The 91871-nt window shown below is 62.5% G+C and carries 71 protein-coding genes and 5 pseudogenes; 45 read left to right on the top strand and 31 right to left on the bottom strand.

The features are described from left to right. Positions 1 to 748 precede the first annotated feature (748 nt). Complete coding sequence (locus LB536_RS25840) at positions 749 to 1693, top strand: GSU2403 family nucleotidyltransferase fold protein (RefSeq protein WP_224597594.1); 945 nt, start codon at positions 749 to 751, stop codon at positions 1691 to 1693. A 95-nt stretch (positions 1694 to 1788) separates the two neighbouring features. Here LB536_RS25840 and LB536_RS25835 read toward each other — a convergent pair whose 3' ends face one another. From LB536_RS25835 to LB536_RS25815, 5 genes are all read right to left on the bottom strand, one after another. After that, positions 1789 to 2709 (bottom strand): ABC transporter permease, encoded by a 921-nt coding sequence (locus LB536_RS25835; RefSeq protein ID WP_224597592.1) that lies wholly within the window; start codon positions 2707 to 2709, stop codon positions 1789 to 1791. Continuing rightward, positions 2709 to 3776: an ABC transporter permease gene (locus LB536_RS25830; protein ID WP_224597590.1), complete on the bottom strand. Its 1068-nt coding sequence runs from the start codon at positions 3774 to 3776 to the stop codon at positions 2709 to 2711. Before LB536_RS25830 ends, LB536_RS25835 begins: the two co-directional genes overlap by 1 nt. Beyond that, on the bottom strand, positions 3760 to 5307 hold the full coding sequence (locus LB536_RS25825) for an ABC transporter ATP-binding protein (protein WP_224597588.1): 1548 nt from the start codon (positions 5305 to 5307) through the stop codon (positions 3760 to 3762). The genes LB536_RS25830 and LB536_RS25825 overlap by 17 nt, the downstream gene beginning before the upstream one ends. Before the next feature lie 98 nt (positions 5308 to 5405). Beyond that, positions 5406 to 6500, bottom strand: coding sequence for a BMP family ABC transporter substrate-binding protein (locus tag LB536_RS25820; protein WP_224597586.1), 1095 nt, complete (start codon positions 6498 to 6500; stop codon positions 5406 to 5408). After that, positions 6497 to 7330: a GntR family transcriptional regulator gene (locus LB536_RS25815; RefSeq protein WP_224597584.1), complete on the bottom strand. Its 834-nt coding sequence runs from the start codon at positions 7328 to 7330 to the stop codon at positions 6497 to 6499. The genes LB536_RS25820 and LB536_RS25815 overlap by 4 nt, the downstream gene beginning before the upstream one ends. Before the next feature lie 248 nt (positions 7331 to 7578). On the opposite strand from LB536_RS25815, the gene LB536_RS25810 reads away from it, so the two are divergent. From LB536_RS25810 to LB536_RS25780, 6 genes are all read left to right on the top strand, one after another. Beyond that, the gene (locus LB536_RS25810; RefSeq protein ID WP_224597582.1) at positions 7579 to 8439 is read left to right on the top strand and encodes an aromatic ring-hydroxylating oxygenase subunit alpha; all 861 of its coding nucleotides are present in this window, start codon (positions 7579 to 7581) and stop codon (positions 8437 to 8439) included. Positions 8440 to 8481: 42 nt separating this feature from the next. Beyond that, positions 8482 to 9381: an aromatic ring-hydroxylating oxygenase subunit alpha gene (locus tag LB536_RS25805; RefSeq protein ID WP_224597581.1), complete on the top strand. Its 900-nt coding sequence runs from the start codon at positions 8482 to 8484 to the stop codon at positions 9379 to 9381. Positions 9382 to 9404: 23 nt separating this feature from the next. Next, a complete protein-coding gene (locus tag LB536_RS25800) occupies positions 9405 to 11171 on the top strand; it encodes a 2Fe-2S iron-sulfur cluster-binding protein (protein WP_224597580.1) in 1767 nt (588 codons plus the stop codon). A gap of 9 nt (positions 11172 to 11180) precedes the next feature. After that, a complete protein-coding gene (locus LB536_RS25795) occupies positions 11181 to 11831 on the top strand; it encodes a glutathione S-transferase family protein (protein ID WP_224597578.1) in 651 nt (216 codons plus the stop codon). A gap of 58 nt (positions 11832 to 11889) precedes the next feature. Continuing rightward, positions 11890 to 13017 (top strand): S-(hydroxymethyl)glutathione dehydrogenase/class III alcohol dehydrogenase, encoded by a 1128-nt coding sequence (locus LB536_RS25790; protein ID WP_224597577.1) that lies wholly within the window; start codon positions 11890 to 11892, stop codon positions 13015 to 13017. Between the two features lie 267 nt (positions 13018 to 13284). Continuing rightward, a complete protein-coding gene (locus LB536_RS25780; protein WP_224597575.1) occupies positions 13285 to 13452 on the top strand; it encodes an SDR family NAD(P)-dependent oxidoreductase in 168 nt (55 codons plus the stop codon). On the opposite strand, the gene LB536_RS25775 is transcribed toward LB536_RS25780, so the two are convergent. From LB536_RS25775 to LB536_RS25760, 4 genes are all read right to left on the bottom strand, one after another. Next, positions 13439 to 14440 (bottom strand): NADP-dependent oxidoreductase, encoded by a 1002-nt coding sequence (locus LB536_RS25775; protein WP_224597573.1) that lies wholly within the window; start codon positions 14438 to 14440, stop codon positions 13439 to 13441. The genes LB536_RS25780 and LB536_RS25775 overlap by 14 nt on opposite strands. Positions 14441 to 14513: 73 nt before the next feature. Further along, positions 14514 to 15422 (bottom strand): alpha/beta hydrolase, encoded by a 909-nt coding sequence (locus LB536_RS25770; RefSeq protein WP_224597572.1) that lies wholly within the window; start codon positions 15420 to 15422, stop codon positions 14514 to 14516. A gap of 71 nt (positions 15423 to 15493) precedes the next feature. Further along, positions 15494 to 16078 carry a TetR/AcrR family transcriptional regulator gene (locus LB536_RS25765; RefSeq protein ID WP_224597571.1) on the bottom strand — a complete coding sequence of 195 codons (585 nt, stop codon included), beginning with the start codon at positions 16076 to 16078 and terminating at the stop codon, positions 15494 to 15496. A 69-nt stretch (positions 16079 to 16147) separates the two neighbouring features. Beyond that, complete coding sequence (locus LB536_RS25760; protein WP_224597570.1) at positions 16148 to 16963, bottom strand: oxidoreductase; 816 nt, start codon at positions 16961 to 16963, stop codon at positions 16148 to 16150. A 520-nt stretch (positions 16964 to 17483) separates the two neighbouring features. On the opposite strand from LB536_RS25760, the gene LB536_RS25755 reads away from it, so the two are divergent. Beyond that, on the top strand, positions 17484 to 17975 hold the full coding sequence (locus LB536_RS25755; RefSeq protein WP_224597602.1) for a class I SAM-dependent methyltransferase: 492 nt from the start codon (positions 17484 to 17486) through the stop codon (positions 17973 to 17975). Positions 17976 to 18713: 738 nt separating this feature from the next. On the opposite strand, the gene LB536_RS25750 is transcribed toward LB536_RS25755, so the two are convergent. After that, positions 18714 to 18890 carry a hypothetical protein gene (locus LB536_RS25750; RefSeq protein ID WP_224597568.1) on the bottom strand — a complete coding sequence of 59 codons (177 nt, stop codon included), beginning with the start codon at positions 18888 to 18890 and terminating at the stop codon, positions 18714 to 18716. A 158-nt stretch (positions 18891 to 19048) separates the two neighbouring features. On the opposite strand from LB536_RS25750, the gene LB536_RS25745 reads away from it, so the two are divergent. From LB536_RS25745 to LB536_RS25730, 4 genes are all read left to right on the top strand, one after another. Continuing rightward, complete coding sequence (locus LB536_RS25745) at positions 19049 to 19441, top strand: hypothetical protein (protein WP_224597566.1); 393 nt, start codon at positions 19049 to 19051, stop codon at positions 19439 to 19441. Between the two features lie 92 nt (positions 19442 to 19533). Further along, on the top strand, positions 19534 to 20121 hold the full coding sequence (locus tag LB536_RS25740; RefSeq protein ID WP_224597565.1) for a TetR/AcrR family transcriptional regulator: 588 nt from the start codon (positions 19534 to 19536) through the stop codon (positions 20119 to 20121). Between the two features lie 818 nt (positions 20122 to 20939). Further along, on the top strand, positions 20940 to 21557 hold the full coding sequence (locus LB536_RS31375; protein WP_411966588.1) for a hypothetical protein: 618 nt from the start codon (positions 20940 to 20942) through the stop codon (positions 21555 to 21557). A 360-nt stretch (positions 21558 to 21917) separates the two neighbouring features. After that, positions 21918 to 22286, top strand: a complete 369-nt coding sequence (locus tag LB536_RS25730) for a DnaT-like ssDNA-binding protein (RefSeq protein ID WP_224597563.1) — start codon at positions 21918 to 21920, stop codon at positions 22284 to 22286. Between the two features lie 369 nt (positions 22287 to 22655). Here the strand turns inward: LB536_RS25730 and LB536_RS25725 are convergent, their stop codons facing one another. Beyond that, complete coding sequence (locus LB536_RS25725; RefSeq protein WP_224597561.1) at positions 22656 to 23516, bottom strand: ATP-dependent DNA ligase; 861 nt, start codon at positions 23514 to 23516, stop codon at positions 22656 to 22658. Positions 23517 to 23526: 10 nt separating this feature from the next. After that, positions 23527 to 23748: a hypothetical protein gene (locus LB536_RS25720; RefSeq protein ID WP_224597558.1), complete on the bottom strand. Its 222-nt coding sequence runs from the start codon at positions 23746 to 23748 to the stop codon at positions 23527 to 23529. Positions 23749 to 23961: 213 nt separating this feature from the next. Here LB536_RS25720 and LB536_RS25715 point away from each other — a divergent pair, with 213 nt between their 5' ends. From LB536_RS25715 to LB536_RS25695, 5 genes are all read left to right on the top strand, one after another. Then, positions 23962 to 24366 (top strand): hypothetical protein, encoded by a 405-nt coding sequence (locus LB536_RS25715; RefSeq protein ID WP_224597555.1) that lies wholly within the window; start codon positions 23962 to 23964, stop codon positions 24364 to 24366. Positions 24367 to 24427: 61 nt separating this feature from the next. Further along, positions 24428 to 25039, top strand: coding sequence for a class I SAM-dependent methyltransferase (locus tag LB536_RS25710; RefSeq protein ID WP_224597552.1), 612 nt, complete (start codon positions 24428 to 24430; stop codon positions 25037 to 25039). Positions 25040 to 25677: 638 nt separating this feature from the next. After that, on the top strand, positions 25678 to 26376 hold the full coding sequence (locus LB536_RS25705; protein ID WP_224597549.1) for a thermonuclease family protein: 699 nt from the start codon (positions 25678 to 25680) through the stop codon (positions 26374 to 26376). A 260-nt stretch (positions 26377 to 26636) separates the two neighbouring features. Continuing rightward, positions 26637 to 26987: a hypothetical protein gene (locus LB536_RS25700; protein WP_224597546.1), complete on the top strand. Its 351-nt coding sequence runs from the start codon at positions 26637 to 26639 to the stop codon at positions 26985 to 26987. Beyond that, positions 26962 to 27324: a hypothetical protein gene (locus LB536_RS25695; protein ID WP_224597543.1), complete on the top strand. Its 363-nt coding sequence runs from the start codon at positions 26962 to 26964 to the stop codon at positions 27322 to 27324. The genes LB536_RS25700 and LB536_RS25695 overlap by 26 nt, the downstream gene beginning before the upstream one ends. A gap of 655 nt (positions 27325 to 27979) precedes the next feature. Here the strand turns inward: LB536_RS25695 and LB536_RS25690 are convergent. Then, positions 27980 to 29200 carry a YcaO-like family protein gene (locus LB536_RS25690; RefSeq protein WP_224597599.1) on the bottom strand — a complete coding sequence of 407 codons (1221 nt, stop codon included), beginning with the start codon at positions 29198 to 29200 and terminating at the stop codon, positions 27980 to 27982. A 189-nt stretch (positions 29201 to 29389) separates the two neighbouring features. Here LB536_RS25690 and LB536_RS25685 point away from each other — a divergent pair, with 189 nt between their 5' ends. After that, complete coding sequence (locus LB536_RS25685) at positions 29390 to 31096, top strand: adenylate/guanylate cyclase domain-containing protein (RefSeq protein WP_224597541.1); 1707 nt, start codon at positions 29390 to 29392, stop codon at positions 31094 to 31096. Positions 31097 to 31123: 27 nt separating this feature from the next. Here LB536_RS25685 and LB536_RS25680 read toward each other — a convergent pair whose 3' ends face one another. Beyond that, positions 31124 to 31441, bottom strand: coding sequence for a hypothetical protein (locus LB536_RS25680; protein ID WP_224597539.1), 318 nt, complete (start codon positions 31439 to 31441; stop codon positions 31124 to 31126). Between the two features lie 186 nt (positions 31442 to 31627). Between LB536_RS25680 and LB536_RS25675 the strand changes: the two genes are divergently transcribed. The 5 genes from LB536_RS25675 to LB536_RS25655 all read left to right on the top strand — a co-directional run bounded on the left by LB536_RS25675 (position 31628) and on the right by LB536_RS25655 (position 39868). Further along, positions 31628 to 33064, top strand: a complete 1437-nt coding sequence (locus LB536_RS25675) for a S8 family peptidase (protein WP_224597537.1) — start codon at positions 31628 to 31630, stop codon at positions 33062 to 33064. A gap of 728 nt (positions 33065 to 33792) precedes the next feature. Further along, complete coding sequence (locus LB536_RS25670; protein ID WP_224597535.1) at positions 33793 to 34932, top strand: helix-turn-helix transcriptional regulator; 1140 nt, start codon at positions 33793 to 33795, stop codon at positions 34930 to 34932. Between the two features lie 102 nt (positions 34933 to 35034). Beyond that, positions 35035 to 35889, top strand: a complete 855-nt coding sequence (locus LB536_RS25665) for a DUF1194 domain-containing protein (protein ID WP_224597533.1) — start codon at positions 35035 to 35037, stop codon at positions 35887 to 35889. A gap of 1581 nt (positions 35890 to 37470) precedes the next feature. Beyond that, positions 37471 to 37740, top strand: a complete 270-nt coding sequence (locus tag LB536_RS25660; protein WP_224597531.1) for a hypothetical protein — start codon at positions 37471 to 37473, stop codon at positions 37738 to 37740. Between the two features lie 592 nt (positions 37741 to 38332). Beyond that, a complete protein-coding gene (locus LB536_RS25655) occupies positions 38333 to 39868 on the top strand; it encodes a winged helix-turn-helix domain-containing tetratricopeptide repeat protein (protein ID WP_224597529.1) in 1536 nt (511 codons plus the stop codon). On the opposite strand, the gene LB536_RS25650 is transcribed toward LB536_RS25655, so the two are convergent. The 5 genes from LB536_RS25650 to LB536_RS25630 all read right to left on the bottom strand — a co-directional run bounded on the left by LB536_RS25650 (position 39844) and on the right by LB536_RS25630 (position 46612). Beyond that, positions 39844 to 40176, bottom strand: coding sequence for a hypothetical protein (locus LB536_RS25650; RefSeq protein ID WP_224597527.1), 333 nt, complete (start codon positions 40174 to 40176; stop codon positions 39844 to 39846). The genes LB536_RS25655 and LB536_RS25650 overlap by 25 nt on opposite strands. Positions 40177 to 40200: 24 nt before the next feature. After that, positions 40201 to 40614 (bottom strand): hypothetical protein, encoded by a 414-nt coding sequence (locus LB536_RS25645; RefSeq protein WP_224597525.1) that lies wholly within the window; start codon positions 40612 to 40614, stop codon positions 40201 to 40203. Positions 40615 to 40684: 70 nt separating this feature from the next. Continuing rightward, positions 40685 to 43789, bottom strand: coding sequence for an efflux RND transporter permease subunit (locus LB536_RS25640; RefSeq protein WP_224597523.1), 3105 nt, complete (start codon positions 43787 to 43789; stop codon positions 40685 to 40687). A 112-nt stretch (positions 43790 to 43901) separates the two neighbouring features. After that, positions 43902 to 45476, bottom strand: a complete 1575-nt coding sequence (locus tag LB536_RS25635; protein ID WP_224597520.1) for an FAD-dependent monooxygenase — start codon at positions 45474 to 45476, stop codon at positions 43902 to 43904. Next, positions 45473 to 46612 carry an efflux RND transporter periplasmic adaptor subunit gene (locus LB536_RS25630; protein WP_224597517.1) on the bottom strand — a complete coding sequence of 380 codons (1140 nt, stop codon included), beginning with the start codon at positions 46610 to 46612 and terminating at the stop codon, positions 45473 to 45475. The genes LB536_RS25635 and LB536_RS25630 overlap by 4 nt, the downstream gene beginning before the upstream one ends. A gap of 503 nt (positions 46613 to 47115) precedes the next feature. On the opposite strand from LB536_RS25630, the gene LB536_RS25625 reads away from it, so the two are divergent. Then, a complete protein-coding gene (locus tag LB536_RS25625; RefSeq protein WP_224597514.1) occupies positions 47116 to 47832 on the top strand; it encodes a hypothetical protein in 717 nt (238 codons plus the stop codon). A gap of 53 nt (positions 47833 to 47885) precedes the next feature. Here LB536_RS25625 and LB536_RS25620 read toward each other — a convergent pair whose 3' ends face one another. The 5 genes from LB536_RS25620 to LB536_RS25600 form a co-directional block, all read right to left on the bottom strand. Then, positions 47886 to 49256 carry a sensor histidine kinase gene (locus LB536_RS25620; RefSeq protein ID WP_224597512.1) on the bottom strand — a complete coding sequence of 457 codons (1371 nt, stop codon included), beginning with the start codon at positions 49254 to 49256 and terminating at the stop codon, positions 47886 to 47888. Between the two features lie 48 nt (positions 49257 to 49304). Continuing rightward, complete coding sequence (locus LB536_RS25615) at positions 49305 to 49682, bottom strand: response regulator (RefSeq protein WP_224597510.1); 378 nt, start codon at positions 49680 to 49682, stop codon at positions 49305 to 49307. After that, entirely contained in the window at positions 49679 to 51574 is a 1896-nt protein-coding gene (locus LB536_RS25610; RefSeq protein WP_224597507.1) for a PAS domain S-box protein, read from the bottom strand. The genes LB536_RS25615 and LB536_RS25610 overlap by 4 nt, the downstream gene beginning before the upstream one ends. A gap of 71 nt (positions 51575 to 51645) precedes the next feature. After that, the gene (locus tag LB536_RS25605) at positions 51646 to 51933 is read right to left on the bottom strand and encodes a DUF6088 family protein (RefSeq protein ID WP_318012998.1); all 288 of its coding nucleotides are present in this window, start codon (positions 51931 to 51933) and stop codon (positions 51646 to 51648) included. 44 nt (positions 51934 to 51977) lie between these two features. After that, positions 51978 to 52145 carry a hypothetical protein gene (locus LB536_RS25600; protein ID WP_224597503.1) on the bottom strand — a complete coding sequence of 56 codons (168 nt, stop codon included), beginning with the start codon at positions 52143 to 52145 and terminating at the stop codon, positions 51978 to 51980. Positions 52146 to 52482: 337 nt separating this feature from the next. Between LB536_RS25600 and LB536_RS25595 the strand changes: the two genes are divergently transcribed. The 11 genes and pseudogenes from LB536_RS25595 (at position 52483) to LB536_RS25545 (ending at position 66537) form a co-directional block, all read left to right on the top strand. Beyond that, a complete protein-coding gene (locus LB536_RS25595; RefSeq protein ID WP_224597501.1) occupies positions 52483 to 53466 on the top strand; it encodes a DUF3991 and TOPRIM domain-containing protein in 984 nt (327 codons plus the stop codon). A gap of 110 nt (positions 53467 to 53576) precedes the next feature. Next, entirely contained in the window at positions 53577 to 54176 is a 600-nt protein-coding gene (locus LB536_RS25590; RefSeq protein ID WP_224597497.1) for a DUF1419 domain-containing protein, read from the top strand. Between the two features lie 11 nt (positions 54177 to 54187). Continuing rightward, positions 54188 to 54586: a DUF3085 domain-containing protein gene (locus tag LB536_RS25585; protein ID WP_224597494.1), complete on the top strand. Its 399-nt coding sequence runs from the start codon at positions 54188 to 54190 to the stop codon at positions 54584 to 54586. 82 nt (positions 54587 to 54668) lie between these two features. Beyond that, positions 54669 to 59774, top strand: coding sequence for an Eco57I restriction-modification methylase domain-containing protein (locus LB536_RS25580; protein WP_224597491.1), 5106 nt, complete (start codon positions 54669 to 54671; stop codon positions 59772 to 59774). Positions 59775 to 60086: 312 nt separating this feature from the next. Next, positions 60087 to 61757, top strand: a complete 1671-nt coding sequence (locus LB536_RS25575) for a ParB N-terminal domain-containing protein (protein WP_224597489.1) — start codon at positions 60087 to 60089, stop codon at positions 61755 to 61757. Positions 61758 to 61842: 85 nt separating this feature from the next. Then, a pseudogene (locus tag LB536_RS25570) lies at positions 61843 to 62318 on the top strand (hypothetical protein). After that, entirely contained in the window at positions 62315 to 63202 is an 888-nt protein-coding gene (locus LB536_RS25565; RefSeq protein ID WP_224597486.1) for a DUF7007 domain-containing protein, read from the top strand. Before LB536_RS25570 ends, LB536_RS25565 begins: the two are co-directional and overlap by 4 nt. Then, positions 63199 to 63819 carry a hypothetical protein gene (locus LB536_RS25560; RefSeq protein WP_224597483.1) on the top strand — a complete coding sequence of 207 codons (621 nt, stop codon included), beginning with the start codon at positions 63199 to 63201 and terminating at the stop codon, positions 63817 to 63819. The genes LB536_RS25565 and LB536_RS25560 overlap by 4 nt, the downstream gene beginning before the upstream one ends. Positions 63820 to 63974: 155 nt before the next feature. Further along, positions 63975 to 64562, top strand: coding sequence for a hypothetical protein (locus tag LB536_RS25555; RefSeq protein ID WP_224597482.1), 588 nt, complete (start codon positions 63975 to 63977; stop codon positions 64560 to 64562). Between the two features lie 587 nt (positions 64563 to 65149). Beyond that, positions 65150 to 65335, top strand: a complete 186-nt coding sequence (locus LB536_RS25550) for a hypothetical protein (protein WP_140863388.1) — start codon at positions 65150 to 65152, stop codon at positions 65333 to 65335. A gap of 272 nt (positions 65336 to 65607) precedes the next feature. After that, entirely contained in the window at positions 65608 to 66537 is a 930-nt protein-coding gene (locus LB536_RS25545) for an ArdC family protein (RefSeq protein WP_224597479.1), read from the top strand. Positions 66538 to 66707: 170 nt separating this feature from the next. Here the strand turns inward: LB536_RS25545 and dinB are convergent, their stop codons facing one another. Beyond that, positions 66708 to 67793, bottom strand: coding sequence for a DNA polymerase IV (gene dinB, locus LB536_RS25540; RefSeq protein ID WP_224597474.1), 1086 nt, complete (start codon positions 67791 to 67793; stop codon positions 66708 to 66710). Between the two features lie 58 nt (positions 67794 to 67851). Continuing rightward, positions 67852 to 68359, bottom strand: a pseudogene (locus LB536_RS25535) (SOS response-associated peptidase family protein). Between the two features lie 56 nt (positions 68360 to 68415). Here LB536_RS25535 and LB536_RS25530 point away from each other — a divergent pair. The 5 genes and pseudogenes from LB536_RS25530 (at position 68416) to LB536_RS25505 (ending at position 83545) form a co-directional block, all read left to right on the top strand. Then, positions 68416 to 69004, top strand: a pseudogene (locus LB536_RS25530) (SOS response-associated peptidase). Positions 69005 to 70312: 1308 nt separating this feature from the next. After that, positions 70313 to 70453 (top strand): hypothetical protein, encoded by a 141-nt coding sequence (locus LB536_RS25520; RefSeq protein WP_224597471.1) that lies wholly within the window; start codon positions 70313 to 70315, stop codon positions 70451 to 70453. Between the two features lie 147 nt (positions 70454 to 70600). After that, positions 70601 to 81994, top strand: coding sequence for an autotransporter-associated beta strand repeat-containing protein (locus tag LB536_RS25515; protein WP_224597467.1), 11394 nt, complete (start codon positions 70601 to 70603; stop codon positions 81992 to 81994). An 89-nt stretch (positions 81995 to 82083) separates the two neighbouring features. Next, positions 82084 to 82635 (top strand): invasion associated locus B family protein, encoded by a 552-nt coding sequence (locus tag LB536_RS25510; RefSeq protein ID WP_224597464.1) that lies wholly within the window; start codon positions 82084 to 82086, stop codon positions 82633 to 82635. A 583-nt stretch (positions 82636 to 83218) separates the two neighbouring features. Then, a complete protein-coding gene (locus LB536_RS25505) occupies positions 83219 to 83545 on the top strand; it encodes a DUF736 domain-containing protein (protein ID WP_113190782.1) in 327 nt (108 codons plus the stop codon). A 60-nt stretch (positions 83546 to 83605) separates the two neighbouring features. Here the strand turns inward: LB536_RS25505 and LB536_RS25500 are convergent, their stop codons facing one another. Next, positions 83606 to 83911 carry a helix-turn-helix transcriptional regulator gene (locus tag LB536_RS25500; RefSeq protein WP_318012997.1) on the bottom strand — a complete coding sequence of 102 codons (306 nt, stop codon included), beginning with the start codon at positions 83909 to 83911 and terminating at the stop codon, positions 83606 to 83608. Between the two features lie 134 nt (positions 83912 to 84045). Between LB536_RS25500 and LB536_RS25495 the strand changes: the two genes are divergently transcribed. From LB536_RS25495 to LB536_RS25480, 4 genes are all read left to right on the top strand, one after another. Beyond that, positions 84046 to 84729, top strand: coding sequence for a hypothetical protein (locus tag LB536_RS25495; protein ID WP_224597461.1), 684 nt, complete (start codon positions 84046 to 84048; stop codon positions 84727 to 84729). Positions 84730 to 84859: 130 nt separating this feature from the next. Beyond that, positions 84860 to 85054 carry a transcriptional regulator domain-containing protein gene (locus LB536_RS25490; RefSeq protein WP_224597458.1) on the top strand — a complete coding sequence of 65 codons (195 nt, stop codon included), beginning with the start codon at positions 84860 to 84862 and terminating at the stop codon, positions 85052 to 85054. Between the two features lie 151 nt (positions 85055 to 85205). Further along, on the top strand, positions 85206 to 85601 hold the full coding sequence (locus LB536_RS25485; protein ID WP_224597455.1) for a DUF2285 domain-containing protein: 396 nt from the start codon (positions 85206 to 85208) through the stop codon (positions 85599 to 85601). Positions 85602 to 85796: 195 nt separating this feature from the next. Further along, positions 85797 to 86186, top strand: coding sequence for a hypothetical protein (locus LB536_RS25480; protein WP_224597452.1), 390 nt, complete (start codon positions 85797 to 85799; stop codon positions 86184 to 86186). A 204-nt stretch (positions 86187 to 86390) separates the two neighbouring features. Here LB536_RS25480 and LB536_RS25475 read toward each other — a convergent pair. The 4 genes and pseudogenes from LB536_RS25475 to LB536_RS25460 form a co-directional block, all read right to left on the bottom strand. Next, positions 86391 to 86615, bottom strand: a pseudogene (locus tag LB536_RS25475) (cation-transporting P-type ATPase); the annotation flags it as partial. A 12-nt stretch (positions 86616 to 86627) separates the two neighbouring features. Next, positions 86628 to 88232: an MBL fold metallo-hydrolase gene (locus LB536_RS25470; protein ID WP_224597450.1), complete on the bottom strand. Its 1605-nt coding sequence runs from the start codon at positions 88230 to 88232 to the stop codon at positions 86628 to 86630. Between the two features lie 10 nt (positions 88233 to 88242). Further along, complete coding sequence (locus tag LB536_RS25465; protein ID WP_224597448.1) at positions 88243 to 89202, bottom strand: universal stress protein; 960 nt, start codon at positions 89200 to 89202, stop codon at positions 88243 to 88245. A 207-nt stretch (positions 89203 to 89409) separates the two neighbouring features. Further along, positions 89410 to 90176, bottom strand: a pseudogene (locus LB536_RS25460) (IS5 family transposase). A 259-nt stretch (positions 90177 to 90435) separates the two neighbouring features. On the opposite strand from LB536_RS25460, the gene LB536_RS25455 reads away from it, so the two are divergent. Further along, a complete protein-coding gene (locus tag LB536_RS25455; protein WP_224597445.1) occupies positions 90436 to 91668 on the top strand; it encodes a hypothetical protein in 1233 nt (410 codons plus the stop codon). Positions 91669 to 91871: the final 203 nt, after the last annotated feature.

Genomic DNA, 91871 nt, shown 5'->3' with positions numbered 1-91871 from the left:
TGGTGTGCTTGTTTATCCCCTTAAGTTTGCAGCGATAGAAGTTCGCCGACAAGTTCAGCGAGGCCAGGTTTGAAGAAACCTTTCGCTCTCGATAAGCCTCCGGGTCTTGAAGGCGGCTATAACCACCGTTTCTTCAATCGCGAAACTCTTGGCGCTTCTCCGTTTCTCGGACCAGCTTCTAAGAGCTATGGCATCTCGCAGGAGTCCGTCTTTCCACGGAAATGAGTCCGGAATCGTGGCGTGATTACTTACCGGCAAGCTACCCCACTTCAAAAGACAGCCCGCCTAGCAGCGCAGGGTAACGCCTATCCCGACGAAGCGGTGAGCGGTGATGACCCAATGACCCCGTCCCAAAGGTCTTACTGTGTGAGCAGGCGGAGGACCAGGAAAGCTTTGCAGAGAACCTCAGCAAGGGGAGCATAAAAAAGCTGGGGGTATCGCCGGCTTCGCAGTGTCTTCGACAGCGATTACAAACAGCGGCACGACAAACGACGGCCGAAAAAGGAGAAATTCGCGGCGTGGCACCCCCAGCTTTTTTATGCTCCCCTCAGACACGCCGCCTTGGAGCGTCTGCCACGCCCGCCTGCATGAGAAGCATCGTCGTCGCTGGTCAGATCAGCTATTTATAGCAACAACAAACCATTTCTTAAACAGAGCGCAAGCAGTTTAAGCACTTATTCATTAGCAAGCGCATTTTTCTTAGAAGTGTGTGCCGGCTTCGGAAAAAAATCATGCTGAAGGTCTACACTTGGTCTCCACACTGACTCGCGAAGCAGGGCTGACTGCACCGGACCGGTTCACTGGCGATGTCGTTGAAGCCATCGGAGCAGCAGGAATCTTCCGCCTAAGAGCCGTGCTCGTCGGTACGGTTGCTTTTCAGACGTATGCTGGACACCTCGGCGTAAGATTGCCTGGTGCTTCATTGCAAACCGGCGATGCCGATTTCGCGCAGCATTACTCGATTTCGTCGTCAAAGGGCATGGACAAATCCAAGCGCGTTCGCATCCGCTGTTCGGCCGCGACAGAGAGCGGAATATGCGCTGATCCGAAGACCTTCTATTTGGATACGGTCGAAACTGCAGTTCTGAACGGGCTTACCGCCGAGTTGCGCCATCCCGAAGTGATTGCCCAGTACGTCCAGACCTACCACGAAGAACGGAAGCGCCTGGCCGCCGATACCGATGCCAGGCGCACCCGTTTGGAGCGACGGCTTGAAGAGCTAACTCGGGAGATCGAGCGGTTGGTCAACGCCATTGCCAAAGGCCACGGCGACCCAGCTATATTGGGGCCGCAATCAACAACACTGAATGAAGAGCGCAAGAGCATTTTGGCAGAGTTGGATCGGGCGCCCGCTGCGACCGGAGTGATCGCGCTGCACCCTGCGGTGCTCGCCCGCTACGAGGAACAACTGAACCAACTTCAGACCGGGCTTGCCAAGGGCATTGCTTCTGGCGATTCCGAATGTGCAGAGGCGATGCGTGGCTTGGTCGAAACCGTCACGGTGTTTCGAGATCCGTCGAGAACCGGGGTCGAAGTCGAAATCGCTGGGCGGCTGACGGCACTCTTAGGCGAGCGTGCTTTCCCCCACGGCGTCAAAGGAGTGGGGGGAATGGTGGTAGCGGGAGAGCGCTACCGCCTTTCCCCAGCCAATAGCTGGCCTGTTCAGACTTCGCTGCTACGGCTGAGCACCTAGCCAAGCCGCTTGAATGGTTGAAGCACCTTGCCTGGCGCGTGCGGCAAGGTTGGCAACGACGTGCAATGACAGATTTTGAACCCGACATTCCTGGCTCAACTTGCCGGACGGAAGGGTTTTGCAAGAGATGCCGGGAAATGCAGCGCCAGCATCTGGCGGTTCCGCGAGATGAGCACCAACACGATGATGGTCGCCAGGTAGGGCAGGGCCGACAGCAACTCCGAGGGCACTTCCAGTCCCAAAGCCTGCCCCTGCAGCTGCAGGATTGTCATGCCGCCGAACAGCCAGGCGCCAAGCAGAATGCGCAGCGGCCGCCATGTGGCGAAGACCACCAGCGCCAGCGCGATCCAGCCCTTGCCGGCGGTCATGTTCTCGACCCAAAGCGGCGTGTAGGCGACCGACAGGTAAGCGCCCGCCAGCCCCGCCATCAGCCCGCCAAACAGCACAGCCATATAGCGGATCCTGATCACCCGATAGCCGATCGCATGTGACGTCTGTGGCGACTCGCCGATCGTGCGCAGAACCAGCCCGGCTTTGGTCCTGTAGAGAAACCAGCTGATGGCGACGAACATCAGCAAGCCGAGGTAGACCATCGGGTCGAAGCGGAACAGCAGCGGGCCAATCATGGGCAAATCAGACAAGATAGGTATGTTGACGCGATGCAATGCCTCGATCGGATCGCTGCCGAAACCGCGCCCGAGGAAGGCCGAAACCCCTGAGCCGAAGATCGCAAGCGCCAGGCCGGCGGCATACTGGTTGGTCAGGAAGGTCAGTGCCAGAACGCCGAACAGCAGGGATGCGGCGGCACCCGCCAGCGCGCCGGCCATGATCGCGACAGGCATGGAAAAGCCTGCCGTGACTGCCCAGAATGCAAGGGCTGCTCCCATCAGCATCATGCCTTCGATGCCGAGATTGAGAACCCCGGATTTCTCCACCACGAGTTCGCCGAGCGCCGCGAAGATCAAGGGCGTCGCGGCAATGATGGTGCCCGTGAAGATGGCAATGAACAGATCCATCAGGCTCTCTCCCGAACCAGGCGAATGCGATAGAAAATGAAGAAGTCGGCGGCGAGCAGGAAGAACAGGAGGATGCCCTGGAAAATCCGCGTCAGCGCCGAGGGCAGGCCCAACGTCATCTGCACGCCTTCGCCGCCGAGAAACAGCAGCGACATCAACAGCCCGCCGAGCACGATGCCGAACGCGTTCAGCCGTCCGATGAAGGCGACAATGATGGCCGCAAAACCATAGCCCGGCGATATTTGCGGCGAGAGCTGGCCGAGTGGGCCGGCGGCTTCCGCCATACCCGCGATCCCGGCTGCCGCACCGCCGGCCAGCAGGCCGATCCAAATCGCGGCCGACTGGCGAAATCCCGCATAGCGAGCGGCGAGGGGAGCCGCGCCGCTCACCGACATCTTGTAGCCAAGAAAGCTGCGGTCGGTGAACAGCCACATCGCGATGACGGCGACGACGGTGATGAAGATCGAGGAATTGAGCCGGTAGGCCGGATCAAAGGATTGCAGCAGTGCTGCGGCGGGCAGGAGAGCCGTCTGCGGATAGTTGAACCCGGCCGGATCGCGCCACGGTCCATGCACGAGATAGGACAGGAACAGCGTGGCGATGTACGTCATCATCAGCGTGACGAGGATTTCGTTGGTGTTCATGCGGGCGCGCAGGAAGGCGGGGATCGCGGCCCATGCCATGCCGGCGCCCATGCCGGCCAGGAACATCAGAGGCAACAGCAGCACGCTCTGGGGCTCTGGCCAGAATAGGCCGACGCCGCTGGCGGCGATCGCACCCATCGTGAACTGGCCCTCTGCGCCGATGTTCCAGACATTGGCGCGGAAGCCGACCGCCAGCCCGCAAGCGATGAGGATCAGCGGCGAGGCCTTGAGCAACCACTCCGACAGCCCGTTCATCGAACTGAGCGGCTCGACGAAGAACGCATAGAGCGTGGCCAGCGGATCATGCCCGAGCGAAGCGAAGAAAATCGAGCCAACGATGACCGTCAGTGCCGTCGCCAAAACCGGCGCGGCGACGCGCATCGGCGCGGAAGGCTCCGGTCTCTGTTCAATCCTGAGATGCAACGCTGCCACCTCTGTTCGCCGATACGCCTTCGCTCATGCCTTGGCCGGTCATCAGAAGCCCGATTTCCTCGCGGTCGGCGGTCGTGCAGACAAGTGGTGGAGACACCTTCCCCTGGCAGATGACCAGCAGCCGGTCGCAGATCTCGAACAGCTCGTCGAGTTCCTCGGAGACGACAAACACGGCCGCTCCGGCGCGGCTGAGATCGATGATGGTCTGGCGGATGAAGGCGGATGCGCCGACATCGACCCCCCAGGTCGGCTGCGAAACCAGGAGCAGCTTCGGCGTGATCGCGATCTCGCGTCCGACGATGAATTTCTGCAGATTGCCGCCCGACAGGCTTTGCGCGGTCGCTTGCGCTCCGCTGGCCTTGACCTTGAACCTGTCGATGATGCCGGTGGCGAAAGCCTTCGCCTTGCGTCGGTCGACCAACCCCTTGCGCACCGTGCCGAAGCGATGCGCCGTCAGCACGGTATTCTCCCACAGCGTGTGCGATGGCACGGCACCGCGTCCGAGCCGTTCTTCGGGAACGAAGGCGACGCCGAGTTTGCGGCGTTCCTGGGGGCGCAGGCGGGCGGCGTCGGTTCCGCGAATCCTGATCGCATCGGCGCGCTCATGGGTGCGTTCGCCGCTGAGCAGGGCGATCAGCTCGGCCTGGCCATTTCCGGAAACGCCGGCGAGGCCGACGATCTCCCCGCCATGCACATTGAACGAAACGTCCTTCAGGTCGACGCCGAAATGATCCCGGGCCTTGACCGAGAGGCCCCTGACCTCAAGCACGGGTCTGTCGCTTGGGACCGGCGGGCCGACGTGCATTTCAGGCAGCCTGGAGCCGACCATCATGCGGGCGAGCTCCAGCGATGTCGTCTCCTTGGGGCGGGCGGTGCCGGTGACCTTGCCGTTGCGCAACACCGTTGCGGTGTCGCAGAGCTCCTGCACCTCGTCGAGCTTGTGGCTGATATAGACGATGCTGCAGCCTTCAGCGGCCAATTGCCGGAGCGTCTCGAACAGCTTGACCACAGCCTGCGGCGTCAACACGGAAGTTGGTTCGTCGAGGATCAGGAGTTTTGGCGCCTGCAGCAGGCAGCGAACGATCTCGACGCGCTGACGCTCGCCGACCGACAGATCGTGCACCTGGCGATGTGGATCGATGGGCATGCCGTAGCGGAGCGAGAGGTCGCGGATCTTTTCGGCAAGCGAGGGAAGATGAAATCCGCTGCTTGCCGACAGCGCAATGTTCTCGACCACAGAGACCGATTCAAACAATGCGAAGTGCTGGTAGACCATCTCGATGCCGAGCGAGCGCGACACCGCCGGGTTGTGGGCGACGATCGCATTGCCATCGCTGTAGATCTCCCCGGAATCGGCCTGCGCCGCGCCGTAGATGATCTTCATCAGCGTGGATTTGCCGGCGCCATTCTCGCCGAGCACGGCGTGGATCTCGCCGGGTTGGATCGACAGTGAAACGTCGTCATTGGCGACGACGCCCGGATAGCGTTTGCAGATGTTGCACAGTTTTAGACGCGGGTGCATGGCGGGTCCTGCCGTGACGTGAAGCAAGGTTGGACGAGGCGCAAGCCGGCTGGCGCCGAAGCATATCGGCTTCGGCGCCAAGGCTCTTTGACGGACGATCAGCTCAGCTTGCCGATCATCCCCTTCACGAACCAGTTCATACCGCGAATGTCGTCATCGGCCAGAACGGAACCGGCGGCGACCTTGACGTTGCCGGCCTGGTCCTTCAATTCGCCGGCATAGGGGTGGACCTTGCCGCTACCGATGTCGGCCTCGAGCTGTTTCAGCTTGGCCCGGGAATCGGCGGGAATGCCTTCATTGTAGGGCGCCATCTTGACCACGCCGGCCGCCAGCCCGTCCCAACGCACCTCCGGCTTCCACGTGCCGGCAGCGACTGCCTTGGCAGCGCCGACATAGTCGCTGGTCCAGTCGAGGACGAACGACGTCAGCTGCTTACCCGAACCGAACTTCGCCATGTCGCTGGCGTAGCCGATCGACCAGGCGCCGCCTTCGCCTGCGACCTGAACGCCGGTCGCCGTGTCCGTCATCGAGCAGATGACGTCGCAGCCTTGCGAAATCAGCGTCTTGGCGGCCTCCTTTTCCTTGCCAGGATCGAACCAGGAGTTGAGGAAGATCGCGTTACAGGTGGCATTCGGATTGACGCTTTGCGCGCCAAGCAGCAGCGCATTGGCCGGGCCGACGATGTCGGGGATCGGGAAGCCGCCGATGAAGCCGATCTTGCCCGCTTTCGACATGTAGCCGCCGGCAGCGCCGGCGACGAAAGTACCCTCGTAATATTTGGCTTCGAAGGTGCCGAGATTGGCGAGATGGACAATGCCGGAGCAATGTTCGAAGGCCACCTTGGGGAACCGCGGCGCCACTTTCTGCATCGGTGTTCCGTGCGAGAAGCTGGTGCCGAAGATCAGCTTGTTGCCGGCGGTGGCCAATTCGCGAAAAATGCGTTCGGCGTCCTGCGGCATGAAGATGTTGTCGATGACGGTAAGTTCGACCTTGTCGCCGAACTCGGCCTTGATGGCCTCGACGCCGAGGCTGTGCTGCTTGGTCCAGCCGATTTCAGCGACCGGGGAGACATAGACGGCGCCGATTTTCAGCACCTCCTGCGCTTGCGCGACGGTGCTCAATCCCCCGGTGCCAAGTGCTGCGCCGAGCGCACCGCTGTATTTCAGGAAATTCCGTCTTGTTACGTCGTTCATGATTGTAACCCTCTGTTGGTTTTTTTCGTTGATGCCCGGCTTGCGGGTGCCGGATCTTTTTTTGGAAGATGGATGTGTAGATGCGTCGCCGCGTCGCCCGGTGCTTTCGCTGGCCTTGCGAGCGGAACCGCCGTTGTTGCCCCATCGGCCTTGCCGTCGAGATAGGGTGCGAGGGCCTCGGCCGGCGTCAGCTCGGGAAACACCTCACGGTCCATGATGTAGCCGCGCACCACGGTCCGATGGTGGGTGTCGATGAGGTCCATCGCCTGCTTCAGGCGGCCTTTCTCCAGGAGGTCGACCACCCGCGAGTGGTCGTCGAGCAGGTTACAATAGTCGAAATCGGCGGTAATGAGCGACCGAAGCAGCGTCGTACGGCGCACAAGCTGAGCATGGATTTCCTGCATCACCTTGTTGCGGCTGAGGCGCACGAAGACGGTATGGAATTCCTGACCGAGCACGTCGGCCAGCGCATCGTTGCCAGCGGCGACAGCCTGGCGCTGGCGTTCGACATGGTGGCGCAGTTCGGCCCAGCCGGCGGGGCCGAGGCGGTCGCTCAGCTGCGCGGCGACGCCCTGTTCGACCAGGGTCAGCGCGTCGTAGATCTCCAGCGCTTCCTGCATACTGGGCCGGGCGACGAAGGCGCCGCGGTTGCGCTCGATCTGGGCCAGGCCGTCATCGGCGAGGCGGATCAGCGCCTGTCGCACAACGATGCGGCTGACGTCGAATATCTCCGCGAGCTCGCGTTCGCCAAGTTTGCAGCCCGGCACCAGTCGATGATCGATGATCGCGCGCGTCAGCGTTTCCGCGATCGTTTGGGAGCGACCGCTCACGACATGGCTCTCCGCCGTTTGCAAGACATGATTGGGATGTCGTCCATATCGAACACATGCCCCTCGAGGTGCAACATATCTCGAATTCAGAATTCCATATCGGAGTGCAATCGTCGCAATCTGTCAATAAAAAATCGTGTTTTGCCACACAAAAACTTATTGATTGATATCCAATCTTATGGTTCTTTGATTTCGAAACGCTGAGCTAGGTTCATGATGAAGGGCTAGCCGAGTGAGAGGGGATGCCGATGGCAACCCGTTGCAATGACCGCGAACTTTTGAACGACTGGCATATCGTTGCCGACCGCGCGGCACTGGCTAGCGATACACCGTTCCCGACCCGCTTGCTCGGGGTCGACCTTGCCATCGATTGCAGGGATCTTCGCAAGATAGAGGTTGTGCGAACGGATACCGGGGCGACGCTCAAGAGCGCCGAGCGATACGGCTTCGTTTGGACGTGCCTCGATACACCCTGGCGCGACATCATCTATATCCCGGAGGCCAACGAGGCGGATCGTCATCTGGTCAGCGGCGGCTCCATAGCGGTCAAGGTGTCCGGCCTGCGCGCCGTCGAGAATTTTCTGGACATGGGGCATTTCCCCTTCATCCACGCTGGCTGGCTTGGCGAGGAGCCGCATACCGAGGTGGCGCCCTACAAGGTGGAAATCACCGACAAGGGCGAGGTTCTGGCAACGGAATGCAAATTCTATCAGCCGGTGGCTTCGCCGACCGCCAGGCACGGGTTTGTCGTCGACTACATCTACAAGGTCATACGGCCCTATACGGTGGCGCTTTACAAGAGCAACCCGATCCAGAAGGAGCGGCTCGACGTGATCACCTTGTTCGTGCAGCCGGTCGACGAGGAAAATTGCATCGCCCATCCTTATCTTTGTTATCTGAAGGAGGGCATGGAGGCGGCGACCGTGCGCAGCTTCATGCAGCTGATCTTCGGCCAGGACAAACCGATCCTGGAGAACCAGTTGCCCAAGCGCCTGCCGCTCGATCCGCGCGCTGAGACGCCGATCCGGGCCGACGCCGTCTCGGTCTACTACCGGCGTTGGCTGCGCGACCGCGCTGTCACCTACGGCGCCATACCGGCGCAATCCTGATTTCGGCAACGACGGTCTCGGGCGCATTGAAGGAATAGAACGATGGCAAAATGCACGGATACGGTAATCCTGAATCTCTGGCATCCGATCGGCGCGATTGCCGAGACGCCTCCGTTCGCCGTCGAGGAGACGGTGTTGCTTGAGGAGCGTGTCAGTTTTGCCGTCAGCGAGAACGGTGAACCCGTCGTGTGGCGATCGCGGCCGGGTTTGCGGCCGGGAGACCGGGCGCCGGTCATCGACATCGATGAAAGACTGCCGGCAAAGAGCGCTTATGGCTATGTCTGGACCTCGCTCGGGTCGCCGCCCGAGGATCTGTTTCCGATCCCGGAATATGCGGAAGCGGATCGACGCAAGCTCAACGCCGCGACTTTCGGCGTGAATGTTTCAGCGCCGCGCGCCATCGAGAACTTTCTCGACATGGGCCATTTCCCATACGTCCATACCGACATTCTCGGCGTCGAACCGCACACCGAGGTCAAGGAATACGATGTCGAGATTTCGGCCGACCGCGACGAGATCCTGGCGACGCGCTGCCGCTTCTTCCAGCCGATGGCTTCGACCACCTCGGACGGCGGTGCGGATGTGGACTATGTCTATCGCGTGCCGCATCCCTATTGCTCGGTGCTCTACAAATCGAGCCCCCTCGATGAAACGCGGCGCGATGTCATCGCCGTCTTTCTGCAACCGGTCGACCAGGAGCACGTGCGGGCCCACATGCTGCTGTGTGTGCTCGACGAGGACAATGAAGACAAGGTGATCAAGCGATTTCAGCAGACCATCTTCGGCCAGGACAAGCCGATCCTCGAGAACCAGGTGCCGAAGCGTCTCCCGCTCGATCCTCGTGCGGAAACACCGATACGGGCCGACAAGTCGGCCATCGCCTACCGGCGCTGGCTCAGCCAGAAGGGCGTCACCTATGGCGTCATTCCAGTAGCGGCCTGACGAGACATTTTTGGAGACGATGAATGTTGGAAGAAGCCAGGAACAAGTGGCATCCGATCGCCGCTGCCTATGATTTGCCGTACCGCCACGTCTTCCATGGCCAGTTGCTCGGCCGGGAGTTTGCCGTCTGGCGCGCCGATGACGGCTACGTCAACATTTGGGAAAACCGTTGCCTGCATCGCGGCGTCAGGCTGTCGATCGGCATCAATGATGGTCGCGAGCTGAAGTGCCAGTACCATGGCTGGCGCTATTCCAACCGCACCGCCGGCTGCACCTATATTCCGGCACATCCGGCCGACGCGCCGGCCCGCACCATCACCAACCGTACCTTTCCAGCCGTGGAACGCTATGGCCTCGTCTGGTCGTCCGAAGAGCCGCGAGGCGAGGTTCCGGACGTCTCCGGCTTGCCGGAAGGCAAGTTGCTCGTGTTGCGTGGAATCCCCGTCAACGCGCCGGCCGGCAAGGTCATCGAGAGACTGAAGGCCTATCGTTTCCAACCCAGCGCCAGGATCGACGGCGACGGCGCCGAAATCCAGGCTGAAGCCGTGCAGGATTTTGCCGTGGCGCTGCGCTCAGTGGACGGCAGCGCGCGGACACAGGGGGTCTTCTTCGTCCAGCCGGTCGATTCCAACCGTTCGGTCATTCGTGGCGTGCTGGATCAGGACGCCGATGGGGCCGTGCGCATCACCATCCTGCGCCATCACAACGAGCTTCTGTCGAAGCTGCGCGATGAGGCGGAGCGGGAGGCTGCGAACGCATCGGCGCCGGCACCGATCGAGCCGATCTACGAAAAGGTGTCCGCCGAACTCGCGGAGATGCCGGAATTGATGACGCAAGGCCGCAAGGCCGCACTGCGCGTTACGGTGGCGAGGAAATGGCAGGCGGCCGACGGCATAGCCGGATTCGAGCTTCGCCCGATCAAGGGCCTTCTGCCGACCTTCCAGCCAGGCGCTCATATCGATATCCACATGCCCAACGGCGAGGTCCGGCAATATTCGATCACCAACGGACCTGGCGAAACCGACAGCTTCGTCATCGGCGTGAAGCTGGAAAGGGATTCGAAGGGCGGTTCGAAATGCATGCACGAGACCGTTCGCGAAGGCGACGTGCTGGCGATTTCGGAGCCGCGCAACAATTTCCCGCTGCGCCGCGATGCGATCAAGACGCTGTTCATTGCCGGCGGTGTCGGCATCACACCACTGCTGGCCATGGCGCAGGCCTTGAAAAATCAGGAGCTGACGCACGAACTTCACTATTTCGCGCAAGGAAAAGAGCATCTCGCCTTCTCCGATCGCCTGCAACGCCTCGGTGGTTCGCTCGTGCCGCACCTCGGCCTCACCCCGGAGCAAACAGGCGCCAAACTGCGTGAGCTGCTTTCCCCGTACCAGAACGGCATGCATCTTTACGTCTGTGGTCCCGGCCCGATGCTGGAAGCTGCCCGAAGGACAGCGGCCGAGCAGGGCTGGCCGGAGACCGCGGTACATTTCGAATATTTCAAGAACACCAACAAGATCGACGACAGTTCCAGCTTCGAGGTGGCCCTGGCGCGCTCCTGCGTCACGCTCAAGGTGCCCGCCGGCAAGACCATCATGCAGGTGATGCGCGAGAACGGCATCGATGTGCCGTCATCATGCGAGCAAGGCGCCTGCGGCACCTGCATGGCGACGGTGATCGAAGGGGAGCCGGACCACCAGGACGTCTACCTTAACGATGCCGAGAAAAAGGCCGGGACCAGGATCATGACCTGTGTGTCGCGCGCCAAAACGGCGCGCCTCGTACTGGACATATAGGAGCTGCCGATGATCACGCTTTACGACTACGAACTGTCTGGCAATTGTTACAAGTTGCGCTTGCTGATGAGCTCCCTCGGCGTCGACCACAAAACCGTGCCGATCGACTTCTATCCCGGCCGCGAACACAAATCGGAATGGTTCCTGAAGCTCAATCCGCTCGGGCAGCTGCCGGTCATCGATGATGACGGGCTGATCCTGCGCGATGCTCAGGCGATCCTGGTCTACCTCGCGTCGAAATACGATCCCTCGGGTACCTGGTATCCCCGGGACAGCCCAGCCCAACTGGGTGAAGTGAGCCAGTGGCTGGCGTTTGCCGACGGCATCACCGCAACCTCGTCGGCGGCCCGCCTGCACGATGCGCTGTTCTACGATTTCGATGTCGATGCCGCTCGTGCGGGCGCGCACCGGCTGTTTCGCATTCTCGACGAGCATCTGTGGTTCGGCGAACAGCAAGGCCGCAACTGGATCTGTTCTTCCAGCCACCCGACCATCGCCGACATCGCCTGCTTTCCCTACATCATCCTGTCGGAGGAGGGCGGAATACCCCGGCAGGACTATCCGGCCATCCGGCGCTGGTGCGATCGGGTCAAGCGCATCAAGGGCTTCACCGTCATGTCGGGCGTGTTCCCGGCCGGACCAGCCAAGGTCGCCGCCTAGTCATTTCCAATCACAAGCGAGGCCACGCCTTGCAAACGAATTTCGGGGAGAAGAAAGAATGAAAACCCGCGCCGCTGTCGCAGTCGCTGCCGGAAAGCCGCTGGAGATCATGGAGGTCGACCTCGAGGGACCGCGCGATGGCGAGGTACTGGTCGAGATCAAGGCGACCGGCATCTGCCACACCGATGAATTCACGCTGTCGGGCGCCGATCCCGAAGGCATCTTCCCGGCCATTCTCGGCCATGAAGGCGCCGGCGTCGTCGTCGATGTCGGCAAGGGCGTCACCTCGGTCAAGAAGGGTGACCACGTCATTCCGCTCTATACGCCGGAATGCCGGCAGTGCCCGTCCTGCCTGTCCAGAAAGACCAATTTGTGCACCGCCATCCGTGCCACACAAGGCCAAGGCCTGATGCCGGACGGCTCGTCGCGCTTTTCGATCGGCAAGGACAAGATCTTCCATTACATGGGCTGCTCGACCTTCTCCAATTTCACCGTGCTGCCCGAGATCGCGGTCGCGAAGGTCAATCCCGACGCCCCCTTCGACAAGATCTGCTACATCGGCTGCGGCGTCACCACCGGCATCGGCGCCGTCATCAACACCGCCAAGGTCGAGCAAGGTGCTACATCAGTGGTCTTCGGCCTCGGCGGCATTGGCCTCAACGTCATCCAGGGCCTGAAGCTTGCCGGCGCCGACATGATCATCGGCGTCGATTTGAACAACGACAAGAAGGAATGGGGCGAGCGCTTCGGAATGACGCATTTCGTCAATCCGAAGGAGATCGAGGGCGACATCGTCCCCCACCTCGTCAACATGACCAAGCGCGGTGCCGACCAGATCGGCGGCGCCGACTACACGTTCGATTGCACCGGCAACACCAAGGTGATGCGCCAGGCGCTGGAGGCTTCGCATCGCGGTTGGGGCAAGTCGGTGGTCATCGGCGTCGCCGGCGCCGGCCAGGAGATTTCGACCAGGCCGTTCCAGCTCGTCACCGGCCGCAGCTGGATGGGCACCGCCTTCGGCGGCGCACGCGGTCGCACCGACGTGCCAAAAATCGTCGATTGGTACATGGACGGCAAGATCCAGATCGACCCGATGATCACCCACACGCTGAATCTCGAGGACATCAACAGGGGATTCGACCTCATGCATGAGGGCAAGTCGATCCGGAGTGTCGTGGTCTACTGAAGACGGCCACACGCCGCCGACTGCGGTTCGACGCAACCCTGCTGATCGCGCCACGCGCCAGGTTCAGTTCACCGGCCGCATTCGTGAAGCTCAGATGACGTGCCGCTGCATCGAAGGACGGCAGCGTCGTGAGGGATGGCAGTTTGCGGGGCACTGTCTCTCTGCTCACGTATTATCGATCATTACTCGTTTGTTGCCGACGACGCGCGCCTATCGCGGCTGAGCCGCCCTAACTCTCATTCACACTCAAATTTGATGGAGAACTCCGTGGCATCGCTTACCGGCGAGAAAATCGTCGTCGTTGGCGGCAGCTCCGGCATCGGCGTCGGCGTCGCCGCTGCGGCCCTGGCTCGCGGCGCAGAACTTGTGATCATTGGCCGCTCGCAGGACAAGCTCCTCAAGGCGCGCAGCGCCAGCGTTGCTAGCCGATTTTAATGATGACCTTGCCTTTGGCGCGTCCTGTCTCGACATAAGCTAGAGCCTCATTGGTCGCTTCAAATGGAAAGATCCGATCCGCAACCGGGCGGATGACGCCGGATTCGATGAGGGATGTGATCTTGCTCAGCTGATCACCCTGTGCGCACATGAACAGGAACGAATAGCTCACGCCACGCCGTCTGGCTTTGGCCCGGATACCGCGGCTGAGGAAGCGCAGCACCAGCCTAAGCATCAAGTTCAGTCCCTGTGCCTTGGCAAATTCGGGATCCGGCGGACCGGAGATGGAAATGAGCTTGCCGCCCGGTTTCAGCACATTCAGGGATTTTTCAAGCGTTTTTGCGTCCTGACTGTTCAGGACGACGTCGTAGCCCGACAAGACTTTCTCGAAGTCGTCTTTCCTATAGTCGACGATGATGTCGGCGCCGAGAGCTTTAAGAAGATCGGCGCCCGCCGCGCTCGCCGTCGTCGCGACGGTTGCGCCAAGATGCTTGGCAAGCTGGATAGCGAACATGCCCACTCCGCCGGAACCGGCCTGGATGAAGACTTTTTGGCCTTTATTCAGATTGGCCGTTTCGACCAGCACCTGCCAAGCCGTCAGGCCGACCAGAGGAATGGACGCGGCCTCCTCCATGGTGAGATTTTTCGGCTTCAACGCTACGTCGGCTTCGTGGATGGCAATGTATTCGGCCAACCCACCTATCCGGCCATCGCGTGGCCGCGAATAGATTTCGTCGCCCGGCTTGTACTTGCGGACTTTTGACCCAACCCGCACGACGGTTCCCGCTACGTCGTGCCCCAGGACGAAGGGTGGGTGATAGGGCAAAATGAGTTTGAATTCCCCATCCCGGATTTTGGAATCTAGAGGGTTGAGGCCTGCGGCATGAATCTCGACCAAGACATCATTGTCCTGGAGAACTGGTTCCGGCATCTCTGCCAGCCGCAGAATGCCCTTCTTGCTGTACTTATCAACGACGAAAGCCTTCATGGCAGTTGCCTTCCAAAAACGTGTTAGCCGCGCGAGGTAGCCGCGGGCGGGGTGACCTGTCGTGTGCGTCCGTTCAGCCGCCGTTGAGTGCTTCGTCAAGTGCCGTCGTCTGGGCCTCGACGAAGGCCTGGGAGATGGCGGCTTTCGCTTCAATGGAGTCGAAGTTGTGGTAGGCACCGGGCACTACGTGCAAGGTACTGGCGACGCCGGCCTGCTGCAGCCGCCGGGCGTATGTGACGTCCTCGTCGTGGAACAGGTCATTGGTGCCGACGCCTATCCATGCGGGCGGCAGGCCGGAGAGGTCGCCGTAGCGGGCTGGTGCGGCCAGCGGGGGCACGTTACCTCCCGCGGTGGCGGGGCCGAGGTAGGAGCGCCAGCCGAACCGGTTGCTAGCCGGGCTCCAGAGGCGGAGCCGCCGCGGATCGATATCGGTGCGGGTTGTAGTCCGGTCATCCAGCATTGGATAGGACAGCAGTTGCAGGACCGGACGGATCTCGCCGCGTTCCTTCGCTAGCAGCGCCAACGCCGCGGCCAGACCGCCTCCGGCGCTGGCGCCGCCGATGGCAATACGAGCGGGGTCGACGTTGGGTTGGCGGGCGAGCCATTGCAGCGCGGTGTAGCAGTCTTCCAGCGGCGCCGGGAACGGGTGCTCGGGCGCCAGCCGGTACTCCACCGAGACGACGACGATGTTGAGCTGATCGGCGATCCGGCGGCAGAAGCCGCTGTCCTGGGCCGCGTCGCCGAGCACCATTCCGCCGCCGTGTATCCACAACAGGGCCGGGGTCCGAGGCTGGGCCGACGCCGGGCGGAAGATGTGTACCGACACGTCGGCGTCCACGGACACGATCTGCGCGTCCGGCCGCCGAGTGATCCTGGTGAGCTTGGTGAGGACCCGGAGCGCGGGAAGCGTTCCGGCGGTGATGATGGTGCGGGGAAGGAACCGCGCGGCCGGCAGCTGTGGGTTGAAGGGTAGCTCGGTCATCGTGTTTCCCTGCCTGATCGAGGGCGAGGTGCCGGGTGTGCGGGGGCTTGTCGCGGAACTGAGGGTCATGGTCAGAGCTCGGTGTCCACGAGGGCCAGGGCGTTGCGCAGACCCTGCTCGAGGAGGTCGTCGGAAAGCTGCCGGTCGGTCAGGGCGCGGGAGAGTTGTAGCGTCCCGGCCATGAGGCCGAGGAGGCTGAGCGCCTTCACGCGGGCCGAGGGCGGATCTTCGGGTGCGATGCGGGCGGCGAGGCCGTCGATGACGACCAGCACGCCGTCGGTGTACGCTTGCCTGATTGCATCTGGGCTGCGCCCGATCTCGTCGAGCAAGGCAGCGTTGGGGCAGCCGTCGCCTAGGTTGTCACGGTGGTGGGCCGATAGGTACCAGCGCACGATCTGCTCAAGGCCGGCCACGCCGGGCTCCGCCTGTTCGACGATGTTGGCGTGCAGTGTGTGCAGTTGGTCGGCGACTGCCTCCGCGACGAGGCTGTCCTTGGATTCGAAGTGGGCGTAGAAGGCGCCGTTGGTCAGGTCCGCGTCCTTCATGAGTGTCGCGACTCCGGAGCCGTCGATACCGTCCCGCTTGAGCCGTCGACCGGCCGTCGCAATGATCCGCTGCCTCGTCTCCTGCTTGTGTTCTTTCGTGTAACGCACCATGCGTTCCTCCATCTCAGCCGGGCTTGCGCTCCGGATAGGGTATGACTGGTTAGTGGATCTCGGCGGCGATCAGGTCGGCATCCGGTTGAACCTGCGGATGACGCGGTCGAAGATCCGGGCCGGGGCGACGCGGTACACCGCGTTGATGGTCCAGGCGGTCGTACCGGCGGTGCGCCGTAGTTTCGGGTTCCGGTCGGTGGCCGCCGCGACGATCACCTTGGCGACGACGGCGGGGTCGTCGCCGTTGCTGAGGTTCTTCTCCAGCAGCTCGTCGTAGTTGCGCCGTCCCGCCGCATAGAGCGGCATGGGAATGTCGGCCTCCACGCTGTGGCCTGCGAACGGAGTGTTGATCGGGCCAGGCTCGACGAGCAGGACCCGGACGCCGTATTCGCGAACCTCGTGGTCCAGCGACTGGGAGTAGCCATTGACCGCGTGCTTGGTCGAGACGTAGAGGGCCATGAACGGGCTGGGGACGAACCCGCTGAGGGAGGAGACATTGATGATGCGTCCGCGCCCTAGGGCGCGCATGTGCGGCAGCACCGCCTTGGTCGTGCGCATGACGCCGTAGACGTTGATGTCGAAGATGTCCTTCGTCCGGGCGATCGAGAACTCCTCGGCTGCGCCGGTTGACCCAACGCCGGCGTTGTTGACCAGGACGTCGATGTGCCCGAACCGGTCGATCACCTGCTTGACCGCTGAGGCGACGGATTCGTCGCTGGTCACGTCGAGGTCGAGGTAGGTCACCCCGGCAGGCGCGGTGAGTTGCGCGGTGTTGCGGCCGGTTCCGATCACCTGGAAACCTGCGGCGGCCAAGGCGGTCGCTGCGGCCTTGCCGATGCCTGAGGTGGCGCCTGTTACGAGCGCAACCTGCGAAATTGATGTCATTACGAGCTCCTATTTAGAATTATGATCATACGACAATAGCCTTTCAGTGATCGCAATGCAAGGATTAACTTATGTTCGTACTCTCATGGAGCACGAGACGAGAATCACAGCGGGCCGGGCGGGTGACGGTGAGCCGGTCTCGCATGGGCCGGCCTTCTTGGTCGACGTGGAAGCTGCGATCGCGCGCCGGAACGACGCCGAGATCCGCAACAAGAAGCCCGGCGTGCCGATGCGATTCCTGTGGGCACGCACGCCGGGAGGTGGCACGGATGGTTAGCCAAGTCCCTTCGGGTCGAGCCGACGCCGGTGGTCTCGGTTCGTCCCATGTCTTGGCTCATGGTGACACAGTCGCTTGAGAACGCGTGCCCGACAACTTTGCCACTTGGAATCTCTGCGTGCCGCCTGATCGCTGCACTTGTTAAGCTCGCGTGATATCGATAACATTTCCGAGATCCGATTGGGTTCGTACTCTACCCCTGCTTGGAACATCGGGTCATACGGGTGGTAGGAGCTTGCCCGCATTGTTGGGCCTTCGGGCTCGGTCATTGGGCTCGACTGCTGTGAGGCCTTTTTCGACTATGGCCGCAACGAAGCGGCAGGCGCGGGCATGCGCAACGTCGTCTTTCTCGAAGCGGATGCGGAAACCTATGCGTTCGAACCGATCCATGACTTCCGCTTCTCACGCTTCGGCATGAAGTTCTTCGAAGATCCGGTTGCCGGCCTCGGCAACATGCACGCCAGCCTAAGGCCCGGCGGCACCATGACAATGATCGGGCGCGAACTGGCCGAAAATCCGTGGCTGTCGATCCCGAGGATGTCGCTCTCCGCTTCTTGCCGTGGTCGAGCGAAAATGGTGATTGTACATTTGACAAACCCAGCCTCGGTTAAGGACGGGCCGCATCGCCGAATTGTCTGGTTTGTACCATTTCACCTAAGCTGGCTTGCGAGCTACTTTCACAAGGATTACGTTTCGTTTTCGACATGGCGCATTTGCCATGAACGAACTCGATGAATCGAAAATGCTCATCCAGGTCGCCAAGGAAAAGCACGGACAAAACCGGGATCACCCTCAGCCAAGAACGCGAGCTTATCGACTTGCTAGGTCCAGCCAGTCTGCCCTCGCTATTGCGCGAAGCCCTTTTGCTAAAAAATAGCACTCAGCCCTAGGCACCGGGTGTCAGGCAAATGCCGTGGCAGCCACCAGGATGATCCCGATAGCCGCCGAAGTCATGACGACGACCATAGCTATCTCGAACGGGCCGCCGCCGTTCCGTAAGCGTCCTGCCATTTTTGGCGCTCCCCAGTCGTTCCCGACCTATTGTTTTTCCGTTCCCCAAAGGAAAGACCAGAAGCGGCATACAGCGGAATCACGTATGTTAATGGCGGGTAAAATGGTGCTAAGGCGCGCATGGAGCCGTACCGGACGCCCGACGGCATCTTGATTGGCTCCAGCTCGTGGAAGGTGACTGCGACGAGGGATCGGTGATTGAACTCATTCGGGTCACCTCCCGATTCCGACCCGGCAGGTTGAGCGTCTGACATCTTCGTTATGAAGCCAAAAGCTGCCATTCCGTTGAGCCCTTTTTCTGCTGTGCGTGGCAGCATCGGAGCGGGCTTAGCTGAACCGATGATGTGAGATGAGGCCGCGATTGCCCACAACGTTTCCAGCATCAACCTAGTTGGCATGGCAGAAGCAGGGATATGTCCTTGCGAAGGGATGATCGCGCCGCGCCCGCGCCTCCCTAAGCGATTACGTTACCGAATTCCTCCAACGCGACGGCGGTACCAAAGCGACCTTGAGGATAGCCTCGATCGGCGCGTGTGACGGCGAGACGCCGGCCGCATGGATCAGGCCCATCACGACGCCGGCCGATCGCTCGATGGCCGAGACGTCTATTGGATGGTGCATGTCCGCGACGAGGATCATCTCGCCGGGGAGGTATAGAAATGAGCAATTCATTGTTGTGATCGCGGCAGGTCCGATCGGCCAGGCCGCGTCGTTAGGTTCGTCCGCTTGCCCGGGTTGACAAATGGACCGAGTAGTCTAGACTGAACGGTCTAGGCGCTCATTATGGAGGAGCAGTTATGCGTGTTGCCAAAGATGAAGTGGACAAAAAGCTGGAGCTTCCTGGTGCCGTCATTCGTCAGCGGACCGGGTTCGGCGACGTCACCGGATACGGAAAAATCAGTGGCGAGTACTTCAGTCTCGCAACTGGCGTCGACACGACGCCCCTTTTTCAGGGACTCCACGGCAATGCCTGCCAGTGTCCCCACTGGGGCTTTGTGTTGAAGGGACAGATTACGACCACCGACGTGTCTGGGAACAAGGAGACAGTTGCTGCGAATGACCTGTTCTACTGGCCGCCTGGGCACAACGTGAAGGTGGACGCCGATGCGGAGATCGTGATGTTCAGTCCGCAGCACGAACATACCCATGTAATCAATCACATGATCGACAAGGTGAGCGGCCACGCTTGACCAAACTGATTTGTGCCCCCATTCGCGACGCCCGACCGGAGAGGTTTGGGCGCCGCGAACGTGTTTTCGTGCAAAGCTAGGTTCCTGATCTGATGCATTCAACGAAGCAACACCTAATTCAGGCGGGACTGAGAATGCTCCTGGAGCAAGGCTATAATGGCCTCGGAATTCAAGCCCTGTTGGACGCGACGGATACGCCCAAGGGATCGTTCTATCATCACTTCAGGGACAAAGAGGATTTCGCCCTGCAGGTATTGGACACCTACATGGCCGGCGTGCACGCAGGCCTCGATGCAAGCCTGCTCGACGAGGCGCTGCCCCCGCTCGCGCGCATCCGACGCTTTTTTGATAGGACCCAGGAAAGCTATCGACAGGAGGGTTATCTCGGCTGCCTCATGGGCGGGCTCGGACAGGAACTGTCCGGTGTGAGCGAGGTGTTCCGGCGCAAGATCGACTGGTGCTTGTCATCGGTCTCCGAGCGGATCGCGAAGTGCCTGAGCGAGGGGCAGCGGAAAGGCGACGTCCCGGCAGCCTGCGACGTGCACGAGATGGCAGACTTGTTGGTGAATTGTTGGGAGGGCGCAGCCCTGCGCAGTCGCCTGCGGCGAGACCCAGCCTCGCTGGCAGCGATGCTCGATTTCTACATCAATGCCGTCGCCAGTACGACGAGAGCGCCGTAGCGTTTCGCTGTGCGCCCGTATTCGTCCGACAACCAGTTCGAAGCGCGACTTTTCCGAAAACACTCATTCAAAGAGCGATGGAACGTCGTGGGACCTATGCCGATGCTGCCATATCTGGTGCAAGGATCATCAGTCGACCATGCATTCAGCGGGATCGTGTCCCTCTGGGTGGTGTAGCTGGTGGCATTTGTTGCGACCTCGACGGTGAAATGTTGCGATCTGCCCGGACCGCAATCGAACCAGCATTGGACGCCATCGTTCGAAATGCGAAAGCTGCGCCGAAGCGGGCGACCATCGCGGGCCGTCACAACACTAAACCGCAGCGTCATGAGCGGGAACGTCCGCAACCGCCGGCAGGGAAGGCGCCAGCTCCAAGTCGTCAAAAAAAGCTCGAGCGGTCCGGGAGGCGGCCTGCAGTAGCGGTCGACCGGCAAAAAAACCGCGCGCTATCGACGAGTTCCCACAACCTCTTTTCGAGGAAGCGCTTGATCACCCGAGCTTCCAGGCGGCGCTGGATTTCCAGATGCGCCGCCATGGCGACAGTTATTGGCATCTCCATCGTGCTGTTGTGCGAGACGACGAGAGTCTAGACCGCTCGACAATTCGTCACTGGCTCCAGGGATCAAAATCGCCGCGCAGCGTGGCGAGCATGGAAGTACTAGCTCGGAGCGAGCGTCGTATCGTCTTTCGTCGGGGTATTTTAAAGCGAAACTCCCGCTTCAGACGCGCTCCGCCTCCGGCCACATTCTCGATGACATCGGCTCGGCTGAACGCCGTCGGCTTGCGTGGCACTTGCCTGACTGGAATGGGTTCGGCGCGTGATTATCAGCGGGTCAACTGATTACCGGAAATTCCAGGCGGCCGCGTTGAAACAGCGTTACGCCATCCGTTTCCCCGGTATCACCTATGGTCAGTCGGATGCTGCAAATGACGGCTATCGAGTTCAGCGCGAGCAACAGGACGATGGTGGCGCCCAGTTCATCGACCCCGACCTGATGTCCGGCGTCATCGACCCACCTGTGCTTGCGATGGAAATGGCGGATCTGATCCGCTTCAAGACTGCGACGCTTACTGCGTTCGGTTTGCAGCGCAACGGCGTTTGGGGCGAGGAGACGGCATCGCAGAAGGTCGAGCATCTCGGGTTGATGTACGGTGCGTTGGCCGCGCACCCGCACGGACCGGCACGCTGCTATGGCGTTCCGACGCAGCATTTGACCTTTGCCCTGCTCGTCTTCCCCTCTGTCTGGGACTGGTATGTGCAATGGCGCGAGAGGCGGCGCGGGTTCTACACTTCATGGGAGGTGGACATGCTGCGAATTTCTCTCGCGCTCACCCGCAGGGACACGGGCTGGCTAAGGCAGCAACCTCATCTGGCGTCGCGGATTCGTCCCATCAATGGACTGGTGCCGATAGGGTGGCCTGCTATGACGCGCTGAAGCCGGCTGATGTGCCGGCACCTGCTACGCCTAAAGTTGAGCCGACGGCGACAATAGAAGCGCGCGCCGAACGGGCATGCGATATGCTCGCCCTGGGCGCGATGCTCTCCGGCGTCGAGAATTGCCAAGATGGCGATGTCGCCATATACCAGCGCACGGGACCTGCCCAGCATAATAGTAACGCTCTGTGATTTCAGCGATCAAATCCTCACTCTGCCTGATCCAATCTCACATGGTTTGGCCGGAGAACCGGAATATGTCGTGCTGTGCAAATTTCACCATCGCGACAGAGAGCCGGAGAAAAAGCCTTAAGGACGAGCACTCAACGGCATTCTCACCCCCCTCCGGCGGAGGTTCGAAATGGCGAACAAGAAATGGGACAACTCCCTCCCGAGCGTAGCGGTGGCGGCTTGGGAGAGCGCCACCGAGAGTGAACGCAAAGAAGCCTTGGCGCATGCAACTGAATTCCTCGACACTTTACCGTTCAAGGGAAAACGGGTCACTAAGAGTCAATCGCTTTCGTGGCCACGAAAAGGCGTTTACCGAGATGATGGCTCGCCAATAAGGGGAATCCCAGACGAGATCAAAAGAGTCACGGTGCTTGTTGCCGGCTTTATCTTGGCAAAGGTTCCCTTCGACACCCCCGCTGTCGCTTGGATCTTCCATGACATCGGCCAGCTGTTGAAAGATGAGATCCCCCTCGGTGACGGTGACATAGGTTGGCATTAAAGCCCAACTCGCGATGACCATCAGCCGGCAACCAGCTAAGAGCGTTGCTGGATCAGGTGTCAGAGCGTCGTATTCCTGTGAGAGCTTGATGATGTGCTCGACGTCCGATGTGACGGCCCGAGAAATCGGCAGGAGTGACATCGTAGCTGAGGGCATTTGCCGAACACCGAAGCATAGGCTGCAAAGTTATCCGGGCCACAATGCTGCCGTCCCGAAGATCACGGCAATTCCGAGTGCCGCCAATGCCATAACCGCAACCATGGCGGCCTCGAACGGGCCACCGCCATTCCCTTTGTCCGACATTATGGATGATCCTCAACACGCACACATCACCGTCTGTGCCCCGCCTCGTGAGGTCACTTACATATGTTAATCCTCTTCCCGAAAATCCTGCAACGAGGCGTGCCGCAAATCCTCTTCGCCGCGCAAGTGCTTCACGCGGCCGATAATCCCGGGCTTCACCCATTGCGTCGCCGGCCGCTTCATGCCCTTCGGCGCCAGGCCTGCGTGCTCCTGAACACGTTTCCACAGCCGATCGCGGATTGCCCGGCTGGAATTGATGAATGCGGAGCCGACATATTGGCCCGTCTTGCGATCGGCCATCAGGGCGAAAGCTGGCTTGCCGGGTTCTCGTTCAACGCCTAGCAGCTCGTACTCCTCGACCGTATAGCATTTCGCTTTCAGCCAGTTCGTCGACGGGCCGCTGCGATATTTGCTGTCGCGTCGCTTCGAGACCATGCCTTCCATGCCGGCCAGGTCGATCAGGTGGAAGATGGCGCTCGCCTCGCCCGGTAGCGCCTGGCTGAATTGGATGCGCTGCCCCTCGGGGATCATCTCGGCAAGGATCTCGCGCCGGTCCTCCAGCGGCATGTCGCGAAGATCGTAGCCGTTGACGTGCAACAGGTCGAAGGCAACGAAATACAGGTCATGCTGCCGGTTGGTGATTGCCTTGCGCAGTGCGCCGAAGTCCGACAGCCCGGCCTCGTTCAACACGATGATCTCGCCGTCAATGATGGCGCTTTCGACATCGAGGTCAGCGGCGGCTTTGGCGAGGTCTCGGTATTTGGCCGTCCAGTCGAGTCCGCGCCGCGTGAAGATCCGCACACCGCCGTCATCCTTGATGATCTGCGAACGGTAGCCGTCGAACTTGACCTCGTGAATCCATCCTTCGCCCTCGGGAGGCTTCTCAACCAAGGTCGGCATCAGCGGATCGATGAACTTCAAACGCATGCCCTGAGCGTCATTCCGGAAACCGATCGTCATGATGCACGATGGCATCGAATACCGTCTCATAAACGCTGCCGGTCTCTTCTTCGATTTCGGTGCTACTGATTCCGATCGCCTTCGCCTCCGCAAAAAGCCTCTGGATTGCCTCAGCAACCGAAATCACGTCGGAGCTTGCGAGCCCTGAAACATTGCTCGCGATCCACTGGTCCAGGAAATTGATGCCGCGCGTGCTCATTGCCAGGCCTCCGAAAGCGGATGGCCCGCGCCTGCCCACACCCCCTGGCGCGGGCCGACCAAGGTCCTGGAGGGACGTTGGTCAGCAGCAGTCAAACACCGGCTGCCGGCGATTCAATCAGCTTTAGCTAAAATTGTTCCGAAACTGCAAATGCCTGATGCAACAAAGCTTGGGCCGCCACGTTGCCCACCACACCATCGGATTGAGGCGACGATGACGAAGTATCAGGTCGAAGAGATCTACGGCGAGACGGTCGTGTCATCTGGCACCGTCGTGGAGAACGATCCCATGAAAGCCGCCGAAGCGACGGCGGGTCAAAGGGTCTTGCCGAGGGCACGACAGGATCATTGGTTCCGGGTGGTCGATGAGGACCAGGCCGCCGTATACGAATACAGTTTGGCCGGACCTGACGAGCGTCCAGAAGATTGGACGAAACACTCCGATCTCGGCTCACCGATCGGGGGGCACGAGCGTGAATCAGATGCCGCCGACGAGCAAGATGTCTACAATTGCCCCATCTGCGGACAGCCGGTCGACATGCACGATCTGCGTCAGGTGATGTGGCACGAGCAGTCGAGGCATGAGCGGCTGAAGCCCGAAGTCGTCAAAGGTCCCTGAAACGCAAAAAGCCCGCCGGCCGGAGCCAGCGGCTCAACGACAGAATGGGTGGGGAAATGAGATGGCGCCAAGGTTCATAGCAAAACAGCTTTCCTGGCCGGCTGGTATCGTCGGCTGGCTCATCCGAGAGGGTATGAACCGGGGCGACGCCCGGCTGAACAACTTCGCTCTCGATCAATTGCAGCTGGTTCCTGAGGATCGAGTGTTGGAAGTCGGTTTCGGCGGCGGCGCAGCAGTGCCGGGCCTTGTCCGTGGTGCGTCATTCGTCTGCGGTGTTGATCGCTCCCCTGATGTGGTGAGCGCCGCCGCTCGCCGGTTTGCCAATGTGGTGCGCGCCGGACGCGCCGAGTTTCACGTCGGAGCGGTTGAAAAGCTGCCCTTGCGGGATGCGACATTCGACAAAGCCCTCAGCGTCCACACAGTATACTTCTGGCAAAGCCTGAAAGCCGGATCTGCTGAGTTGGCACGAGTTCTCAGGCCTGGCGGGCGAATCGTTTTGGGCTTCCTTCCCAAGGCGCATATGGACCGGATGAACATGCCAGCAGATATCTTCACCCCACGTGATCCGGACGAGATCACAGCTGCTCTGCAAGGTGTCGGGTTCAGCGAGACGGAGGTTCGAAAACCGAACTCGGAGACGGCATGGGCCGTCGCGACAGGTATACGAAACTAAGCTGTCCGCGTGCGGAATGTTGCGGCAACAAAAAGCCCGCCGGCCCGAGCCAGCGGGCAGCTGACAGAGTGGAGGGCCGCCCGGAGTAGACGGCCAGCTCCCGAACATCTGTCTGCGACACATGTTCCACTGAGGCCCGCGCCCCCCGCAAAGGAGGGCGCGGGCCGGCCATCGTCGCGAAAAGACCGGACGCGCCGCGCCGCCTTCGCCCGAACTTGCGACTAGTCGAGCTGTTCCCGACCCGAACACTAAAAAGCCCGCCGGCCGGAGCCAGCGGGCAGGTCACAAAGGGAGGACCGCCGGGAGTGTAAAGCGGCCCGCTCCCAAACCTTTGTCTGTGACACATGTTCCAGCCCGCAATAAAAAGCCCGCCAGGGTGGGACCTGGCGGGCAAGGCTCTGGAGTACACTGGCATCAACCAGCATAGGTCAATGTTCCGCTCCGGTTGGGCACTTCTGGACTCTTCGTCGCGACGGACGCATTCTGCCCCTTGGGGAGCATGGGGCGTGGACAAAAATCGGTACGACAACCGGTCTGATCAGTGGCGAAGGCGAACTGGCGCCAGGCGCTCGCGCGCACGCAGATGGGCGAACGTCCCGCTTCGCCTGATCGTTGTCACGGTTACTGCGGCCGGCGCATTGGCCGCGCAGACGCTCCTGCAGCACAGCGACCGTTTGCCGGAGCTCAACCTGTCGAACTTGCTCGAGCCGAAGCCGGAACTGATCGCCGGCGTGGCGTCGGTGATCGACGGCGACACGATCGAGATCCACGGGCAGCGTATCCGCTTCAACGGCATCGACGCGCCCGAGAGCCGGCAGTATTGCGACGACGCCAGGGGATTCGAATATCCATGTGGCCGGCGGTCGGCCGAAGCGCTCGACAGCTTCCTGGCAGCCTCCAAGCCGGTGCAATGCACCTTTGTCGATTGGGACCGCTATCACCGCTTCGTCGGGGAGTGCTGGCGCGCTGATGGCGCCAGCGTCGCCGCCTGGATGGTCGAGCACGGCCAGGCTCTGGATTGGCCGCGCTACAGCCATGGCGCCTACGCCGCCCAACGGGCAACGGCCGGGGCGGCCAAGGTAGGTGTGTGGGCTGGCAAGTTTCAGGCGCCTTGGGAGTGGCGCGCGGAGCACGCCGACGGCGCGGCGCCGTCGCGCCAGCCGCTCGGCATCGTCAGCCGCAAGCTTGTCGCGCAGAGCGGCTATTCGTGCGAGCCGCGGCGGACGTGCAAGCAGATCGGTTCGTGCGACGAAGCCCAATGGTATCTGCAGAACTGCTCATGGGGCGGAAAGCTGGACCGGGACGGCGACGGCGTGGCGTGTGAGACGCTCTGCTGATGAAGACGCAGTCAGATCGCAGACCTTGCCCCTTAAGCGAGGATTCGTGGGAGATGGCGGGCGTTTAACACCTCCGCTTGGCAAACGCTTGAAGGAGGGCTTCACATACCGCCGTCCGGCAAACACGACGTTCGCGATCCCTCTTGCCGTGGCCAGGGCTCCATCTTCGGCATTCGGTCGATACCGGGATTCGCGGCGCGTCACGAGCAGGCAGAGGCAACCTTGCAAGCGGTCGCAGCCCCGCCTACGCATCATCGATGATGTCCCGCACCTACGAGCAGTGGATACCAAGGCGCCTACGCGATCCGTTCGAAAAGGCACTCGCTATGGATGCTGGCCATGTCCTCGATTTCAGCGACCGAACATTTGCAGACTTCTTCTTCGAAGTGATGAGTATAGATACTTCCATTACGAACCATTTCGACGCCAGGGGAAGGTCCAAGGCGAAGCGGCTCCGATCGTTCATCGAAAAGGCGCCTGCGGGAGTAGTTGCGAAGTTGCTGCGCGAGCTTTGGGAATATCGCGAGTCCTTGTCGTGGCCGAGCGTCGGCATCAGAGATAACTACTTTTCCGTTGTCGCGATCTTTGAAGGCGCGCCCGATCACATTTGACTCATCAGTATTTGAGGCGTTCGAGCCAAGTCAGACACTGGACGAGCTGATTGCGGCGATCCGTCGTGATCTCGATTCAAAGAAGCCCCAGGCGGCTTTGGACCGTCTGCACACCTACTGCATGAAGCAGTTCGCTTCGCTCGTGCGCAACCATGGCGGTGAGTGCGCGGCGAACGATGCGCTGCACGCCAGGGCTGGTCGGTACGTTAAGCTGCTGACTGTGCAGCGCAACCTTACTGAGATGTCGGAGCACATAATCAAAAGCTCAATCAGCGTTTTCGAGTCGTTCAAATACGATCAGGAACAACGAACATGCTGGCAGATCTGCGTGCGGTGAAGGCGTCGATAGAGTTGGAGCCGGCGAAAATGATAGAGGGCTGAGAATCGGCGGCCTTGGCAAACGCGACGTTTTCGTATCCTCGCTTCTCTTCCTCCGACGCCCCCGGGCATGGGCAACGAGCGTTATCGGCACGGGCGGGTTTGCCACGCTTTCTTATTCGAACTGACCACGATTTGGAGGCGGCAGCTAGACAGTCTGCCGATCCTCGCACATCCTCTACGCCAGTTGTCCGACCCGCTGGGCGGCATTCCGGTCGTCGCGGCGGCTGCCCCGCACCCCGCCCGCCAGCTTCGCAAGGGGCACCAACAACCTGTGGCTGTTGCATGCCAAAGACGCCGGTCTGGGACGAAAACTACCTCTTCTCGACGCGCGAGCCCGCCGAGGCGGTGTGGATGGATGCCCAACGCATTGGGGTAGCGAGCCACGTCGTCTAATCTCTACAACGGGCTGATCGAGGAAAAGGGGCCGCCCGAGCAGCTATTCGGCGCCCAGCGAGCAGCGCCTTTGGGTCCGGCAAGTCACGCGCCCTTCCGTGAACCACTCATGGGCAAGCAAAAGACGAAACTCGTCGCTACCAAGTGAGCAACACGCTGACGGTCCGAGTGCGTGACCTGTCCAAAGCCGGTGAACTCCTAGACAACGCGGGCCGAGGTCAGTACAAAATAGCCGTCGGATTAAGGTCCGATTCTGAAATAGGTCTCTTGCGCGCGCCCATGGCTACCGGAACCTCGAACAGCCGGCCCTCGGCGTATCGGGGCCAAATCGGGCGAAGCGCAGGTGCGAGGACGCGGACGACGGTTGGCGCATCGTCGCGGGACAAGCACACAACGAACAGGTCAACGGCCTTTGACCTGAGTTTGCCAAGAACGTCCTCCGGCCCGGCGTGCTCACGGCGATGGTCAAGCCGACCTGAGGGCGTCAAATGGCGGTTTCGTCGCAACGACGCGGCAGCAGCCCAAGCGACGAAATTCGGTGGGATCGCCTGCCTGGCGGCAGACATCGGCCGTGCGAAATTGGCGGAAAGCATGAACTGGCAGACCTCTCCCAGAGCACCCTCAATGGCCTGATGCAGATCCGGGCCAGCAGCGGAACCAAACCAGAATCCTTTGCCATCCTCGCCGTATGCCAGCGCGGCGACAACCGGGATCTCAAGATCATTGGTCAGGTCAATCAAATGAAGCTTCCGACGAAGTGTCCGCAACCAGCTACGAAACAACCTCACCAACTCTTCCTGACTTTGCGGTATCGTGACTTCCGGCAATTTAAGGCGATTATACCACCATATGGATACCGCATCGCGTTCAACAAGCTCGAGAACCGCACGTAGCGTCGCCTCTTCTCTATTTAGGCCAGCGGCAAGCCCCGAACTGTCTGCCAAACAAAATCCGATATCGTAACAATTCGGGTATGAAAGCAGACAATACGCTGCCGGCGCATATCCTCGATTTCCTGTTGAGACATGCTCGATCTCCAACCATGATATCGCTCGCCCAGTGTTGAAAGGCCCGGGGATCCATTGGTCTCGATCAGCGCTGGAGTTCCAAACCTCCGCATGGTCCAACTGTCGGGGCGAATACTTCAAGAGGTCCCGAGGATCTATTGCCGAACCTTGGATCTCATCGAAAGTGGCCACGACGACCTGTTCGCGGCCGGTATATACGGCACTGCTGCGCTCGATGCCTTCCATCACCGTCCGATTGAAGGCCCCGTCTGCGGTCCGGGCGCGCCCAGAAACCAGGCGTCGGCGGCCGGTGTGGTCCGGTGCCAATACGGCGGCGGCGACGTGAAAGGGACATCCCGTGGGCAGCGGCAGTACTGCAGGCGGGCTGGCGAACGTGAGCAAAGGGAACCTCTGCGCCTTTCGCGACCTCATGTGGAGCTTCGCCGGCGATGTCCCGGCCATGCCGAAGCTGCATTCCAACTGGCTAACACGCCGATTTGTAGGTAGGATGACTTCTGCGGTGCAACATAACCAACAATTCGGGCTGACGTGCAAACGATAGTATCTGGCGAGGCCGCCTCGGGTGGAACTCTGGCCCAGCCCACGGCGTCCGATACGATCGTGGCCGAGACGCGGAAAGAACTCTTCATCCTGGCCGGTGACATGGTCGGATACAGCGAGTCCGTCTTCCGGAACCCCGAGACGGGCGTCCGTAATCTCGTCATGTCGCGCAACGCGTTTGTGAAGGCGCTCAAGGCAAATGGCGGACGGATAGTTTCAACTCCGGGTGACTTCGTCTTGGCAGCTTTCGAGTCTGCTTCGGATGCAGCGGTTGCTGGCATAGCAGCACAATCAGCGCTTCTCGAAAATAGGCTGCAAGATAGTCGCTGGCGGGTTGGAATTGCGTTCGGAGAGGTTTTTGAAATCGATGGCGACATCTATGGACATGCAGTCAACGTTGCGTCCCGCATTCAGGGAGTAGCGGCGCCCGGCCAGATACTTATGTCCGACGAGGTCGTTCGGCGATTTCCTGATGGGTTTTCAGTGGTTACCGAAAGTATTGGTTCTAAGCGCCTGAAGAATATTAGCGAGAGCATTAGCATATACCGTGTTGCAAGTTCCAAATCGGAGGAGTATAACTCAGACTTTCTAAAGGACATTCAGCAATATAGAGAGAATATTGTAAAGCCGATTGTTGAAATTCAACCGTTTGAGCCGCAAGACGACTCGCAATCGGCGCGGTTCGTCGCGTCATCTCTGCAAGATGAGATTCATCTTGTCTTGGCGCGGCTCACCAATTCGATCTCGGTTCGAGATACGACCGCCGTGGTGCGAGGCAAGGCCCATTATGTCTTGCGATCGAGCATCAGCACGCGGGGCCAGCATCTCCGGATCATGCCTCGGCTGATTTCGGTGTCTGACGGCGCGACCATCTGGGCCGAGCGATATGACTACGATCTTCGCGACAGCTTCGATGCCCAGGACCAGATTGCCTCGGAAGTCGTATCTGCCTTGCAATTGGCGCTGACCGACGGGGAACAGGCGCAGATTTGGAAACGTGGAACACGCAGTGGTTTGGCGTGGGAGACCTTTCAGCGAGGTCATGACGAGGAGCGCCGATACACACGGGAGGGGCATCGGCGGGCGAAGGAGTTCTATTCCAGTGCACTGACCATGGATCCCACCTACCTGTGCGCCCTGGTGGCTTTCGGGTTCTGCTATCTCGACGAGGTGCGTCTGGGCTGGGCAGAGAACGACCAGGAAGCGATCCAAGAGGCCCAACTTCTATACGAGCGTGCCTCGCGCATTGACGCCGGCCATTCGGACGTGCTGGCTCTGCTGGCATTCTTGCGATTGCTTCAGCGGAAGCCTCAGGAGGCGCAGCGGGCCATGGATGATGCCGTCGCGATCGCGGGTCACAGTCCAGAAATCGTAGGATACCAGGGCGCGCTCATGGATCTGCTCGGCAACTACCCTGCCGCCATTCGGGCCTATAATCGCGCCGCTTCGCTGAGCCACCATGTCTCGCCTTGGATATCGGCCAATCTTGCACTCTCCAATCTGGCGGTGGGGAGAGCCAAAGAGGCTGAACTGATTTGCCGCGAGGTCGTCGCATCGCATCCCGGTTACGTTAGAGCGTGGCTTGCTTTAACGGTCGCGTTGGTACGTCAGGACAAGGTCAGTGAAGCGCTTCGGGCGGCGAGCCGTATGCTGGACCTAGACCCGAAATTCACGGTGACGGAGTGGTCGCACGGCAGGCCATTTGCGGATGAAGCCCTGCTGGCCGCGTTCGCGAGAGACATGGAGAAGGCCGGCCTTCCCAGATAGAAGCCGGTCTCACAGGGTATCCGCGCTCTATCGACCGCAGCCGAAGAGGGCTGCCGCGCTCATTCCGACAACGAAATCCTGATTGCGTGCAAGGTAGTCCCTGAGTTGGTCACGCGTTGCAATGCCCGCCGGGGGCAGCGGCACGACTATCTTCACGACGGTCGGATCATCGATTATGGCCAGTGCTGGCCTGTCAAGAATGTCATTAAAGGCCGCAGTGAGTGAGTAGTCGTCCATGGCTCCGATGAACCCGGAACTTTCCGGCAGTACTCGAAACCACTCCGCGATTATGGCCTGCGCGATTTCCGTCTGCTGCCGATTACGCTTTGCCCTGGCCCGTGCCATCAAATCCCCCTATCTGTAACCGGCAGACACCATGAGCCCGTCAAACGAGCAACCCGCTGAAATGTCTCCCAAGCCGCCGCTTGAGAAATCGGGCAAGGACGGTGAGACATTATTGCCACGCCCACCTTTTCAAATTACTCTATTGCGAATTGGCGACTTGGGCAATCGGCCCGGTGGGAGTTTGGCATGCGCTGCTTACCGACTCTGTTCGTCGCATGCCTGATCCTTGCAAACGCGCCGCTTGCGAACGCAGGTGAGGAGTCATCTGGCGCGACCCCGCTGGAGCCTATCCCTGGCAACGTGATTTCCGAGATGCAGGCCAAGGCTGACAACACGTCAATCATATGGCTCAAAAGCGGAAAGGATTACACCGAGGCTGACGTCAACCAGATAGCGCGAACAATTCTCGGGGAAGCCTTCATCGGTCAAAACGGAGGGGATAAGTATTTCTCCGATAACGTAGGCAATCTGTATTCGCTCAGCGCGCTCACACTTCCCATATCAGCCGCGACCGCGCGCGCTCGGGTGGCTGAAGAGAAAATCCTCGAAATAGGCGAGATCAGCTCAAATTCGCTGATTTTCGGCATGGGCTCCGAGTGCGGGGACGAAGACGATCAAAAAGCCATCTCCACTACGGAGTCTCTCCCTAAGAACATCAAGCGGGTCAACCCCAGTCCTGAGGATGCGAGCGCGCTGACGAAAACCGTTTGGATTGTCGACAGCGGCGTCGGCCCTGGGTCAGATATCGCCAACGAATTGCAGATCGTCGAGCAGCGACTTTGCACAACGAGTTGCGTTTCCGAAACGGCCACCGATCCAATCGGACACGGAACCATGGTGGCCGGGATAATCGGCGCAAAAAAAGGAAACAATCTAGAACTGATTGGAGTGGCTCCGGGGATCAAGATACGCGCGCTGCGAATATTTACCGCATCATATCCGGTCGACCTGTTAAGCAATGCGCTCACGGCCCTTCAGTATGTCAAGACATACGCCGCCGCAGGCGATGTTGTGAACGTGAGCTTTGGAGCCTATTACAATCCGCTGTATGTACCCGGGGCTACGTCTGGAACGACAGAGCCCAGTCCGGAATCGAAGATTGAAGCCCTTCTGCGGGATCTTGCGCAAAGCAAGCAGCTTTTTGTTTCGGTTGCTGCCGGAAATACGGACGTCATTGGCGGTTCGGGATACGTGCAGACCATCTCTCCCGCTCGTGTTGGCGGATACCGGTTTCCTTCCACTGGCACTCCGACTGGCGCAGTGATCACCGTTTCTGCGGTGAAGAAGACGGACGTGTTCTGGAACTTTTCCGCTTATGGAAACGGCAACATCGACATGACTAGCGGCATCCAGATAGGACCGCCTGATTTCGCTGCGCCCGGCGTGAAGATCCGATCGCTATGGCCGGGCAACGTCGCGAACCCGAATGGCCAGACAAACGTTTGCTCGGGAACCTCATTTGCAGCCGCACACGTTTCGGGCTTGCTGGTGTACGGAATTCCAAAGCCCGACAAGAGCGCCCTTTTCGATCCGTCTGCGCTTATTCCTGGCAAGCTTCCGGGGAGCGATAAGCCGAGTGACTACAGCGTTGCCAGGCAAGATCCAATCGCTACGAAGCCCTAAGCTATTGGTGACTGGACGCGTGTCGCCTCGGTCGCAGTGATGTGGACATAGCTGTTGCACAACGGGCAGAGTGCGGTCCGCACATTGTTTGGCGACATCGGATCATCCGAATTTTGCAGGCTCGAACGAACGCCGACGACGAATGAGCAGTCCTCGGCCCAGGACACAGGTGCCTGGAGGGCAGCTCCAACGCGCAACCGGGGTCGCGAGCCGGCGAGTGCGGAAGCAACCGCCCCGAAATTGATAACCGATATGGCTCCGAGACCCCGAAGAAACCGTGAGAATAAGTCGCGCCGACTGAGCATTGCCGGTCTCCGCCCGTTAAGCCCATGCTAGGCCCGCGCCACACGGTTGTCGAGGGTGTTCCACAGAGCGAGGTGACTCTCGAATGTCCACTTCAGGGGCGCAGAACTGATTTTCCGAGGGCCGAACTCAACGCGACACGCGGCGCAACCACGACCTCCAGCCTTGTCGCCGTCGAGGTCGGCTTTCAGGCGTCGGCAGAGCTCACTTCAACGGCCGACTTTTGGGCGCAAAGCCGCCGATTTCTCGAGCCGGTTCGCGTCAAGAGCCAATCTTTGCCGGCGGACATCGATCTCAACATTTTTGTGCGGATTAAATAGCTAGCCGTTGCGACCCCGAAGATCCGACCGGGGTTCTTGATTTTGGTGGATCTGTGGTACTTATGAACGCGTGTGGTGGCCCATCCATCATCAGGGTAGACTTATATGGCTGCCAATAGGGCAATCGCGCCCGCGATCGAGGATTGCTACGACGCCGCTTTCGAATTCGGGCGGTGGCCAGAGGCGCTTCAAAACCTTGCCGATGCCCTAGGCGCTACGAGTTGTGTCATCCGCGCATGTGACGACACCCACCCTTTCCGGAGCGACCAGCGCAAGCGGACCACACCGACACCGGATTCGACGGAACATGCTGAATTTTCGGAGCTCTGGCTCAACAACATCGGAGGTGCTCCCGATCCCCGTTGCGAGAGGTTGAAGCTGCTGGCGAAACCCGCAATCTGCTTCACCGTCGAGGACGAACTCACCACCCCCGAGGAGAGAAGCTTTCTACCCTACTATCAGGAAATAGCACGCCCTGGGCACCGCGAGTGGTGGGCAGCCGTCTACTTTGTGGTGAAGAGACACAAGTGGTTCCTGTCGATGTTCCGTGATGCCCCCAGCGGGGCCTTCGATTTGTCCGAGGCGGGCCATTTCCTGCGGGTGGTACCGGATCTGAGGCGGATCATCAGCCTTGCCGAGAAGATATGGCAAGTTTCGTTGGACCCGACGCTGGCTGTTCTTGACCAGTTCAATTTTGGCGCCGCGCTGCTTGATCGTCGTGGCTGCCTGATGCGTTGCAACGAGCATGCGGATGCTTTGTTCGGCTCCGGTCTTGTGGTCCGCCACGGCCGCATCCACGCTGCGGATCGGGAGAGCGATACTCGTCTGCAGCGCATGATCGGGGCTGCCGTCTCAAGCGCACTGGAGGGCCCGTTACTGGTTGAGCCTGAAGTCATCGCCCGCGACGGATCGTTCTGGCTTCTAGCCGAGGTCGTGCCGATGACTTCATTCGTGCGCGACCTTTTCAATGGCGGGGACTTTCTGCTTTGCTTCACCGACCTTGTGAGGGAACGGGTGCCATCGGAACGGTTGCTCGGTCAAACATTTCAACTCACGGCGGCCGAAGCGCGACTGGCCGCAAGCCTGAGCTCGGGCGATGGTATCGATGCGGCGAGCGCCCGATTGGCGATTGGTCGCGAAACGGCGCGAACCCAACTCCGGGCGATCCTCACCAAAACGGGAACGCATCGCCAGGCCGAGCTCACTGCGCTGCTATCACGCCTGCGAACGCCTTCACGACCCTGAATGGCGTTCCTCACCCCATCGGGTGAAGCGCGCAGACGCTAGCCAACGCACACTCCCCATTGGATTACGAAGATCGCACCTGTGGCGCCGGGAGGATCCCGAATGACAACGTTGTTTGGCCAGAAATTTCGACGGCATCGGCCGAAGACACAGCGGCTGACAAGGGCATTCTTCATGGCACTGACGCTGCTTGCCAGCTATCCCTGCTCACCATCGGCGGGGGTCGAACCCGAAACGCTCGGCGTCGACCTTGAACTGGTCCTTGCCGTGGACGTCTCATCCTCGATGAGCCTGTCGGAGCAACGGATTCAGCGCGACGGTTACGTCAATGCATTTCGGCACGCGGACCTTGCGAGAGCCATAGGATTGGGCGCTCGTGGGACGATCGCGGTTTCGTATCTCGAATGGGCTGGGCCGAACTATCAGCGCGTTCTCGTGCCCTGGACGACTATCGGTAGCTACGCAGACGCAAGACAGTTCGCCGACGCCTTAGCGATCCAGCCTATTAATAACGCGCAACCTGGGACCTCCATTTCGGGCGCGATTCTGTTGGCCGGCGAGCTTTTTTCGCAGAGCCGAACCGTAGCCGCACGCCGGGTGATCGACATTTCGGGAGATGGTCCCAACAATGCCGGTCTGCCGGTCGCACCGATACGGGACCGACTGACAGGCTCCGGCATCACTATCAACGGCCTGCCCGTGTCGCTGCGGCGCGGTGGGTCCAACGCCTTTCAATCCTATGGCGCGCGCTATCTCGATCATTACTACGAGCACTGCGTCATTGGTGGCCCAGACGCATTCGTGATCGGGATTGACGACCTCAACCTGATCGAAGTCGCAATTCGGCAAAAACTGGTTCGGGAAATCGCTGGCCTTGCCTCGCGACCCAAGCTCGCCTCCTATTTGGCAGGCGGCCAGGTGTTCGACTGCTCCATGATTGGAACCACCGCCCGGTAGCCCACGGCCGTCCCTCGATAGTTTAAATAGCCTCTCTCCGTTCTCGTCGATGCACCACCCGATCGGCACCTGGGAGAGACGGCCATCTGCCGCCAGCCTGAGCAGCTCTAGCGCCCACGCTCGTCATTTTAGGGACCCCGCAAGCGCCCTCCGCCCCTACCGCCGACAAACCCCGGCCTGCCGCGATGGGGGGCGCTCGGAGATACCTTTATCGGCGACCGTCTCGGCTCATAGCAGGAAAAGAGCAGACGGCCAGCAGCGCCTTTCGCTCGAGCCTATCGGCACGCTCGGGGTCCCTACCTCCTGCTCATCGCGCGATGAAAATGGGCGTGATAGTCAGCCTGCGATCTGTGCGTGCAGCTTCGGCGAGGGCGTTGCATCAACGCCGGTTCAAAGGCAACTACTGCTCCACTTAACGCGAGAAGCGTGCGGCAGTTGATTATGGCATGGACAATCTCCTGCTTGCCATTCCGGGTTATCACAGGAGGTGTTCGGATGCTGTCAGTTGAAACCGCCCTCGGTGACGTTCGAACACAAAGAGCGCCCGCATGTGGGACCCCACAATCGCCCCCACCCCCGTCGTCGATAGACGTCGGCGGGCGGTGCCGGTCGCCACCAGCCCGAATTGCCGAATGGTTGGAGTGGCTCAGCTTGAGCGTTTACAGCTCGTTTCTCGGATAGAGCCGAGCGATCTCGGCAGGCGTGAGATCGTCGAGCAGGGCGGGCGTGGGGCCGTCGTGACGAAATACCATCAACGTCCGCCTGCCGTCGACTGTGCCCTTAAAGTCGGCGTGGGTGCGCCGCCACACTGCGTAAGTCGCGACTTATGCAATATCCGCGGCCATGCGCGATTGTGATCTGACCCAGCGGCCCGGAAGGGATGGACGCCGTGGAAAGAGGGCGCCGTCGACCTCGAGATCGACAAAATCTGGTGGGCGGCGAGGTGCCTGCACTTCGCCAAGCTCAACGTCACATGCTGGTTCGACGGCTCCGATCTCGTCGGGATTGAACATTGGGGCTTCCGTCGGCCGCAATGGTGCATGAAGCTGAAGCCGGCCGACTGGCAGCCCCTGCCCGAGGTCATCCGCCATGGTCGCATCCCCTAGGTATCCGCGCGGCGAAAAACATCGCGCAACGGTCATGCACAAGCAAGTCAGTTTCCCAACCGGGATGTGCTTGACGACTTGGGCGAACGAGCGGCCTGAAAGTTTCTCCTCCACCAAGGCCAGGCGGCTTCGGCTTCCCGGCCTTTCTATTGCGCTCTCGCTTGAACCCGGTCCAGGCAGTGAACAGGAATATCGGGCCATGTAGCCTTGGCGCATGCCGTGTCTGTGACGGCGACAGCGGGCTTGCCTTGCACACTGGCCGCTTGCGTGGCCGTCGACCCAAGGAGGAATGTCTGTGTAAGGAGAGCCGAGAAGGCAGCGACTTGAAGCAGCACGGCGGCAAAGGCGATTTTCTTGAGCATGCGACAGAACGTTTGTTGATGGCCGCCGGTTCCGTCAGGCAACGCTCTTGCCAATCATTCACCCATAGGAACATATTCCCGGCGCGGCGATTTCTTAATTCTGAGGCCGCACAATGTCCAAGACCATCGCCGACGCCATTCGCGCCCGTGAGACGTTCTACGTCACTTGCGGTCATCCCATGTGTAATCATTCCACCCAGCTCGAGCTTGAGGCCCTGGGCGCCCGCCTGGGGCTCGACCACGGCGCCATGCACAATGACTTGGTGAAGGTGTTCCGCTGCGATCGCTGCAAGCAGGCGGGGAGGGACCAACGACCTGTGTTCTTCACTTGCATTCCTAACTACGGAACGATTGATCGAAAGAGAATTGAGCGAAAAGGCTGACCGTCTTGCCATGCCGTTCTATGTCGCGCCATGTCGCGTTCCATGTTGCGTGGAGTTGCCTACAGTGAGCGGGAAGCGTTGGAAATCAACGGTAGGGCTTGCAACATGAGCGCGACATGAAAAGGCAGGCAACAAGCCTTTGTGCTGACTAATGGCCTGATAACATTCGAGAATTAAGTGACTGGGGTTCCTGGAAGCTTTTCGAACTTTCTGGCTCTCGTCCCAGCCCGAGTTGCGGATGCTCATGGACAAAGTGGGACACGAGATTCGGGTTTAGAGTAGGCTAAGGCATCGACCTTCTGGCACGTGCGCCTTCGTTCAACGTGAATCGGCGCACCCCTACACCTTCTGAACGGCAGCTTGGCGCTTTGTTTGAGCCGTTCGAAGTAGCATCCGCTCCCCCCAACCGGGCGAGCCCTACAGCATCATTTGTCGCGTTTGGGACTGGTGTCTTGTGGTTGCAGCTGCCGGACGATAAGCGCCGATAGCCAATTTGATTGCAATTGCGGTCTGAGCGATAATGACGATGTCGCTCCCGCCTCGAGTGGAATCGATGGCGCAATGACTACGGCGCGCGGGAAGGGGTGTCCCGATGACGACGGCTACGGCCGATCAGATCTTCCGATTCGGCGGGTTCACGCTCGACCTTGCCATGGGCACGCTGCGCGGCGTCAACGAGCCGCTGTTCCTGCGACCAAAAGCCTATGCGCTGCTTTCGCACCTGGCGCGCAATATGGGCCGCGTCGTGCCAAAATCGGAACTGATGGATGTCGTGTGGCCGGGCGTCTACGTCACCGAGGATTCGCTGACCCAGTCGGTGCGCGAAATCCGCAAGGTGCTGGGCGACGAAATGGTGCGTACCGTCTCCAAGCGCGGCTATATGCTGGCCGCCGAGGCCGAGGCAGCGCCCGAGATCAACGCCCAACCGATCGTCGCCGTGGTGCGCTTCCGCAATGAGAGTGGCGATCCGGCCGACGAGGCGATGGTCGACGGATTCGCCGAGGACCTGATCAACGGCGTCGCCCGCTTCGGCACGGTTACGGTGCTCGCGCGGAACTCAAGCTTCTCCTTCGCTTCCTTCGGCCGCGCCGAGTGGCCGCAGATCCGAGCCCGCATCGGCGCCGACTATCTGGTCGAAGGGTCGCTGCGCCGCCAGGGCGAGCATGTGGTGGTCGCGGTCAGCCTGGTCGACATAGCCACCGCCAGCCAGCTCTGGGGCGACCGCTTCCAATCACAGGGCGACGGCCTGTTCGCGATCGAGCGCGAGATCGTCGAGCAGATCGTCAGCCGGCTGGTCACGCGTGTCGCCAATGCCGGGCTGGAGCAGGCGTCGCGCAAGCCGGTCACCAGCCTCGCGGCCTATGAGCTTTTGTTGCGCGGCTTCGCGATGCTGCGCGATCCAGCCCAGACCGACCAGCGAGGCGCCGAAGCACTGTTCGAAGCGGCGATCGCCAAGGACCCGAACTATGGCCTCGCCTATACCTATCTCGCGCTTGTGCGGGCATTGGACGGCGAATTCGGGCGTGCCAGCGACGCCGTGTTGGAAAACGCGCGCGATCTTGCCGACAAGGGCCTGGCGCTGTCGCCGGACCAGCCGACGGGACACCGGGTGCAGTCGCTGATCCGCCTCTATATGCGTGATCACGAGGCGGCCGAGCATCACATGCGCATCGCGCTCCAACTCAATCCCTACGATGCCGACAGTATCGAGCAGATGGGTATGCTGCTGACCATGCGCGGCCGGCCACTGGAGGCGCTGACCTGGCTGGCGCGCGGCATCCGCGTCGATCCCTTGCACCCACACTGGTACCAGTTCGACCGCGCGCTGGCGCTCTACATGATGGGGGAATACCGGCAGGCGGCCGATGCGCTGGAACTGGCGACGCGTCCGGCGCCATGGATTCGCACCCGGCTGGCGGCCTGCTATGCCCAGATGGGCGAAATGGAGAAGGCGCGGCGCCAGATCGCCCTGATCGGGGAGGGCGATCCGTTCTCGCCGCTTGATTATGCCTTGCGCGGCGTGCCGTTCGAAAACCGGGCCGATGCCGAGCATCTCGCCGAGGGCGTTAGGCTTGCCCTCGGCGAGATTCCGCCCGAGGCCGATCAATCGGCCACGACCACGATGTAGCGGCCCTGATAGAGCCGGTAGTAAGTGCCGCCGCAGCGCCAGACATCGAAGCCGTTGACCTTGGTGCGGACGCAGCCAGCAGGCAGTGTCGCGACCCAGGCCGTGGTGTGTCGCAACACGCGCCACGTGGCGGTGCGGCGGGCAACACCGGCCGCGCTGCGTGGCGTCCACGGCGCTCCGATTCGGGCCTCGGCGGTGCTGACGAGTGACAGCGCCGGCACGGAGGTGCCGGCGATCTCGACGGCGGTGATTGCAAGGGCGAGCAGGGCTGCGGCCGAGCGGCATTTCTTTCCGGATTTCAAAGCCATGTTGGTTTCTCCAGATGTTGAAGTCTAGTGGGAGGATGCGGCGGCAAGCCGGGCCGAGCCCGTCAGCGCCGCCAGGTGAGCAACCACGAACAGAAAGTGTGCCGCGGTTGTGACGTAGCCGACGACGAGCACGTCGGCGGTGATGAAGAACTCCCAGAACAGAAGGTTCGCCGTTCCAAGCAGCATGTGCACGGCAGCCAGCACGGCGTGCCAGGTGCGGGAGTAGGCGTTGCGCCAGAGCGTCACGCCGATGATCAGCGCGAGCCCGTGCGCCTCGGTGAAGCCGATACCGGCGCCGGGCGCATCGCCGAGCAGAATCGCTTCCGGGCCGCGCCCGAAGAAGGAGCCGGCGATATCGGTGAAAAGCCCGCCGGCCGAGGCCAGCATCAGGAAGCCGGCGTTGAAGCGGACAAGGAGATTTCCGTAGAAAGGGGACATGGGCGTTCCTTTTGGGGTGCGGTTGCCACGGCGGTGCTGCCGCCGTGACCAGTCGGATTGCGTTGTAGGCTCAGGCCGCTATGGCCTGCGGTTCGGCCGCGACTGTCGCCTGGTCGGCCGCAGCGATGGTCTCGGTCGGCGTCCTGATGCCGAACCAGGCGACGTAGAGCGTCGGCAGGAACACCAGCGTCAGCACGGTCGCCACCATCAGTCCGCCCATCACGGCGTATGCCATCGGCCCCCAGAATACGGTCGGCGCGATCGGGATCATGCCGAGTATGGCGGCTGCGGCGGTCAGCAGGATCGGCCGCAGCCGATGCGTGGTGGCGCTGATCACCGCGGCCCAAGGCTCTTCGCCTGCGGCAATGTGCTGGTCGATCTGCGCGATCAGGATGACCGAGTTGCGGATCACCATGCCGATAAGCGACATCACGCCGAGGATGGCGACGAAGCCCATCGGAGCCCCTGACAGAAGCAGCGCGCCGGCCACGCCGATGATCGCCAGCGGCGCGGTGAGCAGCACCAGCACTATGCGCTGGAAGCTCATAAGCTGGATCATCAGCACCGTCGCCATGATGAACAGCATCAGCGGGAAGACCACGAAGATGCTGGCCTGCGCCTTGGCGCTGTTCTCGATGACGCCCCCCTGTTCGACGCTGTAGCGCGCCGGCAGCTCGGCCTTGAAGGTGGCGATGGCGCTCCCCAGCCGCTTAGACACGGCGGTGGCGTTCTCGCCCGGCGCGACGTCGGCCTGGACGGTGACGGTCGGCAGGCGGCCGCGGCGCCAGATCAGCGGGGGCTCGGTCTGGTAGCTGAGCTTCGCCACCTGTTCGAGAGGGACGCGCCGTCCGCCCGAAGCGGTGAGCGTCAGGCCGCGCAGCGTGTCGATGCTGGCGCGTTCCGTATCCACGGCGCGGGCAACGATGTCGACGAGATAGATGTCGTCGCGCATCTGCGTGATCTTCGAGCCGGACAGGATCGCGTTGATCGTCTCTGACAACTGCTGCGAGGAGATGCCCAGCGCGCGCGCCCGGTCCTGGTCGACCTCGACCTTGATCACCTTGGCCGGCTCGTTCCAGTCGTAATTGATGTTGCGCACCGCTGCGTCGCTGCCGAGCACTTGCGCGAACTGCTGCGCGAGGCTCCGCGTCTTGTCCGGGTCCGGACCCGAGACGCGGAACTTCAGCGGCCAGCCGACCGGCGGGCCAAGCTCCAGCGGCGTGACGCGGGCCATGACGTCGTCGAAGCCGGTTGAGAGTTCCTTCTCCAGCCGGTCGATGACCGCCTGGCGCACGGCGTGGCCCTTGGTGACCACGACGGCCTGGGCGAAGAAGTCGTTGGCGAGCTGCGCGTCGAGCGGCAGGTAGAAGCGCACCGCGCCCTGGCCGACATAGAAGCTCCAGTGGTCGATATCCGGATCGGAAGCGAGCAGCTTTTCGACGCGCTCAACGACGGCGTCGGTCGCCTTGATCGAGGCTGTGCGCGGCAAGGTGAGGTCGAGCATCACCTCGGGCCGGTCGGACTTCGGGAAGAACTCCTGGCCGACGAAGCCCATGGCCACGACCGAGAGCGCGAACAGACCGGCGGTCGCCGACAGCACCAGCCACTTCGCCCGCATGGCGGCTTCGAGGAGCGCCTGGAAGCCGCGGGCGATGCGCGACGGCTGATGGCTGCCGCCATGGCCCTTGATGCGATCGGGCAGCAGGAAGACGCCGGTGAGCGGTGTGAACAGCACCGCCACCACCCAGGAGACGACGAGCGCGATCGCCACCACGGCGAACAGCGAGAAGCAGTATTCGCCGGCGCCGCTCTTGGCGAAGCCCACCGGCACGAAACCGGCGATCGTCACCACCGTGCCGGTCAGCATCGGGAAGGCGGTCGACGTATAGGCATAGGTGGCGGCCGAGATCTTGTCGTAGCCGTCCTCCATGCGGGCAATCATCATCTCGACCGCGATCATGGCGTCGTCGACCAGCAGGCCGAGCGCGATGATCAGCGCGCCGAGCGAGATGCGCTGCAGCGATATGCCGAAATACTCCATGGTGACGAAGGTGATCGCCAGCACCAGCGGGATGGCGACGGCCACAACGACGCCCGGACGCCAGCCGAGCGCCAGCAGCGAGACGGCAAGCACGATGGCGATCGCCTCCCCGAGGCTCTTGGTGAACTCGCCGACGGATTCTTCCACGACATGCGACTGGTCGGCGACCAGGCCGAGTTCGGCGCCGAGCGGCAGCTCGGCCTCCATCTCGTGCATCTTCTCCTTGACGGTCTCGCCGAGCGCCAGGGCGTCGCCGCCGGCCGTCATCGACACCGCGATGCCCACGGCGGGCTTGCCGCTGAAGCGGAACATCGGCTGCGGCGGGTCGGAATAGGCGCGCTTGACCTCGGCGACGTCACCCAGTCGGAAGTAATGGCCGTTGGCGTAGAAGTTGATCGCCTTGAGGCTCTCTTCCGATGTGAAGGAACCCGACACGCGGATGGCAATGCGCTCTGGGCCGGCATCGACCGTGCCACTCGGCGTCAGCGCGTTCTGCGCTTGCAGCGCCTGCGTCAGCGTGCCGACGTCGAGACCGAGCGCCGCGACCTTCTGCGTCGAGAATTCGAGATAGATCTTCTCGTCCTGCTGGCCGATCAGGTCGACCTTGGCGACGTCCTTCACGGTGAGCAGCCCGGCGCGCAGGCTGGTTGCCATATCCTTCAGCTCACGATGGCTGAGACCGTCGGAGGTGAGCGCGTAGATCAGCGAATAGGTGTCGCCGAACTCGTCGTTGAAGAACGGGCCCTGCACGCCGGACGGCAGCGTCGGCTTGATGTCGTTGAGCTTCTTGCGCACCTGGTACCAGAGCGGCTGCACCTGGTCGCCGGCGACGGTATCCTTCAGGTTGACGAAGACGACGGATTCGCCGGGCTTGGTGTAGCTCTTGACGTAGTCGAGGTCGGGCAGTTCCTCGAGCTTCTTCTCGACGCGGTCGGTGATCTGCTCGACCGTCTCGCTCGTGCTGGCGCCCGGCCACATCGTCTTCACCACCATGGTCTTGATGGTGAAGGGCGGGTCCTCCTCGCGGCCGAGGCCCCGATAGGCGTAGAGGCCAGCGAGTGCCGCCGCGATCATCAGGTAGACGATGAAGCTGCGGTGGCGCAGCGCCCATTCGGAAAGATTGAAGCTGCTCATGACAAAAATCCTTCTCAGCGCGCGCGAAGGCCCGTTCCGCCGGCGGTTGCCGGCTGGCGAAAACAATGGCAGTTGGGGTCAGTCAGCGTCCGCCGCAGGCGGGCGCTGGAATTCAGGCCAGGCTGTGCATGGTGCCCGGTACTCGGTATGGCGCCCGCTCGGCCGTCCTTGGCCTGATGGCGAGGCCGGCGAGATAGCGCTGGAAGCTGGCCGCCTCCTGCATCGGCAAGGCGAGGGCGACATGGCCATCTGGCCTTACCAGATAGGCCGCGTCCTTTTGCAGGCCGGCTTTCGCGGCGATGTGGGACCAGGCGAAGGCGTGGATCGGAATTCCTGTCGAGGCGATCATCGTCCGGAACTCGGAATTGATCTCGCCATAGACATGCACCTGCCAGTCCAGCGAGCGCAGCGGTTCGAAATTGTCGCTGCTTGCGGTTGGCACGTAGGGCAGGCGGTCGCCGCCACTGATCTTGCCGGCGGTGCCCCAGCTGATCGGGCCGGCGCGATACTGGATAGCGGCTTGCGAGATCACGCCGAAGAAGGCGCGCGAGCCGACCGAAGTGTGCAGTGCGATGTTCAGGATCTTCGGCATCAGATAGCGCCGGAACAGGCCGATGAGCCTGGAGCGGCTGGTGGCGATGCGGAAGGCTTGGTCGGTGCTCTCGATCAGCTTGCGGGCAAAGGCGATGCGCTCCGGCTCGTAGCTGTCGAGCAGGCGCGGATCGGCGCGGCCCTGGACGACGGCGGCGAGCTTCCAGGCGAGGTTCACCGCATCGCCCATGCCGGTGTTCATGCCTTGGCCGCCGGCCGGGCTGTGGATGTGCCCGGCATCGCCGCAGAGGAACACGCGGCCGACGCGGAAGCGCTCGGCGACGCGATGGTGGACGCGGTAGGTCGAGAACCAGTTCACCTCGTCGACCGTGACGCCGGTGTCGCGCTCGACATCGGCGCGGATCACCTCGAAGCTGATTGTCTCGTCGGCCTCATGCGCCTTCGGCACGATGCCGATCAATCGAACCGAACCCGATTGCCGGACCGGCATGACGATGGCGAAGCCATAGGCGCTGACCGCCGTGTCCATGCCGTTGCGAGTGATTTCGCCGCGCCCCTTCACGTCGGCGACGTAGAAGGACTGCTCGTATGCGCCGCCGGGAAAGCCGACCCTCAGCCCATGGCGCACGGCGCTGTGGGCACCGTCGCAACCGGCAAGGTAGGCGGCGCCGACGGTTTCGGCCCGGCCTTCCTTGCTCAAGGTCGCGACGACCGCATCACCTCTGTCCTGGAAGGCGACGAGCTCGGTGCTCCGCTCGACCGTGACGCCGGCATGCTCCAGATGCGCGATCAGCACGCGCTCGTGGATATCCTGCGGCAGCGCGAAGGCGAAGGAGTAGGGGCTGATGCCGCGGCCGAAATCCGACAGCGGCAGCTTCGCGGCGACGCCGGCCGGCGTGTGCACGGTGAGCTGTTCGATCTTCACGCCCGCGGCAAGCACGTCGTCGACGATGCCGATCTGGCGGTGGAACTCCAGCGTGCGCGCCTGGACGGCCAGCGCCCGCGATGTCTCGCCGGGAGCGGCGGCCTTGTCGAAGATGCGCACCGGCACGCCGAGCTTGGTCAGCCATAGCGCGAGCGTCAGCCCGGTCGGGCCGGCGCCGGCGATCAGCACTCTTGTCTTGGACATGGTCATTTTTCTTCTCCCTCAACGATACGGACTTTTTCGTGTTCCCGCAGCCGGTTTACGCCGGCGGTGACGACCCGGTCGCCTTTGGCGAGCCCGTCGCTGACGACGACCCGGTCGGTTTCGTAGCGGGCTATGGCGACAGGCTTCAGCTCCACCGCCGAACTGGCGCCGACCACCCAGACGGCGGGCTGGCCGTTTTTGTCGAACAGCGCGCTGCCGGGCAGGGTCACGACCGGCGCGCCCGCTATCTCGACGCGGCCGGCGACACTTGCGCCGAAGCGCATGTCGTCCGGCGCGTTCTCGAGCGAGACCTTCACCTGGAAGGTGCGGGTCGCAGCGTCGGCCATCGGCGCGATCTCGCGCACCGTGCCGGTCGTCGAGATCGCCGGATTGCTGAGCAGCGAGACGGTGACGGCGGGAATCTGCTTGCCGCGCTGGTCGCTGGCAAAGGCGGCTTCCGCGATCGAGAACACCGCGTCGCGGCTTTTCGGATCGGCGACGCGCACCACCATCTGCCCGACATTGACCGACTGGCCGGCTTCGGCGCCGGTGGCGGTGACGATGCCGTCGAACTCCGCATGCAACTCGGTATAGCCGAGCTGGTCCTTGGCCATTACGAAGGCGATGTTGGCCGATTTCAGCTTGGCTTGGGCCGAGCGCAGGTTCTTCAGCGTCGCGTCATGGTTGGCGCGTGTCGTAAAACCCTTGGCGAGCAGGGCGCTGATGCGTGCTTCGGCGGCGCGGGCTTCGACCACAACGGCCTCGGCCGCCGCCACGTCCGTCTCGGCGCTGGCCAGCCGGTTGCGGTAGTCCTGGTCGTCGACGCGGGCGAGAACCTCGCCCTTCTTCACCGTTGCGCCAACCTCGGCGATACGCTGGATGAGCTTGCCGGAAACGCGAAAGGCGAGATCACTCTCCAGTCTCGGCTTGATCTCGCCGACGGCGACGCGGTTATCCATGGCGGATGCCGGCGAGACCGAAACTGCCTTGACCAGCTTGGTTTCGGGCGTACCCGGCGCGCCGTTCGAAGCCTCGCTTCTGGCGCCATGCCAGACCAGGGCGGCGCCGCAGGCGAGGGCGGCGATCGAGCCGGCGACCAGGCGGCGCCTCGGCGGCTTGTTACGAAAGAGTGCGGCAATCATGTTGTCTCCATGCCCAAATTTGCGGCCGCGCTTGGGAGGACGCGGCAGGCTGAAAATCGTGCTGGCTGCGGGAGAAACCGGTGGTTTGGCTCTCTTATGCGCCGGCCAGAACGTTTTGCGATTTCGGCCGCGCGAAATCCCGAACGGTTTCTGAAAATTTTCCGATGTTTGGCCGATGACGAGTTCCGAGCTCTATTGAGCTCAAGGCTGTCAGCTATTCTGTCGGTCTATCCCTCGAGCCAACGTTCCGCTTGCGGCCAAAAGCGTCAGAGAGTTCTACAATTGACCATCGACTGGGGTTCTTGGAAGCTTTTCGAACTTTCTGCCTTGCCCCTTCGGTCGAATTGCGCGTGCTCCTAAGGGACGGTGAAGTATCTCGATCCGCGCTGATGCAAACTTGATCCGAGCTCTCATTCTGGGGTTCGAGACGGTAGTTAGCAGGAGCGGAGAAAAGGCGAGGATGCCGCTTGGTCGCGCCCGCTGCGTCGGGCTAGATAGTCCCGATGGACCGCGGTAGACCTTCGGCGATGGGGCGGTGGGACAAAGACGGAAACTGGGCGGTTGGGAGCTGCATCGCGATCTTCTTCGCGATCGGCTTTTGGATGTGGTGGTCCTACCACTGGGACTTCGGCGATATCTGCCCAGCGAACGAGCAGACGGAATTGGCGCTTTGTGCTCGAAGCTGGATTGGCGCGCTGGCGGGCTACTTCGCTACGGTTTTCGGCGCGCTAACGATTTTGATGCTGCTAAAGCAGATCAACCAGAGCGAACGGCACCGCGAGGCCGCGTTGCAACGTGAGGGCCGCCTCGTTGCCGACATGCTGCTGATCGACCTTCTGGTAACGGCCGAGCGTCTCAGAGAGCTTGCGAGAAAGATAGACCTAGACCCACCGATAGCGGAGATCTCGAGAAAGATGATCCCCGACGCTGTTAAGGTTACGCCGGTCCTGGCTATCGCTCTGCAAAAGCATTGCCTTGAGGTTTCTGACTTCGTGAACCGTGCCCTGCAGAATTTTCAGCTGGCGGGCCAACTCTTGTCCACGATGGGTGCGCGGACGGGAAGATCCCCAGAGGCTGGAAACCCCAAAGCAGCAAAAGCCTTGGAAGGATGTTGGCTGGGCCGTCGTAGAAGCTTTTGGAACTTTTGGGTTGCCAGCCCGAATTGCGTGCGCTTGTCGAAGAAATTCGGATATCAGAATCGGTCATTTGGGAAAGATTGACAAGTACATCGATCCCTCCACAGCGCCGGACCGGGCGATCGAGGTTTCGTAATTCAATCGGGATTGGCAACCACGATGCGGCACGAAATTCCGGAAGGTCGCGGATCAATTTGGGCACTGCCGAACTCTACAGGCAAGACATCCAAAATCAGTCTGAGCCCGAAGCCGTGTTCAAGCCTTGGAGGAACAGGAGGTCCGCCGCGCTCTCGCCAGTGCAGTTCAAGCCCGGTCGGCGTGATTTCCCACCGAATGCCGACCGTCCCGTTGGGGTTTGAAAGCGCGCCAAATTTGGCCGCATTCGAGCAGAGTTCGTTGAGCACGAGTGCAAGCGGTACGTTTAGCCGCGCTGGCAATCTTACTGCGTCCCCTTGAAGTTCGAACCTGTTTGGGGACCAAAAGGGTTCGGTAACGCTGCCGATCAGTTCCATCAATCCGAAGGGTTGACCCTGCTGCGCTACAGTTAAATCAGTAGCCTTCGCCAGGGCAGCAAGTCTACCAAGGAAGCTCTTCAGGGCATCCGGATCGGCGGCACCACGCCCAAACGTTTGAGTGGCCAGCGCCTGAATTACGGCGAGCGAGTTCTTCACGCGATGATGCACCTCACGGAGCAGCAGGTGCTTCTGTTCGTCAGCGCGCTTGCGCTCGTCGATATCCATCAGGACGCCAATGATGCGCTTTGGCTCTCCAGTAGGGGAGGTCTTTATCTCTGCGCGGAGCAGTCGCCAGCGCAATGATCCATCGGGAAACCTGCAACGGAATTCCGCTTCAAAATGCGGATCAGTCCCCATCGCCGCTTCTGCGCGAATTTCCATGATCCTCTCTAGGTCGCCCGGAGCCAAGAGCATCCGCAGTTCCGCAACGGAGGGACATGAATCGGCGGCCAAACCGAACATACGATTGAGCTCGGGGCTGACGTTCAGACGATCCGTGGGGACGTCGAGCTCCCACACAGCCATTCTGGCTGCATCGATGGCCAGTCGCTGCCTGAGTTCTGCCTCTCGCAAAGCGTTTTCCGCCAGCTTGCGACCGGTGATATCCTGGATGGTGCCGAGGAAGCGCACCGCCTTCACTGTGTCGCTGACGCGTTGAAAGACCGCCTCCCCATGCGCCAGAGCCCAGCGAACCTCGCCCGTATCAGCGCGCACGATCCGGTACTCGTAAGGGTCGGTGTTCCTGATCGCAGGATCCAACGCCATGCCGGCCAGTTTCCAGGTGCGCGGCAAATCCTCTGGGTGAGTGACGGCGCGAACCTTCTCGAGAGTGATAGGCTCGTCGGGAGAGAAACCAGAGATCGCCCGAGCCCGTGGCGAATAATTCATCTCGTTCGTTTCGAGATTCCAGTCCCAAATCCCTATAGGGGCGGCCCGAAGGGCCAGCCTAAGCTTTAAGTTATCTTCCCGAAACTTATCTATCGGTCGACGCACGATTCACCCGGCACAGAATTGCAGATTGGAATGGTGGTTCTCTTCGACTCACTCGTCCACTCCGCCGGCACTATGGAGAGCCGATTGCAACGCCGTGGCCAGCTTGTCCTTGGAATAGGGCTTGTCGATGATCGGGGCTCCTCTGGCGAACTCAGCCGCTCCCTCGCCGTAGCCGGTGGCGCACACCATCGGGATGCGACGAAGCCTCAGGGCATCGGCAACGCGCTCGCTCAATTCCCCCCTTATGTTCAGGTCCAGGACGGCCGCGTCGATCTGAGCTGTAGATACCAGTTCCAACGCGGCGTTGATCGAAGTGGCGGGACCGATGACCGTGACGCCGAGGTCGGTCAGAAAATCCTCCACCATCATGGCAATTACGGATTCGTCCTCGACCAGGAGCACCCGCGTTCCGGACAGTGTCGTCATTGGGCGAGCATCCCCTCTCGCAACGGCGCGTCGATCCTGCAAACCAATCCTTGCGGCTGGAACTCCAAGGCGACCTCCGCCTCAAGATCTGCCGCGAGGCCCCCAGTAATCAGACGGGAGCCAAACCCCCGCCGCGACGGACACGAGACCGCAGGGCCGCCCAATTCGCTCCAGATGAGTTTCAATCGCGGCCGGGGCAGGGCGGTGCGAGACCACTCGACCGAAACTTTGCCCGCCTCGTTGGAAAGGGCCCCATACTTCACCGCGTTTGTCAGCAGCTCATGGAGGGCGAGGGCGACAGCGAGCGCCTGGTTGGGTTGGAGAAGTATTGCGGGCCCGCTTGCTGATACCCGATTGGAAAACGTGCCCCTGATATGAAGGCTGTCGGCAACAAGCTGGTCCAGGGATGCATGTTCCCAACTCGTCTGTGTCAGAATGTTATGCGCGGCCGAAAGGGCCATGAGCCGGCCTTCAAAGGCGGCACGAGCTTCGGTGGCGGGTGTTCCCCTGAATGTCTGGTGTGCAATGCCCTGGACCACTGCCAGCGTATTTTTCACACGATGGTTGAGTTCCGCCATCAGCAGTTCTCGTTGCGCTTCGGATCGCTTGCGCTCGCTGATGTCCACGACCGAGGCGAGGATCATCAGCCCTTCGCTTGTCTGGATCGGGCTGAGCCCAATCTCCACCGGCACTTCGCTGCCATCCTTGCGCCGTGCATAGAGGTCCCGGCCTTCGCCCATGGGACGTGCAAGAGGGCGACTATCATAGGTCCCGCGGAACACCGGGTGTGAGCTGCGGAACCTGTCCGGGACCAGCATTTCAATCCCTTGGCCGATCATTTCCTCTCGTTCGTAGCCGAATACGGCCTCGGCATGCAGGTTGACCAGGATAATGCGGCCGCTCCCGTCCGTCATGACCATGCCACTTGGAGCCGCTTCCACTGCTGATCGAAATCGCTCCTCGCTGTGGCGTAGCGCTGCTTCCGCCTGATCGCTTTCCGTCACGTCGACATTGACCCCGATCAGCCCCCGAAATTGCCCCTTGGCCGAGAAATGGGGTCGAGCGACCGTGAGCAGGACGCGGAACTCGCCCTTGCTGTTTTTGTAGCGACCCTGGACCGAAACCGTTGATTGGGTCGCCAGCGCTTCCGCCATCCGGGCTCCGATCTCGTCGGCGTCGTCCGGATGGATGGTGGAATGCCAACTGAAGGTCGGAACCGCCTCAACGGGGACACCCCAGAACTCGCGAAGCATGCTGTTAAGGTTCGTACACTTACCGGATGCGTCACAGGTCCAGATCATGACTGGTGCATGCTCCGACATCAGGCGGAATTGTTGTTCGGATGAGCGCAACTCCTCTTCTGCGGCTTTCCGAGCTTCTTCCGCTCGGGTCCTTTCAAGATAGAAGCCGATCTGTCGCGCGATTGTGGTGGCAAGATTAAGCTCGTGGCTGGCGAAGGAGTGCTTTTGTTCGTAGTAGGTCATGAACTTGCCTACGACTTCGCCTTGCGCGATGAGGGGGATGAACGCCAGACCGACGATGCCTTCGCTGGCGATCCTGTCTTTTACGGCTGCGGGTTCGTCCGTCTCGGCAATATCCGATACGAAAATCGGCTCTGCGTTACGCTCCCCTACTTTCCAGGGGGAATGCCCTGCAAGAGCCTGCCGGTAGCCGTCCGATAAACCCCGCCAGGCCACAAAGCTCATCACGCCGACGTCGTCGAACAACAACATGGACGCCCGCCGGCACCCTAGACCGTCGCGGATGGCGTCGAGGCCCGCCTCGAATGCTTCGTGGTTGGATTTTGCCCTGTAAAGGCGGTCTGTCAGCACGTAAAGTGCGCTTAGTTCGTCAAGCCGTTCCGTGAGTTTCTCGCCCCCCGGCATTTGCATCGCCTGCTCTCCCTGGCGAATTGATTAGCAGAACAGCATATAACGGCGACACTGCCGAAAAGGTTGCGTGCTCACAGGTTATCTAACCTGCAAGGGTGATCGCCCGGTCTCGGCGCTCTCCTGGGCGAGCATGTCCTGCATCCAATGCAGGGCTTGGGACCCGCATCCCCGGCCGGCCAGACAAAAGAGGCGGCTTGGCGCCGCGTATTGAAGTGAATTTCCTGGGTGCCCAGCTTAATCGGTTTCAATCGCGCGTCGACCAACACCTCGATGTTTGCCGGCACGGCCGTGGTAAGGCTCAAATCGTCTGCTGCCGTCATGCCATCGATGACGGCGCGCGGGTTGTCGCGCCGGGTCACGGCCCGGATCAAGATCCGATAATCGGGCACAGTCGCTCGCCCGGTCAGGCTGTTCGTCCGGGTCGATCGTAGAGGCCACGATCGATCCGGCGCAGCTCATGGGCTACCGCCAGCCGCTGAAGCGTCTTGGCGATCGCCGCACCGCGCCCCCAGATCGGCGAAGTCCCCAGCGCCCACACCTCGTCGGGCTTGGACTGGATGCGTGCAAGCACGCGCGTGCGAGTGTTGGTCTCAGGTGCCGCTGAAGTCCGAAGAATGCCACAAGTTTCGGACAAGACACTCGAGCTGCGCCAAGGCTGCGAGGTCGCCCGAATCGCTCCGTTTGCGGAAATGGCGCAGGAGGAGCATCACCCAGACCGACGGTGGCGCACCGTGCCGCTTGCGCGCTGCGCCCGGCAAGGGAGGCTGCGCCGCGGCGCAACCCGTCACTATCATCGCGTTGCATGCCGCGCCCTTGCCCGCCTTGCTCTTCGCGGCCTCCTGTTCGTGCCCGATTGTTTGGGCGAGAACCGAATAGAAAGGAAGCGCTGCAAAGGCGCGCGGGCGAAAATGGAAAAAGCAGAACTTGAAGGGCTGAAGGACAAGGTACCCTGCGCTGCGGTGCTGGAGCGCGCGGGGTTCGCCCTCGACGTCAAGGAGAGCACGCGCAAGGCGATGAAGTATCGGCGTGAGGCGTCGATCATCATCGTCATCCATGACGGCAAGGGCTGGTTCGACCCGCTTGGCGACGACAAGGGAGATGTCTTTCGCCTGGTCGAACATCTAGAGGGGGTGCCGTTCGTCGAAGCCATGAACGACGTCGCCAGCCTAATCGGGTTCGTGCCTTCCGAGCCGGTCTGGCAGCGGGTGTCCCGCGAGCGGGAGCCTGACCTGTCGATAGCTGAGCGCTGGCACGCACGGCGCAGGCCATGGCGCGGATCGGCGACCTGGCGCTATCTCACCGAGGCCCGCCATCTTCCCGCCTGCATCGTCCGCGCCGCAATCAGCACCGGCGTTCTGCGCGAAGGCCCGCATGGCTCGATGTGGGGTGCCCATGTTGACACCGACGGCACCGTCACCGGCTGGGAAGAACGCGGACCGGACTGGCGCGGCTTTGCCACCGCCGGCGCCAAGGTGCTGTTCCGCCTCGGCCGTCCTGATGCGCTGCGCCTTTGCGTGACCGAAGCGGCGATCGACGCCATGAGTCTTGCCGCGCTAGAGGGCCTTCGCGCCGACACGCTCTATCTCAGCACCAGCGGCGGCTGGTCGCCGGCCACCGATGCGGCGCTCCGCGCGCTTGCCGCACGGACCACCGTCCGGCTCGTTGCCGCAACGGATAACAACAAGCAGGGCGACATATATGCCGGCCGGCTGATCGCTCTCGCGGGCGAGAAGGGCTGCGGTTGCCAGCGTCTGCGCCCGGTCGCTGACGACTGGAACGCCGATCTGAAGACGAGGAATGGGGAAAGGAGAAGAGGAGGAGGCAAACCGAGTGCCGCATGCCCGCCGGGCGCCTCAAGGGTGAAGCTTCGCCCGGCTCGCGCCGGCCCTTGACCCGCCCGGGCGGAGAGGCGGCCGCGGGGAGGGGTCCGGAAGGGCCGAAGAAGATGGTGATCCATAAGGGATGAACCGCGCTCCGGCCCGCACAAGCCAGGAGCCTCCCCATGACCCAATCCTCCATCCGCAAAATCTACTTCGGCGTCGCCGATCGCCGGCAGATGTTCCGCCTCTTCGACCGCCACGCCCAGCGGCCCAATCGCTGGGAGAATGACGACAGCGGCCTGTTCGCCGGCGAGTGGTTCGAGATCGCGCGCGCCGAGCACGACTACATGCTCGACCTGCTGCCGCCGCTCTGGATGCGCAGCGGGATGTTCGCCCTGCGCGAGTTCCTCACCGAGAGCGTGACCAGCGTCTTCTACACACTGCGCATCGACGGCAAGACGCGCTACTTCCACGCCTATTGCGACCTCGCGCGGCCCCGCTTGCCGGTCGAAATGCGCGACGCCATCGTCGAACGCGAATCCTGGCCAGTGAAGGCGATGACGCGTGCGGAGCGCCTCGAGCATGTCTGGAGCGCGACCCATGACGAGTATCGCGGCTACGACGGAGAGCGCTTCGGAGCCCAGCATCGCGGCAAACCCACCACCCTTGTCTATGGCCTGGGCACTCCCGAGTTGAAGCTGCTCGGCGACCTGACCGATGACGAGATCGCGGCCAAGCTGCCGGTGCATCTCAGGCACCTCCCTATTCGCGCAGCGGCGTGAGGGAGGCGGCGATGTTTACCTTCCCGATCGTAGCGGTGCGCAAGGTCATCGAGCGCGGCATCGAGGATGCCGCGGCCGATGGCGGCTTCCGCAATCCCTACTATGGCACCCGTCCCGGCGAGGGCGAGAAGCCCGGCCTGTGGCTGGTCGGCGACGAGGGCGTCTACATCATCTCCAACGGCAGGCTCCCCGAAGGGACACGCGCGCTCGTCATCTATGCCGAGCAATGCCACCCCAAGGGCGATATCGACTGGTGGGACTACAAGCGCCGCCACTTCGGCGCCGATGATGGCATCGAATTCATCGAGGCCGAGCGCCTGCTTCCGCTGTTCGACCGCAACCTGCGGGCTACCCACCTCAACATCGAACTCACCGAGACCGAAATCGCGCTCTCGCTGATCAGCCGCTGACTTCCCAACCCTGCGACGCCGATCCCCTGGCCGACCCGCTCGGCCGGTGCATCGCGTTCGCCCTCACACAAGGATTTCTACCATGTCGAACGACGATCCTTTCACGCTCGATCTGTTCAACAGCACCACGCTCTCGTCGGGTCTCGGTCTCGGCGTCACCGCCTTCGGCAACGCCTTCGGCGCTGGCGACCCCGAAGCTGAAGAGACTACGACGCCCGCCGTGCCGGAGTCACAGCCGGCCTCCCCACGGGTCCACTCGCCGCGGCGCGCGGCCGAGGCCGGGCTGGGTGGCGACAACTTCGTCCTTGAGACCGATCGCGGTCTTGGCCGGGGGTGGAAGCAGCGCGCCCGCGACAATCTCGATGCCATCCGGCTCGCCGCCGAAATCGAGAGCGCCGATCGACCGGCGACGCGCGAGGAACAGGCGCGGCTGATCCGCTTCACCGGCTTCGGCGCTTCCGAGCTCGCCAATGCCGTGTTCCGCCGTCCGGGCGAAAAGGGCTTTCGCGCCGGCTGGGACGAGATGGGCGCCGAGCTCGAGGAGGTGGTGTCGAACGCCGACTACGCCTCGCTCGCGCGCTGCACGCAGTATGCGCACTTCACGCCGGAGTTCATCGTCCGCGCGATGTGGGCAGGCCTCGTGCGTCTCGGCTGGCGCGGCGGCAGGGTGCTCGAGCCCGGTATCGGCACGGGATTGTTTCCGGCCCTGACGCCGGCGAAGTTGCGCGACCAGGTGCACGTCACCGGCGTGGAGCTAGATCCGGTGACCGCGCGCATTGCCAGGCTACTCCAGCCTCGGGCACGCATTCTCAACTCCGACTTCGCCCGCACCGACTTGCCGGCTGGCTTCGATCTCGCCATCGGCAACCCACCCTTTTCGAACCGTATCGTCCGCTCGGATCGCGCCTATCGGTCGATGGGGCTGCGCCTGCATGATTACTTCATCGCCCGCTCGATCGATCTGTTGAAGCCCGGCGGTCTCGCGGCGTTCGTCACCAGCTCGGGCACCATGGACAAGACGGATTGTTCGGTACGCGAGCACATCGGCAAGACCGCCGATCTCGTCGCCGCCATCCGCCTTCCCGAGGGCAGTTTCCGGGCCGACGCCGGCACCGATGTGGTGGTGGACCTCCTCTTCTTCCGCAAGCGAGGGCAGGGCGAGGCCGAAGGCGATCTGTCGTGGCTCGATACCGACGAGGTCCGTCCTGCCGATGGCGACGATGGCGCGATCTGGGTCAACCGCTGGTTCGCGCGGCATCCCGATTTCGTGCTCGGTACCCACGCCACGACGTCGGGACCGTTCGGCGACGCCTACGCCTGCCTGCCGCATCCCGGGCTCGATCTCGCGCAGGCCCTGTCGGCCGCCATCTCGCTGCTTCCGGCAGCTGTCTATGACGGTGAGCCCGAAGCGATCGCTCCCGACGCCGGCATCGCCGAGAATGCGGAATCGCCTTCCGACGCGCCGGCTGTTCGCGAAGGCAGCTATTTCATCGCGCAGAACAACGCACTGATGCAGATGGTCGACGCCGTGCCTGTTGCCATCACGGTGCGCAAGGGGCGCAGTCCCGACCGGGTTCCGGAGAAGCACGCGCGCATCGTCCGCAAGCTGATCCCGATCCGCAATGCGGTCCGCGAGGTCCTGAAAGCGCAGGAACTCGATCGGCCGTGGAAGCAGGCGCAGGTGAAGCTGCGCATCGCCTGGTCGAACTTCGTCCGTTCCTTCGGACCGATCAACACGACGGTGGTCTCCACCAGTGAGGACCGAGAGACGGGCGAGGTCCGCGAGACGCATCGCAGGCCGAACCTGCAACCCTTCCTCGACGATCCCGATTGCTGGCTCGTCGCGTCCATCGAGGATTACGACCTCGAGGCCGACACGGCGCGGCCTGGCCCGATCTTCACCGAGCGGGTGATCGCACCGCCCTCGGCGCCGATCATCACTTGCGCCGCCGATGCTCTCGCCGTCGTGCTCAACGAGCGCGGTCATGTCGATGTCGATCACATCGGCGAGCTGCTGCATGACGATGCGGATGCCGTCATCGCCGAGCTGGGGGAGGCGGTCTTCTGCGATCCGGAGAGCGGCGCCTGGCAGAGCGCCGACGCCTATCTCTCCGGCCATGTCCGCGACAAGCTCAAGGCCGCTGAAGCCGCCGCGGCTCTCGATCCCGCCTTCGAGCGCAACGTTAGCGCTCTCGTCGCTGTCCAGCCCGCCGATCTCGGCCCATCCGACATTACCGCGCGTCTCGGCGCGCCCTGGATTCCCGCCGCCGATGTGGTCGCCTTCATCAAGGAGACGATGGGCGCCGAGATCCGCATCCACCACATGCCCGAGCTCGCTTCATGGACGGTCGACGCCCGCCAGCTCGGCTACATGGCGGCCGGCACGTCCGAATGGGGCACGGAGCGTCGGCACGCTGGTGAGCTCGTCACCGACGCGCTTAACAGCCGCATGCCGCAGATCTTCGACACCATCAGGGACGGGGACAGCGAACGGCGCGTACTCAATGTCGTCGATACCGAGGCGGCCAAGGAGAAGCTCACCAAGATCAAAACGGCCTTCCAAACCTGGATCTGGTCCGATCCCGACCGCACCGACCGGCTGGCGCGGGTCTATAATGACCGGTTCAACAACATCGCCCCGCGAAAGTTCAACGGGGATCATCTGCGACTTCCCGGCGCCTCAGGCGCCTTTTCTCTTTATGGGCACCAGAAGCGCGGCATCTGGCGCATCATCTCTGCCGGTTCGACCTATCTCGCGCACGCCGTCGGCGCCGGCAAGACCATGACCATGGCGGCCGCCATCATGGAGCAGAAGCGGCTCGGGCTGATCGCTAAGGCCATGATGGTCGTCCCTGGACATTGCCTGGCGCAGGCCGCGCGCGAGTTCCTGGCGCTCTATCCGATGGCCCGCATCCTCGTCGCCGACGAGACCAATTTCACTTTAGCCAAGCGGCGCCGCTTCCTCAGCCGCGCTGCCATGGCGAACTGGGACGCCATCATCATTACGCATTCGGCTTTCCGCTTCATCGGCGTTACGTCAGCGTTCGAACAGCAGATGATTCAGGACGAGCTCGAGCTCTATGAGGTCCTGCTCACCAAGGTCGAAAACGGCGATCGCGTGTCGCGCAAGCGCCTCGAGCGGCTGAAGGAAGGCCTCAAAGAACGTCTGGAGGCCCTCGCCACCCGCAAGGACGACCTGCTCACCATCTCCGAGATCGGCGTCGATCAGATCATCGTCGACGAGGCGCAGGAGTTCAGGAAGCTCAGCTTCGCGACCAACATGTCGACCCTGAAGGGGATCGATCCGAACGGCTCGCAGCGCGCCTGGGACCTCTATGTAAAATCCCGCTTCATCGAGACCAGGAACCCTGGCCGGGCGCTCGTGCTGGCCTCCGGCACACCGATCACCAACACGCTGGGCGAGATGTTCTCGGTGCAGCGCTACCTCGGCTATGCGGCGTTGTCGGAGCGTGGCCTCCACGAGTTCGATGCCTGGGCTTCGACCTTCGGCGACGTCACTACCGAGCTCGAGCTGCAGCCCAACGGCAAATACAAGCCGGTCACCCGCTTCGCCACCTTCGTCAATGTCCCTGAGCTGATCGCCATGTTCCGCACCTTCGCGGATGTGGTCATGCCCGAGGATCTGCGCGACTATGTCAAGGTGCCGACGCTTTCGACCGGCACGCGGCAGATCAGGACCTCCAAACCATCGGCCGCGTTCAAGCGCTACCAGGCTCTCCTCGATGCCCGCATCAAGGCGATCGAACAGCGCGAAGGCCCACCCGAGCCCGGCGACGATATCCTGCTCTCGGTCATCACCGACGGCCGCCATGCCGCGATCGACCTGCGCCTTGTCAATCCGCACAATGACAATGAGCCGGGCAACAAGCTCAACGATCTGGTCGCCAATTCCTACCGCATCTGGCGGGACACCGCAGACGCAGCCTATGTCCGGCCCGACGGCAAGTCGTTCGAACTGACTGGCGCCGCGCAGATGATCTTCTCCGATCTCGGCACGCTCAATGTTGAGCGGACGCGGGGCTTCTCGGCCTATCGCTGGATTCGCGACGAGCTGGTGCGCATGGGCGTGCCGGCGGCCGAAATCGCCTTCATGCAGGATTTCAAGAAGTCGGAGGCCAAGCAGCGGCTGTTCGGCGATGTCCGCGCGGGCAAAGTCCGCTTCCTCATAGGCTCGTCCGACACGATGGGCACCGGCGTCAATGCCCAGCTCCGGCTCAAGGCGCTGCATCATCTCGACGTGCCCTGGCTCCCCTCGCAGATCGAGCAGCGCGAGGGCCGCATCCTGCGGCAGGGCAACCAGCACGACATCGTCGACATCTTCGCCTATGCCACCGAAGGCTCGATGGACGCTCAGATGTGGCAGAACAACGAGCGCAAGGCTCGCTTCATCGCCGCTGCACTCTCGGGCGACACTTCGGTGCGCCGGCTTGACGACCTCGGCGAAGGGCAGGCCAACCAGTTCGCCATGGCCAAGGCGATTGCCTCGGGCGACCCGCGCCTGATGCAGAAGGCCGCCCTCGAAGCTGACATGGCCCGGCTTGAGCGGCTCCGGTCCGCGCATCAGGACGACCAGTTAGCCATTCGCCGGCAGATCCGTGATGCCGAGCGCGACATCGAACACTCGACACGCCGCATTGGCGAGATCGGCCAGGACCTCGCGCGGCTGGTTCCAACAACCGGCGAGGCGTTCCGCATGAGCATGGGCGACGCGACCTACGTCGAGCGCAAGCTCGCCGGCCGCGCCCTGATGACCGAGATCCTGACCCTCGTGCAGCTTCAGCACGACGGCGCCCGCGCCATGGCCGCGATCGGTGGGTTCGAGCTCGAATATTGCGGCGAGCGCTTTGGCCAGGACGGCTATCGCTACGCCACCATGTTGCTGCGCACCGGCGCGGCGACGGAAGTCGAGTTGCCCGTCACCACCACGCCGCTCGGTGCGATCGCAAAGCTCGAACATATCCTTGGCAATCTCGACGGAGAGCAGGACCGCGCACGCCACCGGCTCGCGCAGGCTGAGCGGCGGCTCGCGTCCTATCGCTCTCGCGAGGGCAGCACCTTCGCCTTCTCGGACGAGTTGGCCGTCAAGCGCCGCCAGCTCTCCGAAATCGAAAGTTCGCTGTCGCAAGACATCGACGGCGTACGGCCCGCCGAGGTGCAGGCGGTGTAACCTGCACCCACGTTCTGAGCGGCCTTCGCCAGCTCGGTGGAGGGGCGTTCCAGAAGGGAGCAGGGAAGCGAAAAGGCAAGGAGGCCGCTCGCAGATCGGGTGGTCCGCCGACGCTGACGCTCAATCGCGCCCGTCGCATCCCGGCCCATCATCCTGCGCAGGGCTGAAGAAGCCCCGCTTGGCCAGCCGGGCAGGGATGCTCCAGCGCAATTGCCCCGTTCCGCACGCTCCGCGGGCCGGGGGGTGTCTTCGGGAAGAAGACGAGAAAGGACCGGCGACGGGCCTGTCCATAACCCTCCAAGGAGCATTCCCATGGAACTAAAGTTTGTCGATCCACGCTCGCTCAAGGACAATCCTGACAAGGCACGGCGCTCCAAGTCCAGCCCTCAGGCCGACGCCCTGCTGCTGGCGACGATCAAGGCCATCGGCGTTGTCGAGCCGCTGATCGTCTTCGCTGAAGCCGATGGCGGCAATGGCTTCGTCATCGATCAGGGTCATAGGCGCGCAAGGCAGGCGGTCGCTGCCGGTCTCGAAGAAATCGCCGTTCTGGTCGTGCCTCGTGCCGAGGACGGCGGCGCGATGCGTTCGCTGGCCACGTCGATCACGCACGAGCAGCTCAACCCGGTCGATCTGTGGCGCGCCATCGAGCGTCTCGTCGCGCTGAACTGGACCGAGGAGTCCATTGCGATTGCGCTTGCGCAGTCGGTGCGCCAGGTCAAGAAGCTGCGTCTGCTGGCCAACGTGCTGCCCGCGATGCTCGACGCCATGGCCAAGGGCGATATGCCGAACGAGCAGCAGCTCCGGACTATCGCGGCGGCTTCGCTCGAGGAGCAGAAGGAGGTCTGGAAGGCCAAAAAGCCCAGTAAGGGCGATCCGCAGGTCTCGTGGTGGGGCGTCGCCAACGGCCTCACCAAGCGGCGCATGTACGCGCGCGACGCAAGCTTTGGCGACGAGCTGCGCGAGGCCTACGGCATCGCCTGGATGGAAGATCTGTTCGCACCGGCCGACCAGGACAGCCGGTACACCACCGACGTCGACGCCTTCCTCGGAGCCCAGCAGGAATGGATGACGCAGAACCTGCCCAAGAAGGGCGTCATCACCGAGCCGAACACTTATGGCGAGGTGAAGCTGCCGCCAAAGGCGGAACGCGTCTATGGCACGCCGAAGAAGTCGGACCACGCGGCGATGTATCTTGACCGCGACGGAAAGGTGAAGACCGTCCACTTCCGACTGCCCGAGGCCAAGAAGAAGGCCAACGCGACGGAAGCTGACGAGGCGGTCGACAGGCCGAAGTCGCGTCCCGATGTGACCCGTAAGGGCATTGAGATGATCGGCGACCTGCGCACCGATGCTCTCCATGAGGCGCTGTCGCGGGCGCCGATCGAGGACGACACGCTGCTGGCGTTGCTCGTTCTCGCCTTCGCCGGGCAGAACGTGCGCGTCGAATCCGGGGCCGGCGGCGATCATGGATATGGTCGCCGCATGCCCCGGCACGCCGCCACCCTCTTCGATGCCGAGGGCAAGTTCGCCTTCGACGCCGAGACTTTGCGCATCGCGGCCCGGGGCGTCCTCATCGAGGCCTTCTCCTGCCGCGAGGGCATGAGCAAGTCGGGCGTGGTGGCGCTCGTCGCCGGTCGCGCGATCGGGGCAGACGGCTTCCTCGCCAATATGGGCACCGAGGACTTCCTCTCGTGTCTGTCGCGTCCGGCGCTCGAGGGCTCCTGCTCCGACACGCCGGTTCTGCCGCGGGCGCGAGTCAAGGACACGCGCGCCGCGCTCGTCGAGCACTTCAAGGAGGGCCATTTCGTCCACCCGGCCGCGCTATTTGCTCACGAGACGACGAGCCTGACCGAATGGCTCTCCAAGAGCACCGTCACCGAGGTCGAGGACGACGATGGGCCTCAGGTCGACGGTCTGAGTGGAGAGGACCGGCCTTCCGGGGATGACGGGTTCGAGGAGGGCTATCGCGAGGCCGCCGAATAGACCTTGCCTCCCTTTCGATCCCTCCGCCGCCGCCAGGTTCGCCTGGCGGCGGCTTCGTTTTCAACCGCAGCAAACGGAGGACACCATGTCCCCACACACGATCTTCGAATACGCCCCCATCGGCGCAATCGTCGCCTGGAGCGACGGAAGTTCGCGGCCGCCGCAGCGGCACCGCCGAAAGCTCGGCGCCTGGAAAAACAGCAACAGCCAGGGGCGTCTGATCCGCAAGCAGGGCGCGCTTGGCACCGGCGTGGTTGACCCGCACGCGAGCTTCACCCTGCACGAGGCCGACTATGGCGCCGGCGGCGTCATAGCAATCCGCGTGCATCGGACCTTCTCGCTGAACTCGGGCCTGCGCTTCACCATCATCGAGCCTCCGTCGGTCGGCTCGGTCCGGGTGTTCGATCGGCCGGGCGACGATTCCGAACTCGTTCACCTGGCGCCGCACCGGGCCGCCGCCGAACAGTGGCTCTCGGAGCACGGCTACCCAACGCCGTGATCGAGGGGGTGACGGCCGGCGAGGCGGCCGCCGATGCCGTCGAGGGGAGGGCCGCGGGATGAGCCAGACACAAAAAACCTCGGCCCCCGCTGTCGCCCCTTACTCGTCGGGAGCTTCGTTCGGGTGGAGCGCTGACGGCTTGCTGGTCGCGCTTGTCGGCGAGACCGCCTATGCAATGATGCCAGTGCGCGAAGGTAGCCACATTCTAGCCACCGGCTGGCGCATCGCCCGGCCAATGGCCGAGTGGACCCGCTCGGATTTCTGTGGCCATCTCGGCGATCTCGCTGGTGAGACCGCTTTCCGAGCGAAAGTCCTCGATCAGGCCCAACATCATCGGCAAATGCTCGTGCTCGGCTGCCGCGAAATTGCCGGCGGTGCAAACACCCCTTGGGGACCGTCGCACGGCGCGACCGTCTATGCCGAAGGCGTCATCTCCCACTCGAGTGCGGGGCACGGCGGTTTCAAGCTCTCGGCCGAGCAGAACCGCGAAGTCCATCCGATGCTTCGTGCCGTCGGCGGGTGGTACGAGGAAGACGAAGCATGGGCCATCGTCGCCCTCTCGTTTCCGCACCTCTTCACTTCACTTGAGCGCCGGCATGCCGAACGAACCATCAAGGACTCATGGCCGGACGCGTGGGAAGCAATTTCCGGGACGATCCTCGCTCCGGGCGAATCCCGCACGAAGGACCAGCGTACCTTCGAAGCCCAGCATGCCACCGACTGGGTCGTCGTTTCAGCAATCACTTCACAGCAGCATACGGGTTTTGTCGAATGCGTCGCCACGCCGGGCGGCAAGCGCGGGGCCGGGACCGAGGACCGCCGCTTTCTGGTCCCGACCGATGAATACGATATCGGCCGGTTCGGCTTCGTCATCGACCCTGACCGACATGCCGTCTATGCCGGCCCGTCCACTTTCGTCAGCTGGCAGAGCAGGGCGTCGCGATGATCCTTTTGCCCGAATTGCGCCGCGAACTCTCGCGCAACGAGGAGGCGCGGTGCCAAACGCAGCGGCAGTTGGTGATAGTGAACCGGCAGATCAGGCGCCGCATGACCACACTGATCCCGGGCCTGCTGCCGCTGCGCAAGACGCCCGATCCTCAGGCGTTCCTCGATCGCTACCGGTGCCAGCTTGCCGCCCTGACCGCGGAGCGGCACCCGAGGATCGACGCCCTGTCGCGCAAGCTGCGCGGCACGAGCAGGCGATTGCCAGATTCCTGGATGGGAACGGCGAAGCCGCCGATATGGGCCTGGGGGGTCTGGCGATGCCGGTGTACGGCCGCGAACGCGAACGCGAGCACTGCCGAGAACGGGACCTCTGGCCTGGGCTATGATGGGGGTGACCGTGGTGTGCGTGCCGAGATACTCCGGTCGATGAATCGGCAGGTGGTCATGATCACCTGTCCTTCGGTTCCCATGTCGAAGTCGAGGTCGTGCCGGTCCTCACTCGGGCTTCATGCGGTCCTGAACCGGCGGCCGGCCGCTTCAAGGCCGCGTTCCGCGCCGCGGGGCGGCCGGATCGGTCCGGTCTCGACATGGCAGGCCCGCGTCCCGCGCGAGGGCTGAATAAAGCCGTGCTTGGCCGCAAACCTTCCATGCTCGTCTCGGTCCGCCCGGACCCTGAAGCGCCCGTCATTCCACCGGTTCTTTTGGTCCGCGCCCGAGGGAGGGCCGGCACGGAGCCGGTCCTGGCCTCGAGAACCTGAAGAAAGGACATGCCAATGACCAAGAAAGCCGCCAATTCCCGCACAGCCGCCCGCGTCACTCCGCTCCGCAAGGGCACTACCCTCCAAATGGTCCGGCTCGCCTGTCCCGATGCCGCGCAGTGCTCGCTCATCTCCGAGAGTTTTGGCCTCCCGGTGCTCGACAGCGACGGCATCCGCGACCTGCACGAAAAGCTCATCGTGGATACGGCCGCAGCGCTCGACGAGGGGCTTGGGGAACGCGCCATGCAGATACACCTGCAACGCGTCGTCGGTGCCTTTGTCGGGTCCGCGTACGGTGCCGGCCAGTTCTACAGCCGGGCGGTGTCCGAAGCACGAGACGCGACGGCCAAGTCGGCCTGCGACGATCGGGACGAAGACGTCGGGGGACCAGTCGGCTTCGACAGCGCTGCCCAGCGCAAGCGTGAGTTCGCCGCCGATATGTCGCTCCAGGCCCATGCGCTGCGCATGGCCGCCGAGGGGGCCGTCGCCGCTTACGAGCGGGTTCTAGGCGAGGTCTGGAAGCCCTTCGAGCGCCCGGTCGAAAACCCCGGCCAATCCGCCGACCGCAAGGCGGCCGAATTGCAGATGGCGGCTCTCGGATGAGCGCCAAGGGCGGGGCTGCGGTCCCGCCCTCCTTCCATGTGGGGCACGGTCGGCTCATTCGTCAGTCGCATCAACTGCGCAGGGCGGAGCCGATTTTCATGGGCCGAACATGCCGCTTTCCATCATCGCCAAGTGAACCTTCATCGCGAGTGCCGTCTCCTGGCTGACGAAGAGAGACAACCTGATACCTGCGGTGCGCCGGAGCGAATATGGCCGCATCCGTCTCCCAATTTTCCCCCCGTGGCGACCACATCGACACGGCAAGTTCTTATTCCAGCGATTTCATGTGCGCAGATTCGCGCCACGGTTCGGACGCCACTCCCGGCGCACGGTCCGGGGACGGCCGCCGCGGTGCCAGCTCCTTCGCCCGCCTCGGCCCAATCGACACGCTGGGCTCCTTCACGACCCAATCCCGCTCTCTCGTGATGGCTTTCCTGGTGCGGCTGCGGATCTTCCCCGATCAACCCGCAGGGGTCCGCTAGCATGCTGCGGCCGCTCGGCTGACGCCTTCGGGTGATCGCGCCCGCCTCCGCACACTGACGGAGCCATCGAGCGGGAATTGGCCCGCTCCAAGATGGAGCCCTCGGATGTCCCACGATCTCATACTCGCCCAAAAAGCCGCCTGGTCCCTTGCCCGCACTCTCATGGTCCCGGTCATCCTCTTCCAGGTCGACAACGAGTTTGGCGTCATGCCCGCCGACGAGCTCGACGACGCCGACGTCGAAATCCTCTTCGAATACGATCCCTATAGCGGTGGCCGGTCGGTTCATTGAACCGACCTTCTCCCGACTGCATTCAGGCGGCGCCCAGCGCCGCCTTTCTACGCTGACGCCCGCTCGCGCCCCGTCCTGCCCCGAGGTCCTGGCGGAGCCGGGCAGTCAGCGCAACGGCTTCGCCGTCCTCCGCTGTCGCTGCGGCCCATGACCACCCATCGTGCGAGCACGACGGGGCCCCGGTCGGGTGCGCGGCCCGCCTTCGTGCTCAGCCCAAGCGGACCCCGTGACGGGGCCGCGATCGGCGCGACCTCAGAACTGGAGGTTTGTGAATGACCAGGAAAGAAAATGCAAAGCGCATCGACATCTATGCGCGCATCACCGACCGCATCGTGGCCGAGCTGGAGAAGGGTATCCGTCCTTGGATACGGCCGTGGCAGTCGAGCAATGCCACCGGCCGCGTCACCCGGCCGCTCAGGCACAATGGCCTGCCCTATAACGGCATGAATGTGCTGCTGCTTTGGTCGGAGGCTGTCGCACGCGGCTTTTCCAACCCGATGTGGATGACATTCAAGCAGGCGCTCGAACTCGGCGGCGGGGTTCGCAAGGGTGAGACCGGCTCGATGGTCGTCTTCGCCAGCCGCTTCACCAGGACGGAGACGGACACCAGGGGCGAGGAAATCGACCGCGAGATCCCCTTCCTCAAGGCGTATTCGGTTTTCAACACGGCGCAAATCGATGGCCTGCCGGACCAGCTTTATCGACGGCAGGCAGAGCCGGTGCGCGATCCGATCGCCCGGATCGAGCATGCCGACCAGTTCTTTGCCAATACCGGGGCGCTAATCCGGCATGGCGGGGATCGGGCCTACTTTGCCCCGGCGACCGACCACATCCAGATGCCGCCGTTCCAGACGTTCCGGGACGCCGCGTCATACATTGCCACGCTCAGTCACGAGGCCACCCATTGGACTTCGGCGCCGCATCGCGTGAACCGCGACCTTAGCCGCTACGCCAAGGATCGTAGCGAGCGAGCGCGCGAGGAACTGATCGCCGAGCTCGGAAGCTGCTTCCTCTGCGCCGATCTTGGTATCGCGCCGGAGCTCGAGCCCCGGCCGGACCATGCGAGCTACCTCGGCTCGTGGTTGAAAGTGCTTGCCGACGACAAGCGCGCGATCTTCTCGGCCGCCGCCCATGCGCAACGCGCCGTCGCCTTCCTGCATGGCCTTCAGCCGCAGGCCGCAGAAGAACGCGAGGCCGCCTGACGTTTTCACGCATCAACCTTCGGAGGGGGAGGCCATGCGCCTTCCCCTCTGCTTCGCTCTGCCGTGCCGTTAGACGAACATGACGGAAAAGCCTCCCCGATAGTCGCGAAATCGATCCCCACGCGGGCTGATCCGGAGAACCGGCGGCCGAATTCCTTCTCGCGGCCAACCTAAAGTTCGAACCGAAGTTGCCGTTGTTCCGGCGGCAAGACATCGCCAAGCGACGAAAGCGTCACGCCCAACAGCCGGATTCCCTTCTGTACCGGAAACACCGACCTCAGGAGGTCGGCTGCGAGACGTTCGAAGTCAGAGAACTCGATTGGCACCGGCACGGTGCGACTGCGCGTGATCTGCTGGAAATCGGCAAATTTGACCTTCAGCGTGATTGTCCTGCCCCGGATGCCCTTGCCTTCACAGTATCCCCAGACTTTGGCGACCAGCGGCTTGAGTTCGGCGAGCGATACTTCGAGATCGACGATGTCGGCTGCGAATGTGTCCTCGGCGCCGATCGATTTGCGCGGCCGATCCGGCTCGACCGCGCGCTCGTCGATGGCGCGCGCGATCTGATAGTACCAGAGCCCTGACTTGCCGAAATGCTGCCGCAGGAAGGGAAGCGTGCGGTCCTTGAGATCGGCGCCGGTCTCAATGCCCAGCGCCTCCATCTTGGCGGCCGTCGCGGGACCGACACCATGAAATTTCTTCACGGGCAAGGTCTCCACGAAGGCGGGTCCATCGCGCGGCGTGATAACGAACTGGCCGTTTGGCTTGTTCTGGTCGGACGCCATCTTGGCCAGGAATTTGTTGTACGAAATGCCCGCGGAAGCGGTGAGACCGGTCACCAGCAGGATTTTCGCCCTGATCATTTCGGCGATCGTCGTTGCGGACGAAATGTTGAGCCGATTCTGGGTGACGTCCAGGTAGGCCTCGTCGAGCGAGAGGGGTTCGATGAGATCGGTATGTTCGGCGAACACCTCTCGGATCTGAGCCGAGACGGACCGGTAGACGTCGAAGCGAGGCGGCACGAAGATCAGCTCGGGACATTTGCGCTTTGCCGTGACCGAAGGCATGGCCGAGCGAACACCGAAGGCGCGCGCCTCGTAGCTTGCGGCAGCGACCACACCGCGCGCAGCGGCCCTGCCAACGGCAAGCGGCTTGCCGCGCAGGTCCGGGTTGTCGCGCTGTTCGACCGAAGCGTAGAACGCATCCATGTCGACATGGATGATCTTGCGCGGGTCCGCGCCGCAGTCAGGGGCCATTTGCCTGCAATGCCATCTCGCCAAGGTCTGAGATTCGTACTGAACGATCCTATAATCTTCAGATTGCGAATTCAGCCTGTGTGCGATCCTGACGGAGACGCGAAATCGCAAAACTTCTCCCGGGAAGTGGACGAAGGAGCTTCGTTTTCCGGAAGATTCATGTCAGCCACGCCGAGCGCTCTTCCCGGCGCAGCACTGCCATCTTGCGGTTGTGGTAAGGCGCGATGTCATCGTTGGCCTGGATCGTGAGGATTGCCATAGGCTTGCGGCCAATCGCACGTCGCCGGCCGCCAGATTCCGGCGAAATAGAACCAGTCGCCGTCTGCGAGGCGAAAGCTGTAGTTCTTCCCCTGGCTGCGGTGCCGGAATTCGGACGCCGGCACGAGGCAGCGATGGCTCGGGAATGATCGATCCTCCGCGCGCACCACAGTGAAGGGGCGGCCACCATCTCTCGGTTGGAGTCCCCATGGGAGCTCGACCATTTCAATATCGCCGCCGTAGCGTCTTATGACGATGCGGCGTTCGTCGAGCGGTGCGTCGGAATCGAAAGCTCTTGCGCTCATGATCAAAAGAACATAACAGGAACACAATTGCTGCGCAACGCCGAAGAGACAGGTGACACATGTGCAATGATTATCGGCTGATAGTGGATGTCGCCTCGATCGTGGAGGACTTCGCCGATCTCAAGATCAAGATCCGCTTCAGCGAAGGCGCGCCGAACATTGAGGCACGCGAGGATATCAAGATAACGGATATCGGTCCTATCATCCGCCCGATCGACGGCGCGAGCGGCGAGGGCGATCTGGTTCAGCGCCGGTGGAGCTGGCCCGGACAGAACAAGCGGCCGGTCTACAATTTTCGCTCGGACGGTCGCGAGTTCGCCTCGAACCGCTGCCTGATTCCGGCCGACGGCTTTTACGAGTTCACCGATCCCAACGAGAAGGTAAGAAGCGCAAGGACAAGTGGCTCTTCACCAAGCGCGACGAGCCGATCTTCTGCATCGCCGGGATCTGGCGCGAGACCAATGATGTCGGTGAGGCGTTCACCATGCTCACGATGGAACCCGGTCCGGACTCGCTCCGTATCACGATCGGCAGATCGTGATCCTGGAGCGCAAGGATTGGGCGACCTGGCCTGATCCCCCGGTGTCCGCCAAATCCCTGATCAAGCCGCTTCAGGCGGGGACGCTGGTCGTGGAACAGGTCGGGTGATGTGAGGCGGCGCGCTGCTGACCGCGATTTGGGCGTAGGTATTTTAAGCGCACGAAGCCTGTCGGCGCCGCAGCCATACGGCGGGAAGGTTTGATCATTGGCGAGTAGCCCAAGCTCTAGCCGCGACCGGGGCTGCTTCGTTGGTCAGGCATCGAACGGCCGCGAGGCGGTGCCTTTTCCGAGAGCTCGACCCAGACCGCTGCTCTTTTCCCAGCCGCGCACCTCGACATCGACTTGGGCGTCGATCAGTCGGTTCTTGAGCGAGGGGCTCAGCAGAAGGTGGTCGATCCGCAGGCCTGCGTTACGGCCGAAGGGTGGCGGAAATAGTCCCAGAAGGTGTCAAGTATCCCGCTTGGTCGGGTTAATTTCCTTCGTCGCGACACTCTGCATCCACCGGAGGCGGGCGGCAGCTTTTGCGCCACTAATCAGACGTTGAGATCTCCATGTCCGGGCAGCCGAGTCGCCGCTGAGGATGCGAGGCTGACGTTCGAATTTGACCTTTCTCGGCGGTAGCCGCCATCAATCAGGACTGACAAACCTCGAGTGGGTTACATTCCGCTCTAGCTGACCCTGTGTTCTTCTTGTCGCCGATTGGGGGATTGCAGCGCAGAAATGCAGCGCTCCAGCCGCTTCAGCCGCGCCTTGTGGGTCCGCAATTGATAGCCGACCTCGATGAGCCTTCTTGGCTTCGAGGCACTTCCCGCAACAAGTAGCTCCTGTTCCAGCCGGGCGATTTCCTCCCGGACTTGTTGGGCGTCAGCGAGCCGCTGTTGTCGGATCCAGCTTCGACCACGCATTCCTCCAGAACCGCCTGGTCGTCTATTCAAATGCTTGGGGATGTTGCAGCTGTTCGATGGAATCGGCCCGGCGCATTTCCAAGTCTCGCAACGTCGCATCACCTTCGCTAGTGTCTGTCGGCTCACGCGCCGAACGCAATTCCTTGCCAAACCCGTGCCGGAATATGTCGCCGAAGCCGGGCGAGGCAACCCCTGCGCTGCACCTTTTCTGACTATCTCGGTCGCTGAACCGCACATTTTCTGGCGTCAAGCGTCATGGGTTATATTAGCTATGTGAAATGTTAAGGCAGACATTCTGTTCAACGTGAAGAGCGCCTCGGCCGTTATTCCGTTGCTGCAGCTGCCTAGCCTGTTCCTGCGCAGATAAAATGAGCGTCAGCTAAAGTATACACTGTGGCGTTATGGATACGGTAACTACACGCATCGCCATCCGATGCTTTTTTCATTGATAATTAGTCTGCTTTGGGTAACCCTAGGTGTAGCGGTGAATCGGGGAGGCTCATGCGACAGGATGTATCTGCCGTTCGAGCGGGACAACAGTTCCGCGGCAACTCCCGATCCACTCAAGACTTGGGCCATCTGGGCGGAGCGCCTTTCTCTTGATGGCAAGCCGGCAAACATCATTCTCGAATGGAGCCTGTTCGGACCGTGAGGCCGGCGGGGGCGATTGACCATGCAGCAGACGACCAGGCACCAGGCAAGCCGGACCCAGCGCCAGTCGAGCAAAAATGAACGGGAAAGCGAAGCGCCAGACGGTCGGCCGGCGGCCGCCTCTTCGCACCTTCTGCGTGGCGGCCGCATGACCAAATGGAAGGGGCAGGCCGCCAGCTTCGCGCCCAACGCCGCCGAACTGGTCTCTGTGCTGGCGCACCCTGTCGCGGTACTCGCCCTGCCGCTGGCGCTTGCCGCCGCGCTCGCTGCCGGCCCGGCCGATGCGGGGACCCGCTACTGGGACGCCAATGGAAGCGGCTCCGGCTGGGGCGGTTCTGGCACGTGGAATACAACCAATCTCAACTGGAGCGCCAATAATGATGGCGTCAGCGGCCCCTACAACCAGCCGTGGAACAACGGCGCCGGCGATGACGCCTATTTCGGCAGCACCGCCGGCACGATTACGCTGGGCGCGCCGGTCAGCGTCCACGACATGACCTTCCAGAGCAGCGGCTGGGTGTTCAATGGCAGCACGCTGACGCTCATGGGCGCGACGCCGACGATCACCGTCATCAATGACAATCACGCCGTTACCATAAACTCGGTCGTCGCCGGCACGGCGGGGCTGACGCTCGCCGGCTCGGGCGACCTTTATCTCTACAACACCGCCAACACCTTCTCGGGCGGCATCGTCGTTGCAGGCGGCGGCTGGCTCACCGTCCAGGGCAACGGCTCGCTCGGCGCGGCCACCAACACCATCACGCTCAACAGCGGCGGCTTTTCCAGCAACACGGCCCTCGACGCCAGTTGGAATGTCATTCTTGCCGGCACCGCCACGATAGGCGGCCAGGCCGGCTCGGCGCTTATCACGGGCGCGGGAAAGCTCTTCGTCAACGACGGCGTCACCCTGAGCAACGACAACAACACCTATGTGGGCGACACGCAGTTTTCCGGCACCGGCGGCCAGGCGCACCGCTATTTCACGTCGGTCCGCAACACCGGGGAGGCCAGTTCGCTCGGCAGCGGCGGCGACATCATCATCACTGGCAACGCCCAATATACCGACAATGTGCACTACACTGGCGACGGCGATACCTCCGACCGTACGTTCCGGTTTTCCTCCAACAACACAGCCGCCGTACTTCGCAATGACGGCACGGGCACGCTGGCGCTCACCGGGTCGATCATCGTCGCCGGCTCGGCCACCAGCTTCACGGCCACCAGCGGCGATCTTGCGCTCACCGGCACCATCAGCGCGGACGTCGCCGACACGTCGAGTGTCGGCTTCAGCGGCGGAGCAGGGCGCACAATCACGCTGGGCGACGCCAACTCCTATAACGGCTTTACCGGCGTCACGACCGTCACGGTCGTCGCCTCCACCCTGGCGAACATTGGCAGCAACAGCTCCTTCGGCACAGGCAACGCGAACAGCCAGATTCAGATCAACGGCGGCACGCTCAGCTATACGGGCGGCGCTGCCGGCACCGACCGCACCTGGCTGTTCTCCAACAATGCCTCATTTTCGAACAACGGCTCGGGCGGACTGACCCTCACCGGCGCGGTGCAGTTCGACGCTGCGGCTAGCTTGGACGTGCTCAATCTCGGCGGCTCCTACGGGGGCGTGAACACGATCTCGAGCAATATCACCGGCTCCGGCAGCATCGCCATGAACGGCGCCGGCACCTGGGTGCTCTCCGGCAACAACAGCTATACGGGCACCACGACCGTCACCGCTGGCACGCTGGTGGCCGGCGGCGCCACGGCCTTCAACCAGCTGAGTGGTGCCACGGTCGATGGCGGCATGCTGGACCTTGGCGGCTTCGACTACGGCTTCACCAAGCTTGAGGGCGCGGGCGGCCAGGTCGATATCGACAGCGGCAGCCTGACGCTCAACGTCGCCAACGGCACCACCGCCACCTATTCTGGAACGATCGTCGGCGCCGGCGACTTCACCAAGACCGGCGCGGGCACGCAGGTGCTGAAGGGCGCCAACACCTATACGGGCAATACGACCATATCCGGCGGCACGCTGGAGCTCAGCTTCGCCGGGGCCGGCGGCCCGACAAGCGATATCATTTCGTCCTCCTCCACGCTCAACATGGGTGGCGGCACCTTGGTTGTGACGGGCGTCTCGGGAGAAGGCAACAGCCAGACCTTCGATGGCCTCAACATCACCGGCGGCAGCAACAAGATCGACGCCACCGACGCCACCGTCAACTTCGGCGCCGTCAACCGCACCGCCGGCCTCGTCGATTTCGGCATCGGCACGGGCGCGGTCATGACGGTCGATTCGGGCACGGTGCTCGGCGGCTGGGCCACGGTCAACGGCTCCGACTATGCCACCGTGAACGGCAGCAACCAGATCGTCGCCTTCACGGACTACGATCTCAAGGACGACGCGGCGAGCTGGCTCGACGGCGACATCGTCGCCGACACGGACGGCCTCGCCAACTCGCCGTTCTACGGAACAGCCAGCGATGCCGGCGGCGACAATATCGTCCAGCTCGGCGGCCTGCGCTACGCGGCGGCCGCAAATTCCATCGTTACCGTCGGGCTCAACCAGACGCTCGGCGTCGACGGCGCCATCATCATAGGCTCCAGTGTTCTCGGCACCAGTCAGACCATCAATGGCGGCTCGGTGCGGGGCAGCGCCGGCGGGGTGCTCGGCGTCCAGCAGAGCAGCGCCGGCACCTTCACCATCAATTCCACCATCGTCGACAATGGCGCGGCGACCGGGTTCACCATGGCCGGCACCGGGACGGGCGCCGGCACCGGCAAGGTGGTGCTCGGCAACGACGCCAACACCTATACCGGCGCCACCTGGGTGACGCGCGGCACGCTGGAGGTCGGCACGCTCGCCGATGGCGGCTCCGCCAGCAGCATCGGCGCCTCCGGAGCGGGCTCGGAAAATCTCGTCCTCGAAGCGGCCAGGCTCCGTTACACCGGCGGTACGGCAAGCACCGACCGCGGCCTGACGCTGATGCGCTCGGGCGCCGTCACCGGCAGCATCGTCGACGTTTCGCAGGCCGCGACGGAGCTTACGGTCGGCGGCGAGATCGTCAGCCCCGACGGGGCGGGTCTCACCAAGGAAGGCGCCGGAACGCTGATCCTGACCAATGCCAACAGCAGCTATGCCGGCGTCACCACCGTCAGCGCCGGCACGCTGGCCGTCACCAGCCTCGGCGACGGCGGCGCCAACAGCACTATCGGCGCCTCCGGCAGCGAATCGGCCAATCTCGTCATCGCGAACGGCGCGACGTTCCGCTACGACGGCGCGACCGCCGCCAGCGACCGCGGCTTCACCGTCGGCACCGGCGGCGGCAGGATCGGTGTCGTCGGCGGCACCACGCTGACCCTGAGCGGCACGGCCGCCGGCGCCGGCGGCTTCACCAAGACCGGAACCGGCACGCTGGTTCTCTCCGGCACCAACACCTATACGGGCGGCACCCGGGTTTCGGAGGGCACCCTGCGCGCCGGCTCCACAGACGCCTTCAACCCCGGCGCCAATTTCATGGATGTGCTGGCAGGCGCGACGCTCGATCTCGGTGGCTTCGATATCACCACCGGCGTGTTGACCGGCGGCGGCCAGGTCAATCTCGGCGCCAACACGCTCACCTCCACCAACGGAACCGGAATTTTTACGGGCACCATCAGCGGCACCGGGGGCTTCACGCGCAGCGGCGTCGGCACGATGACGGTCTCGGGCTGCAACAACGACTATACCGGTGCCACCACCATCGATGGCGGCGCGCTGAGCGTCGGCTGCCTGGCCGATGGCGGCATCGCCAGCGACATCGGCGCCTCCAGCGCCGATTCGGCAAACCTGGCGATCCTCAATTCCGGCGTGCTGCAATACACCGGCGACGACGTGGCGATCGACCGGGGAATCACGCTTTCAAACAGTTGGGGCTATATCGACGTTTTCAAGGCTTCCACCGTGCTGGAATTCGAGGGCGATGTCGTCGGCGGCGGCGCGCTGCGCAAGCGAGGCGACGGCACGCTGATATTGTCCGGCACCAACTCCTACACGGGCGGGACCTATATCGATGCGGGCATCCTGTCCGCTGGGTCGACCGATGCCTTCGGCAGCGGACCCATCACGGTGACTGACGTTGCCGGCGTAACCGTCAGGCTCAACGACTTCGACAACACAATCGGATATCTCAGCGGCGGCGGTGCCACCGGCGGCGATGTCGAAATGGGTAGCGCAACGCTGACGCTCAATTGGGCCAGCGGCAACGCCACCTATGGCGGCACGATCAGCGGCACCGGTGGCCTCGTCAAGAATGGCGGCATCAACCAGGGCCTGAGTGCCTGCGACAGCAGCTATACGGGCGGCACTACGATCGGCGGCGGCCGGATCACCGCCACCTGCCTTGCGGATGGCGGGCTGAACAGCTCCATCGGCGCTTCCAGCAGCGACGCGGCGAATCTCGTCATAGGGGGGCCGTCCGATGCAGTTCTCAGCTATGTCGGCGACGGCGACACCACGGATCGGCGTTTCACGCTGCGAGGGACGAACAGCTACATCCGCAACTATGGCACCGGCGCGCTGGAGTTCACCAACACGGCCGCCGTCACCTACGATTATTCCGGCGCCGGTAACCGCAACTTCCGCCTCGGCGGTACGAACACCGACACCAATATCATGGCCGCCGAGATCGACGATGCGGCTTCGAACGGCGTTTCCCTCCTCAAGGAGGAAGCCGGCACCTGGCGCCTGACCAACGCCAATAGCAGCTATACCGGCGTCACCCAGATCAACGCGGGCGTGCTGGAGGTGACGAAGCTTGCCGATGGCGGCTCCGACAGCAGCATCGGCGCCTCGAGCTCGGTCTACACCAATCTGCTGATCCTCGACGAGGGGCATCTGCGTTATGTCGGCACCGGCGACAGCACCGACCGCCTGTTCCGGCTCGGCACCGGCACAACCTATATCGAATCCTCCGGCACTGGCGCCGTCAACTTCACCGGACCGGGCTCCATGGGCTTCTACACTCCTGGCGCGCGCACACTGGCGCTGGGCGGCACCTATACCGGCGACAACATCATGGGCGTCGTCATCTCGGACCAGGCCGCCAACAAGACGACGCTGGCCAAGAACGATGCCGGCACCTGGATCCTGACCGGCAACAACACCTATACCGGCAACACCGTCATCAATGACGGCAAGCTGATCATCGGCAATGGCGGCACCGCCGGCAATGTCGGCACGGGCGAGGTGATCCTCGCCTTCGATACCGGCGTCCTCGGCTTCAACCGCAGCGACACGTTCAATTTCGCGGGCGTGATCAGCGGCCCCGGCACCATCGAGCAGATGGGCGAGGGAACGACCGTGCTCACCGCGACCAACAGCGTCGGCACGACGAAGATCTCCAAGGGCACGCTGCAGGTGAATGGCGCCCTGACGACGCCGACAATCGCCATGGCCGGCACCTCGGCGCTCACCGTCAACGGGACGGTCGGCGCGACCGCCGGCGGCACCTCGACGATCACCGGCGGCGCGGGCGCCAGCACGATCACCGTTGGTGCGGCCGGCACGCTGCGGGCCAATGGCGACCTCGGCGGCGGCAGCGATACCGTCAATCTTACCGGCGCGCTGAACACAGGCGCCGGGGTTCTCAATCTCGGCGCCGGCAACGACACCTTCGTTCTCAACTACGACACGGCCACGCTCAGCGGCGCGGGTATCAACGGCGGCACCGGTGGGGAGACCGGCAGTGGCGATACGTTGCGGGTCTCGAACTCTCTGCTGCGGACTCTCGATGGCAGCGGCATCGCCGGTTTCGAGAGCCTCGACAAGCAGAATGCGGGCACATTAATCCTGACCGGCAGCCACAGCTATAGTGCCGGCGTTACGATCGAGGCCGGCGTGCTGCAGGTCGGCCAAGGCACGCCTGGCGCAACGCTCGATACCCCCAGCATCCTTGACAACGCCACTCTCACCTTCACGCTGGACGACGACTACACATTTGCTGGCACGATCTCTGGCACGGGACAGTTAATCAAGTCGGGCACGGGCACGACGACGCTCACCGGGACCAACACATATGCCGGGCTCACCAGGGTGCTTCACGGCACTTTGCTAATCGATGGCGACCAAGCCGGCGCTACCGGACAGACCTCCGTTGGCGTCGGCGCGACGCTCGGCGGCACGGGTATCATCGGAGGGAACGTCACGGTCGCGAACGGTGGCGCGCTGAGCCCCGGCGATGCGGGCAATGCGCCGGGAGTGCTCACCATCAATGGCGGGCTCAACCTCAACAACACCTCGGCGCTCAACGTCAATTTCGGCCAGGCGGGCGTGCCGGGCGGTGCGTTCAACGACCTCATCGATGTCGGCGGCAACCTGACGCTCGACGGCACGCTGAACATCACGCAGAGCGCGGGCGGTAGCTTCGGGCCGGGCGTCTACCGCGTCATGAACTATGGCGGTACGCTGACCGACAATACCCTCGACGTCAGCGACCCGAACTATTTCGTGCAGACCTCGGTGGCCAAGCAGGTCAATCTGGTCAATTCGGCGGGCCTGGCGCTCAGCTTCTGGGACGGCAACGCCGGCCCGCATTCCAACAGCGCGGTCGATGGCGGCAATGGCACGTGGCGCGCCGCCGGCGACCAGAACTGGACGGATTCGACCGGCGTCTTCGCCGCGCCCTTCGCCAATGCCAGCTTCGCCATTTTCCAGGGCGCCGCCGGCACGGTGACCGTCGACGGCACCAACGGCCCGGTCCAGGCCGCCGGCATGCAGTTCGCCACCAACGGCTACCTGGTCCAGGGAGCTGATATCGCGCTGGTCGGCCCGCAGTCGATCATCCGCGTCGGTGACGGCACGTTGGCGGGCGCTGCCTATGTCGCGACGATCGCCTCCAACCTGACGGGCGCCACCCAGTTGGTGAAGACCGATCTCGGCACGCTGGTGCTGTCGGGCGCCAACAGCTACACGGGCGGCACGGCGATCAACGGCGGCACGGTGCAGGTCGCGTCCGACGGCAATCTCGGCGATGCTTCCGGCGGCCTTTCGCTCGATGGCGGCAGGCTGCACACCACGGCCGATATCACTTCCGCCCGCGCCGTGACGCTCAACGCCGGCGGCGGCACTTTCGACACCGACAGCGCGACCAGCCTGGCGCTGAACGGCATCGTTTCAGGGGCAGGCACGCTGACCAAGACGGATGCCGGCACGCTGGTCTTGACCGGCGCCAACAGCTATCAGGGCGGCACGGTCATCAATGGCGGCACGGTCGAGGTCTCGGCCGATGCCAATCTCGGCGATGCGGCCGGGGCGCTCACCTTCGACAACGGCACCCTACACACGACCGGCACATTCACCGCAGGGCGGAACGCGACGCTCAATGCCGGCGGCGGCACCTTCGACACCGACAATTCGACGGTACTGACGCTGACCGGCGCGGTCGGCGGGGCAGGCGCGCTGACCAAGGACGGCGCCGGCACGCTGGTGCTCACCGCCGACAGCACCTATGGCGGCGGCACCACGATTTCGGCCGGCACCTTGCAGCTTGGCAATGGCGGCGCGACGGGCTCGATCACCGGCGACGTGCTCGACAATGGCCTGCTCAGCTTCAACCGCTCCAACCTCTATACCTTCGACGGCACCATCTCCGGCAGCGGCGGCGTCAGCCAGGACGGAACCGGCAACACCGTGCTGACGGCCGACAACAGCTACTCCGGCGGCACGCTGATCGCCGGTGGCGGCGGGCTCTACATCAATGGCGATCAGAGCGCCGCGACCGGGCCGACCAATGTCAACAGCGGCACACTCGGCGGCACCGGCATCATCGGCGGCGATGTGTTCGTCGACGTGGCGGGCCGACTGGCCCCCGGCGACCTCGGCGCCGCGCCCGGCACGCTCACCATCAACGGCAGTCTTCAACTGGCCGCTGGCTCCAACCTCGACTACAGCTTCGGCCAGGCCGGTGTGGTCGGCGGCGCCTACAACGACCTGACTGTCGTGCATGGCGATCTCACGCTCGACGGTACCATCAATGTCACCGAAGCCCCCGGCGGCAATTTCGGACCGGGCATCTATCGCGTGATCAGCTATGACGGAACGCGGACCGACAACGGGCTGGACAGCAACTCGCCCACTCACATCGTCCAGACCTCGATAGCCGGCCAGGTCAACCTCGTCGACATCAGCGCCATGACGCTCAACTTCTGGGACGGCGATGCCGGCCCCAAGAGCAATGACGCCGTCAATGGCGGCAACGGCACCTGGCGGGCGGCCGGCGACGACAACTGGACCGGTCCGGACGGCGACATCAACGCCGCGTTCTCGAACGGCAGCTTCGCGATCTTCGCCGGCACTGCCGGGACGGTCGATGTCGACAACACCAACGGCCAGGTGCAGGCCGCGGGCATGCAGTTCGCCACCGACGGCTACCTGATCCAAGGGCAGTCCATCGAGCTGCTCGGGCCGCAGGCGACCATCAGGGTCGGTGACGGGACCGTGCCGGGTGCAGGGTATGTCGCGACCATCGCCGCCACCCTTGAAGGGACGTCGCAGCTGGTCAAGACCGATCTCGGCACGCTGGTGCTTGGCGGCAGCAATACTTATAGCGGCGGCACCGCCATCGGGGGCGGCACGCTGCGGGTCTCTGCCGATACCAATCTCGGCGATGCGGCGGGCGCGCTGTCGTTCGACAATGGCGCCACGCTGCAAAACACCGCTGCCTTCAGCTCGGCGCGTGGCGTCACGCTCGATGCCGGCGGCGGCACCTTCCAGACCGATGCCGACCTCACGCTGTCGGGCCTGATCGGCGGCGCCGGCGGCTTCACCAAGACCGGCAACACGGCACTGAAGCTGACCGGCGCCAACAGCTATGCCGGGCCGACCACGGTCGCGGCGGGCGGGCTCTATGTCGACGGCGACCAGAGTGCGGCAACCGGGCTGACCTCGGTGCAGATCGGCGCCACGCTTGGCGGCAAGGGCACGATCGGCGGCAATGTCAGCGTTGCCGATGGCGCGACGCTGTCGCCGGGATCCGCGGACGGCACGCCGGGCACGCTGGCGATCGCCGGCGACCTGACGCTCTCCGGCGGCTCGATCCTGAACTATTCCTTCGGCCAGGCCAATGTCGCCGGCGGCACGCTCAACGACCTCACCACGGTCGGCGGCAATCTCGTTCTCGACGGCACGCTCAATGTCACTGTCTCGCCGGGCGGCAGCTTCGGTCCCGGCATCTACCGCGTCTTCGATTACAGCGGCACGCTGACCAACAACGGGCTTGCGATCGGCTCCATCCCGTCGTCGAACACCTTCGTCCAGACCTCGGTCGACCATCAGGTCAACCTCGTCAACACGGCTGGGCTCGACCTGAACTATTGGGATGGTGACGCCGGTCCGAAGTTCGACGGCACCGTCAATGGCGGCAACGGCACCTGGCAGGGTTCGTCGGGCAACGACAACTGGACCGAACAGACAGGCGTCGTCAACGCGGCCTATTCCGACGGCGCCTTCGCCATCTTCGCCGGCACCGCAGGCACGGTGACGGTGGACAACAGCCTCGACCAGGTGACGGCCGCCGGCATGCAGTTCGCCACCAATGGTTATATCATCCAGGGCGGCGATATCGGGCTCGTCGGGCCACAGTCGACCATCCGGGTCGGCGACGGCACCAGCGCCGGCGCCGGCTATACGGCAACGATCGCCTCGGCGCTCAGCGGCGACACCCAGATCGTCAAGACGGATGCCGGCACGCTGGTGCTGACCGGCACCAACAGCTACACCGGCGGTACCGCCATCAATGGCGGCACGCTGCGGGTCGCGGCCGATGCCAATCTCGGCGATGCGGCGGGCGGGCTCTCCTTCAACGGCGGCACGCTCGACACCACCGCCAGCTTCGCCAGCGGCCGCGCCGTCGACGTTCTCGGCCAGGGCACGCTCTCGACCGACGCCGGCACGACGCTGACGCTGAACGGGGTGCTGTCCGGTGCCGGCGCCTTGACCAAGAGCGGCGCCGGCACGCTGGCGCTGACGGCAGACTCGTCCGGCTTCACCGGCACCACCGCGATCGGCGGCGGCACGCTCAATGTCTCTGGCAGCCTGTGCGGCACGGTCAACGTGCTTGCCGGCGGGCGGCTCGAAGGCACGGGCACGGTCTGCGACACCACCAACGCGACAGGCGCCATCATCGCCGCCGGCAATCCGGGCGTGCCCGGCACGCTCACCATCGCCGGCGACTATACCGGCAATGGCGGCACGCTGGAGATCGAGACCGTGCTCGGCGGCGATGCCTCCGCCACCGACCGGCTGGTCGTCACCGGCGACACCGCCGGCACCACGACGCTTAAAGTGGCCAATCTCGGCGGCGGCGGCGCGCAGACGGTCGAAGGCATCAAGATCATCGATGTCGGCGGCACCTCGGCCGGCACCTTCTCGCTTGCCGGCGACTATGTCTTCCAGGGCGACCAGGCCGTGGTCGGCGGCGCCTATGCCTACCGGCTCTACCAGAATGGCGTCAGCACGCCTGCGGACGGCGACTGGTATTTGCGCTCGGCGCTGATCAACGGATCGCCGCAGCCGCTCTATTCGCCGGCCGTGCCGATCTACGAGGCCTATGCCGGCGTGCTGCAGAGCCTGAACGAGCTCGGCACACTGCAGCAGCGCATCGGCAACAGAACCTGGGGCGAGGGCGCGACGCCCGAAGGGGCCGACGTGCCGGGACAGGGGCCGGTCGACGGCAAGGCCATCTGGGCCCGCATCGAGGCAGCGCATACGAAGCTCGACCCGAAGACGTCGACCTCCGGCACCGACTATGACGTGACGACCTGGAAGTTTCAGGCAGGTGTCGACGGCCAGCTTCACGAGAGCGAGGCCGGCGTCCTGATCGGCGGGATCGTGGTCAATTACGGCACCGCCTCATCCGATGTCTCGTCGACCTTCGGCGTCGGCTCGATCAAGGCCACCGGCTACGGCGTCGGCGGCTCGCTGACCTGGTTTGGCGACAGCGGCTTCTATGTCGACACGCAGGCGCAGGCGACCTGGTATGACAGCGACATCCGCTCCGCCACGCTGGGCACCACGCTTGCCGACGGCAACAACGGCTTCGGCTATGCGCTGAGCGTCGAGACCGGACAGAAGGTTGCACTCACCGGCAAGTGGTCGTTGACCCCACAGGCGCAACTCGCCTACTCGTCGGTTCGCTTCGACACCTTCACCGACAAGTTCGGCGCGGTCGTATCGCATGGCAGCGACGACAGCCTGATCGGCCGCCTCGGTGTCTCCGCCGACTATGAGGACCAGTGGGCCGACAGCGCCGGGCAGGTCAGCCGCACACACATCTATGGCATCGCCAACCTCTACTACGATTTCCTCGACGGAACCGATGTCGATGTCTCCGGCGTGCGGCTGATCAGCCAGAACCAGACGCTGTGGGGGGGTGTCGGCCTTGGCGGCTCGCTGGACTTTGGCGACGGGAAATACGCGGTCTTCGGCGAGGCGATCGCCAAGACCAGTCTGCAGAAGTTCGGCGACAGCAATTCCATCGGCGCCAAGCTCGGCTTCAGCGTGCGCTGGTAGATGCGAGCCTCACTGCAAGGCAGAGATATCGGACCATCCGGGAGCAATGCTCACTTCCGGATGGAGGCTTGAATGAAACGGACAAGAACATGAATCGGAAGCATTGGGGCAGCAGCCTCCTATTGGTAGCCACCGCGCTGCTGGTCATGGGCTTTGCCATCTCGGCGTTTGCCCAGGACGCCGGCCTGCCGGGCGGTGCGACCTCCCTGAGGGAGGGGCATGGCGACTGGACGGTGTCCTGCAACGTCACGACACAGAATGGGGCTACCGGCAAAGCCTGCGCACTCTCGCAGGAGCAGGCCGACGCGCAGTCGCGCCAGCGGCTGCTGGCCATGGAATTGCGCCCCAATGGCGAGGTGGTCCAAGGAACGCTGGTGCTGCCATTCGGCCTGGCGCTAGACCAGGGCGCGACGCTGCAGATCGACGACGGCGTGGTGCTTCCGGCGCTCCGCTTCCGCACCTGCCTGCCCGGCGGTTGCCTGGTCGACCTGAGCTTCGAGGGAGACACCTTGGCGGCTCTGCGCAACGGAACCAGCCTGAAGGTCAAGGTGGTCGCCGACGGCGGCAAGGAAACGAACCTTGCTTTGTCGCTGAAAGGCTTCGGAAGCGCGCTCGACAGGACGGCGGCGCTGCTGCAGTAAGATTAGGATGCCGGTGAAGGCAGGCCGGCACTGGCGGCGGTCCGAAGCCAAATCAGCTAAATGACGCTTGGCTGGTGTGCCCCTGGAGCGTGCGTCTGCCATCAGATCGAATTTGTCAAATATCCCTGTCTTGATTTGGACGCCGGTAGCTCCTGTCCGCTTGCGGCCATATTAAGATACTCGTGGTGTGTCGCCGTGTGCGCAGGCACCGGATGAGCAAAGGCTTTGATGCATCGGCAAGCCATTGTAGGCTGACATCCTGGCGAACCAATCCGCGTTGGCTCTGAGCCACCGATGCTGCCATGGGCTCCGTCCTCATTTCGCGGAGCGCACCAACGATCTCTCGAACGGGCTGATCTGGCCGAAGGACAGCTGACGCCTCGATCGCCTTTGCCGCAATGGCGCGTCGCGGGTTTCTTCCCCTGGGCCAAGCCCATTCCTCTCGCAACCAAGAAACACGCGCCTGCGCCATCCTCCGCTCTGCTGCGGTCGCAAGCGATGCGGCGGCGGTCGCCTTCGGCCTCACGATCGCCATCGAGGTCGCATGGTGCGGGCTCGGAAACGAAGAAAACGGAGACTGAAAATGGCTACCATCGGCACCTTCAAGAAGACCAATGCGAACGAATTCACCGGCGAGATCGTCACCCTCAGCGTCCAGGCCAAGGGCGTGCGCATCGTCCCCGACACCCGGGCCAGCGGCGAGAACGCTCCAAGCCACCGCGTGGTGGTCGGCAAGGCCGAGATCGGCGCCGCCTGGTCCAAGCGCTCCAACGAGGGCCGCGACTATCTCGGGCTCAAGCTCGACGATCCGAGCTTCACCGCTCCGATCTACGCCAACCTCTTCGCCGACGAGGAAGGCGAGGGCCACAGCCTCATCTGGTCCCGCCCCAACCGCCGCAACGGCGAATAAGGTCGCAGACGCCTCGCCCGGTACCGGGCGAGGCATCTTCTGATGGTGACGGAAGCTCGCTTATGATTGATCGGAACGGCTGGCGAGGCGGACGCCCGCGCCGCCACCATTCTCCGGGATAAACTGTATACCTGCGGATTCAAATGCGCGTCGCAACGCGTCAATAGTGACTCTGTTTGCTCTTAGCGGACCCGGCAGAGGCTCTAATCGTTTGATTGTAGCGAGGGATACTTTCGATCGTTCCGCAAGCGCTTTCTGATCCCATTGAAGCAAAGCGCGTGCGGCTCGAATTTGCCCGCTTGTAAGTTCATCTATACCAAAAGTATCATTTGATGCCATAGGGCTTGATTTTTTGTCCGCGTTCATCTAAATCGCCACTGTTACCGACGCATCCGGCCGGGGATGACCCAAGGTCGGCTATGCTGCGGTGAAGCGGCCGAGCAGGGTGCAGCAACACCTTGCCCGACCTGACCAAAGCCAAGCTGTGTGGAGCTCGGATCATGGCTGATTCCGACAATACCACGACTTTGTCTTCCGTCACGTCTGGACGGGAGCCGCAATCTTCGTTGACCAAGGACGATCCGCAGGCTTTCACGACTCCGGTCACCGATGATCAGCAGCTAGCCGATCCCGCACTTGTCCGGTCCCTTGCCTGGGTTGATGCGCACGTTGCGATGCTCGCCTCCTGTATCAGACAACAGCAGACGGAGGAGCGGCTCTTGGACCGCGGCGCGCTCTTGTCCGTCGACGGAGCATTCGAGCGCGGGGAGGGGGCTGACGCTGACGTCGGCTATCTCGATTTGCGGACGGCGGAGCAGGATGATGCTGACAGGGCCGACGCCCTGTTGGCTGAGATCGCGGCCACACCTGCCCAATCGCTGGCGGGTGTGATCGCCAAGCTTGCGGTCATCGTTCGGGAAGCACACGATAATAGTGACCTTGGTGAATTTCCGCTGCCGCACATCCGCTCTGCGTTGGCCGATCTGCGGCGTCTCACGCAGGACGCGATATGCGACCCGCCGGCCGGCTGGCCCGCTGGCGACCAGTCGATCGGCTCGCTGTTCGAACAGCCCGCCTCGTCTTTCGCGGCCTGGCGCGCCTTCGATGCGTGGAGCCAGGGCGATGACGACGCCTATCGCGCCTGGACGGACACATTCAAGACACTGCAAGGCACAAGCCAGTAGGCATCGCTAACCTCCCGGCCTGATCGCTAGGCGCTGGGATCACTCCTCGTCCATTCGTCAATGACGGAATCCAAGGATTTCGCTCGACTCCGCATCCCCCTATCAAATCCTTGAGAAGGGAAGGATGCGCATGAAGCCGGATACATCGCAGTGGCGTGACCCACAGGCATATGCGTTCGTCAAAGGCGCAGCCGCCGATGTGATTGCCTGGGAGTTCCTGCGACGCAATCCGCAGTATCAGCAGGACTTCGCAGCCTCCCGCTCAGCCAAGGCGGTGCACGTGTTACGCAAGCGCTGGGGTTTGCAGTTTCGCAGCCCGGCCTGACCAGTCCGCTGTCGAGCAGCCTGTCTATTGGGCGCCTCAAATCGACCCTGGGGTCATCAATCTTGTCGAGGTTCCGCCCGGTCTGCGCCCGCGGCAGGGAACCTCCCACCTTCCACTTGCTGCGGGCCTGCATGACGAGGTCGGCCTTCACATGCGTTCTGGCGGTACGCAAGTGGCGCTTCTCGGCGATGCGCAGCCAGGTGTACCGCTGGCCGCCATAATTCCGCTCGACGACATGGCGCACGACCGGCTCCAGGCGATTGAGCGATTCATCCGCTCGATCCACAGGCAATACCTTCCCGACACCCGCTTGACGGCGGCTCAGCGCCGCCGCCTAGGCCATATGCTGAGATGCCTGGATGGCCGCGACCAGAAGGCATCCCACTTCGAAGTCGCGACCGCCTTGTTCGGCCGGCGGCTGGTCAGCGCCGCCGACTGGCATGACTCGGCTTTTCGCTACCAGACGCATCGCCTCGTGCGCGACGGCCTGAGGATGGTCGAGCGCGGCTATCGCCAATTGCTGCGCGCGCGGCGGCGCCATTCCTGAAAGGGTTCTGGTCCGTTTTCGTGCGCTGTCTGCAGGCCGAAGAGTGCTTTCGATCCTTAAGACTGATCGGTCATCCGTGACGGCTCGCAGAACCTTTAGGTTTGGGGAGGGGGAATCATATCATGCTGACATAACGGCGCGAGCCGTCGTGTTACACTCCCCGGTAATGTACTCAACACCCGGGGATGCCTTGGCATGAAAGGAAGAGAGATCACCACGACCAAGATCAATCGCCGCGTCTTGCTCGTCCATTCCAGCGCCATCGCCTTCGCGTCGACAGTGGCGGAAACAGCATGCACCGCAGAGCCGCCGCCCAGCAAAATACGGGCGCTGATCGAAGCTCACATGACGGCATACGCGGCGTTCGGCAAGGCTGTCCATGAGATGGGTGCCAGCAGCAGAAGCTACGACCGAGCCAGTCGGGAGGAGGAGAGGGCGCTGCTGGCTATCTGTGCATGTCCCGCGGCCAGCGCGGGCGATCGCCTAGCGAAGGCCCGATATCTTCTGGAGATCGAGGCGCGCGGCGAACTGGACCTGCCAGAGCACATGCAGGCTCTTCTTTGCTCGACGATCTCAAAGGCGTGAGACAACAGCCCGCCAGCCTCCTTTAGATCATCCGCGGTCAACTGGCGGAAGGGCAATCGACGCCTAGCGACGTCCGCTTTGCGCCGTACAGGCGGGCTTAACCTTTGATTGGGAGCATGCGACGCTTAACTCCGCAGCGGCTAACGCGCCGCCTCGGCTAGACCACGTGGTGGTCGACGACTTACGCAAAACTGTCCCACAAGGCAGAAGCAGATAGACCATGCCTCCGCCGAGCAGAAGCGCCAGCATCGGCTCCCGAATGACCTCAAAGGCTATTCTCGACGGTGTGCGTCGATTGGACCTGGGCAACTCGTTCGGGCCCTCGGCGACAAGTCTGGCCTGCGCCTCGGTTTCACTGAGGCCGCGCGGGCTTTCTCCAATTGCCGAAGCGCCGGCCGGACTTTGCGTTTTCTCGAAACTAAGGGGCATCAACTGCTGCATCTAATCGCCCGGGGCAGCAAGTGCTCGCTGCATTTGCCTGATGATTTTGGCTCGACCTCGTTCGTCCGCTGCCGAGTTCACCGCCTCACTTACGTCCAGCAAGAGCCTGGAGAGATCGTTGTGCCAGTCGAGACGGCCAACACTTTCAGGCTTCAGCCTGCGCGTCGCGTTGACATCGACTGGGAAGCAACCGCCTGGGGCCAATCGGAACGCGTCATCAAGCTGCGGCTTGATGATTTTGCTTTCAGGAAACGATCCCTTGAGACGCTCTCCAAGCCCTGCAAGACCTTCTTCCTCACCATGAGTGAGAAACACCGATTGCCCAATGGGGCCGCGAGCCAATATCCAGGCCACGAGCTCTGCAGCATCCGCATGACCGGAGTATAGATCGAACAGGGTGATGGTCGCCCTGACTTCGATTTCCTCGCCCTGGATGCGCACACGCCGGGCGCCATCCAGAAGAATTCTCCCGAGGGAACCCTGGACCTGATATCCGGCCATCATGACGGTGGCGTTCCTGCGCCAAAGGTTGGCCTTGAGATGATGGCGTATGCGCCCCGCATCGCACATGCCGCTGGCGGCTATCACCACGAAGAAGCCTGTCAGGCGATTGATCGCCTTGCTCTGCTCCACGGTATCGGTGAACCGCAGTTCGGCTGAAGTCAGAGCCTTACGCAGCGCGTCGCCGTTCTCGATTTCACTGGCATGTCTCTCGAATATGGCGCTTGCGCGCGTTGCCAACGGCGAGTCGACGAACACCGGAGCACTCGGAACCTCTTCCGCCTTCATCAGCAGATAAAGATCAACTAGCAATTCCTGCGTCCGCTCCACTGCGAAGGAGGGAATGATCAGGGGGCCGTTCGCCCGTGCCGCGCCGCGCACGACGTCGCCGAGCATCGAGCGTCGCTGTTCAGGCGAAACGTCGGGGCGGTCCCGGTTGCCATAGGTCGCTTCGCAGATGAGATAGTCGACCCCGGCAGGACCCTGCGGATCGGTTTGCAGCAGTTTGTGCCCCGGACCTATGTCCCCCGAGAACACAAAGCGCATCGGCGGCTGCCCACCTCTATCGATCTCCAGCTCAACCGACGAGGAACCGAGCAGATGGCCTGCATTCCAGAAGCGGACCCGTAGGCCGTTGGCTACGGTCGTCCAATCGCCATATGCCGCATTGCGAAACAGAGGCATGCATGCAGCCGCATCTACCTGGCGGTAGATCGGTTCAACTGGCGGCCTGCCGCGCTGAGCATTGCGGTGATTGAGATGATCCACTTCCGTTTCCTGGATATGCGCGGCGTCCGGCAACATGACGGAGCAAAGATCGATTGTTGCGGCCGTTGCGTAGATCGGTCTCCGGAAGCCTTGCCTGACCAGCTTGGGCAGGAGACCGCTGTGATCGATATGCGCGTGGGTAAGGATGACGGCATCGATCGCATCCGGTGGAAATGGGAATGCACCGTAGTTCAGTTCCCGCTCGGATTTCGAGCCCTGAAACAAACCGCAATCGATCAAGATCCGCCAGTGCGCGGTTTCGATCTCGTAGCAGGATCCGGTTACGCAACGCGTCGCGCCATGGAAGCGCAAGACGGGATGCTGAACGCGATCCAAGATCGTAGGCCTAGTGCGACATCAGGACCGGCAAGCGCAGATCCGACAGAATGCCTTCTGTGGCTCCGCCGAGCACAAAGTCCCGGAGGCGAGAGTGGCCCCATCCGCCCATAACCAGCAAATTGCCGCCGATCTTAAGGGCGTGCTCCTGAAGTGCCGCGCCGATCGGATTGTCGCCGGCATGAAACGACTCGACTTTGGCCGTGAGGCCCCGTGCCCGTAGAACATGCGCCAGACGATCGGCCACATCCTCGCGCGGCAGGACCTTTTCGTCCGTCACGGTGATGATCGATATCGCCGATGCCCGTTCCAGGAACGGCTTGGCATCCGCCACGGCCCGCGCGGCAACTCGGCTGCCGTCCCAAGCGATCACTACATGGTCGAGGGGGCCGACATCTTCGTCGCCCGGAAGGATCAAAGTCGGCCTGCCAGAGCTGAACACGACCTCTTCAGCAATCATCTGGGAGGCTTCGTTGTTCGGTGCCCAACCTATCATGCACAAGTCAAAGTAACGGCCCTCCTTGGCGGCCGCCTCTCCCATCAGCGCCGGCTGGGCTTGCAACTCTTGGCTAGTCAAGGTGACACTGCATCGCGACGCTTCGGCCGCGACTGCATCCAGCAAGGTCTTGCCTCTCTGTCGGCTGGCCGCCTCCACCTCCCGAATCTTGGTGGGGAGATCGAGCAGGAGGCGGGACAAGGCGTTCGAGACGTCGGGAATGTCCACATTGACAACCGCAACATCAAGCGCGGCGCTCAGCCACCTCGCCGCTGCGACGGCATTCGACACAACTTTCGGCCCAGGCGGATCCGGATAGGTTGGCAAGAACACAGATGCCAGGAGTTGCATCACCAAGGCTCCTTCCACGGTGGCACAAATGCCAGAGGGTTTTAGCTTGGCTATCGCGGTTTCGGGCCGAATGCCTTGATGCACATCAATTTGCGTGACCCATTTCCCCCAGACCTGGAACAACGAGTCGCGTATCCTGAACTCGGGCGAGACTGCGTGCCGAGGGTCACTTCAATCTGAGGTGCCAGGAGAGGGGCTCGGCGGCAGTATTGGTCTCGACCGCAGCGGCTGCTTGATTTCGCTGGCGATCCGATGCGCTGCTCAGAACCTCCTTAAAGGGCTCGACTTTGTCCAAATTCGTCGATCTCAGCTACCGTCCACGTCCGCCGCTTAGGACGTAGACTCATTACTGCGTAGCCAGATGCGAGTTGAGACGAGTTTGAGGGCAGCAAGGTAGTTTTCTGCCAGCTTGTCGTAGCGTGTCGCGATTCGCCGGAACTGCTTGGCTTTATTGAAGAAGCGCTCTACGAGGTTCCGCGCCTTATAGAGGAAGGGACTGAAGCAGATCGGGTCCTTGCGGTTGGACTTGGGCGGGATGTTGGCCCAAGCCTTTCGCTCGGTGATGGCCGCGCGCAAGGCGTTCGCATCATAGCCCTTGTCGGCGAGCAGCATGGCGCCCTCGGGCAAATCCCTGATCAAGTCGACTGCGGAGGCGATGTCGCTCTTCTGGCCTGCCGTCAGCGTTAGCTTGATCGGCCTCCCTTGGGCGTCGACAAGAGCATGGATTTTGGTTGTTAGCCCGCCTCGAGAACGACCGAGACAATAATCTCGACCCCCCTTTTTGCCGTCGCGCCCTGCTGATGGACGCGAACAATGGAGGTATCGATCATCTGTACCTCGCCGTCATGGGCTTTGGTAATGTCGGCCATGAGGCGGTCCCACACACCTGCTTTCCGCCATCGGACAAAGCGGTTGTAGCAGGTGGTGCGTGGGCCGTATCGCTCTGGCAGATCGCGCCACGGCGCACCGGGTCTCAGCATCCAGAAGATGCCGTTGAGCACCCGCCGGTCATCGACGCGCGGCACTCCTCGCGGCTTGTTGGGCAACAGCGGCTCGATCACGCGCCATTCGAAGTCGGTCAGGTCATATCGGCTCATGCGGAGCCTGAATCAGATTTTGCCGCAATATGAAAGCCGGCCAGTCGGAAAACTACCCCCATATTGCCATTACTGGCATAGTTCCGCGCGCCATGGTGATCGGCATCCTCGCTGGGATATCCTTGGTAAGGTACCTGATCTACTGCCAGGCTTATTCATTCGTTAGTAAGGCGAAGTTAGACCCAACGAGGAAGATAAAGTGCACGCCCCTAAGATCGGGGATCGCGATATCGTCCGTGAGCTTCGATAGGATCGGATCATGCATTTTCCCGCAGGTTTGGCGCTGGTGCTGCTGCTAGCAATGTTGTCGATCAGCGAAGCAAGGGCGGGAAAGGTGGCCACCTCCGGTTGTGGGGATGGGCACTACGATCCGGTCCCAGCTTTGATGCCGTTGAAGTCCGGTCCATTGGCTCTGGCAAAGATTTTTTGCCTGAAGATTCCTGCAAGCAATTTTCCAGTTTCTCCCCCTCAGCCGTCGCCCGATCACAACAGTGTCTTCGTCTTCGACAGCATCCAAGGGTTATCTATCACTCGAACGGGCACTGCGGCGGGAAGTCAGCAATTCGACGGACGCATTACAGCGGTCTTGCCGTTCATGGGGAATGTTCCATTCGCGTGGTCGAATGACTCCCGATCAGTCCTCGGCGTCCGACAGGAAACGGCAAAGCCAAGCGGCTTCGCCCTTGGATCACTCAGGCCTTTCCGCTTCCACATCAACGGCACCAACGAGAAACTTGCTGAGTTGTCTAGCTCGGCCGGGCCCCTCGACGAGATATATTGGATCGGCCATACCGGGTTGGCGATTGCAGCATTCGGAACGAAAGGGGCCTATTACCGACCAGACCATCCTGATCTCAAGCCGACGATCGCCTTTGTTGACGTGCGTGCGGGCAAAGTGATCCAGTCGGTTGCGATCGCAGATGTGCCCGGCCTAGCTGTCAAGTCCAGGATAAATGGCGTTGCTTCCGGATTGGACGTCCGAGGAAACGCCTATGCTTTGATCACCATTGCGCCAAACCAGTGGCTGCTGTGGAATCAGGGCCAATTGCCTCGCCTCGTTTCGATCGGCGTAAAGCCACGGTGGACGCCTTACGCACTCTCACCTGGCGGCAAAACTGTACTCGTCATGAGAAATCTGAGCGCAACCGGGGTCATATGCGAACTCAATCCGCGATGTCCTGCACCAACCCCACAGAGCGGCGCAATCGCCGAACTCCATGAGCTTCCCAGCGGTAGACTATTGTGGACCCTTACCGGGACGGCAAATACATTCGCTCGGAGTGACGTACCATCGGTAAGCCCGAATAATCGATTTGCACTCATCTCAATGCCAACCGGCACAGTTGCGCTTATATCGATGACGAACGGCGCAGTTCTTCAAGAGCTTCCAAAGCCCTGGACGAGCGAATGTGCGATGGGCTTCTCGGCCGACGGCAAGACGATTTGGATTAGCGGCGGATCCCGCATCGTCTTCTACAAGCTGATTGCATAGCTGCCTCTTCTCGATGTCTGGAGTTCTGTCGTCCCCCAGAGGAAAGGCAGCTATCCGACCTTCTTCGCCGGAAGCTGCCGGTCCACAAACACCACACCTCGGTCATCCAGCATTTATGAGTTTACGGCCTAGCACTACTTTGGCAGATTTTTAGTTCTGGGAGCGTTTTGAGGATTCCCAAGAGCGGTTTTGCGTGATTCATG

The sequence above is a fragment of the Mesorhizobium sp. ES1-3 genome, assembly GCF_020164795.1.
Taxonomy (GTDB): Bacteria; Pseudomonadota; Alphaproteobacteria; order Rhizobiales; family Rhizobiaceae; genus Mesorhizobium.
This window is presented reverse-complemented; position numbering and strand designations above follow the sequence as displayed.

Excerpts from the sequence above, each read along its gene's own strand:
- LB536_RS25675 (WP_224597537.1), top strand. The coding sequence starts at position 31,628 with ATGCGCTGCTTACCGACTCTGTTCGTCGCATGCCTGATCCTTGCAAAC.
- LB536_RS25495 (WP_224597461.1), top strand. The coding sequence starts at position 84,046 with ATGGCTGATTCCGACAATACCACGACTTTGTCTTCCGTCACGTCTGGA.
- LB536_RS25645 (WP_224597525.1), bottom strand. The coding sequence starts at position 40,614 with ATGTCCCCTTTCTACGGAAATCTCCTTGTCCGCTTCAACGCCGGCTTC.
- LB536_RS25455 (WP_224597445.1), top strand. The coding sequence starts at position 90,436 with ATGCATTTTCCCGCAGGTTTGGCGCTGGTGCTGCTGCTAGCAATGTTG.
- LB536_RS25585 (WP_224597494.1), top strand. The coding sequence starts at position 54,188 with ATGTTTACCTTCCCGATCGTAGCGGTGCGCAAGGTCATCGAGCGCGGC.
- LB536_RS25520 (WP_224597471.1), top strand. The coding sequence starts at position 70,313 with ATGTATCTGCCGTTCGAGCGGGACAACAGTTCCGCGGCAACTCCCGAT.
- LB536_RS25635 (WP_224597520.1), bottom strand. The coding sequence starts at position 45,476 with ATGACCATGTCCAAGACAAGAGTGCTGATCGCCGGCGCCGGCCCGACC.
- LB536_RS25820 (WP_224597586.1), bottom strand. The coding sequence starts at position 6,500 with ATGAACGACGTAACAAGACGGAATTTCCTGAAATACAGCGGTGCGCTC.
- LB536_RS25575 (WP_224597489.1), top strand. The coding sequence starts at position 60,087 with ATGGAACTAAAGTTTGTCGATCCACGCTCGCTCAAGGACAATCCTGAC.
- LB536_RS25790 (WP_224597577.1), top strand. The coding sequence starts at position 11,890 with ATGAAAACCCGCGCCGCTGTCGCAGTCGCTGCCGGAAAGCCGCTGGAG.
- LB536_RS25690 (WP_224597599.1), bottom strand. The coding sequence starts at position 29,200 with ATGAGGTCGCGAAAGGCGCAGAGGTTCCCTTTGCTCACGTTCGCCAGC.
- LB536_RS25745 (WP_224597566.1), top strand. The coding sequence starts at position 19,049 with ATGCGTGTTGCCAAAGATGAAGTGGACAAAAAGCTGGAGCTTCCTGGT.
- LB536_RS25555 (WP_224597482.1), top strand. The coding sequence starts at position 63,975 with ATGACCAAGAAAGCCGCCAATTCCCGCACAGCCGCCCGCGTCACTCCG.
- dinB (WP_224597474.1), bottom strand. The coding sequence starts at position 67,793 with ATGGCCCCTGACTGCGGCGCGGACCCGCGCAAGATCATCCATGTCGAC.
- LB536_RS25760 (WP_224597570.1), bottom strand. The coding sequence starts at position 16,963 with ATGACATCAATTTCGCAGGTTGCGCTCGTAACAGGCGCCACCTCAGGC.
- LB536_RS25550 (WP_140863388.1), top strand. The coding sequence starts at position 65,150 with ATGTCCCACGATCTCATACTCGCCCAAAAAGCCGCCTGGTCCCTTGCC.
- LB536_RS25565 (WP_224597486.1), top strand. The coding sequence starts at position 62,315 with ATGAGCCAGACACAAAAAACCTCGGCCCCCGCTGTCGCCCCTTACTCG.
- LB536_RS25630 (WP_224597517.1), bottom strand. The coding sequence starts at position 46,612 with ATGATTGCCGCACTCTTTCGTAACAAGCCGCCGAGGCGCCGCCTGGTC.
- LB536_RS25765 (WP_224597571.1), bottom strand. The coding sequence starts at position 16,078 with ATGGTGCGTTACACGAAAGAACACAAGCAGGAGACGAGGCAGCGGATC.
- LB536_RS25655 (WP_224597529.1), top strand. The coding sequence starts at position 38,333 with ATGACGACGGCTACGGCCGATCAGATCTTCCGATTCGGCGGGTTCACG.
- LB536_RS25770 (WP_224597572.1), bottom strand. The coding sequence starts at position 15,422 with ATGACCGAGCTACCCTTCAACCCACAGCTGCCGGCCGCGCGGTTCCTT.
- LB536_RS25545 (WP_224597479.1), top strand. The coding sequence starts at position 65,608 with ATGACCAGGAAAGAAAATGCAAAGCGCATCGACATCTATGCGCGCATC.
- LB536_RS25480 (WP_224597452.1), top strand. The coding sequence starts at position 85,797 with ATGAAAGGAAGAGAGATCACCACGACCAAGATCAATCGCCGCGTCTTG.
- LB536_RS25490 (WP_224597458.1), top strand. The coding sequence starts at position 84,860 with ATGAAGCCGGATACATCGCAGTGGCGTGACCCACAGGCATATGCGTTC.
- LB536_RS25775 (WP_224597573.1), bottom strand. The coding sequence starts at position 14,440 with ATGAAGGCTTTCGTCGTTGATAAGTACAGCAAGAAGGGCATTCTGCGG.
- LB536_RS25500 (WP_318012997.1), bottom strand. The coding sequence starts at position 83,911 with ATGAACGCGGACAAAAAATCAAGCCCTATGGCATCAAATGATACTTTT.
- LB536_RS25825 (WP_224597588.1), bottom strand. The coding sequence starts at position 5,307 with ATGCACCCGCGTCTAAAACTGTGCAACATCTGCAAACGCTATCCGGGC.
- LB536_RS25625 (WP_224597514.1), top strand. The coding sequence starts at position 47,116 with ATGGACCGCGGTAGACCTTCGGCGATGGGGCGGTGGGACAAAGACGGA.
- LB536_RS25670 (WP_224597535.1), top strand. The coding sequence starts at position 33,793 with ATGGCTGCCAATAGGGCAATCGCGCCCGCGATCGAGGATTGCTACGAC.
- LB536_RS25560 (WP_224597483.1), top strand. The coding sequence starts at position 63,199 with ATGATCCTTTTGCCCGAATTGCGCCGCGAACTCTCGCGCAACGAGGAG.
- LB536_RS25800 (WP_224597580.1), top strand. The coding sequence starts at position 9,405 with ATGTTGGAAGAAGCCAGGAACAAGTGGCATCCGATCGCCGCTGCCTAT.
- LB536_RS25725 (WP_224597561.1), bottom strand. The coding sequence starts at position 23,516 with ATGCGTTTGAAGTTCATCGATCCGCTGATGCCGACCTTGGTTGAGAAG.
- LB536_RS25795 (WP_224597578.1), top strand. The coding sequence starts at position 11,181 with ATGATCACGCTTTACGACTACGAACTGTCTGGCAATTGTTACAAGTTG.
- LB536_RS25750 (WP_224597568.1), bottom strand. The coding sequence starts at position 18,890 with ATGATCCTCGTCGCGGACATGCACCATCCAATAGACGTCTCGGCCATC.
- LB536_RS25615 (WP_224597510.1), bottom strand. The coding sequence starts at position 49,682 with ATGACGACACTGTCCGGAACGCGGGTGCTCCTGGTCGAGGACGAATCC.
- LB536_RS25680 (WP_224597539.1), bottom strand. The coding sequence starts at position 31,441 with ATGGCACGGGCCAGGGCAAAGCGTAATCGGCAGCAGACGGAAATCGCG.
- LB536_RS25665 (WP_224597533.1), top strand. The coding sequence starts at position 35,035 with ATGACAACGTTGTTTGGCCAGAAATTTCGACGGCATCGGCCGAAGACA.
- LB536_RS25720 (WP_224597558.1), bottom strand. The coding sequence starts at position 23,748 with ATGAGCACGCGCGGCATCAATTTCCTGGACCAGTGGATCGCGAGCAAT.
- LB536_RS25640 (WP_224597523.1), bottom strand. The coding sequence starts at position 43,789 with ATGAGCAGCTTCAATCTTTCCGAATGGGCGCTGCGCCACCGCAGCTTC.
- LB536_RS25610 (WP_224597507.1), bottom strand. The coding sequence starts at position 51,574 with ATGCAAATGCCGGGGGGCGAGAAACTCACGGAACGGCTTGACGAACTA.
- LB536_RS25580 (WP_224597491.1), top strand. The coding sequence starts at position 54,669 with ATGTCGAACGACGATCCTTTCACGCTCGATCTGTTCAACAGCACCACG.
- LB536_RS25730 (WP_224597563.1), top strand. The coding sequence starts at position 21,918 with ATGGCGAACAAGAAATGGGACAACTCCCTCCCGAGCGTAGCGGTGGCG.
- LB536_RS25510 (WP_224597464.1), top strand. The coding sequence starts at position 82,084 with ATGAATCGGAAGCATTGGGGCAGCAGCCTCCTATTGGTAGCCACCGCG.
- LB536_RS25660 (WP_224597531.1), top strand. The coding sequence starts at position 37,471 with ATGTCCAAGACCATCGCCGACGCCATTCGCGCCCGTGAGACGTTCTAC.
- LB536_RS25740 (WP_224597565.1), top strand. The coding sequence starts at position 19,534 with ATGCATTCAACGAAGCAACACCTAATTCAGGCGGGACTGAGAATGCTC.
- LB536_RS25700 (WP_224597546.1), top strand. The coding sequence starts at position 26,637 with ATGTCCCGCACCTACGAGCAGTGGATACCAAGGCGCCTACGCGATCCG.
- LB536_RS25805 (WP_224597581.1), top strand. The coding sequence starts at position 8,482 with ATGGCAAAATGCACGGATACGGTAATCCTGAATCTCTGGCATCCGATC.
- LB536_RS25835 (WP_224597592.1), bottom strand. The coding sequence starts at position 2,709 with ATGGATCTGTTCATTGCCATCTTCACGGGCACCATCATTGCCGCGACG.
- LB536_RS25710 (WP_224597552.1), top strand. The coding sequence starts at position 24,428 with ATGGCGCCAAGGTTCATAGCAAAACAGCTTTCCTGGCCGGCTGGTATC.
- LB536_RS25715 (WP_224597555.1), top strand. The coding sequence starts at position 23,962 with ATGACGAAGTATCAGGTCGAAGAGATCTACGGCGAGACGGTCGTGTCA.
- LB536_RS25650 (WP_224597527.1), bottom strand. The coding sequence starts at position 40,176 with ATGGCTTTGAAATCCGGAAAGAAATGCCGCTCGGCCGCAGCCCTGCTC.
- LB536_RS25505 (WP_113190782.1), top strand. The coding sequence starts at position 83,219 with ATGGCTACCATCGGCACCTTCAAGAAGACCAATGCGAACGAATTCACC.
- LB536_RS25590 (WP_224597497.1), top strand. The coding sequence starts at position 53,577 with ATGACCCAATCCTCCATCCGCAAAATCTACTTCGGCGTCGCCGATCGC.
- LB536_RS25595 (WP_224597501.1), top strand. The coding sequence starts at position 52,483 with ATGGAAAAAGCAGAACTTGAAGGGCTGAAGGACAAGGTACCCTGCGCT.
- LB536_RS25485 (WP_224597455.1), top strand. The coding sequence starts at position 85,206 with ATGCGTTCTGGCGGTACGCAAGTGGCGCTTCTCGGCGATGCGCAGCCA.
- LB536_RS25515 (WP_224597467.1), top strand. The coding sequence starts at position 70,601 with ATGACCAAATGGAAGGGGCAGGCCGCCAGCTTCGCGCCCAACGCCGCC.
- LB536_RS25810 (WP_224597582.1), top strand. The coding sequence starts at position 7,579 with ATGGCAACCCGTTGCAATGACCGCGAACTTTTGAACGACTGGCATATC.